The sequence below is a fragment of the Nocardia iowensis genome (assembly GCF_019222765.1).
Classification (GTDB): Bacteria; Actinomycetota; Actinomycetes; order Mycobacteriales; family Mycobacteriaceae; genus Nocardia; species Nocardia iowensis.
Genome location: NZ_CP078145.1, coordinates 4011845 through 4127187, shown reverse-complemented (window position 1 = coordinate 4127187; position 115343 = coordinate 4011845). Strand labels below are relative to the sequence as shown.

Annotated in this window: 100 protein-coding genes and 1 pseudogene (2 of these 101 running past the window's edge); 39 read left to right on the top strand and 62 right to left on the bottom strand. The window is 67.0% G+C overall.

Annotated elements, in window-relative coordinates; translation table 11 throughout:
• The 6 genes from KV110_RS18990 to KV110_RS18970 all read left to right on the top strand — a co-directional run.
• A protein-coding gene (locus tag KV110_RS18990) for an amidase (protein WP_218477670.1) crosses the window boundary here: on the top strand, nucleotides 1-710 show its 3' end. Its footprint begins 961 nt before the window's first position; 710 of the gene's 1671 nt are visible here — the last part of the coding sequence; its start codon lies off the left edge, out of view; it ends in the stop codon at nucleotides 708-710.
• Nucleotides 711-1143: 433 nt separating this feature from the next.
• A complete protein-coding gene (locus KV110_RS18985; protein WP_218477668.1) occupies nucleotides 1144-1677 on the top strand; it encodes a hypothetical protein in 534 nt (177 codons plus the stop codon).
• 255 nt (nucleotides 1678-1932) lie between these two features.
• Complete coding sequence (locus KV110_RS18980; RefSeq protein ID WP_218477666.1) at nucleotides 1933-2577, top strand: hypothetical protein; 645 nt, start codon at nucleotides 1933-1935, stop codon at nucleotides 2575-2577.
• 22 nt (nucleotides 2578-2599) lie between these two features.
• Complete coding sequence (locus KV110_RS41815; RefSeq protein WP_343224191.1) at nucleotides 2600-2920, top strand: SDR family NAD(P)-dependent oxidoreductase; 321 nt, start codon at nucleotides 2600-2602, stop codon at nucleotides 2918-2920.
• Nucleotides 2814-3116: an SDR family NAD(P)-dependent oxidoreductase gene (locus KV110_RS18975; RefSeq protein WP_281427774.1), complete on the top strand. Its 303-nt coding sequence runs from the start codon at nucleotides 2814-2816 to the stop codon at nucleotides 3114-3116. Before KV110_RS41815 ends, KV110_RS18975 begins: the two co-directional genes overlap by 107 nt.
• A 344-nt stretch (nucleotides 3117-3460) precedes the next feature.
• Nucleotides 3461-3874, top strand: a complete 414-nt coding sequence (locus KV110_RS18970; RefSeq protein WP_218477664.1) for a hypothetical protein — start codon at nucleotides 3461-3463, stop codon at nucleotides 3872-3874.
• Between the two features lie 325 nt (nucleotides 3875-4199).
• On the opposite strand, the gene KV110_RS18965 is transcribed toward KV110_RS18970, so the two are convergent.
• The 6 genes from KV110_RS18965 to KV110_RS18940 form a co-directional block, all read right to left on the bottom strand.
• Nucleotides 4200-4871 (bottom strand): MBL fold metallo-hydrolase, encoded by a 672-nt coding sequence (locus KV110_RS18965; RefSeq protein ID WP_218477662.1) that lies wholly within the window; start codon nucleotides 4869-4871, stop codon nucleotides 4200-4202.
• Between the two features lie 150 nt (nucleotides 4872-5021).
• A complete protein-coding gene (locus KV110_RS18960; RefSeq protein ID WP_246634631.1) occupies nucleotides 5022-5615 on the bottom strand; it encodes a TetR/AcrR family transcriptional regulator in 594 nt (197 codons plus the stop codon).
• Between the two features lie 107 nt (nucleotides 5616-5722).
• The gene (locus KV110_RS18955; protein ID WP_218477660.1) at nucleotides 5723-6535 is read right to left on the bottom strand and encodes an SDR family NAD(P)-dependent oxidoreductase; all 813 of its coding nucleotides are present in this window, start codon (nucleotides 6533-6535) and stop codon (nucleotides 5723-5725) included.
• A gap of 655 nt (nucleotides 6536-7190) precedes the next feature.
• Nucleotides 7191-7859: a hypothetical protein gene (locus KV110_RS18950; protein WP_218477659.1), complete on the bottom strand. Its 669-nt coding sequence runs from the start codon at nucleotides 7857-7859 to the stop codon at nucleotides 7191-7193.
• Between the two features lie 406 nt (nucleotides 7860-8265).
• Nucleotides 8266-8583, bottom strand: coding sequence for a DUF222 domain-containing protein (locus KV110_RS41545; protein WP_246634630.1), 318 nt, complete (start codon nucleotides 8581-8583; stop codon nucleotides 8266-8268).
• An 834-nt stretch (nucleotides 8584-9417) separates the two neighbouring features.
• A complete protein-coding gene (locus tag KV110_RS18940; protein ID WP_246634629.1) occupies nucleotides 9418-10359 on the bottom strand; it encodes a PLP-dependent cysteine synthase family protein in 942 nt (313 codons plus the stop codon).
• Nucleotides 10360-10476: 117 nt separating this feature from the next.
• Here KV110_RS18940 and KV110_RS18935 point away from each other — a divergent pair, with 117 nt between their 5' ends.
• Nucleotides 10477-11139, top strand: a complete 663-nt coding sequence (locus KV110_RS18935) for a winged helix-turn-helix transcriptional regulator (protein WP_218477656.1) — start codon at nucleotides 10477-10479, stop codon at nucleotides 11137-11139.
• Between the two features lie 200 nt (nucleotides 11140-11339).
• Nucleotides 11340-11927 (top strand): hypothetical protein, encoded by a 588-nt coding sequence (locus KV110_RS18930; protein ID WP_218477655.1) that lies wholly within the window; start codon nucleotides 11340-11342, stop codon nucleotides 11925-11927.
• A 149-nt stretch (nucleotides 11928-12076) separates the two neighbouring features.
• Here the strand turns inward: KV110_RS18930 and KV110_RS18925 are convergent, their stop codons facing one another.
• Entirely contained in the window at nucleotides 12077-12520 is a 444-nt protein-coding gene (locus KV110_RS18925; RefSeq protein WP_218477654.1) for a DUF4189 domain-containing protein, read from the bottom strand.
• A gap of 311 nt (nucleotides 12521-12831) precedes the next feature.
• On the opposite strand from KV110_RS18925, the gene KV110_RS18920 reads away from it, so the two are divergent.
• Nucleotides 12832-13251 (top strand): hypothetical protein, encoded by a 420-nt coding sequence (locus tag KV110_RS18920; RefSeq protein WP_218477653.1) that lies wholly within the window; start codon nucleotides 12832-12834, stop codon nucleotides 13249-13251.
• A 174-nt stretch (nucleotides 13252-13425) separates the two neighbouring features.
• On the opposite strand, the gene KV110_RS18915 is transcribed toward KV110_RS18920, so the two are convergent.
• A complete protein-coding gene (locus KV110_RS18915; protein ID WP_218477652.1) occupies nucleotides 13426-13869 on the bottom strand; it encodes a winged helix-turn-helix transcriptional regulator in 444 nt (147 codons plus the stop codon).
• A 128-nt stretch (nucleotides 13870-13997) separates the two neighbouring features.
• Between KV110_RS18915 and KV110_RS18910 the strand changes: the two genes are divergently transcribed.
• Entirely contained in the window at nucleotides 13998-14870 is an 873-nt protein-coding gene (locus tag KV110_RS18910) for an aldo/keto reductase family oxidoreductase (protein ID WP_218478625.1), read from the top strand.
• Between the two features lie 263 nt (nucleotides 14871-15133).
• Complete coding sequence (locus KV110_RS18905) at nucleotides 15134-15610, top strand: DUF1772 domain-containing protein (RefSeq protein ID WP_218477651.1); 477 nt, start codon at nucleotides 15134-15136, stop codon at nucleotides 15608-15610.
• Between the two features lie 186 nt (nucleotides 15611-15796).
• On the opposite strand, the gene KV110_RS18900 is transcribed toward KV110_RS18905, so the two are convergent.
• The 3 genes from KV110_RS18900 to KV110_RS18890 form a co-directional block, all read right to left on the bottom strand.
• Nucleotides 15797-17518, bottom strand: a complete 1722-nt coding sequence (locus KV110_RS18900; RefSeq protein ID WP_218477649.1) for a DUF3556 domain-containing protein — start codon at nucleotides 17516-17518, stop codon at nucleotides 15797-15799.
• A gap of 127 nt (nucleotides 17519-17645) precedes the next feature.
• Nucleotides 17646-18065 (bottom strand): pyridoxamine 5'-phosphate oxidase family protein, encoded by a 420-nt coding sequence (locus KV110_RS18895; RefSeq protein ID WP_218477647.1) that lies wholly within the window; start codon nucleotides 18063-18065, stop codon nucleotides 17646-17648.
• 77 nt (nucleotides 18066-18142) lie between these two features.
• Nucleotides 18143-18670 (bottom strand): hypothetical protein, encoded by a 528-nt coding sequence (locus KV110_RS18890; RefSeq protein WP_218477645.1) that lies wholly within the window; start codon nucleotides 18668-18670, stop codon nucleotides 18143-18145.
• 261 nt (nucleotides 18671-18931) lie between these two features.
• On the opposite strand from KV110_RS18890, the gene KV110_RS18885 reads away from it, so the two are divergent.
• Complete coding sequence (locus tag KV110_RS18885) at nucleotides 18932-20011, top strand: ADP-ribosylglycohydrolase family protein (protein WP_218477643.1); 1080 nt, start codon at nucleotides 18932-18934, stop codon at nucleotides 20009-20011.
• 331 nt (nucleotides 20012-20342) lie between these two features.
• On the top strand, nucleotides 20343-20918 hold the full coding sequence (locus KV110_RS18880; RefSeq protein WP_218478623.1) for an O-acetyl-ADP-ribose deacetylase: 576 nt from the start codon (nucleotides 20343-20345) through the stop codon (nucleotides 20916-20918).
• A 52-nt stretch (nucleotides 20919-20970) separates the two neighbouring features.
• Here KV110_RS18880 and KV110_RS18875 read toward each other — a convergent pair whose 3' ends face one another.
• A complete protein-coding gene (locus KV110_RS18875) occupies nucleotides 20971-21696 on the bottom strand; it encodes a haloacid dehalogenase type II (RefSeq protein ID WP_218477642.1) in 726 nt (241 codons plus the stop codon).
• 71 nt (nucleotides 21697-21767) lie between these two features.
• A complete protein-coding gene (locus tag KV110_RS18870; RefSeq protein WP_218477641.1) occupies nucleotides 21768-22166 on the bottom strand; it encodes an NUDIX hydrolase in 399 nt (132 codons plus the stop codon).
• A gap of 194 nt (nucleotides 22167-22360) precedes the next feature.
• Between KV110_RS18870 and KV110_RS18865 the strand changes: the two genes are divergently transcribed.
• The 3 genes from KV110_RS18865 (at nucleotide 22361) to KV110_RS18855 (ending at nucleotide 25619) form a co-directional block, all read left to right on the top strand.
• Nucleotides 22361-23128, top strand: a complete 768-nt coding sequence (locus tag KV110_RS18865) for a DsbA family protein (protein WP_246634628.1) — start codon at nucleotides 22361-22363, stop codon at nucleotides 23126-23128.
• An 80-nt stretch (nucleotides 23129-23208) separates the two neighbouring features.
• Nucleotides 23209-23874 carry a peptidylprolyl isomerase gene (locus KV110_RS18860; protein WP_218477639.1) on the top strand — a complete coding sequence of 222 codons (666 nt, stop codon included), beginning with the start codon at nucleotides 23209-23211 and terminating at the stop codon, nucleotides 23872-23874.
• Nucleotides 23875-23966: 92 nt separating this feature from the next.
• Nucleotides 23967-25619, top strand: coding sequence for a serine/threonine protein kinase (locus KV110_RS18855; protein WP_281427773.1), 1653 nt, complete (start codon nucleotides 23967-23969; stop codon nucleotides 25617-25619).
• Here the strand turns inward: KV110_RS18855 and KV110_RS18850 are convergent.
• Nucleotides 25616-26290: a TetR/AcrR family transcriptional regulator gene (locus KV110_RS18850; RefSeq protein WP_246634627.1), complete on the bottom strand. Its 675-nt coding sequence runs from the start codon at nucleotides 26288-26290 to the stop codon at nucleotides 25616-25618. The genes KV110_RS18855 and KV110_RS18850 overlap by 4 nt on opposite strands.
• A gap of 163 nt (nucleotides 26291-26453) precedes the next feature.
• On the opposite strand from KV110_RS18850, the gene KV110_RS18845 reads away from it, so the two are divergent.
• Complete coding sequence (locus KV110_RS18845) at nucleotides 26454-27680, top strand: oxygenase MpaB family protein (protein WP_218477638.1); 1227 nt, start codon at nucleotides 26454-26456, stop codon at nucleotides 27678-27680.
• 19 nt (nucleotides 27681-27699) lie between these two features.
• Here KV110_RS18845 and KV110_RS18840 read toward each other — a convergent pair whose 3' ends face one another.
• On the bottom strand, nucleotides 27700-29298 hold the full coding sequence (locus tag KV110_RS18840; RefSeq protein ID WP_218477637.1) for an alkaline phosphatase D family protein: 1599 nt from the start codon (nucleotides 29296-29298) through the stop codon (nucleotides 27700-27702).
• 111 nt (nucleotides 29299-29409) lie between these two features.
• Nucleotides 29410-30915, bottom strand: a complete 1506-nt coding sequence (locus KV110_RS18835; protein WP_218477636.1) for a M1 family metallopeptidase — start codon at nucleotides 30913-30915, stop codon at nucleotides 29410-29412.
• Between the two features lie 371 nt (nucleotides 30916-31286).
• Between KV110_RS18835 and KV110_RS18830 the strand changes: the two genes are divergently transcribed.
• Nucleotides 31287-31730, top strand: coding sequence for a YybH family protein (locus tag KV110_RS18830; RefSeq protein ID WP_218477633.1), 444 nt, complete (start codon nucleotides 31287-31289; stop codon nucleotides 31728-31730).
• 489 nt (nucleotides 31731-32219) lie between these two features.
• Here the strand turns inward: KV110_RS18830 and KV110_RS18825 are convergent, their stop codons facing one another.
• On the bottom strand, nucleotides 32220-32615 hold the full coding sequence (locus KV110_RS18825) for a nuclear transport factor 2 family protein (RefSeq protein WP_218477632.1): 396 nt from the start codon (nucleotides 32613-32615) through the stop codon (nucleotides 32220-32222).
• A 242-nt stretch (nucleotides 32616-32857) separates the two neighbouring features.
• Between KV110_RS18825 and KV110_RS18820 the strand changes: the two genes are divergently transcribed.
• On the top strand, nucleotides 32858-33364 hold the full coding sequence (locus KV110_RS18820; protein ID WP_218477631.1) for a hypothetical protein: 507 nt from the start codon (nucleotides 32858-32860) through the stop codon (nucleotides 33362-33364).
• A gap of 6 nt (nucleotides 33365-33370) precedes the next feature.
• Here the strand turns inward: KV110_RS18820 and KV110_RS18815 are convergent, their stop codons facing one another.
• Genes KV110_RS18815 through KV110_RS18760 form a run of 12 tightly spaced genes read right to left on the bottom strand, consistent with a single transcriptional unit; the run spans nucleotide 33371 to nucleotide 59110 of the window.
• Nucleotides 33371-34159 carry an ABC transporter permease gene (locus KV110_RS18815; RefSeq protein ID WP_218477630.1) on the bottom strand — a complete coding sequence of 263 codons (789 nt, stop codon included), beginning with the start codon at nucleotides 34157-34159 and terminating at the stop codon, nucleotides 33371-33373.
• Nucleotides 34146-35105, bottom strand: coding sequence for an ABC transporter ATP-binding protein (locus KV110_RS18810; RefSeq protein ID WP_218477629.1), 960 nt, complete (start codon nucleotides 35103-35105; stop codon nucleotides 34146-34148). Before KV110_RS18810 ends, KV110_RS18815 begins: the two co-directional genes overlap by 14 nt.
• Nucleotides 35068-36615, bottom strand: coding sequence for an SDR family NAD(P)-dependent oxidoreductase (locus KV110_RS18805; RefSeq protein WP_218477628.1), 1548 nt, complete (start codon nucleotides 36613-36615; stop codon nucleotides 35068-35070). Before KV110_RS18805 ends, KV110_RS18810 begins: the two co-directional genes overlap by 38 nt.
• Nucleotides 36612-36860 (bottom strand): acyl carrier protein, encoded by a 249-nt coding sequence (locus KV110_RS18800; protein WP_218477627.1) that lies wholly within the window; start codon nucleotides 36858-36860, stop codon nucleotides 36612-36614. The genes KV110_RS18805 and KV110_RS18800 overlap by 4 nt, the downstream gene beginning before the upstream one ends.
• Complete coding sequence (locus KV110_RS18795; protein WP_218477626.1) at nucleotides 36850-38601, bottom strand: HAD-IIIC family phosphatase; 1752 nt, start codon at nucleotides 38599-38601, stop codon at nucleotides 36850-36852. Before KV110_RS18795 ends, KV110_RS18800 begins: the two co-directional genes overlap by 11 nt.
• 2 nt (nucleotides 38602-38603) lie before the next feature.
• On the bottom strand, nucleotides 38604-39563 hold the full coding sequence (locus KV110_RS18790; protein WP_218477625.1) for a cysteine peptidase family C39 domain-containing protein: 960 nt from the start codon (nucleotides 39561-39563) through the stop codon (nucleotides 38604-38606).
• Nucleotides 39560-41326: a fatty acyl-AMP ligase gene (locus KV110_RS18785; protein WP_218477623.1), complete on the bottom strand. Its 1767-nt coding sequence runs from the start codon at nucleotides 41324-41326 to the stop codon at nucleotides 39560-39562. The genes KV110_RS18790 and KV110_RS18785 overlap by 4 nt, the downstream gene beginning before the upstream one ends.
• Nucleotides 41323-46962 (bottom strand): non-ribosomal peptide synthetase, encoded by a 5640-nt coding sequence (locus tag KV110_RS18780; RefSeq protein WP_218477621.1) that lies wholly within the window; start codon nucleotides 46960-46962, stop codon nucleotides 41323-41325. The genes KV110_RS18785 and KV110_RS18780 overlap by 4 nt, the downstream gene beginning before the upstream one ends.
• On the bottom strand, nucleotides 46955-49948 hold the full coding sequence (locus tag KV110_RS18775) for a type I polyketide synthase (RefSeq protein WP_218477620.1): 2994 nt from the start codon (nucleotides 49946-49948) through the stop codon (nucleotides 46955-46957). Before KV110_RS18775 ends, KV110_RS18780 begins: the two co-directional genes overlap by 8 nt.
• Entirely contained in the window at nucleotides 49945-54960 is a 5016-nt protein-coding gene (locus tag KV110_RS18770; protein WP_218477619.1) for a condensation domain-containing protein, read from the bottom strand. The genes KV110_RS18775 and KV110_RS18770 overlap by 4 nt, the downstream gene beginning before the upstream one ends.
• Nucleotides 54944-58258 carry a type I polyketide synthase gene (locus KV110_RS18765; RefSeq protein ID WP_218477618.1) on the bottom strand — a complete coding sequence of 1105 codons (3315 nt, stop codon included), beginning with the start codon at nucleotides 58256-58258 and terminating at the stop codon, nucleotides 54944-54946. The genes KV110_RS18770 and KV110_RS18765 overlap by 17 nt, the downstream gene beginning before the upstream one ends.
• 15 nt (nucleotides 58259-58273) lie before the next feature.
• Nucleotides 58274-59110: a CPBP family glutamic-type intramembrane protease gene (locus KV110_RS18760; protein WP_218477617.1), complete on the bottom strand. Its 837-nt coding sequence runs from the start codon at nucleotides 59108-59110 to the stop codon at nucleotides 58274-58276.
• Between the two features lie 665 nt (nucleotides 59111-59775).
• Between KV110_RS18760 and KV110_RS18755 the strand changes: the two genes are divergently transcribed.
• Nucleotides 59776-61188 carry an MDR family MFS transporter gene (locus tag KV110_RS18755; RefSeq protein ID WP_218477616.1) on the top strand — a complete coding sequence of 471 codons (1413 nt, stop codon included), beginning with the start codon at nucleotides 59776-59778 and terminating at the stop codon, nucleotides 61186-61188.
• An 8-nt stretch (nucleotides 61189-61196) separates the two neighbouring features.
• Here the strand turns inward: KV110_RS18755 and KV110_RS18750 are convergent, their stop codons facing one another.
• The 6 genes from KV110_RS18750 to KV110_RS18725 all read right to left on the bottom strand — a co-directional run bounded on the left by KV110_RS18750 (nucleotide 61197) and on the right by KV110_RS18725 (nucleotide 66044).
• Nucleotides 61197-62183 (bottom strand): endonuclease/exonuclease/phosphatase family protein, encoded by a 987-nt coding sequence (locus tag KV110_RS18750; RefSeq protein ID WP_218477615.1) that lies wholly within the window; start codon nucleotides 62181-62183, stop codon nucleotides 61197-61199.
• 161 nt (nucleotides 62184-62344) lie between these two features.
• A complete protein-coding gene (locus KV110_RS18745; protein WP_218477614.1) occupies nucleotides 62345-63103 on the bottom strand; it encodes a hypothetical protein in 759 nt (252 codons plus the stop codon).
• Nucleotides 63100-63309 (bottom strand): hypothetical protein, encoded by a 210-nt coding sequence (locus KV110_RS18740; protein ID WP_218477613.1) that lies wholly within the window; start codon nucleotides 63307-63309, stop codon nucleotides 63100-63102. The genes KV110_RS18745 and KV110_RS18740 overlap by 4 nt, the downstream gene beginning before the upstream one ends.
• A 96-nt stretch (nucleotides 63310-63405) precedes the next feature.
• Nucleotides 63406-63675, bottom strand: coding sequence for a 2Fe-2S iron-sulfur cluster-binding protein (locus KV110_RS18735; protein WP_218477612.1), 270 nt, complete (start codon nucleotides 63673-63675; stop codon nucleotides 63406-63408).
• A complete protein-coding gene (locus tag KV110_RS18730) occupies nucleotides 63672-65021 on the bottom strand; it encodes an oxygenase MpaB family protein (RefSeq protein WP_218477611.1) in 1350 nt (449 codons plus the stop codon). Before KV110_RS18730 ends, KV110_RS18735 begins: the two co-directional genes overlap by 4 nt.
• 3 nt (nucleotides 65022-65024) lie before the next feature.
• Entirely contained in the window at nucleotides 65025-66044 is a 1020-nt protein-coding gene (locus KV110_RS18725) for an oxygenase MpaB family protein (protein WP_218477610.1), read from the bottom strand.
• A gap of 47 nt (nucleotides 66045-66091) precedes the next feature.
• Here KV110_RS18725 and KV110_RS18720 point away from each other — a divergent pair, with 47 nt between their 5' ends.
• On the top strand, nucleotides 66092-66757 hold the full coding sequence (locus tag KV110_RS18720) for a TetR/AcrR family transcriptional regulator (RefSeq protein WP_246634626.1): 666 nt from the start codon (nucleotides 66092-66094) through the stop codon (nucleotides 66755-66757).
• Between the two features lie 22 nt (nucleotides 66758-66779).
• On the opposite strand, the gene KV110_RS18715 is transcribed toward KV110_RS18720, so the two are convergent.
• Nucleotides 66780-68225, bottom strand: a complete 1446-nt coding sequence (locus KV110_RS18715) for an amino acid permease (protein ID WP_218477609.1) — start codon at nucleotides 68223-68225, stop codon at nucleotides 66780-66782.
• A 181-nt stretch (nucleotides 68226-68406) separates the two neighbouring features.
• The gene (locus tag KV110_RS18710; protein ID WP_218477608.1) at nucleotides 68407-69477 is read right to left on the bottom strand and encodes an NAD-dependent epimerase/dehydratase family protein; all 1071 of its coding nucleotides are present in this window, start codon (nucleotides 69475-69477) and stop codon (nucleotides 68407-68409) included.
• 133 nt (nucleotides 69478-69610) lie between these two features.
• Here KV110_RS18710 and KV110_RS18705 point away from each other — a divergent pair, with 133 nt between their 5' ends.
• Nucleotides 69611-70372, top strand: coding sequence for a siderophore-interacting protein (locus KV110_RS18705; RefSeq protein ID WP_218477607.1), 762 nt, complete (start codon nucleotides 69611-69613; stop codon nucleotides 70370-70372).
• Nucleotides 70373-70490: 118 nt separating this feature from the next.
• Here the strand turns inward: KV110_RS18705 and KV110_RS18700 are convergent, their stop codons facing one another.
• The 8 genes from KV110_RS18700 to KV110_RS18665 form a co-directional block, all read right to left on the bottom strand.
• Complete coding sequence (locus KV110_RS18700) at nucleotides 70491-71393, bottom strand: alpha/beta fold hydrolase (RefSeq protein ID WP_218477605.1); 903 nt, start codon at nucleotides 71391-71393, stop codon at nucleotides 70491-70493.
• A gap of 18 nt (nucleotides 71394-71411) precedes the next feature.
• On the bottom strand, nucleotides 71412-72146 hold the full coding sequence (locus KV110_RS18695; RefSeq protein ID WP_218477604.1) for an HD domain-containing protein: 735 nt from the start codon (nucleotides 72144-72146) through the stop codon (nucleotides 71412-71414).
• 75 nt (nucleotides 72147-72221) lie between these two features.
• On the bottom strand, nucleotides 72222-73166 hold the full coding sequence (locus KV110_RS18690) for a GlxA family transcriptional regulator (RefSeq protein ID WP_218477602.1): 945 nt from the start codon (nucleotides 73164-73166) through the stop codon (nucleotides 72222-72224).
• A gap of 114 nt (nucleotides 73167-73280) precedes the next feature.
• Entirely contained in the window at nucleotides 73281-73916 is a 636-nt protein-coding gene (locus KV110_RS18685; RefSeq protein WP_218477600.1) for a TetR/AcrR family transcriptional regulator, read from the bottom strand.
• A gap of 10 nt (nucleotides 73917-73926) precedes the next feature.
• A complete protein-coding gene (locus KV110_RS18680; protein WP_218477598.1) occupies nucleotides 73927-75072 on the bottom strand; it encodes an aromatic ring-hydroxylating oxygenase subunit alpha in 1146 nt (381 codons plus the stop codon).
• 76 nt (nucleotides 75073-75148) lie between these two features.
• Complete coding sequence (locus KV110_RS18675; RefSeq protein ID WP_246634625.1) at nucleotides 75149-76201, bottom strand: ABC transporter substrate-binding protein; 1053 nt, start codon at nucleotides 76199-76201, stop codon at nucleotides 75149-75151.
• Between the two features lie 2 nt (nucleotides 76202-76203).
• Nucleotides 76204-77091: an ABC transporter permease gene (locus tag KV110_RS18670; protein WP_218477596.1), complete on the bottom strand. Its 888-nt coding sequence runs from the start codon at nucleotides 77089-77091 to the stop codon at nucleotides 76204-76206.
• Nucleotides 77081-77887 carry an ABC transporter ATP-binding protein gene (locus tag KV110_RS18665; RefSeq protein WP_218477593.1) on the bottom strand — a complete coding sequence of 269 codons (807 nt, stop codon included), beginning with the start codon at nucleotides 77885-77887 and terminating at the stop codon, nucleotides 77081-77083. The genes KV110_RS18670 and KV110_RS18665 overlap by 11 nt, the downstream gene beginning before the upstream one ends.
• 121 nt (nucleotides 77888-78008) lie before the next feature.
• Between KV110_RS18665 and KV110_RS18660 the strand changes: the two genes are divergently transcribed.
• The 3 genes and pseudogenes from KV110_RS18660 to KV110_RS18650 all read left to right on the top strand — a co-directional run.
• Nucleotides 78009-79697, top strand: a complete 1689-nt coding sequence (locus tag KV110_RS18660; RefSeq protein WP_218477591.1) for an ATP-binding protein — start codon at nucleotides 78009-78011, stop codon at nucleotides 79695-79697.
• Entirely contained in the window at nucleotides 79679-80368 is a 690-nt protein-coding gene (locus tag KV110_RS18655) for a response regulator transcription factor (RefSeq protein WP_218477588.1), read from the top strand. Before KV110_RS18660 ends, KV110_RS18655 begins: the two co-directional genes overlap by 19 nt.
• A gap of 251 nt (nucleotides 80369-80619) precedes the next feature.
• Nucleotides 80620-80883, top strand: a pseudogene (locus tag KV110_RS18650) (winged helix-turn-helix transcriptional regulator); the annotation flags it as partial.
• Between the two features lie 51 nt (nucleotides 80884-80934).
• On the opposite strand, the gene KV110_RS18645 reads toward KV110_RS18650, so the two are convergent.
• The 4 genes from KV110_RS18645 to KV110_RS18630 all read right to left on the bottom strand — a co-directional run bounded on the left by KV110_RS18645 (nucleotide 80935) and on the right by KV110_RS18630 (nucleotide 85319).
• Nucleotides 80935-81465: an LppP/LprE family lipoprotein gene (locus tag KV110_RS18645; protein WP_218477587.1), complete on the bottom strand. Its 531-nt coding sequence runs from the start codon at nucleotides 81463-81465 to the stop codon at nucleotides 80935-80937.
• A gap of 64 nt (nucleotides 81466-81529) precedes the next feature.
• Entirely contained in the window at nucleotides 81530-82222 is a 693-nt protein-coding gene (locus tag KV110_RS18640) for an HAD family hydrolase (protein ID WP_218477586.1), read from the bottom strand.
• Nucleotides 82219-83775 (bottom strand): mannitol dehydrogenase family protein, encoded by a 1557-nt coding sequence (locus tag KV110_RS18635; RefSeq protein WP_218477585.1) that lies wholly within the window; start codon nucleotides 83773-83775, stop codon nucleotides 82219-82221. The genes KV110_RS18640 and KV110_RS18635 overlap by 4 nt, the downstream gene beginning before the upstream one ends.
• Before the next feature lie 521 nt (nucleotides 83776-84296).
• On the bottom strand, nucleotides 84297-85319 hold the full coding sequence (locus KV110_RS18630; RefSeq protein WP_218477584.1) for a hypothetical protein: 1023 nt from the start codon (nucleotides 85317-85319) through the stop codon (nucleotides 84297-84299).
• Between the two features lie 73 nt (nucleotides 85320-85392).
• Here KV110_RS18630 and KV110_RS18625 point away from each other — a divergent pair, with 73 nt between their 5' ends.
• From KV110_RS18625 to KV110_RS18595, 7 genes are all read left to right on the top strand, one after another.
• Nucleotides 85393-86463 carry a Gfo/Idh/MocA family protein gene (locus KV110_RS18625; RefSeq protein WP_218477583.1) on the top strand — a complete coding sequence of 357 codons (1071 nt, stop codon included), beginning with the start codon at nucleotides 85393-85395 and terminating at the stop codon, nucleotides 86461-86463.
• A gap of 111 nt (nucleotides 86464-86574) precedes the next feature.
• Complete coding sequence (locus KV110_RS18620; protein WP_218477582.1) at nucleotides 86575-87468, top strand: bile acid:sodium symporter family protein; 894 nt, start codon at nucleotides 86575-86577, stop codon at nucleotides 87466-87468.
• Between the two features lie 102 nt (nucleotides 87469-87570).
• Nucleotides 87571-89238, top strand: coding sequence for a serine/threonine-protein kinase (locus tag KV110_RS18615; protein WP_218477581.1), 1668 nt, complete (start codon nucleotides 87571-87573; stop codon nucleotides 89236-89238).
• A gap of 399 nt (nucleotides 89239-89637) precedes the next feature.
• Nucleotides 89638-91194, top strand: coding sequence for an AMP-binding protein (locus tag KV110_RS18610; RefSeq protein WP_246634624.1), 1557 nt, complete (start codon nucleotides 89638-89640; stop codon nucleotides 91192-91194).
• Nucleotides 91195-91232: 38 nt separating this feature from the next.
• Nucleotides 91233-92030, top strand: coding sequence for a M50 family metallopeptidase (locus KV110_RS18605; protein WP_218477579.1), 798 nt, complete (start codon nucleotides 91233-91235; stop codon nucleotides 92028-92030).
• Between the two features lie 12 nt (nucleotides 92031-92042).
• Nucleotides 92043-92930 (top strand): DUF5995 family protein, encoded by an 888-nt coding sequence (locus KV110_RS18600; protein WP_218477577.1) that lies wholly within the window; start codon nucleotides 92043-92045, stop codon nucleotides 92928-92930.
• 67 nt (nucleotides 92931-92997) lie between these two features.
• Nucleotides 92998-93561 (top strand): type 1 glutamine amidotransferase domain-containing protein, encoded by a 564-nt coding sequence (locus KV110_RS18595; RefSeq protein ID WP_218477576.1) that lies wholly within the window; start codon nucleotides 92998-93000, stop codon nucleotides 93559-93561.
• 61 nt (nucleotides 93562-93622) lie between these two features.
• On the opposite strand, the gene KV110_RS18590 is transcribed toward KV110_RS18595, so the two are convergent.
• A complete protein-coding gene (locus KV110_RS18590; protein WP_218477575.1) occupies nucleotides 93623-94141 on the bottom strand; it encodes a gluconokinase in 519 nt (172 codons plus the stop codon).
• Nucleotides 94142-94256: 115 nt separating this feature from the next.
• Nucleotides 94257-95144, bottom strand: a complete 888-nt coding sequence (locus KV110_RS18585; protein WP_218477574.1) for a dihydrodipicolinate synthase family protein — start codon at nucleotides 95142-95144, stop codon at nucleotides 94257-94259.
• Between the two features lie 83 nt (nucleotides 95145-95227).
• Here KV110_RS18585 and KV110_RS18580 point away from each other — a divergent pair, with 83 nt between their 5' ends.
• The gene (locus KV110_RS18580; RefSeq protein ID WP_218477573.1) at nucleotides 95228-96310 is read left to right on the top strand and encodes a MerR family transcriptional regulator; all 1083 of its coding nucleotides are present in this window, start codon (nucleotides 95228-95230) and stop codon (nucleotides 96308-96310) included.
• 53 nt (nucleotides 96311-96363) lie between these two features.
• Nucleotides 96364-97284, top strand: a complete 921-nt coding sequence (locus KV110_RS18575; RefSeq protein WP_218477572.1) for an LLM class F420-dependent oxidoreductase — start codon at nucleotides 96364-96366, stop codon at nucleotides 97282-97284.
• A 3-nt stretch (nucleotides 97285-97287) separates the two neighbouring features.
• Here the strand turns inward: KV110_RS18575 and KV110_RS18570 are convergent, their stop codons facing one another.
• From KV110_RS18570 to KV110_RS18555, 4 genes are all read right to left on the bottom strand, one after another.
• Complete coding sequence (locus KV110_RS18570) at nucleotides 97288-99339, bottom strand: CocE/NonD family hydrolase (RefSeq protein WP_218477571.1); 2052 nt, start codon at nucleotides 99337-99339, stop codon at nucleotides 97288-97290.
• Between the two features lie 215 nt (nucleotides 99340-99554).
• Entirely contained in the window at nucleotides 99555-101057 is a 1503-nt protein-coding gene (locus KV110_RS18565) for an FAD-dependent monooxygenase (RefSeq protein WP_218478594.1), read from the bottom strand.
• 8 nt (nucleotides 101058-101065) lie between these two features.
• Nucleotides 101066-101653, bottom strand: coding sequence for a TetR/AcrR family transcriptional regulator (locus KV110_RS18560; protein ID WP_218477570.1), 588 nt, complete (start codon nucleotides 101651-101653; stop codon nucleotides 101066-101068).
• An 82-nt stretch (nucleotides 101654-101735) separates the two neighbouring features.
• Complete coding sequence (locus KV110_RS18555) at nucleotides 101736-102635, bottom strand: LysR family transcriptional regulator (RefSeq protein ID WP_218477569.1); 900 nt, start codon at nucleotides 102633-102635, stop codon at nucleotides 101736-101738.
• A gap of 151 nt (nucleotides 102636-102786) precedes the next feature.
• Between KV110_RS18555 and KV110_RS18550 the strand changes: the two genes are divergently transcribed.
• Nucleotides 102787-103908 (top strand): PQQ-dependent sugar dehydrogenase, encoded by a 1122-nt coding sequence (locus tag KV110_RS18550; protein ID WP_246634623.1) that lies wholly within the window; start codon nucleotides 102787-102789, stop codon nucleotides 103906-103908.
• Nucleotides 103909-103918: 10 nt separating this feature from the next.
• Here the strand turns inward: KV110_RS18550 and hutI are convergent, their stop codons facing one another.
• The 5 genes from hutI to hutH all read right to left on the bottom strand — a co-directional run bounded on the left by hutI (nucleotide 103919) and on the right by hutH (nucleotide 111018).
• Nucleotides 103919-105076 carry an imidazolonepropionase gene (gene hutI / locus KV110_RS18545; RefSeq protein ID WP_218477566.1) on the bottom strand — a complete coding sequence of 386 codons (1158 nt, stop codon included), beginning with the start codon at nucleotides 105074-105076 and terminating at the stop codon, nucleotides 103919-103921.
• Nucleotides 105064-106368 (bottom strand): formimidoylglutamate deiminase, encoded by a 1305-nt coding sequence (locus tag KV110_RS18540; RefSeq protein WP_218477564.1) that lies wholly within the window; start codon nucleotides 106366-106368, stop codon nucleotides 105064-105066. Before KV110_RS18540 ends, hutI begins: the two co-directional genes overlap by 13 nt.
• A gap of 49 nt (nucleotides 106369-106417) precedes the next feature.
• Nucleotides 106418-107617: an allantoate amidohydrolase gene (locus tag KV110_RS18535; protein ID WP_218477562.1), complete on the bottom strand. Its 1200-nt coding sequence runs from the start codon at nucleotides 107615-107617 to the stop codon at nucleotides 106418-106420.
• A gap of 37 nt (nucleotides 107618-107654) precedes the next feature.
• Complete coding sequence (gene hutU / locus KV110_RS18530) at nucleotides 107655-109307, bottom strand: urocanate hydratase (RefSeq protein ID WP_218477561.1); 1653 nt, start codon at nucleotides 109305-109307, stop codon at nucleotides 107655-107657.
• 163 nt (nucleotides 109308-109470) lie between these two features.
• Nucleotides 109471-111018 (bottom strand): histidine ammonia-lyase, encoded by a 1548-nt coding sequence (hutH, locus tag KV110_RS18525; protein WP_218477560.1) that lies wholly within the window; start codon nucleotides 111016-111018, stop codon nucleotides 109471-109473.
• An 87-nt stretch (nucleotides 111019-111105) separates the two neighbouring features.
• Between hutH and KV110_RS18520 the strand changes: the two genes are divergently transcribed.
• Nucleotides 111106-111888, top strand: coding sequence for an IclR family transcriptional regulator (locus tag KV110_RS18520; RefSeq protein ID WP_218477558.1), 783 nt, complete (start codon nucleotides 111106-111108; stop codon nucleotides 111886-111888).
• Here the strand turns inward: KV110_RS18520 and KV110_RS18515 are convergent.
• Entirely contained in the window at nucleotides 111885-112679 is a 795-nt protein-coding gene (locus KV110_RS18515) for an SAM-dependent methyltransferase (RefSeq protein WP_218477556.1), read from the bottom strand. The two genes, KV110_RS18520 and KV110_RS18515, sit on opposite strands and share 4 nt — an antisense overlap.
• A gap of 253 nt (nucleotides 112680-112932) precedes the next feature.
• Between KV110_RS18515 and KV110_RS18510 the strand changes: the two genes are divergently transcribed.
• From KV110_RS18510 to KV110_RS18500, 3 genes are read left to right on the top strand one after another with little or no spacing between them, the layout of a single operon-like run.
• Nucleotides 112933-113379, top strand: a complete 447-nt coding sequence (locus KV110_RS18510) for a MarR family winged helix-turn-helix transcriptional regulator (protein ID WP_218477554.1) — start codon at nucleotides 112933-112935, stop codon at nucleotides 113377-113379.
• A gap of 2 nt (nucleotides 113380-113381) precedes the next feature.
• Nucleotides 113382-113804 (top strand): organic hydroperoxide resistance protein, encoded by a 423-nt coding sequence (locus KV110_RS18505; RefSeq protein WP_218477553.1) that lies wholly within the window; start codon nucleotides 113382-113384, stop codon nucleotides 113802-113804.
• Between the two features lie 16 nt (nucleotides 113805-113820).
• Complete coding sequence (locus tag KV110_RS18500) at nucleotides 113821-114804, top strand: zinc-binding dehydrogenase (RefSeq protein WP_218477551.1); 984 nt, start codon at nucleotides 113821-113823, stop codon at nucleotides 114802-114804.
• Between the two features lie 9 nt (nucleotides 114805-114813).
• Here the strand turns inward: KV110_RS18500 and KV110_RS18495 are convergent, their stop codons facing one another.
• Nucleotides 114814-115343, bottom strand: the 3' portion of a protein-coding gene (locus KV110_RS18495) for a phytoene desaturase family protein (RefSeq protein ID WP_218477549.1). Its footprint extends 1024 nt past the window's final position; only the last 530 of its 1554 coding nucleotides appear in the window; its start codon lies beyond the right edge, outside the window; it ends in the stop codon at nucleotides 114814-114816.

The window sequence follows — 115343 nt, the reverse complement described above, 5'->3', positions numbered from 1 at the left end:
CGAACTCGCTGCGCGGCAAGCGAATCGGCATATGGCGCACCGGTCGTGTCGGGATAGACCCCGACGTGGACCGAGTCTTCGATGCCACCGTGGCGCGGCTGCGCGGCCTGGGCGCCGTCGTCGTCGACAACGTCGACGTCCCCAACTCCGACGAGGTGGTGACCCGCGACCTGCTACCGGCCGTCTTGACCGAGTTCAAACACGACCTGAACGCCTACCTCGCCGCCACCCCCGGCGAGCACCCGAAGGACCTGACCGAACTGATCGACTACAACCGCCGCCACGCCGACACCGAACTGGCCGGTTTCGGCCAAGAACTGTTCGAGATGGCCGACAAGACCGATGGCGACCTGACCGATCCGACCTACCGCGCACACCGCCAAGCCGCGACCGATCAAGCCCGGCGAGCCATCGACGATGCGCTGACCCGAGACCGGCTCGACGCGATCGTCACTCCGACCGAGGCACCAGCCCCGAAACTCGAATATCAGGGCGGCGGAACATCATTCGCCAGTTCCACGCGCAACTCCGCGATGGCCGGGTACCCGATCGCCACCGTGCCCGCCGGATATGCCCGCGATACGCTGCCGCTCGGCTTGTCCTTCATCGGAACGCGGTTCAGCGACGCACAACTGATCGCCTACGCCTACGCATACGAGCAGGCGACACCGGCTCGCAAGGCTCCGGACTATCTGCCGACCCTGCCCTGAACAACACCGCCGCAACCAACCGAAGCGATCACGCGATCCGCAGCACACCAACAATTTTCGGCGCTGCCGTCGCAGACCGAGACCAAGCGGGATCACGTCATCGACACCGAACTGCACGCGCATCTGCATGGGTGCGAGTTGAGAAGCTATGCCAGCCAACCATTCTGGACTGCTGGCCAACGCGCCCTCCGCGGCATTTGCATGTGCTTGGTTTCCACGCTGGACGTCTCATGGAACTCGGGTATCGCGGTTACGAGCGTGGGAGACAAAGATTTCGAGTATGAGCAAGCCGAAATCGCCTCCGGCCCGCCACGCCGAGGTTGTAACGCTGCGCTCGTCTTGCCGAAGAGTTTGGAGAGTTGGGATGTCATCCGGTCAGTACCAGTCCAGACGGCTGATCATGCGGTCCACCTCGTACGCGGAGGAGGAAGTTATGGATTACGCTTCCACCTTCGGATGGGACGTGGTCGATGAGACGGAGGAAGACACCGCTGCCGGTACTCTTCGGGTTGTCACCTGGGAGATCTCATCCGGAGTCGACCTCAGCTACTCGCTCGATGACGCTACCGGCTGTCCATACGTATTTGTGACCGCCGCCATTCCGAGTCAACGTCAGGCTTTCATCGATCATGCCGAGGACCACCTCGAGGTGTTCTCCCGAGAAGAACTGATTACCTTCCACGACGGGGCCGACACCGTTGAGGAGCGCGCCGGAGCTCTGTTGATGCTGGCGTTGAGTTCCCCGCCAGAATTTGACGAGGACAGCCAGGTTCGCGTGGTCGAGGGGTTGCGCGATCCACGGAACGACCTGCGTGAAGCGGCTATCTATGCGACGGGGTACACACCGGCGCGGCGGTACGTCCCGATGTTGCGGGAGATCGCACTACACGACCCTGTCCAGCAACTCAGAGATAATGCGCAAGACATGCTCGTCGCATACGAGGAAGCCGGGATCGGAGAGGAGTGACCCCGCGGCGGGCCCCGCAGGCGCCCAGCTCCGATGAGCCGGGCGCCCGATCGAGCTGGCGGTCGGGGCGAGCCCCCACGCGGCATCGGGGGCCGATAGTCACGGCAGCCCCGACCCGTCGTCACCACAACCCGATTCACACGCTGCTGCGATCCTGGCCTGTCTGCGTAGCGTCTTTGGTTATTCAATCCGCACCTCGGCATGTGTTGCGCGACACGTCGATGCGGCTCGGGACAACTACAAGACCGGGCGTGCATGGGCCGAACTCAGCACAGCGGTGACGCCGGTTCGGCGGTCAGCCCGCTGGTCGGTGCGGCGGCTCCCGACCGGGTCGTCGGCGTTCATGTCACCACCGGCCCGGCACCGGTGCCGTTCGCACCGTTGCCTGACGATCAGTACGCGAAGCTCACCCGCTCCGAGCAGCAGCGGCTGGATCGGTTCTTCGCCGAGAATCCCGCGACTCCGGGATATCTCGGTCTGCAGTCGCAACGCCCGCAGACCCTCGCCTACGGCCTGGTCGATTCCCCGGTCGGGCAGCTGGCCTGGATCATGGACAAGTTCTGGGAATGGACCCGCCCCAAGCAGACACTGCCCGAACAGATCATCGACAAGGACATCCTGCTCACCAACGTCATGCTGTACTGGCTGACCGGTACCGCGGGCACCTCGGCGTATGCCACCTATGTGCGCGGCGGAGGCTGGGGACCCGAACCCAACTCCGGCGTCCCGACCGCAGTGCTGCTGACCCCGATCGACTGGGCTATCCGCAGCTATTCCGCGCCCTCGCACACCATCACCCGCTGGACCGAACTCGACCACGGCGGACACTTCGCCACCCTCGAGATCCCCGGCGAACTCACCGGCGATCTCCGAGAGTTCTTCCGCGACAAACGATCCTGAACTCTATCCACCGCAGCGCGCGATGCCGCTGGGCAGACAGGGCATCGAAACCGACACTACGAAACCGAGGAGCACAAATATGACCGTCACCGTGATCACCGGAGCTAACAAAGGGTTGGGATTCGAGACCGCCCGCCAGCTGGTGGCCGCCGGTAACACCGTTTACGTGGGCGCACGCAACCTCGACAAGGCCGAACGCGCCGCCGGGCAACTGGGGGCGCCCGCTGCTGATCGACGTGACCGACGACGCGTCGATCCGCGCCGCCGCCGAACAGGTCGAATCCGAGCAGGGGCAGCTGGATGCGCTGGTCAACAATGCCGGTATCGCCGGGCCCGAGCGTGAGCCCGACGAGGTCACCGGCGCCGACATGACCGCGGTGCTCGACACCAACGTCGTCGGCGTCGTGCGGGTCACCCACGCGTTCCTGCCGTTGCTGCGGCGCAGCGATGCGGGCACGATCGTCAACGTCGCCTACAACACCTCCAAGACAGCAGTGGCGATGCTGACCGTGCAATACGCCAAAGCCTTCCCCTGGTAGCCATCCCCTGGCACGGCGGAAACGGCTGCACAGCAACGCAACCCTTCGGCCACTGACACAACTACTCACTACAACATGACGATCTGCCAGCATCGCTCCTCGGCGAGGGGCTGATGTGGGCAGATCGTCGGACCATCACGACAGCCACCAGCAAAACACCCGCTCATCGACATAACTGTGCGTTGATTACGGCACGCCCGCAAAGGGCGACACAGCAGCTGGCCTACACATCGAGCACCGCGGTCGAACTTCGCGGGCCGACGCGGTGACGGAATCCCGCGATCAGAACCCGCGATCGCGTACGGTGCCACGGCTGGGTACGACAAGGAACATGAAGGAGAGGCATGAAGGTAAAGCGGGTGCTCGCAGCTGCGGTCGTCGGCGCGGCCGCCATCTCGAGCGTATCCATTGACGCACCAGCCGCTCCACCGGCCGAATGTGGTGCCAAGCCACAGGACTACGTGGGCACGTTCAAGTTCGAAGAAATCTTGGCGGAAACTGAGGACGGATCCGTCAGCAAGGCGTCGGGAGAACTCACACTCAAGGATGACCGCACTTTCGACAATCTGGCCAAATACCCGATCTTCACGACCTCCTTCAAGGGGAAGTACAAAGTCATATCCCCGGGTGTGCTGCTACTCGAGGGCAAAGCAGGGCAGATGCCTGCCAAACAAAAGTTGAAGGCCACCTGCAAGCAGGGCGAATCAAGAGTCGATACCTTGAATAACAACGACCAGACCTACGTACGTGAGTCCTAAGGTGCGCTCAGCTCTGGACAGGTTTCGTTCTCCACAGCGCATTTCGTAACGCTGCGACGCACCCTTGGGACGAGTACGACCACGAGGCGTCAGCGGTGAGCTCGGCAGTCTTCACCTCGGCGTGGACCACGTCCGAGCTCACCGCGACGCCGCGGGCGATCTCGCGCAGGGACTGACCTTCAGCGCGGCGGGCCAGGATTCCCGGCGCTTGGTCCTCGGGGTGTATGGTCCCGGCGCGATCAGTTCGAGAGTGGTGGCGCTCCTCGGCACGCCGGATCCGACGGTGTCAGATGCGGGTGAACGGCGCCCATGTCTTGATGGCGAATCAGTTTCCGTTGCGTTCGATTTCTGCGGCGCCGTGTCCTGGGAAATGTGCCGGTAGCACAAGTGCGTTGGTGTCAGCGGCCTGCCCGAGCAGCTGGTTTCGGGTCCGGCGGGCTCGGGTGGGGTCTTCGCAGTATTGGCTATTGGTATCGGGTTGCACGATTTGCAGCGGGGTGTGCAGGGCGTCTCCGACGAATAACGCTGTGTCCGAGCCTGATTGGAGTCTCAGGATGCTGGATCCCGGTGTGTGTCCCGGTGCGAGGTTGGGGAAGCTCGGCACCCGAACTCCACCGTCGAGGTAGGTGTTCCAGCCGACATGATCCTCGTGCAGGTGGGTGTTGATCACCACGTCGTTGTCCTCGCGTCGCACACCCGCAGCGGTCAGGCCTTGGATCAGGTCGGTGTCGTTGGCTTGTGCGCCGGGTTGCTGGGTGTGGGCGAAGCCGGTGTCCACCACTATGTTTCGGCCCTCGCTGCGCAGCAGCCAGACTTGACTCGCCGCGCGAACCGTATTGGTGGACACTTCGAAGAAGTCCGGCTCGAGCAAGGACCTGTGCTGTTGCCAGGTCGCTGTGGTGCTGCCGGGGAAGGAGGTGGCAGGCGAGATCTCGGCAGTGACGACCACGTTCACGATCCTCGTGACAGTCACATCGCCCAGGACGATTTCGTGCATACCGATCCGATTCTGTGAGTTCGTACGTTTTCCAGCACGAATCCCGTGGGTCCTGTTCGATACCTTGTCTTCCCGGGTCTTCCCAATGGCCGACCGCGGGTTTCAGCGATGTGAGGAGAAGCGGGCGCTGTTTATGACGATGCCGTGAGGTTACGACGATGCTGTCGGGTTCGGTGAAAGGCCGGGCATGGATCGCCAGCCCGCCGCCAGGGTGGCCACGGCGTGGGCGGCGTGGGCGGCTATGTTTTCGGCGTTGTAGTGCGTGGCGTGGAAGAACCCGGCTTCGTACAAGGCGACGTAGCCGTTGACCATGGCCAGGTACTGCTCGAACTGGGTATCCGAGTCGGCTCCGCCGGCGGCCGAGACCAAACCGCGCAGCATGCCCAACGCGGCCTGTGAGGCGGTGTTCAGCCGCCCTTCGCGCTCACGTTGCAGGTCGGCAGCGAAGATCGCGTCGATGGCGGGCCCGCGGGTGATGACGTAACCGACGTAAGCGCCCGCGCAGGCGCTCAACCGCAGTATCGGATCCGCCCCCGCCGCCTCGACCGCGGTGCCGATCCGCTCGACGGCCTCGAGGGAGGCTTGTTCGGCGACCGCGTTGAGCAAGGCATCGCGGTCGCCGAAGTGCCGGTACGGCGCCCCGGAGCTAACCCCCACGAGCTTGGCGACCTTGGCGACGGAAAATCCCGCCAGCCCCGCCTCGGCCAGGATCTCGAAGCTGGCCTCGATCAATGCCGCGCGCAAGTCGCCGTGGTGATAGCTCCGTTTGACGGTACGACTCCTTTGCTGGCTTGCCCGCCGCCACAATGTGAGAACGACCTTACATCACGGCGCGTCCTGAACCCTGCTCGCTATCCCGCGCGCTCGCCGAAATCGGCCCACCGCTGCCACTCGACCAGCCGGTCCGCATAAACCTGCTGGGCCATGGACAGGACGTCCTTTCCGAACAACACGCGCCTAGGCGGCTCCGGCAGGTCGACCAGCTCGAGCATCGCGGCACCAGCGGCGGCCGGATCGTTGAGCGTCGCCGCGGCGGACTGCTCGGCCAGCATCTCCCGCACCCGGTCGTAGTAGGGCAGTTGCTTGGACCGTTTCGCCGCGGTGGTGGGCGCCTCGGTGTCGTAGGCACCGGGCTCGACGATGGTCACTTTGATCCCGAACTGCTCTATCTCGCTGGCCAACTCGCCGAATAATCCCTCCACTGCGAACTTCGAAGCGTTGTAGGCACCGAATGCGGGGAAGTTGACCAGACCCGCGCCACTGGAAATCTGGACGATGTGTCCACTGCCCTGCTCGCGAAGCACCGGGATCGCCGCGCGCGTCACATGGAACGAGCCGAACAGATTCGCCTCGAGCACATCCCGGAAATCCTGCTCGGAGACCTCCTCGAACGCTCCAAAGAGGCCATACCCGGCATTGTTGACGATCACATCCAACCGGCCGAACTGCTCGTGCGCTTCCGCGATCGCTTCGAAAGCGCGGTCGCGATCGGTGACATCCAGCTCCAGCGCCAAGATGGCGTCGCCGTACTCATCGACCAGATCTTTCAATGTCTCCGGGTTCCGGGCGCTCGCAGCCACCCGGTCCCCCCGCGACAGCGCCGCCTGCACGATCTCCCGGCCGATCCCACGCGAGGAACCGGTGACGAACCAAACCTTGCTCATGTGCACTCCTATCGGATGTCACTGCCTGCGACTACCGGCAATGTAAGAGACCTCTTACTATGTAAGAGATAGCTTACATCCAATGCCGCCGACAGCACCCGACTGTGATCGGCGACACCAAAAGATTCGGCTCGACTTCTGCCGAGCTAGCACATCCGTACGCCTCCCGGGAACGAACACCCCAGATGCTGAGCGATGAAGAATCGACGCGATCGAAGCCCGTTGCGCCGCCGCCTCGCCCGGACCGTGGACGTCCTTTGTCGAGAGCCGTGATCACTGGAGCGGTGGGGACTTCATCCGGTAAGCGAGGCAGACGACGAGCCGGATATGTATGTCTCTCGCGCCGAACCCGGCGTGATCCGACCAGCCTCAGTTTCGGATCTGGACTTCATCGCCGCCGCTCGTCAGGACATCCCGACACTGGTCGCCGAGGTCCGGCGACTGCGAGCCGCAAGGGCTGACAACCCGTGACCGCTCATCGGCAGAAGCGCGCGTCCAACTGGATGCGCGCTTCTCGGCATGTGCGGATGTTCTGTGGCGCAGCTGATCTCGCCCTCCAGGCCGCGGCCCCCAGCGGCAGAAGCAGATGTTTCTGGTTTTGCTGCGGCTCGATCTCCGCCGGCTCGCGTGACCGAACGGCTACCGGCCGACAGAGTTACGGACCGACGGTGATCATGCGCCCTGGGTCGGCGGGGTTGTTCACAAGGAAGGTGGCTGACACCTTGTCCCATGAATCCCCCGTCGGGCAGGAGGCGTCACCGGTTGTCCGGTTCGGCACCGTATCGAGGACCGTCATCGACGGCAGCGACTGCAGGCCGCCGTTGTTGACGCTGTTGGTGTAGGTACCGGCCACCGTCACGGGTCCGTCCGGCGCGTATACGGTGGTGCAGTTCGCCGACCCACTGGTTGTGATTGTCACTCCCCCTTGGGGAATGACCAGATCGGCGGCGATCGGTGACCCGTTCTGCGCCGCAATTCCCCAGTTGCCGGTGGTTGTTACCTCGACGGTGCGACCGGACTGGCCGGTGCTGCATTGGCCCAGGGTCAGGGGCCCGAGCGACACGGTCACCGGGCCGCTCGAGTTCTTGTTGTTCGGTGCCGCGGGAACGGAACCGCCACTGGTCGTGCCGGTGTAGCAATTGACGGTCGAGGCGCCCGACCCGAAGACCACCGCGCCATTGTTCGAGGTTGCGACGCCCGCTCCGGCCGGGCTGACCGTCGTCGAGCTGTCGGCCTGTGCCGGACCAGCGCCGACCGCCATCGCGGCCGCGGTACAACTCGCCGCGATCAGGGCCGCCCGTGCGTAGAACAGTTTTCCGAACATTACGAAACTCCTTCGAGCAATACAACAGCGAGTCAACGACATTCCCGCGGATGCCCGAACCACCTACTCCGCATCGACGACAAACTCTTCGACACGGCTGATGATCTCCGCCCGGCCGAAACCGGTGGCATGGTGCGTTCGCGAATGGTCATGTTCGATAAATCGGTGTGGTAATCAGATCGGCGTGTCACGCCCCTTGGTCGATCATCGAACGCCCGGTTTGTCCTGTAAAGACCCCACAACGTGGGGACTCGCGGTTCTCGCGAACCGGTTGATAGAACCGGCATGCTCCGGTATACAGGTTTCCCGATCAGCGTTCTGGCACAACGACATCGGGCGATCGGGAGGCGTCACCGGCGAACGTAGGGCCGTCCCAGAACAGAGATCGAGGCACCAGGGCTCGGCATCAACTTGCTGCCGCCAGCACCCTCCACTTCTTCCTGGAACGCGAGCGGGCCTGCGGAGCCGCGTATTCGATTCGCCGACGCGCTTCGTAGGTACTGATTCGCAGCAGATCAGTCAATAGCTCCACGGTATCCCGATAGCCGGTGTCTGCGGCGAGGCCGCGACGCTCGGCTTCGGCGACGGCCGCGCGCATGGCAGCGTCCAGTCGCCTCCGGCGGCGTTCGGTTTCGACGAGGGTGCGCAGCAAGTCGACATCGGCCAGCTCCGGCCACCTTGCTGCTGGAGCATCCGGCGCAAACGCGGTCGAATGTATGTTCACCCGAACCAGCCTACCGCAACATCGAACATATGTTCGACAATTGGCACGACTCTCTGGGCGGGGCAGGGGAGACGGTCCCGGGCCGGTGCGGCAGGACCTTCGACGCTGTTCGTCGTGCCGACACCTCGCCGCGCGGAGCCACGACTCGACTGAAGCCTGGGCCGACGCGGGTGTGGATCCGAGCATCGGACTTCTTCTTCGACATAGAGCCGATAGACATTCCCGAGCCGTGGATCTGGGTTCCGGTGGAGGCCAGGTCCGCGACGAAGTGGTGTTCGACGTCGAAGTGGGCTATGCCCATATGGTCCCGGTCCAACGACGCGGCACGGTGAAGCCACCGTCGAGTTTAGCGCGTAGCGCGGCGTTCTCGGGGTGGAGTGTCACGGTCCCGGTTGCGGGCGGCGTCGATGCGTCCCATCCCGGCCGACCCCTCAGACCTGTTGTCGTACAAGCATATTCAGGTGCCTTCATGGTCGACTCACGCCTTGTCGACCAAGGGATCTGGACCACCATCCAATGCGCGCACCGCGGCCGTACCGCGCGTTATCCGAACCCCTGCCCCACCTGCGACACCCCGACCGAGCCGCTACTGACGATCTCAAGCACGGAGTGGGCCTTCGACCTCCACCACTGGATCCCGTACGAGGACCAGGCCGCCAACATCGCGTGGGGTCCTATACAAGGCGGCCCGAACAATTGGACCCGGATCTGTGTCTCCGACGCCAACGCCCAAATCATCCGAATCTGCCCGACATCACATGAGCATTCACACATCCAGATGATGCAGTAGCCAATTACGCCCTGAGCGGTGTGAACGGGCCAGGTTGGTCTGTTTCAGACCCGGCTTGCCCGGAACACGTTCGTGCTGAGGTATTTAAGGCCGGAGTCCACCAGTATGGTGACGATGGTGGCGTCGGGGCCGAGTCGTTGCCCGAGTTCGATGGCCGCGATGACGTTGGCCCCGGACGAGGTTCCGGTGAACAGCCCTTCTTCTGTCGCGAGTCGTCGTGTCATGGCTTCAGCGTCGGCGGTGGGCACCGGGATAATCTCGTCGGGGAGGTTTGGGTCCCACATCGGGGGTTGGTAGCCGATGCCGATGCCTTCGATGAGGTGAGCGCCGGGGCGGCCGCCGGACAGCACCGCGGATTCGGCCGGTTCGACAGCCACCACCCGCAGTCGCGGATTGTACTGTTTCAGCGGTGTGGTCGCCCCGCGCAGTGATGCCGCCGTGCCGACCGCTTGGACGAAGCCGTCGACGCGGCCACCGGTTTGCGCCCAGATCTCCTCGCCCATCGAGTGGTAGCCGATGATGCTGGCGGAGTTGGTGAGCTGGTCGGTCCAGTAGGTATTGGGTTCGCGCCCGAATTCGGCGGCGGTATCGATCATGTCGAGGATCAGCTTCTTGGTAATCCGCCCGTTCGCACTCGGAACCAAAATGAGTTCGGCGCCCAGCGCGGCCATCTGGATCAGCTTGTCCTCGCTGAACGCTTCCGAGCTGACGATCCGCAGCCGGTATCCCCTCGCCGCGCAGACCAGGGCCAGCGCGGCACCGGTGCTGCCGCCGGTGTATTCGACGACGGTGTCGCCAGGCCGTAGCCGGCCGTCGGCCTCGGCAGCGGCCAGCATGGCCTGTGCCATCCGGTCTTTCATGCTGCCGGTCGGGTTGTGGCCCTCGACCTTGACCAGGATGGTCGCGCAGTCGGCGGGCACGACCCTGCGCAAGCGCACAAGCGGTGTGTGGCCGATCGCCGTCAGCACGCTGGTACCGATTTCCATGACTGCTCGCCTTTCCAACGAATACATAGACGTTGTCGATCATCGGTACCTCGCGTCGGAGCTGGAAGTTCAATCCTTGAACCGCGCGTGTGGTCACGCGGTACGTACGCTGCCGGTGTGGGTGGTTACGGACAGTTCTGCGCCGTGGCGCGGGCGCTGGATGTGCTCGGCGAGCGGTGGACGCTGTTGATCGTCCGGGAACTGCTGCTCGGAGCGTCGAGCTTCGGTGACCTGTGTCGAGGGCTGCCGCGGATCCCCCGGGCAACTCTGTCGGCGCGGCTGCGGACGCTGCGCGCCGCTGGCGTCATCGACGGCTATCGCCTCACCGATGCTGGTGCCGCGCTCGCCCCGGTGGTCCGGGAACTGGCCCGATGGGCTGTCACCACCGACAGCGCCGCCCTGGGCGAGGACGATCTCGATACCGCCGCCCTCACCTGGGACATGCGCCGACGCGTCGATGCCGCCGCGCTGCCCGACCGCCGGGTCGTGCTCGCCATCGAGTTCACCGACCGGCCGGCCGCCGACCGCAGGTTTTGGTTACATCTCTCCCGGACCGGCGTGGACCTGTGCCGAGACGACACCGGCGCACCCGTCGACATCTGGCTCACCACACCGACCCGAGCGGCGACCGAATGGTGGCTCGGGAATCTGTCCTGGCCGCAACTGCTCCAACAACCCGGGGTCCAGGTGCACGGTGACCACGCACTGCAACGCCAGATGCCGCGCTGGTTCACACGCTACCTATTCACCCCCGACTTCCTCGACGCGACCGCAACCTGAACCCACCGGTCACCACCGTGCTCAGGCGGGCGGCATCCAGGCTGCGATGACCGCGTCGGTGGTGTGCCGCAAGGCGACTGGCGAGTTGCGCAGCAGCCCGTCCACCACCTCCCATCCGCACACCCGCCGGAAACGAATACAGGAGGCAGTCGGTCATCCCATGAGGTCCGTGATGTAGCGAAACGACAGGAGTTGAAGAAATGACGATACGCAAATACCGGAGGCCGGGCGCGCCGAGGATTGCCGCGGCGATCTCGGCAGGCACGGTAGCGGTCGCGTTGCTGTGCGGTGTGGGCTCGGCTGCCGGAACGGCGACCGCGCAGCCGCTTGCTCACATCGGTAAGACCGAGATCCTTGCGCAGGCGCCTAGTGGAGACGAAGAGGAAGATGAGGAAGCGGCGGAAAAGGAGCCGACGCCTGATCTGGAAAAAAAGGAGCTCCTCAAATTCTTCTGTGAGAAGAAGCCGCGGTCCGCGCAATTCTATGCCGATTGGGACGCTGCCCAGCGAAAGTCGGCAATCCAGTGGGAACCGGGGAAGGACCCACTGAAGGAGGCCCGCATGGCCGTGGCGCCGGATTCGGAAGGCAAACTGAACGACGACACCCGGGACGCGGTGTGTGACAACAGTAAGGAGTACAGCGAAGCCTTGAAGAAGGCTATGGGCGAAGCAGCGGACAAGATTAAACCCCAATATGAGGGCGAAGCTGGACTCAAAAAGCTCGAAGAGGAAAAAACTAAAATGTTCAAAGATGCCGTGGAAAAAGAGAAGAAAAAGGAGAAAAAATAGAGAAAGGCGATGAGGGACGCGACCTGGCTCATGGGCATATCGGTGGTGGTCAGGTAGCGGCGCGCCTCGTCACGGCGGACATCGTCGAGGATGGCGGCGAACGAGGTGTCCGCCGCCAACGGCTGGTCGGGCGATCGCGGTTGTGCCGGTCAGTCAGTCGGCCCGTTGCAGATCGTGCCGATGATCCTGGCGCCCGCACTTCCGGTGCCGGGGGCGGCGCGGTCCACATCAGCGATTGCGTTGCGCTCCGCTTCATCGGGCGTTGCGCCCTTGCCGAAGCCCGTGATTCGGATTTTGACCCAGATGAGATTGCTCTCCGCGACCGCGGCACATCCGTTTGTGAACGTCACGCGGGTGACACAATCTTGGGCACCGAAATTGCCGGAGCCAAAGCTCGCGCCTGCGCATTTCGCCTTCGCTGCTTGCACAGCGGCATCCTCGGTCGGGAAATTGGTTGCGTAGCCGAGCCTGCCGCCCCCGGGCGAAAACGCAATGGCACCCCAATTGACCGGGTATGCCGACGCCGGTGCGGCATTACAGACGGCAGCTGCACTCACGGCGAGCATGGCAGCGGCGGCTAGCTTCATCTTCATCTGTCTCTGGTGCTCCTTCTGCGAGCCGAGCCCGCTGAAACGCAAATGACGTGGCTGGGTGGATGGCATGACATCGAGGCGGTTTCGCTCCGCGACAGCCCCGCCAGTGAAACCGGCGTTGGCGCAATACTCGTGCACCGACGCCGGTTCCGCGAGACCCTAGTTCGTCCGGCACGTCAGCGTGTGCTCTTGGGCAGCCTGCCCAATTCGGCTGTGCGCGTTGGTATGTTGTATCCGTTGCGTCGATTTGTGACGTGACCGCGGGCCAACACTATCGCGGTTGGCCCACAGGATAATTGGAGTTCTTGATCATGCGTAGTCGTACCACAGTCGCAACACTCGGTCTCGGCGCGTTGCGCGGACTCGGCCTCGGCGCGCTCGTCGTGCTCGGCGCACTCGTCGTGGTTGGGCTGTACATCTACGATGGCGGGTCCAGGGACCATACGCACCTTCAGGTCGGTGACTGCTGGGACTACAGCACCAGATTCGACGAGAGTGTGCACGTGAAGCCGTGCTCTGAACCGCATTACGGCGAAGTGATCCTCAGTGAAGAATGGCCAAGCACCGGTCTGAGCGCGGACTTCTGCGAACAGCGGCTGAACGTAATCCTGTCGAAGAACAGCGGTCTGAACCCCTACGGCGTCCCAACCAAAACCATCCTGTGCGCGGTAACCTCCGCCGATCACGCCGACACCCGGATCGGCGGCCTCACCGGCAGAGTCACTCAGTAACCCCCTCGCCGACCTCGAATTCATCCCCCGCTCTGACCGAGATGCCCTGCCGGACAATCGATCAGCAGCGGATGCGGTCCCCAGCGGATCGCGCGCTCAGCGGCATGAGAGCTCACCATCGCCGACTATACGCAGCGGTCCTGCTGGCGTGGGGAAAAGGGAGTGTGGGGTGGCTCAGTCGCTTCGAGTGTCGTGTGCCGCACGGTTGGTGAGTACTTCGTCCATGTGCATCTCGGCCCAGCCCTTGATCTCGCGGACCAATCGGTGCAGTGATAGGCCGAGGTCGGTCAGTTCGTAGGAGACCGTCACGGGCACGGTCGGTGTCGCGGTGCGGGTTATCAGACCGTCTCGCTCCAGGGAGCGCAGGGTTTGGGTGAGCATCTTCTGGCTCACACCTGCCAGCAGGCGCGACAGCTCCGAGTAGCGCATCGAACCCGGCTCACCGGCGCAGGGGTCGCCGGGCTGACGTGATCCGGCGCTGCCTAATGCGGTCACGATCAGTGCGACCCATTTGTCGGAGATCCGCTCCAGCAGTTTGCGGCTCGGACAGGCCGCCAGGAAAGCATCGTATTCGGCCTTGGACTGGGCTCTCTTCTGGGCTGCCGTCATCGTCGCCATCAGCCGGTCCTCCAACCTACGGGTGAGTTACGCACTTCGAAGTGCCTACTTCCTATCAGGAAGTTACACATCAATGCTGAAGCAGGCCGCCAACAGGCGCCAACCTGCTCGAGATGAAAGACAGCGGTATGAACACTGCCACCCCTTCGCTTCCCGGCGGAACCTGGACCCTGGGCGACCTGACTGTCACCCGGTTCGGTTACGGCGCAATGCAACTCGCCGGACCCGGGGTGATGGGTCCGCCTGCCGATCGCGACGGCGCGCTCGACGTCCTGCGTGCGGCCGTCGACTTCGGCATCACCCACATCGACACCGCCGACGCCTACGGGCCACGCGTCACCAATCAGTTGATCCGCGAAGCACTGCACCCCTACCCCGAACCGCTGCACATCGTGACCAAAGTCGGCGCGACCCGCGACCAGCAGGGCGGATGGCCCCCGGCCCGACGACCCGAACAGCTGCGCCGCGCCGTCCACGGGAACCTCGATGCGCTCGGCCTCGACGTGCTCGACGTGGTCAACCTCCGGCTCGGCAATGCCGCAGGGCCACAGTCCGGTTCACTCGCAGAACCGTTCGAGACCCTAGCCGAACTCCAGCAGCGCGGGCTGATCCGCCACCTCGGCGTCAGCAACGCGACGGCCGAACAGGTCGCCGAAGCGCAGACGATCGCGCCGATCGTGTGCGTGCAGAACATGTACAACCTGGCCTACCGCCGAGACGACGAACTGATCGACACCCTCGCCAGGCAGGGCGTCGCCTACGTACCTTTCTTCCCACTCGGTGGCTTCAACCCACTGCAGTCCGCGGCGCTGTCGGCCGTCGCCGCCCGGTTGACTGCGACGCCGATGTCGGTCGCCCTGGCCTGGCTGCTGCACCGATCACCGAACATCCTGCTGATCCCCGGCACCTCGTCGACTACCCACCTACGCGAGAATCTCCTAGGCGCTGGACTGTCGCTCTCCGACAAGGACATCGACGAACTGGAAAGGATCAGCCACTAGACGAAATTCGGTGCTGTCGAATTGCGGCCAGCCCGGGTCGCCTGTCGTGGCGAATGCGGTGACGGCACTTCGCATCGCGGCCGAGAGTACAGCGACGTCCGGCGGGATCTGCAGGCCGATGAGGCTGGCGGCGAGAGGACCCGTGCGGGGTGTCGAAGGGCCGCGGTACGGTTCTAGCCTAGCAACGCTAGACAAGCTAGCCGACGAATGTTACCTTTGCTCCAGTTTCTAGCGTTGCTAGAATTTGGGAAGGGAAGCCGAAAATGCTCGTTGTCACCGGCCAGATCATTGCCGCCGTCGCCGTTCTCGCCAATGCCGTCGTCTATGGCACCGATGTCTGCGGGGCCGTGATCACCCGGTCGGTGTACCGCAAGCTCGATGACGCGGCCGTGACCATGAGTGCGGGATGGGGCCACTACTACGGTGACAAGCGCATGCCGGTTGTCGGCGCGGGCGGTGTGATCACCGCGGTGCTCACGCTGCTGATCGCACTGTTGGCCGGGCAGATCGGCGCCGCTGTCGCGGCCGGGATCACGGTGGCGGCACTGCTCACCTGGCTCGCCTTCTACGTCCGCATCGCCAAACCGATCAATACCCAGCAGACCGCCGCCGCCCAGAGCGGCATCATTCCGGCCAATGCCCGTGCGCTGCAGGACAAGTGGGACAGCATTCTGAAGTACCGGGTCACCCTGCAGTTCATTGCCATTGCCGGACTGTGCGCCGCGCTGATCCTGTTCTGATCTCGGGCATACCGATGCGGGCCACGGCGGATCCTTCGACTTCACCAGTCGCGGCGCCGAGCAGTCGGGCATCGTGGGCGATCCCCGAGAGAGGCCGTTACCGACCGTCCGGTACTGAGCGAAATGGACCGCGTCCGCGAGTGAGACCGGACACTACGACATCGGTTACGCCGACCTTCACTACGCTCATTGCGGGTACACGTGCACGGGCACGTCGTCGTCCCATGGCTGCCGGGTCACCATGTCCGCGACGTTCACGAACCCGCGCTCGAATTCGCCGGTGGCGGCGTCGACCAGCCGGTATTCCTGGGTCTGCTGGTGGATCGGCTGGGCGTCGAGCAGGACGACGCGCACTTCGCCGGGTTCGAAATGGCAACGCTGTTGCATCGCGGCGATGAGCTGCTCGTTGTGCATGTGGCCGTCGCCGAAGTTCCAGCCGAGGGCGGTACTGCAGATGCGTTCACCGTCGGTGAGGGTGTACTCGTCCTCGCGGCCGGGCGGCATGGCTCGATGCACGAGGGTGAACAGCGCCCGGCCGTGGGTGTTCATGGCACGGAAGGCGTATCCCATGTACATCGGGATCTGCGCGCGGTCCTTGCCGTAGAACCGCTCCAGCTGGGCCTGCGGCATGCTGGCGATCGCGACGATCCCCCGGCCGATCTTCGCAGCGGCCGAGGGCTTGATGCACCACAACGTGGTATCCCAATTGCCCGCGTAGTAGCGCATGCCCGGCAGGAAGGAAATCTTGCGGGGGAACAGGTTTCCGGCGATCACGATGCCCGCGATCACGATGAACAGCAGCGCCACCAGCACGGGATTGTGCAGATCACCGAGACCGAGGTCGGCGTGCGCGACGAACAGCACCAGCACACCGAAGATCATGAAGACATTCCATTCCAGCGGCACCCCCATCGGAACGGCGGTCAGGATCGTGAGGTGGAAGCCGATCATCACGGCCGCGGCCACCGCCGTCAGCACCCCGCCGTGCGAGAAGAACAGCACCAGCGGGACACCCATCTCGACGGCCGTCCCCCCGTGCGCGAAGATGCGCGACAACCGACCGGGTCGCAGGTCGTCAGGGAAGTCCTCGAAGAACTTGCGCTTGAGCGACTTTCGCCGAAAAACGGGACTGTTGGACATCATCGTGGACACCACGAACGGGAAGTGCTTGTTCAACTTCGACGTCGCGGCACCCATCCAGATCACCACGAAAACCACCTTCGCGGCGACGATCACGTCGACGCCGCTGAACAAGAAGGTGACCGCCAGCGTCGCGTAGACCTCGCCGCGTGCCGCCAGAAAGATCACCTTGTCGCGCAATCCGAGCACCGCGAGCAGGCCGAGGATCACCGCGATCTGCCACACCGGCAGCAGGCCAACTGCCGTGTCCAACTCCGGTACCGCACCGGTGCCGTCCGACAGCAACGCGACAGCGGTCAGCACGAGTAAAGCCGCGTACAGCGCGACATCCACCACCGTACGATCGGTGCCCCTGGTCAGCGGAACCCGCTCGGGCCACGGTGGTAGCCGAATCGTCTTGGGCCGCAACCAGTACAGGATCGAGCCGAGCGGTGGGAAGAACCGGTTGTTCAGCGGACCGAACCCGCAACCGAGTCCGACCACCTCGAACAGCAGCGTGTACAGCACCACCTTCTGGAAGACGATCGGCTCCAACCACCAGTCACCCACACTGGTGAATCCGTCGATCCCCTTGGTGGACAGCACAACCAGCCAACCACCGAGCACATAGAGACCGATCTTGCCGACATAGAACAGGTGCAGCGCGACCGGCGTCCCGAAGCCCACCTCGGCCCAATGCCTGGCCATCGGGCGGATCCGGTCGCTCCGAGTTCCCTTGCTCCACTCCGCCATATCGACCACAGGCAGGTCGGGCTCGAGAAACCCCATCAAGCACTCTCCGATTCGACGACACCCGAGTGCCCAGCCGGATCAGGACCTCGCGGTCCTTCGATACGTTGGCAGCTGAGGCAGGTGCTGTCAATCGGTCATCGATGCGCCGGATGGGGTTGCGCGGCTACTCCTTCGAGTAATCCGTGCTCAGCCAGCGTTCGGGACGCATGCGGATGAGGATCGACTTGTCCGTGATCCCCTGCTCCGCGTATGCCGTGCCCTCCGCCTCGCCGAAGTACCGGACCGCGATGGGACGCGCGGTCGCCAAGGTGGCCGGCTCGATGGCGGTAACCGAGCCTTCCACCGTGACATAGCGGTACGGCGGCTGCTCCACCTGCGCGGTGAGCGAGAATCGCCCCGCGGCGCGAATCAGTTTCTCCTTCACCGACCCGATGTCGGTCCAGATGACCACCTCACCGCCCGGCTCGTAGACGTACCAGATCGGCACCGACAGCGGCGCCCGATCCGGCCGCTCGACGGCGATCACCCCCACGTGCAACTCGGCCAGGAACGCCTCGCGTTCTTCGCTGGTCATTTTCGGCATCCAACAGTCCTCTCGTCGGCGGAACTGTCACCGACAACCATGGGAGGACCCGAAGTATTTCGCCGCCGGATAGCGGGTCAGTCCGAGGCCGTCGAGCTGGCGTCCGGCTCATCTCCGTCGGGCAGAGCGCTCACGGGAGGCGCCGAGCTGTCCGAGAGCAGCCGAAGCCGGGACCCGAGGCCGCGGAGCCGGTAGAACGCGTGCGTAGGCGTGATCGTGTAGTAATTCTCCACCTCGAGGCAGATGGCCAACGCTTCGAGGACGCCGCGGGCATGTTTCGCGGACAGCCCACCGCCGCGCAGGTCCACCGGCTGCGCTTGCGCGATACCGGCGGCCAGTTCCAGACAGCGAATTTCACTCGCGGTGAGAAATTGCGGGTTCGCCGGGCGGCCCACCGCAGGCCAGTCGTGAATGAATGCCACGGCGATCTGCTCGTCACAGACCTCGACGGGCTCGATGCTGATGTAGGCATCGAGATACCGGCGCCCGATCAAGCCCGCGACATCGAGCAGGTGTATCGCGGCACGTTCGGTGCAGGAGGCGGTGGCGATAGCGCCGTCCTCCAGCATTATTCGCAGCTCTTCGGCGGAGTGGCTGTCGGTCATCGTCGATCTCGTTCGAAGCCGGCATCCGGCTGAGACCACAGGCGCGCCGGAATACGTTGGTACCCACAATCTTTCCGATCGATTCGCAGCGGTACAACTCGACTTTCCGAACCGCTGCCTACGGCCCGAAAAAGCCCCACCACCAGTGCTGACAGTCTGCTCCGTTGGTGACCACAGGCCGGCTGCTCGATTTCGGTCGACCGAGTCAACGAGTACTGCGGCCGCAGACAGTCCGGGTTCGATAGGCAAAGATGTTGCCTCGTGGTGGATTACACGACGGTCTTCGACCGGGTCCGGGGCTCGCTGCTCGGTGGGGCGGTCGGTGACGCGCTGGGATGGCCTATCGAATTTCTGCAGTTGGGGCAGATTCGCGGGCGATATGGCGACGAAGGAGTAACCGGGTTTCTACCCCAGCGCGTCGAGGGTGCGGCGCAACAGATCACCGATGACACGCAGATGACGCTGTTCACCGCCGAGGGGCTGTTGCGCGCCGCGCCGGGCGCTGACCCGGTGCCCGCGCTTCGGCGAGCGTACTTGCGCTGGCTGCAGACGCAGCGGCAGGACGGGCCAGGACCGCACGTCGACGGCTGGCTGGCGAGCCAACCATTTCTGTATGCGGTGCGGGCACCGGGAAATGCGTGCATGTCGGGGCTCGGACAGCAGGCGCGGGGGTATGTCGCGCCGGGCCCGTTCGGTGCGGTCGGTCCGGTGAATTCGGCGTCGAAAGGGTGCGGGACGGTGATGCGGTCCGCGCCGTGCGGACTGGCCGGGATGGGGCCGGATCGCGCGTTCACCGTGGCCGCGCGGGCCGCGCAGTTGACCCACGGGCATCCGACGGGGTATCTGGCCGCGGGTGCGTTCGCTGCGCTGGTCGACCGCGTGGTCAGTGGTGTCGAGCTGCCGATCGCGATACAGCAGACCGTCTCGCAGCTCGCCGAGTTTCCGGCGAACGAGGAAACCGTGGCGGCACTGACCCGGGCTGTCGAGCTGTCCGAGCACACCGCCTGCGCCGAACGGGTCGAGCAGGTAGGCGCGGGGTGGATCGCCGAGGAATGCCTGGCTATCGCGGTTTACTGCGCCCTGCACGCGGCCAGAACCGGCGACGTGCGCGCAGCGCTATTGCTGTCGGTGAACCATTCCGGTGACTCCGATTCCACCGGCGCGGTTGCCGGCAACCTCATCGGCGCTATCCACGGTGTCTCCGCGTTGCCGATGGATTGGGTATCCACGGTCGAGGGACGCGACGTGCTGATCCAAGTTGCCGATGACCTCGTCATGCACTTCGGCGTCGGCGACCGGTCCGCAGTCGAGCCTCGGTACCCCTTCGACGAAGGTCTGTGAAGGTCGCTCCTTCGAAGACGATCGTTCGAGCGCTACCGTCGTTGTCGTGACCGGTGAATCGAGGTTGGCCGACATCTTTGTGCCGGAGCCGCAGCATTGGGGGCTGCGGGGCGATCCGCATGTCTGGCGGGAGTTTCGCGCGCGGCTCGAGCATGTCCAGCCGCCGTCGTCGGCGGACGAGCTGATCGCCTTGTTGCACAACACCTTCGAGGACGCCGTTGGCGTGCGCGTGACGGCGGCGGACGCACCCGATAGCGTTCATCGGCCCGAGTTCGCGCACGGTGGGATGTCGAGTGGGATGGTGTCGCTGGTTACCTGGCGTAATGAGTTGATGCCGGTACTCGAGGGGCGCGCGCGACATCTGCTCTCCGGCCGTCCCGGTACGGCCGCCATCATCTTGGTCCGCGGCGACATCACTGAGCAGTGGGTCGATGCGATCGTCAATGCGGCCAACTCGTCGTTGCTCGGCGGCGGTGGGGTCGATGGCGCCATCCATCGGGCGGGTGGACCGGAGATCCTGGACGCGTGCCGCGCTCTCCGGGCTTCCCACTACGGCAAGGGATTGCGCACCGGTCAGGCCGTCGCCACCACAGGCGGCCGCCTGCACGCGCGATCCGTCATCCACACCGTGGGGCCGGTATGGTCCGCCACCGAGGACCGCTCCGCACTCCTCGCCTCCTGCTACCGCGAATCACTGCGAGTGGCAGACCAATTGGACGCCAACACCGTGGCATTCCCGGCCATCTCGACCGGCATCTACGGCTGGCCACTCGACGACGGCGCCCGCATTGCGATCGACACCGTGCGGAACACCGAAACCGCAGTGCGCGAGGCCCGTTTCGTCCTCTTCGACGACCGCGCCTACGAATCATTCGCTGCCGCACTGAGAGCGGGAGAAGCCAACTGACCGACTGGCGGGCCGCCGACGCTGACAAAATGGCCGCTCCGTTGGAAAACGTTCAGCAGCCCAACGTTTCGGCGAGCTCTATGAAGCTGCTGACGGCCAAGTCGCTGGTCGTGTCGCCGGCGCGGTCCGCCTTGCGCTGCGGGCCCTTCTCTTCCGGGCGCTCGAGGAATGCGGTGCGCAGGCCTGCCTCGCGGGCGCCGTCGATGTCCCAGCCGTGTGCCGCGACCATCAGCACCTGGGCGGGATCGATGTCGAGCAGGCGGGCCGCGGTGCGATACACCTGTGGCGCGGGCTTGTAGGTCTGGGCCAGTTCGGCGGACAGGATGCAGTCGAAGCGTAGGTCGGCGGCTTTCATCATGCGTGTCAGCAAAGCCATGCCGCCATTGGACAGCGCGGCGACGGTGTAGCGGGTGCGCAGGCGGGCAAGACCGTCGGCGGCGTCGGGCCAGGCGGGCAGCAGGTGCCAGGCCCGGACCAGCCGTGCGCGCGCCCGGTCGTCGACGGCGGCACCGACGCCGTGGCGTTCCAGCAGACTGTCGAGGGATTCCCGGTGCAGGATGTCGAGGTAGGCCCACGGCCGTTCGCCGTCCCGAACACGTTGCATGGCAGGCAGATACATATCGCGCCAGTCGTTGGCGAAGACCTCGGCATCGAGATCCACCCCCGCCGAGGCGAAGACATCGGCGGCTTGCTCGGACACCCCGGTGAACCAATCCACCGTGGTGCCGAAAATGTCACAGGCCACCACCTGGATGGCGTCCCGATCGAACCCGGACATCGGCTCTCCCTTCCTCCATCCACAACCTTGCACATCTCGAATCGCAATGCGACAGCGAAGTTCTCGCCGACCTACCAGTCGACGACGCCGAGCTCGTGCAGTTTGCGGAACACCAGCATCGAGCCGGGCGCCACATGGTCCATCGCGGCGTACTCGCTCACGGTGAAATACCGCAGCTCGGCGATCTCACTGGTCGGCTGCGGTTCACCATCCAGTTCCGCGGTGAAGCACGTCATGTGCAGCCGCGTGCCGGATGCGTGACCGTAGGCCTCGGCCAGAAACACGCCGAGCTCGTCGTAGGACACGACGCCGACGCCGAGTTCCTCGCGCACCTCCCGATGCAGCGCTCCCACCGGGGTCTCGCCGGGGTCTATCTTCCCGCCCGCCATGTAGAAGACTTCCTTGCCGATCGATCGCGCCTGCAGCAGACGACGATCCCTGACGTGGGCCAACGCGGCTGTGCGAATCACCGGCCCACCCTACTTTTCCGGCTCGAGCGAGGGCCAACCGATATCGCCGACAGTGCGTTACCCAACAGGCCGGGCCGCCGGATCATCCGCACCAGACCTACATTTCGCCGGTCAGCGCCACCAAACGCGGTCGCGAAGCACTATCGTGTCGGAGCGAAACTGTTCGATCGGCGAGAAGCATGGGGGAACATACGGTGAACACCACGCAAGGTGGATGGTCGACTCCCCCGCAGGACCCGGAGCGCGCCGCTCACAACCGCAAGGTTCTCATCGCCCTCGTGGCGGGCGCTCTGCTCTTCGTTGCCGTGTCGGCGATCAGCGTCGGGATCGTGGCCCAGGACCTCAGCAAGGACGTTGTCGGCACCGCGACGGCCGCACAGCACACCAGCCAGCTTCCCAGCGTTCCCGCAGGGGTCACCGACAGCGGCGCGGTCCGCACCGGTGACCCGGGTGCGCAGGTCGTCGTCCGCGTGGTCGCCGACCTGCAATGCCCAGCCTGCCAGGGATTCGAGCAAGCCAATGCCAAGGTGCTCGAAGACGCCGCGGCAACCGGTGCGGCGATCATCGAGTACAACGTCATCTCGTTCCTGGACCGCGCGTCCACCACTCAGTACTCGTCGCGCGCGGGCAATGCCTCGTATTGCGTCGGCGAAGCGGACCCGTCGAAGTACCAGGCCTGGTTCGCCATGATGTTCGACCAGCAGCCCGCCGAAGGTGGCGACGGCCTCACCGACGGCAGGCTGATCGAGATCGCGAACGAGGCGGGGTACACCGATCCCGCAGTGGCACAGTGCATTACCGACCGCAAGTACGACGGATACCTGCGGGCGAAGACCCAGGAGATCATCGCCAGCGGCATCAGGTCGACCCCGTCGGTGTTCGTCAACGGTGAGCAGGTCGCCGACGCGGAGCAGCTCTTCGCAAAGGACGGGCTCGCCCCGCTGATCACCGCCGCACGGTAGCCGAAGGTGGCGCACACTAGCCGAAGGTGGATTGCGGCTTTGCCGAACACTTTTCGCCGCTATCCGCTAGCTTGCTGGCTATGAAACCACGCTGGGGCGCCACGCTCGCCATCACCGTCCTATCGTTGTCCGGCCTGGTCGCAGGCACGGCCCCAGCCACTGCCGGACCGCCCGTGGTGTCCTGCGGCTTCACCCCGACCGCACCGGACAATCCGGCGGCCCGTCCGGTCCTGCCCCCGCCGCCGATCGCGCTGGCCGTCGGCACCACCGATGTGACATTCCAGTTCAACTACGGCCCGGTGACCGTGCGACTCGACCACGCCGGAGCCGCGCCGTGTGCCGCGCAGAATATGGCGAGCCTGGTGTTGCAGCGCTTCTACGATCAGAGCCAGTGCTGGCGACTCACCAACAGTGCCCGACTGGGCGTGCTGCAGTGCGGCGACATCCACGAGGTGGAGAAGGGTGGCCCGGGCTACCAGTTCCCCGACGAGGTAGACGGCACCGAAACCTACCCGCGCGGCACCGTGGCGATGGGCAACCAGGGCCCGGGCACCAACGGCAGCGAATTTTTCATCGTCCATTCCTTCGCGAACATTCCGCCGAACTACTCGGTATTCGGCAAGGTCGTGCGCGGAATGGACGTCCTGGACCGCATGGTCGCCACCGGGATCATCCCGACCGAGCGCGGCCCCCTCGACGGCCTGCCCGCCGAGCCGGTCATCATCGCCAGCGCCCACCTGGGCTAGCTCGGCCGATCGCCGGTGGTCGGCGACGGGGTTAAGCTCCTCCTCGGATCTTGTGCTCGAACGGAGTAGGGGTAGATGTAGTGCAGCTCGGGGTGAACGAGTCGTTCGCTGATTACCTGATCGAGGGTGTGCTCGGTCGAGGTGGGATGGGCACCGTGTATCTGGCGCAGCATCCACGTCTGCCCCGTCGGGTCGCCCTCAAGCTGCTCAATCGTGAGGTCTCCGCCGACCTGGAACTGCGGCGGCGGTTCGAGCAGGAAGCCAATGTGGTCGCCCGGTTGGACCATCCGGCCATTGTCGGCATCCATGATCGCGGGACCCACGACGGGCACCTGTGGATCGCGATGCAGTACATCCACGGCTCCGATGCGGCGCGGCTGAATCCGCGTGAGGTGCCGATCGACCGTGCCCTGCGCATCGTCTCCGAAACCGGCGCCGCCCTGGACTACGCCCACAGCCGGGGTGTGCTGCACCGCGATATCAAACCGGCGAACATTTTGCTGGCCGCCCCCGACACCGGTCGCGCGGAACGCGCGGTGCTGACCGATTTCGGGATCGCCCGCCTCCTCGACTCGAACACCCAGCTCACCGTCAGCGGCACGTTCAACGCCACCCTCGCCTACGCCTCCCCCGAACAGCTCTCCGGCGCTTCGGTCGACCACCGCTCCGATCAATACTCGCTCGCCTGCACCCTATTCACGCTGCTGGCAGGCAGGCCGCCCTATGCCGCGACCAATCCGGGTCAAGTCATCGCCGGGCACATCAGCAAGCCGGTCCCCCGGCTCAGCACCATTCGGCCCGACCTGCCGCCCGCGCTGGATGACGTGATCATCAGGGCGATGGCCAAGCAGCGCGACGAACGATTCGGCAGTTGCCGTGAGTTCACCTCGGCCGCTTGGGATTCCCGCCATGTCCGACCCGGCGCGGCGCATGTCCTGGCAGCCCCGACAGCGTTGAATCAAAACCGCCAGAGTCGTCCGACGTCGGCACATGCGGCGGCAGCCGTCGAGCACTCGGCCGCCGCGGTGGCCGAACACTCACCGTCGACGGCGTCTCAGCACTCGTCCTCGACAGCGCCTCCACACACACCGTCGGCAGCGGCCAAGCACTCGCCCTCGGCAGCGCATCAACACACCCCTGCGGCGACACCTCGACGCACGCCGTCGGCAGCGCCTCAACACACACCTCCGGCAGCAACTCCGCACCCGTCGTCGGCAGTGCCTCCACACACACCGTCAGCAGCGGCCCAGCATTCATCTTCGGCAGCAGACCACCGCGTAACCCGGGCAGCGCCTCAGCCGTCATCCGCGCCCCGGCACACACCCCGCCCTGATCAACTACCGTCGACCGGCCGCGGAAACGCAACCGCCGCAGGTCTTTTCGCCCTCCTACTCAGCGCTGTGGCGGCATTCGTCGTGGCGTACCCACGAGCGCACCACGTACGCAACCTCTTCCGCTACATGGACCCGCACATTGCGCCCTACGCCGCGGCTGCTGTCGCGGCCGCGTTCGCGGCACTCCTACTCGGCGGTGGCGCCCTTCTGCTGTTCGCCCGCAAACGGTTCGGTCGTGTTCTGCTGGTTCTGGGTTGCGCGAGCTACCTGGCGAGCCTGGTGCCCGTCCGCTACCGGTACGACACCCCGGACGGCACCACGGGAGGGGCGATGGCAGTGGGGTTGACGCTGGTGTGCCTGATCCTTCTGCTGGTCCTGTCGAGGCCGACGACCCGCTGGCTGCGCACCTAGATCGGCCTCGGCTCCAGCATCGGAACGAGGAACTGCCTGGCCAGCGCCGCCAACTGCGCATCGTCGTCGAGGTCGACGAGGTGACTCGGGATGGCCAGGAATGAACCGGAGACCCGGACCATCATTTCGGCCACGAGTTCGGCGTCCAGCTCCGCCGACACGTGGCCCGCGCGTTGCTCGTGCCGGAGCTGGCCCGCGACGAACTGCCGCACCGCGGCGAGAGTGCGGCCCTCGTCGCCGATCATCGACCCCACGAGCAGGTCCGGCTCCGCGGTGATCAGACCGCCGATGAGCGGGTTGCGCCGGATGGCGTGCAATGAACTGACAAAGCCAAGCACCACTCGGTCGGCAGCGGTCCTGGCCTGCTTGATGTCGACGAGAAATTGGTCGAAGTAGCGGCGGAACTCACGCAGGATGACCTGTTGCACCAGTGCGTCTTTGGTGGCGAAGCGCCGGTAGACGGTGATCCGGGAAACCTTGGCCCGGCGCGCCACATCCTCCATGGTCGAGCGCTGGATACCCATCCGGCAGAACTGCTCGTACGCCGAATCGAGGACCCGCGAACGGGTTTCGTCGCTGTCGTCGACCTGTTCGAGAGCGTCGATGTAGGCCCGTTCGAGCAGGGACTCGGGGCCCGAGCTCGCCACGGGGACCGACGGGGCAAGTTCCACGATCTCCTCCTCGAGATGGTTGATTCTGCCTCGATCACCCAGCCGTTGTCACGACAGGCCTTGTGACGGCCGACACAGTGTGCTCTCATCGATGATACGCAGTAACAGTACTTGTTTCATTGCATCATTGCGGTGCCATGAGCCTCGATGAGGGAGCGAACGCATGGACAAACTCAGCAGGCGCAACGCATTCCGGATGGGCGGGGCGTTGGGCGCATTCGGGGCGCTGGCCGTCGTGGCGCCCGCACGGGCCGAACCGTGGACGTGGTCACCACAGGGCTCGGTCGCCGGAAGCGGACCAGGCGCCGACCCCATGACGGTGTGGGACGCCGAAGCCGACCCGATTGTCGCCGCGCTGCTCGACCGCGGTGAGGTGCCGAGAGTCAACGACCTGCTGCGAACCTGGACCAGAAATGGTCAGCCCCTACCGCCCGGATTACCAACGGAGCTGCGGGATTTCATGGAATACGCCCGGCAGCTACCGCCGTGGGCCGATCAGGGCAAGCTCGCCACCGCGATCGAGTTCAACGAGAAGCGGGGACTCTACCTCGGCGTCTTGTACGGGCTCGCCAGCGGCATGATGAGCACCGTCATCCCCAGAGAGGCCCGCGCGGTCTACTACTCCAAGGGCGGTGCGAACATGAAGGACCGCATCTCCAAGACCGCGAAACTCGGCTACGACATCGGCACCGCCAACGCCTACGCACCCGACGGCGAAATGATCGTGACCTGCGTCAAAACCCGGCTGGTTCACGCGGCGGTGCGCCACCTGCTGCCGCAGTCCCCGCACTGGGCACACGCCGCCGAGGAAGACATTCCGATCAGCCAGAACGACATGATGGTCACCTGGCACAGCCTGCCGACCACGGTCATGCAGAAGCTGACCGGCTGGCGGGTACCGATCCCCGCCGCGGAGTCCGCGGCCTTCCTGCACACCTGGCAGCTGTGCGCACACATGCTCGGCATCCGCGACGAGTACATCCCGGCATCGTGGGACGAGGCCAATTCCCAAGCGAGGCAGGTCCTGGATCCGGTACTCGCGCCGACGCCCGAGGGCGTCAAGCTGGCCGATATCCTGCTCAACCTCGGCGCCCAACTCGACCTGGCCATCCTCAGCAAGCCGATACTCGGCGCGTTCACCCGCTTCTTGCTCGGCGACAAGATCGCCGACTCGCTGTACATCGCCAGGGAACCGGTCTGGGACCCGCTGCTCAATGTGAGCTGGGGCCCGTTCATCGCCGTCCGGGAGGGCCTGCTCCCGGTAGTCCCGCTGGCCTCGGAAACCTATTGGCTGTTCGACGAATTCCTGCGCCGCGCGGCTCTGCTCTACCTGTCCGAACTACGGCCGACAATCAGCATCGAGATCCCCCAGTCCAACCGCCCACGCTGAGATCTGACCGCGTCTGTCGCTACGACAGTGGGAGGTCCAATTCGGCCACCTTGACCAGACCCTTCTCGGCTCGCGCCGTTTCCAGGGTGAATCGGGCAGAGCGGCCCGTGATGTGCAGGGCGGCAATCGAGTTCCCGAAGTGCGGGCCGCTCACCTTCCGCCAGCGGACCGGGTCGGGCGAGATCCCGCGCCGGGTCGCCAGCCACCGGAGGGCCGACCCGATCCACATCGCCCACGACAGCGCGAACATCGTACGGAAAATCTTGGGCGGGTCGTTGTGCACCGGTGAGCACACCAGCTGCAGCACTTGGGATTTCGTCGGCTGCGGGTAGGCGGCGCTGGCCGCGTAACTGTGGTGCACGTCCCCGGACAGCACGCAGATCGTGCTCGGCGCGTCCGGTGCGGTGCCGAGCCGATGGATCAGTCGCGCCAACCGTTCGAAGGACGCGCGGAACGCGGGCCAGTGCTCCAAATCCGCGGCCTGCCTGACCTTCTCGCCGAACCGCCCGCGCCATCCTGGCAGACTCGCCGCACGCTCGTTGAGTGACTGGAAGTGGCTCAGCGCGTGCGGCATCAGCCACGGCAGTGATGATCCGATCAGCAGATGGTCGACGTCGCCCACGGCGTTCTGCTCGATCCAGTCGAACTCGTCGGACCCCACCATGAGCCGCTGACCGTCGAGGATGCGGCCACTGCGGGTGTCGATCACCAGCAGCCGGATCCGGCCGAAGTCACGACGATAACTCCACCGGGCGGGTTTTCGGCCGTCGACCTCCTTGTCGGCCTGCTCGGCGAAATCCTCCAGCAGGTCCTGCACGTCCGTACCCGCCTCGGTGATCTTGCGATAGAGCGCGTTGCGCGACAGCTCGTCCGGGCCGAGGTTGCCGATGTGCTGGTACACCCAGTAGGACGCGAGCCCAGCGCGGATACGCTTGCGCCACCACGGTTTCCGCGCCATCTCTGCGCGCCAGGCCCGTGAGGTGTTCCAGTCGTCGCGCACATCGTGGTCGTCGAAGATCATCGATGTCGGCACCGTCGACATCAGCCAGCGAATTTCCGGGTCCGTCCACGACTCGTGGTACAGCTCGGCGTACTCACGAAACGACACGACCTCGTCCTGCGGCTCCTCCCCGCCGCGCCGCCGCGCCAGCCATTCCCGCATCCGCGGTGTCGGTTTGTCGGCGTAGACCTGATCACCGAGCAGCAGCAACGCATCCGGCCACTCCCGCTCCGGCAGGGATTGCATCCGCAACGCATACGCGTCAAGGGCATCGGGGCCGACCCGGTCCGCCTCGAGCAGCCCAGGCGTGGCCTTGGCTGCCCGGCACGAGCCGAAGATGATTTTCTCGACGGTCTGCGTGCGGATCCGGCATTGTGGCAAGCCGGATTCCGGTTCCGGCCAAGCGATCTTGTCGTCGAGCCGGACCACGTACGGGATCGACGCGTCGGGTTCCAGTCCGTCGATGACGACGAGCGCGAAGTGCTGCTCACCCACCTGGAAGGTGCGGCTGCGCCTGCCGAGCACGTCCACCTCGCAGGCACTGTCAGTTTCCACCCAGACGGTCGCCGAGGTCGCGTCGACGTGCCGCAACACCGGGCCCAGGATCAGCTCCGCCATGGAGCAGACGTTACTTCCTTGGGTCGCAACACAGTTGGGAACTACCTTGCTTCGGTCATACCGCTGAGCCGAGCCCGTGGTGTGCACGGGCCCGGCTCGGAACTGCGGCGGTTACTGCTTCTCGGTCACGACCGCGTACAGGTCGTCCCACACTTTCGGCTTCGGCGGTGCGGGGGTGACCGATCGGGGAGCCCTGTTGTTGGCTCCGTCGAATTTCGCGTCGGTCGGCTTGTACGCGGGCTTGCCCTTATCGGTCAGCCACGTCTTGAACAAAGCGTTCGTACTACGGCCCGTGACCGCGTTCGCCATGTCGATGAAGTCCGCGACCTTGGCATTGCCGTACTGGTACTTGGTCAGCCATTCCCGCAGCAGCCGGAAGAAGACCTCGTCGTTGCCGAGCGCGCTGCGGAATGCCTGGATTGCCAACGCACCTCGCGTGTACAACTCGGCGGGCAGCACATTCGCTGGCCCGGGATCGGTCAGCACCACATTCCAATCGATGCGGCGCGAGGTGGCGTAGGCGTAGTCGGCGATTTCCGCCGCGGTGCCGGTGCCGTTCTTCTCCGACCACAAATATTCCATGTAGCTGGCAAAGCCTTCGTTCAGCCAGCCGTCCTTCCAGGTGGCCACCGATATCGAATCGCCGAACCACTGGTGGGCGTTCTCGTGCACCACCACCGAATCATTCTTGCCGCGCTTGAAGAATCCGTCGGTGTAGGTGGGCATCGTCTGGGTTTCCAGCGCGAAGCCACCCATTTTCGCGTCCACGAGACCGCCGGTGGACTCGAACGGGTAGGGCGTGAGCACGCCGGCGAGCCAATCCACGATCTCCGGGGTCCGCTCGATGCTCGACTTGGCGTTGGCCCGCACGGTCGGGTTCAGATCCGTCGCGTAGGCGGTCAGGTTCGGCCTGGCCGGGGTGCCGCTGTTCTGGCCGCCCCGTTCGTATTTGCCGATCGCCAGGAAGCTGGCGTAGGTGATCTGTGGCGACTTGCTGAGCCAGTTGTGCCGCTTCCAGCCCGAAATCTGCTGGGTGACACTGGTTTCCACGCCGTTGGACAGTACGTCCATCGCCTCGGGCGCCAGCACCGACACGGCGTAGGTCGCCTTGTCCGTGGGATGGTCGTTGCTCGGATACCACCATTCGGCGGAGAAGGGCTCGTTGGAGATGAGCGCGCCGTTGGCGTTTTCCACCCAGTGGCGTTGACCCGCGGCGTTCTGGACCCGCGAGGGGATGTCGTTGTACGCGACGACGGTGGTGAACTCCTGGCCGATGGGCAGGTCCGTCGGTGCCGTCACCGCCAGTTTGTCATTACCCAGCGTGTATTTCGCGGGCTTGTTGTCGACCAGCACCGACTGGGTCTGCAAGAGGAAATCGAACCCGATCGCCGTTCCGGCCTTCACATCCTGCTTGGATCGCGCCGTGATCGTCGTGGTCCCGGACAACCGCCCCGAGGACGGATCGAACTTCAGATCGATACTGTAATTGGAGACGTCGTATGCCGGGCTGCCGATATTCGGAAAATTAGGATCACCGATCCCCGGTACGGAAGCAGCGGATGCCACACCGATATTCGAAGCCAGCGCACCGACCACCAGCAATGGAGTAGCACGCACCAAGACAGTATGCAATAGGTGAAAACGCCCCATAATCAACGAACTCCCCAATGTGTCAGGTTCGCACCCTCGGCCAGGACCTTGCGATACCAGAGAATCACATCGGAGTACCCATCTCGACTGGAGATCAACTGGGGACTGCTAAAAGGATGAATTACCTTGCCGCCCATTTCGAAACCGCTCCGGGACCCCTCGCGAGGGGTCGCACGTTCTGGAAGCGGAGCTGACCACGCGTATCTGTCGGTGGGGTCTGGCAGGGTGGCCCTGGATGAGCGAGCGCCGAACATCGGGCTTGTTCCGATGAGTGCGCTGGGCAGGACAACGTGCCCGCTGGTCGTTCGGGCGACCACGGGGGAAGGTCGAGGTGGATTATGACTCCGACGGTGGCGACGACCGATGCGGCGGAGATCCGGGGAGTGATCGACAAGTGGGTGGCCGCGTTCCGTAACCGGGATGTGGCGGCGGCGATGGCGATTCATGCTGCGGATACGGTGTCGTTCGACATTGTTCCGCCGCTGCGGTACGTGGGCACGGACGACTATCGGAAGCCGTGGGAGGAGACGTTCGAGAACTTCGCCGGGCCCATCGAGTTCGAGGTTCGCGACCTGGACATCACCATCGGCGGCGACGTCGCCTTCAGTCGCAGTCTCAATCGGATGACGGGCACGATGGCCGACGGACAGCGGACGGATTTCTGGTTCCGCTGGACAGCCTGTTTCCAGAAGCGTGACGGCCGATGGCTCATCGTGCACGACCACACCTCGGTACCGACCGATTTCACCAGCGGCACGGCAGTGCTGGATCTGACACCGTAGTCCCGAATCGCCGCATACCATGACGCGCCGAGCCGACCCGAAACAGCGGGGCGGTTCGGCGCGATCAGCAAAGTATGCGTACCGACCTCACTTGCGGTGAGCGACAGCAAGCCGTACGGCGGCTGGTCGCCCTGTGCCATGTGATGAATCAGCTTGTCGAACTGGCGGAAGCGGGGTCGTCGGACCCGTTGATCGCCCAGGCGCATAGGAGCCGCCGACTACTACAGGATCTCGTCCTCGACTTGGTCGCAAACAGCCACGCAAGCTCCTGACGGACCGCCCCGCCGATATTGCTTCGGCGTGCCGTCAATCCAGAGGGGGGACCAAGCCGAACTTAGATGTGTAGGCATCGACGTTTCGGAATGAGGTCACCATGGGCACACATCGGCCCGAAGGTTTGGTCCGCCCCTTCGTCCGGCAGGCGGGGGCAGTCGGCGTCGTCGGCGCACTCCCCTGCCCGGCTGCGACGATCAGCCGCCACCCGATATTTCACGCCACCAAGGCGGCCCGCCAGCACCAGGTGTCGGTGTACTGATGCAACGCGCTGAGCTTGCCGTCGGAAACCCGCCAGACGTGGGCGAACTCGGCCGCCACCGACTTCCCCGTCGACCGAGCCGTGCCGCGGTAATGCCCGGTGACGATCACCGCACCGTCCTGCGCGTCGTACCAGGTCTCGGCGAACGGCGCGATCTCGAAGTCACGGAACACCGGCTGCCACACACCGGCCAGCGCGGCCCTGGCACTCTCCGGTACCACGTCGGTGACGGCGGGCATGCCGGGCGCGATGCGGGCCGTGAAATCCGGGTGCAACGCGTCGAGTATCGCGGCGGCATCGCCGGATTGGGTGGCCAGATAGAACTTTTCCACTGCATCTCGATTGCTCATGACCCGATATTAGAGTGATCATTCTAAATCAACCAGAGGGGGCAGCGGTGATCCAGCGCACAACGGAGGTACCCGAGATCGGTTGCGTGGCAGCTCATGACCGCCGCAACCGCAGGATTCGCGCGGCGTTTGCGGTGTCGGCGATGACACTGTGCGGCTATCATTTAGTTAATCGTTCGGTGTACCGGGGGTCGGGTGGTAGCCGAGAGCGGCTCGGCGAGTCAGGACAAGGCAGGGGTTGAGTGGCCACGATCGCGCAACTGAGGGCAATTCTGGCGGTACTGCACATCGACCCCGGCGACATCGACGCCCTCGCAGCCAATGACGCCGACCCCGCGGTCGAACGCGCCAAGCTGGCGGCGTTGCTGCAGCGCGTCTTCAGCAGCGAACTACGTAGCGCGGTGACCAACGCGCCGGATCAGAACGAACTGGCCAAGCGCTGGACGGCGGCGAGTACCCAACCGGCGCTGGACGGCGAAAACGCCACCGAACAGGCCCATTTCGACGCGCACTGGCTACACAACCGGATCGACGCGCTGGCCCCGCGCCACCCCTCCGACCAGGCTCCGGTGCTGCTCGACGCCGCCGCCCGCGCCGCCGAGGCCGCCCAGGTGCTGCTGTCGCTGAGCAGCGGCAACCCGCACGGCGACGGCACCGAATCGCTCTGGCGGACAGCGCTCGATGATCTGGCGTCCGCCTTTCACCTGATCAACGACGAACACAACTCGATCACCCAGCCGATCCAGTGAACCGGGTCAGCTCCGGCCGACCTTGCTGTGGTTGAGCCGGAACTTGAACAGGGCCACCAACCCGCCGGCCACGCCCACACCGATCAGGATCAGGCACGGCTTGATGATGTCGCTGAACCCGGCGCCGTGCAGGATGACGTCCTGATATCCCTTCAGCGCCCAGTACTGCGGGGTGTACGGCGACAACGCGCGCGCCCAGGCGGGCAGCGTGTCGCGCGGGGTGATCGTGCCCGCGAGCCCGCCGATGGCCAGCGAACCCACCTGCGCCATGATCGCAAGCTGATCGATGGTGCGGCACAACGACACAAGGGCAATACCGAATCCCCAGGTCGCGACCGCGAGCGAGGCCGTCAACGGGACGAGCAGCCAGTTCGATCCCTTGCTGTGCAGGTCCCACAAGGTGAAGGCGACCAACCACAGAAAGGTCAGTTGGAAGACCGAGAACAGCACCGACGGGAACGACTTCCCGATGATGATCTCCACGGCGCGCACCGGAGCCGCGCGCAACCGATCCCAGGTTCCCCACTCGTGTTCCCGGAAGAACGACGCACCGAGCAGTGTCGTAATGAAGAACGCGAACAGCACGATCGTGCCTGGCCCCGACTGTTCGATGCCGGTGGCATCGAAGTATCCGGTCAGCCGCAACTGCGCCCGGTTCGCGGGCGTCAGGAACGCCATCATGCCGATGGGCAGCACCATCATCACGATGAGCTGGGCCGGGTCGGAGCGAATGCGGCGCAGATCCGCCCAGGACAGCGCGCGCACCCGATCGACGGCAGAGTCATGCAACAGCATCTCGGATTCCTTCCACGGGCTGGTCGACCGCGTCGTGCGCCGCGCGCATGATCGCCAAATACGCGTTCTCCAGGTTGGGGTGATGGATCTCCGCTGCCAGCAGCTGATCGGTATCGGTATCCAACGTGGCGAACAATTGCGCCAGCAGCTGTCCCGGTGAGTTCGTCGGGATGTTCAACCGCTTCGACTCCAGCACCGCGGCGCCGGGTGCGGCGAGGAACCCGCCGAGGCTCGCGGGGATGGCCGCCGAGAACTCCAGGCTCACCGCGGCCTGAGCGTACTGCTCCACCAGGTCCGAGGCGCTGCCCTGGGCCAAGATCCGGCCTTGGTGCAGCACGACGACGCGTGCGTCGAGCACCTCGAGTTCGGGCAGATAGTGCGTCGCGTACACCACGGCGGCGCCCTGGTCGGCCAGGTTGCGCACCTCGACGAGCAGGTCCTGCCGGGCCGAGACGTCGGCGCCGACCGTCGGCTCGTCGAGCCAGAGCACGTCCGGTTCGTGCAGCAACGCCATCGCGGTGTGCAGCCGACGCTGCTGACCGCCGGAGAGCTGGTGTGCCTTCGTCTTCAGGAACGGCGTCACCCCGAGCCGCTCGCCGACCTCGGCGATGCGCGCGGTCAGATCCTTGCGCCCGACGCCCATCAGTCGGCCGAAGAAGATCAGATTCTCTTCCGCGGTCAACGTCGGGTACACGCCGAGTTCCTGCGGCGCGAGCCCCAGCTTGCGCCGGGCCTGGCGTGGGTTGCTCCGAATGTCGATGCCGTCGATGCGCACCGTGCCGGAGTCGGCGGCGGTCAGACCGGAGACGATCGACGCCGTCGTGGTTTTTCCGGCGCCGTTGGGGCCGAGCAGCCCGACGATCTCGCCGGACTGCACGGTCAGGTCGATCCCGGTGAGGACCTGCTTCTTACCGTAGGACTTGTTCAGACCGGAGATCTCCAGCATCGCGCACCTCCTCGCTCAGTATTGGCCACGGTGCGCCCCATCCGGCGGCGCCGAGCACCGAAACTTCCCCGGCGACAACATCTTCGGCGGAGAAAGCGTTGACGATGTCGGCAGCGACGGGTGCGATGGGGTTGCTCACGGCACGTCCGCCCGGCGTGTTCGTCAGGTCGGTCCACAGCCGCGGTGGCCGCACCACCACGACGTTCCAGGGATGGTGGCGCGCAACGTATTCCGCGAGCCCCTCGACGGCCGCCTTGGCCGCCGCGTAGTGCGGCCACCAGCGCGGCGGCGCGAGCACCGCCTCCGAGGAGATCATCACCACCGTCGCGCCCTTGCGCAGCCGGGGCACGCACACCGACAGCGGCGCGAACACCAGCCGGGTGCTCGCCGCCATGAACTGCGCGGCCGTTTCCACCGCGTCCGGCGCCAGCGGCAGCGTCGGAATCGCCGGTGCCGCAAGCAGAACCACGCCGTCGAGCGGACCATCGGGCAGTGCAGCACCCAATGCCCAGCCGTCGCTGGCATCGGCGAGGACCGGCCACAACCGATCCCGGTAGGCGTGCGACGCCGCGGCGAGTACCTCGGGTGCCCGCGTGCAGCTCACCAGCACGCGGGCGCCCTGGCTGGCCAAACCGAGCGATACCGCCGCACCCAGGCCACGGCTGCCGCCGACGACGAGGATGGTGCGTCCGGCCAGCGCCTCCGACGGCGGCAAGACCGCGGCTAGTTCCGCGGGATCCGGGCCCGGCACCGACTCCCTGATCAAACTCTGCACGGTGACATCGGCACTCGCGCCGCAGCGCATACCCGCCCGCAGCGTGACGAGGCCGGAGCGCCGGTCCACTTCGGGCGCGGTGGTCTCGAATTCGACCGCGCCGGAACCGGACCCGTGCAAGACGACGGTGCAGGCGACGAGCAGGGCGTCCCGGCCGGGCGTGCACATCCCGGTCCAGTAGCTGGCCCAACCGAGCACAGCGGCAACATGTTCGGGAACGCGGCCGCCGATAACACGCGACACCAGGCCCGCGATCAGCGGATAGTCCACCGAGAAGGAGCCGCGCTCCGGTCCGGGCGCCCGCTCGGAATCGCCTGCCAGATCGGCCAAGTCGAGCACCCGCGGGGTATCGCGGCGCGGTTGGTCCTCGGCCGCCGGACCGCACCACGGCAGCACCGAGCCGAGCCGGCACCGGATGCCGACCACCTCGATACCGCCGAAGCTCACCCGGCCGCGGGCCTCACTCTCCGACACCGTCCAGTCGACCTCGTAGCGCCTGCCCGGAATTGTGGGCTGCCGGAAGGTCGCCCGGATATCGCGCACCGCCATCGGGTCGGTCGTCTCGGCCAGCGCGGCCAAGGCGAGGGTCACCACCAGCGCGCCGTGCGCGACCGGCCTGCCGTACGGGGAGCGGTGACCGAAGTCGTTGTCCACGTGCAGCGGATTACGATCGCCGACCGCGGCGGCGTAGGTCGCCACGTCGGTATCGGTGACCCGGAAGACCCGGGTATTCATGACACCCGCTCCTGCCGTGCGGCCGCCACGGCGGCGGCGATGTCAGCCAACGACGGTTCCGAGGTGAGCGTGCTCTCCGGAAGTTCCACCGCGAAGGCGCGTTCCACCGCGTAGACCAGGCGCACCTGGGCGAGTGAGTCCCAGGTGTCCATGTCCGCGCGGACGGTGTCGGGGCCGTGCGCGGCCGGTTCGCCGACCACCTCGGCGAACAGCTCGAGCAGCTGCTCCATCACATCAGTAGCCATGTTGCATCTGCGCCTCTCGCACATGCGGGCTGCGCGCGGGTGCGCCGCCCGACAGGTCGTATCCGAATACCGACCCCTGTTCCGACTCCGCTTCGAGGACGAAGCCGTGCCCGGGGTACAGGTCGCGCACCAGCGCGTTGCGGGCGGTCGGCAGATACCGGCCCACCAATCGCGAACTGCCTTGTGCCAGCGCCCATTCGGCGGCGGCGGCCAGCAGATTGTCTTCCGCGTTCCGGCCGATGACCCGGCAGCTGAGCAGCAGCGTGTCGATTTCGACGGCCCCGCCTGCATCGCCTACCGCCTCGGCGAGCAGCACGCCGACGATGCCGTGGTCGGCGAAGCGGTCCCGCAGGCGCAGGGTGGCCGCGAACCACTGCGGGTCTTCGGCCATCTTCCTGACCTGGGTCTGGGTGTGCCTGCGGGTGGTCAGGTTGAACTGGTTGGTCTTGGCGATCAACTGCGCCGCCCGATCGAGGGTGGTGCTGTTGATCGGCTCGATGGTGGCCACCATCTCCAGGCCGGCCAGGAACTCGTCGAGGTTGTCGGTCGCGGTCCGCTCCGCGGCGGCGAGCGCCTGGTAGGAGCGTTGCCTGGTGAAGTCCTCGCTGGACAGCGACCCTGGATGCAGCCAGGGCAGCGCGGCCAGTTCGGTGGCGAACTTCGCGGCGGACGCGGGCAGGCACAGCGCGCGCACCTCCGGGTGCGCGGCGACCACCTGGGCGCATTCGGCTGGGTTGTCGTCCACGAAGACGAAGCTGGACAGCCCGAGTCGAATCTTGTCCGAGATCTCCTGGAGCTGTTCGGATTTCGGGCGCCAGTCGGCGACGATGTGGGTGAAGTCCTCGACCCGCAGCACCATGCCCGGCGCCTCCGCGATGGCTCGCAGCGCGAGGTCGCGATCGTTCTTGCTGGCCACGGCGAGCAGCACGCCGCGCTCGGTGAGTGCGCGCAGGTAGCGCTGGAAGTCGGCGAATGGCTCGCCGTCGGGGCCGGTGCCGACCCGGATGCCGTCGATGCCGTCATCGCCGAGGATGCCGCCCCACAGGGTGCCATCCAGGTCGACGACCACGCAGCGCGCGGAACGGCCACGGTCGGCGGCGACCGTGTCGGCGATCGCCGCGGCGAGCCACGGCAGACTGTCCGCCGCGTACGGCTGGCGCACCCGGTACCAGCTGCGCGGGTCCTCCCACTGACGCAAGCCGACCTGGGCCGCGAGCTGCTCGACATCGACGAAAAGCACTCGGCCCGCCGCGTGTTCGGCAAGCCGCGCGTTGATCTCGCGCACCCGGTACGACAGCGATTGCGGCGCGCGCCAGGCCGCCGGGCCGTAGGCGTCCACGGCGGGCGGCGCGAAACCGAGCTGAACGACCCGCACGCCGGAACGCGCCGCCGCGTCCCAGAGCCCGACCCAGCGGTTCACGGTTTCGTCCACCGTGCCGGTGACGTCGTGATGGGTACCGGCCAGCACCACGTAATCGCCTTCCCGGAACGGCGTTTGCGGCGCGAGGAGCACCTGCTCGACCTGCCCGAACGGGAATTCCAGCAGTTCCGGCGTCAGTCCGGCGCGGGCACCCGCCAGCGGCAGCAGCTCGGCGAGGAAGTCGGTGGTGTAGGTGGCCAGCAGCGCCATCCGCACCCCGATCCCGGACGTACCCGGTTCGCGCGCAAGCGCTTTCGCGCGCTGGGTCCACGCCACGTAGCCGTCGGCGGGGGAAAGTTCTACTGCCACATCAGTTGCCATGGCTACTCCCCCGCCACGTGCGGGTTGTGCGCGAACGCGAGGTGCTTGCCCTCGTATTCGGCGAGCGACAGCAATGTCTCGGCGATGAGCCCGGTCTGCACGGTTCCGCCTGCGGCGGCCCGCATTCGGGCGTGCATCAGCAATGGCGGAAGCTTGCGCCACTGTGCGACAGCGCGTTCCCAGTGGTCGCGTCCGGCGGCGTCGAGCACCTCCGGGTCGAATTCGGCGGCCCACAGCAGCAGCTCGCGTTGGCGCAGTGCCTGCCACAGATCGTCGAGTTGGGTGAAATCGTCCGGTGTCGAGGCGAACTGGTAGCGGCTGGCCAGTGCGACCAGCGCGTCGGCTCCCACCAGGCGGCCCTCGCGTGGCGGCGATGGCTCGCTCGGCTGGGCTTCGAGCCACCGATAGGTGCGGCCGATGTGGATGTCGCGCGAACCGGCCATCGCCTGTTCGCGCAGCAATGCGACCGTGTCACCGGCACCGAGGCCGGTCGACCACCCGCGCAGTTCGGCCGCCGAGAGCACCGGAACCCGTTGTCCGGTTTGCGGCCCGAGCTCGGTGGTCATCGTCAGCGGATCCTCCACCAGCCAGCCGTCGATGGTTTCGACGATGGCCAGCCAGTGCGGGGCGTGCCAGCGCTGGTGCCCGCGCTGCCAGGGCAGGTGGAAGATGTCGGCCAGCAGTACAACCGAACCATGCTCGGCCACTTGCTCTTCGAGGGCGTGGTACGCCGTTGCCCAGTCGTCGGCACCGTTCACCCGCAGCCCGAGGGCGGGCAGCGGCGGGGTGCCGTCGTGCTCGAACAGCAACAGGTCGTCCTCGGCCGGGCTCACCGCGAGCGTCGGCCCGCCCGCGAGCAGTGGCCGCCACCACCGGTTCACCCCTCGGGCCACCAGTGCGCTCGCCAACGCCGCCGTGAAGCAGGTCAGCTTGTCGCCGTGGGTGGCGAGGGCGGTGGTCACTTCGCCCCCAGCACCCGGAGGGTGCCGTCGAGGTAGGCGGCGCGCGACGCGGAACGCTGGATCTTGCCGCTGGAGGTGCGCGGGATGGCGCCCGGACCGAGCAGCACCACCTCGTGCACGCCGACGTCGTGCACGCTGAAGATGGCTTGCCGCACGGCATTGCGCAGTTCCTGCGCGGTCGCCTCGTCGTCGGAGCCGAGCCTGGCCTCGATGAGCACCACAATCTTCTCCTGCACACCGACCTCGATGGAGAAGGCCGAGCACCGGCCGGGCAGCACCAGCGGATGCGCCTTTTCGGCGGCGTCCTCGAGGTCCGGCGGATAGTAGTTGCGGCCGTCGATGATGATCAGGTCCTTGAGCCGGGTGGTCGGATAGACCTCGCCGTCGTGCAGGAAGCCGATGTCACCGGTGCGCAGGTAGTACTTGCCGTCGCGCGGCGAGAGTTCGCCGCGGAAGGTGTGTTCGGTCTCCTCGGGCCGGTTGTAGTAGCCGGTGCAGACGGCCGGACCGGACACCCAGATCTCGCCGAGCCGGTCCTCCGGCAGGGCCAGCCTGGTCTCCGGATCCACGATCTGGATGGTGGTGCCCGGTGCCGCCGCGCCGCCGCTGACAATGTCCGCGCCGTCCTGAGCGACGACTACCTGGCCGGTCGCCAGCGCCTCGCGATCCACCCGCAGGGTCTGCACCCCGGACAGGGTGCGCCAGTTCACCGACACGATCAGCGTCGACTCCGCCAACCCGTACCCGGCGATCAGACTCGACCTGGCCAGACCGTGCTCGGCGAACGCCGCGTGGAACTTGTCGATGGTGCTGACCCGCACCGGCTCCGCGCCGGACAGCGCGTACCGCCAACGGCTCAGGTCGATCCCGTCGAGTTCCTTCGGCCCCACCCGTTCGGCACACAGCTCGTAGCCGACATTCGGGGACGCCGCGAAGACCTGCGCCGGATTGTCGCTGATCGCCTGCAACCAGCGCTCCGGCCGGCGCAGGAACGACGTCGGCGACATCTGCACCACGCCATGGCCGTTGATGATCGGCATGATCACCCCGACCATCAGGCCCATGTCATGGAACAGCGGCAGCCAGCTCACGAAGCCGACCTCATCGGCGGCGGAAATCCCGACGTGGTACATCATTTCGTAGACCTGCCTGGCATTGGCCAGCAGTCCGCGATGCGGCACCATCACTCCGGCGGGTGTGCGGGTGGAGCCGGAGGTGTACTGCAACAGAGCGATCTGTTCGCGATCCACCAGGACCGGTTCCCAATCGATCGCGAGCTTCTCGTCGACCTCACCGGTGGTGACGATGAGCCGGGTCGTGTCGGTGGGCGAATTGTCCAGCCATGCCGTGACGTTCGGCAGCGCGCTGTCGGTGGTCACGATGCAGGCCGGGTCGGCGTCGACGCAGACCGCGTCGATGCGTCCGTTGGAGTTGTGCGCGCTCGGCGGATACAGCGGCACCGCGATGATCCCGGCGTAGAGGCAGCCGAAGAACGCCTTCACGTACTCCAGGCCGGGCGGCAGCAGCAGCACGGCCCGGTCGCCCGGGTGCGCGACCTGAAGCAGCGTGGCCGCGTATGCCCGTGCCGCGCGGTCGATTTCGGCGTAGGTCAGCGACTCGGTCACGCCGTGCTTCGAGGTCGAATCCGGATAGTTGAGGAAGCTGTACGCGATCCGATCGGGCCGCTGGGCGGCCTGCTTCGTCAGCGCGCGCACCAAGGTGTCGTACTCGAGGTCACCCCCGGTGAGCAGCGTTGTGGTCATACTCCGACCTCCTGTGGTGACGGCGCGGCGAGGAAGCCGACCTTGCGGAAGTAGTCCAGGTAGCGGGTGAACAGGTCGCGGGAGACCGGCGGGCACTGCACGCCCACCCGATCCAGTTCGGTGACGGCCTTGTCGACGTCGAACTGGATCAGCGGGGTGAGCCCGTCGTTCGCGCTCAACAGGCTCAGCACGCTGTAGGACGCCGATCCGGGTCCCGCACTCGCGGCGTGGGCGGCGATCGCGTCGCGCCACTGGTCCAGGGCGACCAGGCGCACCGGCCAGCCGCTCTCCCGCAGCCAGCCGATGGCGTCGGTGAAGCTGCACGGCCGCGGATTGCGCAGGTGGTAGATGTGCGCGCCCGGCCGCGGCGTGCGGGCCAGTTCCACCATGGCCGCGCCGGTGAAGTCGGCCGGGGCCAGATCCACGGCGAAGTCCACCTCCGGCGCGAGACCGACTTCCTGGCTGGCCTTGACGAGCAGCCAGAAGAAGTCGCTGGTCTGGCAGGCGCCGGTGCGACTGTCGCCGCCGATCCGGCCGAGCCGGAACACACTCACCGGCAGACCGCGTTCGCCCGCCTCGGTGACCAGCCGCTCGGAAACCCATTTGCTGCGCAGATAACCCAGCGACAACTGCGAGGGGTCCTGTGCCGGAAGGGCTTCGGTGACCCGGCCGTCGACCGCGTCACCGGGACCGAGCACGTACAGCGAGGACACGAAATGCAGTGGCGCACCGCTGGTCCGGGCCAGCGTGATGAGTTCCTGGGTGCCCTTGACGTTGGCCGCCTCCAGCACCCGGTACGGCAGCGCGAAGTTCACGTGCGCGCCGTTGTGATAGATGGCGTCGATCGTGCGGCCCAGCAGCAGGAACTGCTTCTCCGTCAGCCCGAGGCGCGGTGCGGCCAGGTCGCCGAGCACGGGGATGACCCGGTCGAACGAGTCGCGGGACAGTTCGTAGCTGTCGAAGGTGGCGGCGAGGCGGGCCAGGCCCTCCTCCCGGCTGTCCGCCCGCACCAGGCAGTGCACCCGAGAGTCGGTGCGCGCCAACAGCTCGTGCAACAGGAACGCACCGACGAAGCCGGTCGCCCCGGTGAGCAGCACCTCGCCCGTGGCGGGCGGAGTGACGGTCCACGGTCCGGCGGGCCACGATTCGATCGCGGTGGCCACCTCGGCCGTCAAGTCGATCGTCTCCTCCGCCGCGGCCTCACCGGCCAGCAGTGCGACCACACCCGCCACCGTGGGGCGGGCGAACAGCGAACCGAGCGGAATGTCTTCGCCGAAGGTCTGCTTGAGCCGCAGGATCAGCTGAGCCGCCAGCAGCGAGTGGCCGCCGAGGTCGAAGAAGTTGTCCTCGCGCCCGACCCGCGGGATGCCGAGGACGTGCGCGAAGACGCCCGCGACCCGTTGCTCGAGTGGGGTGCGCGGCGGTTCGTATTCCAGGGTGTTGCGCCGCAGGACCGGGGCGGGCAGTGCGCGCCGATCCAATTTGCCGTTGGTGGTCAACGGGAATTCGTCCAGCACGAGGACCGCGGCGGGCACCATGTGCTGCGGCAGCCGCCGGGCCAGGTGCGCGCGGACGTCGACGACCAGATCGTCACGAGCCTTGACCCGCAACGGATCCGAGATGACGAGATCGTCCGGCCATTCGGTCTCCCGCGCCGGGACCGCGGGCAGGGCAACGTCCCAGCCGGTCGCCACGACGTCGTACCGCCCACCCGGACGGCGCAATGCCTCGATCCGGTACGGCACCTGATCGGCAAGGGCGAGATAGTCTTCCGGACTGATGCCGCCGGAATCGGCGAGGACGCTACGGATCTGCGCGGCACTGGCCCGGCCGCGCCGCAATTCGTCGACCACCGCGAGGGGACCCGCCACCCTGGCGTCCAGGACATCGGGGATCAGCACCGCCGCGGGACGTTCCCGGTCGAGCAGTTCGGCCAGCTGCCACGGCGTAGTCGCCGCGTCCAGCAGTTTCGGCCGCACCGGTAGGCCACGTTCGCCTGCGTACAGCACGGCGTCGTACCGGAATCGGGACATCTCATTGAGGTGCTCGCCGCGCTTGAGCCGGATCCTGGACCCGGCCAGCGTCGGGTGGGCTGCCACGAAGTCGTCGAAGTACCTCGGCGAGATCACCAATTCGGCATCCCGGTCGAATGCGGCCCGCACCGCCGGTGCGAGCTCGGCGGCGCCCGCGGACGGCGCATTGGTGGCTTCGACGGTCGCGTGGAACGACTCGCTGAGAGTGAGGTCGCGGACGTCACCGACGAACAGCACACCGTCTGGGGCGAGCAGGCCGATCACCGAGTCCAGCACGCGGGTCAGGTAGTCGGCGCTCGGGAAGTACTGCACCACCGAGTTGATCAGGATCAGGTCATACGGACCGGCTATGTCGAAGGGCAGGTCGGCGGCGGCGCACAGATCGAGCCGGACGTGCTCGAGGTCGGGATTGCCCTCGACGATCTTCGTCCGCACATTCTCGATGGCCGATGCGGACACGTCGGTGGCGTCGTACACCGCGCACTGCGGTGCCAGCCGGGACAGCAACAGTCCGGTACCGCAGCCGATTTCGAGGACGCGCTGCGGGGCGAGGGTGCGCACCGCGGTGACGGTCGCCTCGACCCATTCCCGCATGTGCTCCTCGGGGATTGCGGCATTGGTGTACGAGCTGTTCCACCCGGAGATGTCGAAATCGGCGTCGCCGTCATGGCCTTGCCGATACGTGCTGTTGAAGACGATCTGCCAGTTCGCGACCTGGTCCTGCTCCGCGTCGGCGGCATCGGCCGTCGCGTCGCCCGGCGTGAAATAGGCGACCAGCGAAAGGCTTCCGCCGGTGTCCTTGCGCGCCAGCACCACCGACTGGTCGACGCCTGGATGCGCGGTGATCGCCGCCTCGATCTCGCCCAGCTCGATTCGGAAGCCGCGGACCTTCACCTGCTGATCGATCCGGCCCAGGTATTCGAGATCGCCGTCGGCCCTGCGCCGGGCGAGGTCACCGGTCCGGTAGACCCGTCGTCCCGCGAGCACCGGGCTTTCCACGAACCGCTCGGCGGTGAGCTCGTCCCGGTTCAGGTAGCCGCGCCCGACACCGGGCCCGGACACCAGCATCTCCCCTGCCACGCCGTCGGGCACCGGCCGCCCGGCCGGATCGACGATCAGCACACCGAGATCGGGCAGCGGGACGCCGATCAGGCTGCCCGCCGCCGATGTCACATCGGCGCGGGTGAGTTCGCGATAGGTGACGTGCACGGTGGTCTCGGTGATGCCGTACATGTTCACCAGCCGCGCGGTCTCGCCGTAGCGGTCGAACCACGGTGCGAGCGTGGACAAATCGAGCGCTTCACCGCCGAAGATCACCCAGCGCACCGCGAGCGCGGTGCCGGGTGCGTTCTCCACTGCGCGCAGCAACTGGGTGAACGCCGACGGTGTCTGGTTGAGCACCGTGACCTGTTCGCGTGCGAGCAGTTCCGCGAACTCCGCGGTGGACCGGCTGACCGAACCCGGCACCACGACGAGCCGTCCGCCGTACAGCAGCGCACCCCACATCTCCCAGACGGCGAAATCGAAGGAGTACGAGTGGAACATGGTCCACACGTCGTGCGGGCCGAAGTCGTACCAGCGGGTGGTCGTCGAGAACAGGCGAACCACGTTGGCGTGCTCGATGACCACGCCCTTCGGGACACCCGTCGAGCCCGAGGTATAGATGACGTAGCAGGGGTCGTGCGGCTCGGCCTTCTCCAGCGGGAAGTCGGCCACCGTCTCGTCGGCCTGCTCGTCGATGAGCAAGAGTTCCGGACCGGACCCGGCCGTCGCCGAGACCAGTGAACTGTCGCTGATCACCAGCCGCGCCCCCGAGTCGGCGATCATGAATTCGATCCGGTCGCCCGGGTACATCGGGTCGAGCGGGACGTAGGCGGCACCGGCGCGCAGCACGGCCAGGATCGCGACGACCACGTCGGCGGAACGCTCGAGGTGAATGCCGACGAAGGAGCCGCGACCGACGCCGCGGGCGCGCAGCCGCTGGGCCAGCCGATCGGCGGCCGCCGCGAGTTCCCCGTAGCTCAGCGCGCTGTCGCCGAACGTGAGGGCCACCGCGTCCGGCGTCTGAATCGCCTGCGCAGCGAACAGTTCGTGCAGCGTCAGAGCGGGCTCGGCGGCCGGTTCGCTCGGCAGCGCCGCGGCCACCGCCCGCTGCCGCTCGTCCGGCTCGAGGAAGTCGACCTCCGGCAGCGCGGTGTCGGGGTCCGCGACGACCGCGGTCAGCAACGCGACGAAGTGGCGCGCGATGGCGGCGATGGTCGGCTCGTCGTACAGGTCGACGTCGTACTCGAACGCGCCGACCAGCTCCGCGCCGACCTGCCGCAAGGTCACCAGCACGTCGAACTTCGTAGTGCCCGAATGCACTTCGACGTATTCGGCGCTCAGCCCGGGAATGGCGAGCTCGGGCAGCGTGGTGTTCTGCAACACCACGGCGGTGCGGAACAGCGGCGAATGGCTCAGTTCCCGGTCGGGGCGCACGTGTTCAACGACGAGGTCGAACGGGGCTTCCTGATGGTCGAACGCGTCGAATACGACGCGCTGCTCCCTGGCCAGCAGCTCGCGGAAGGTCGGCGCGCCGGACAGATCGGTCCGCAGGGCAAGCGCGTTCACGAAGAATCCGATCAGCGGCTCGATCTCCGGCCTGGTCCGGCCCGCGATCGGCGTGCCGACCGTGATGTCCTCGGCGCCTGTGTAATAGCGAAGCAGCGCTTTGAAACCCGCCATCAGTGCGACGAAAAGCGTGGCGGGGCGGTCGTTCACCCTGACCTCGTCGGCCAGCCGCCGCAGTCCGGACAACACCGGTGCCGGAATGGTGAACTGCACTCGCGCGCCGCGGTTTTCCGGTTCCAGCGCGCGTGGCCGGTCCGGGTGGAAGGTCACCAGTGGCGGTTCGTCGCCGAGGACATCGCGCCAGTAGTCGAGGTCGGCGCCGAACTTGTCGCGCTGCGCGAGATCTTGCAACCAGGTGGCGTAGTCGGGGTACTGCAGCGGCAGTTCGGGCAGCTCGGGCTGGTGCTTACCCGCCGTGAAATCGGCGTAGGCGGCCATCAATTCGGTGGCGAACACCCCGAGCGACCAGCCGTCGGAAATGATGTGGTGCATCGCGACCGCGAAGATCGAATCGTCCTCGCTCAACCGCACCAGCAGCACCTCGACCAGCTGGCCCGACAGGTCGAAGACGGTCCGGCTGAACTGCTCGACCTGCGCCATCGCGTCGGCCAGCGGCCGCTGCGGATCGAGCTGCGAGGGGCCAACCATGGTCATCGGCAGCGGCGCCACCGGCCCGACTACCTGAACCGGAACACCATCGCGCACTTCGATACTGGTGCGCAGCGACTCGTGCCGGGACACCACCAGCGACAGCGCGCCCTGCAGTGCCGCGATATCGAGGTGACCGCGCAGGCGCAGCGCCAACGGCATCGTGTAGGTGGCCCGATCCGGGAACAGCTGCTCCAGGAACCAGATCCGCTGCTGGGCGGCCGAAAGCGGCGCGGCGGCAGTCGGGTCGGCGCGGCGCGGGATGGCGGCGCGCGGCGTGCCGCCCGCGGCCCAGCGCCGCAACAACTCTCGGCGGGAGGCGCGGGCGTCGACGAGTTCAGGCATTGTTGCTCCGTTCTTCGGCCGCCCCCGGCTGGTTGAGCAGCAGCTCGACCTCGCTGTCGGACAACTCGTCCAACCGCTGCATCAGATGCGCGGCGATGGTGTCGGCCATCCCCGCCGCGGTCGGGACGGCGAACAGTTCGCCGAGGGCGAGATCCAACGGGAAGGTGGACCGCAGCTGGGTTGCCACGTGCACTGCGAGCAGCGAATCACCGCCCAGCTCGAAGAAGTTGGCGTCGGTGCCGAACTCGTCGATACCGAGGGCCGCACTCCACACCGCGACCACCCGACTGCGCACCGAGAGGACGAAATCGTCTTCGTCTGATTCCGCATCGGCGGCGTTGTCGGCGGGCACCGGCGCCGGGGCCGCGGGCTCGGCGGTGTCGAAGCGGCGGGCCTGCGTCGGCATCGCCTCTGGCGGATCGACCCAATAGCGCTTCAGGGCAAAGGGATACGTGGGCAAGCTGACCGACGCCGGTGTCTCGCCGCCGTAGATGGCATCGAAATCCACCGCGACACCGGACAACCAGAGTCGGCCCGCGGCATCCACGATGGCGGTCTCCGGTGACCCGGCTCCGAGCCCGATGCCGAGGGTGCCGACCGTCGCCGACGCGCGATCGGCCGTGCGCAGGAACGACACCAGGGACTTGCCCGGCCCCACTTCCAGCGCGACGGTCCCCGGGTTACGGGCGACCAGGCCGAGCGCGGCCTCCCGGAAACGCACGGTGCTGGTCATCTGCCGGGACCAGTACGCGGGATCGACGGCCTGCTCGGCGGTGATGGGCGCACCGGTGACGTTCGACCAGAACGACACCCGGGGCGCCTGCCGTGGCACGGCCCGCACCAGGTCCGCGAAGCGGGCCGCCGCCTCGTCCATGAGCGGGGTGTGGAACGCGTGCCCGACCGGCAGCAACGAACTCGGCACGCCCGCGTCGGAGAGCTCACCAGCCAGCCGGAACAGCGCCGACGGCGCGCCCGCGACAACGCAGCGGTTGGCGGAGTTGTCGGCGGCGAGCCAGACGTCCTCCGGCAGGCGCTCGGCGATGGCGTCCGCGCCTTGGGAGATCGCGAGCATGCCACCGGGCGGTGACGCCGCCATGATCCGGCCCCGCTCGACCACCAGTGGCAACGCATCGGACAGCTCGAAGACGCCGGCGATGGTGGCGCAGACCAGTTCACCGAGGCTGTGCCCCAGCAGTTCTCGTGGTTCGGCGCCGAACTCGCGCCACATCCCGGCCAGTGCGTACTCGACCGCGAACAAGGCCACCTGAGTCTGCTCGGTGCCCTCGGCGCTGCCGACCGCGGACTCCAGGTCGAAGCCGGTGCGTTCGCGCAGGATGTCCGCGCAGGCGCGGAACCGATCGCCGAACGGACGGACCGACGCGGCGAGTTCGAGGACGGCGGCGCCGAGCGCGACACCCTGCCCGGGGAACAGCCAGGCAAGCGCGGGCGCGGGTGCGGCCTGCCCCGCTGTCGGCTTGGCGAGGGCGGCCGCGGCTTCGGCCGCGGTGCTCGCCACGACCATGCGACGGTGTGGGAAGCGACGGCGGCCGTGCGCCAAAGTGTGCGCGACAGCAGGTAGTTCCGCGTCTGAGCTGCGCAGGTGTTCAGCGAGTCTGGCGGCGATCCGGTCGGCGTCCTGGGCGGTGCGACCGGAGATCAGCAGCGCGCGAGGACCGGGCCGCACCGCAGTGGGCGTCGGCGTCGGCGGCTGTTCCACGATCACGTGCGCGTTCGTTCCGCCGATACCGAAGGCGCTGACACCCGCCCGGCGCACCGGGTCCGACCATTCCCGGAGTTCGGTGTTGACGAAGAACGGGCTTGCGGCGAAGTCGATTTCGGGGTTGGGCCGGTTGTAGTGGAGGCTGGCCGGAATGCGGCCGTCGCGCACGGCGAGTACCGCTTTGATGAATCCGGCGACCCCGCCCGCGGAATTGAGGTGGCCGACATTGGATTTCACCGAGCCGAGCGCGCAGTACTGTGTCGCGTCGGTGTGCTCACGATAAGCCGCGCACAGCGCCGCGACCTCGATGGGGTCGCCGAGTTTGGTTCCGGTGCCGTGCGCCTCGACGTAGCCGATGGTGTCGGCGCCGATACCGGCCGCCGACAACGCTTCCCGGATGACCGCGCGCTGGCCCGCGATGCCCGGCGCCGTATAGCCGATCTTGTTGGCGCCGTCGTTGTTCACCGCCGACCCGAGGATCACGGCGTGGATATTGTCGCGGTCGGCGATCGCGTCGGTGAGCCGCTTGAGTACGACAACGCCGACACCCGAACCGAAGACGGTGCCACCGGCTTCGGCGTCGAATGCCCGGCAGTGACCGTCCGGCGAGAGGATCGACCCCTCCTCGTAGATGTATCCGGCTTGCTGCGGCACCTGCACGCTCGCACCACCGGCGAGCGCCACGTCGCATTGGAAGTCGAGTAGTGCCTGCGCGGCCTGGTGCACGGCGACCAGCGAGGTGGAACACGCGGTCTGCACCGCGACGCTCGGACCGGTCAGGTTCAGCTTGTAGGAGACCTTGGTGGCCAGGTAGTCGGAGGCGTTGCCGTGCAGGGCATGCAGCTGTGAGCTCGGGGTCTGGAACAGGCTCGCGTGCCCGACCAGGTTCCGCAGCAGATAGGTGCTGATCCCCGCGCCCGCGAAAACGCCGACCGGCGTGGGATTTTCGGCCGCGATATGACCGGCGTCCTCCAGCGCCTCCCACGCGCACAGGGTGAACAGGCGATGCTGTGGATCGGTGAGTTGTACCTCGCGCGGGGTCATTTCGAAGAACTCGGCGTCGAACTTGTCCGCGCTCGGCAGCAACGCTCCCGCGTGCACGTATCCGGCAGGCGGGTCGGCAGGCATGGCCGCCGGGTCGAGCGGGCGCACCGATTCGCGGCCATCGCACAGATTGCGCCAGTAGTCTGTGACCGTGTCCGCGTCCGGGAAGCGGCAGGCCATGCCGATCACCGCGACCCGGAACTCGTTGTCGTCGTGTGTCATCGCTGGCTCCCAACGCTGTCCGGCAGGGTCTCGGTGGCCTGGCGGTGCGCCCGCCTGCGGGCGGCGGCCGCGCGCCGGTCGTGGCCTCGGTCCACGTCCTGCTGCGGTGCCGTTCGCCCGGCCAGCGCCTTGGCCAGCCCGTCGACGGTCGGGGCGGCGAACAGGTCGGTCATCGCCAGCGCGACGCCGAGGCGGCGCTCGAGCAGTCCACGCACCCTGGCCAGCGCGAGCGAATGGCCGCCGAGGTCGAAGAAGTTCTGCCCGAGACCGATCTCCCGGTCGAGCACCTCCGCCCACACCTCGGCGACAACGCGCTCCAGCTCGGTGCCGGGCGGGGTGTACACCGGCGCAGCGGCCGGGGCGATCTTCGGCAGCTTGGCGCGATCGAGCTTGCCGGTGAGACCGCGCGGCAGGTTGTCGAGGACCATGTAGGCGGACGGAATCATGTAGTCCGGCAACCGAGTACGCAGGAACGCGGAGAGCTCGAGGTAGTCGGGCTCCAGCGGACCGTCCTGGGTGAGGTAGGCGACCAGCCTCGGCGCGTCGGCGTCGGCGTCCAGCACCACGGCGGCCTCGCCGACCGTCGGGTGCGAACGCAGGAAGGTCTCCGCCTCCCCCGGCTCGACCCGGTGGCCGCGAATCTTGACCTGGCGGTCCTTGCGACCGACGAAGACCAGTCGCCCGTCGGACAGCCGCCGGGCCAGATCGCCCGTCCGGTAGTACGGGACGCCGTCGACGCCGGTGCCGAACACCTTTTCGGTGAGTTCGGGCCGATGCCAGTAGCCGAGGGCGACGTATGGGCTGCGCAGCGCGATCTCACCGTAAACCTCAGTGGGACACCCACTTTCGTCGACCAGATCTACCGCGACACCCTCGACGGGGTGACCGATCGGCACTCCGGCCCGGTCCGCGTCCTCGGGGGTAATGATGTGCTGCAAGGCGACCGAGCATTCCGACGGCCCATACAGACTCACCAATCGGCAGGTGGGGGCGAAGTGCTTGCCGAAGTCGACGACGTCGCCGCGCACCACTTCTTCGCCGCCGAGCGCGACCAGTCGCAGCGCCTGCGGCACCCACGGACCGTCGGTGTCGCTGAGCAGGTAGCGGAAAAGCGTTGGTGTGCAGTGCAGCACGGTGACCCCGGCGCGTTCGATCTCCGCGCGCAGACCCGCCGGATCGAACAGGTGCGGGTCGATCACGTACAACTCCGCGCCGGCCACCGCGGCGCCGAAGGAGTTCAGTACACCGGCGTCGAAGGTGTATCGAGCCGGCGCGGCGACGACATCATCGGGTCCGATGCGCAGCCGCCGCGCGTAGGTGACCGCGTGGGCCAGCGCGTTGCCGCCGCTCTGCGCGACACCCTTCGGTCGACCGGTCGATCCGGAGGTATGCAGGATGTAGGCGAAATCATCCGCGCTGATATGAGATTTGGCCCAGGTGGACAGATCGTTGGTCGGCACCGCGTTCAGTGCGGGGTCCGGTCGGTCGATGCGACCGGACACGGTGAACACGTGCGCCGCACCGGCGACCGAGCGGGCCAGCTCCGCGAGCGACGGATCGCACAGCAGCGCGGAGACGTCGGCCTCCTCGAGGATTTCGATCAACCGCGCCTGTGGTGCCCGCGGATCGAGCGGGACGTACGCGACGCCCGCGCGCAATGCCGACCAGACCGCGACGAAGCTCTCCGGCGTGTGGTCGTAGAGCAGCGCCACCCGGCTGCCGTCCAGTCCGGCGCCGATGAGTTCCTTGGCGATGACGGCAGTGAGTGCGTCGAGTTCGGCGAAGCTGGTCGTGCGGTCACCCGCGCGCAATGCCGGTGCGCTGCCGCGCAAGTCGAGCACCGCGTCGAGCCGATCGATCAGCCGCTCGTCCGGCTCGGCCTCGGGCACCATCGCGGAGCCGGGCAGTTCCCAGTTCGGCTGCACCGCATACTGATCCGTGCTCTCCAGGCGCACTTCGCGAACGAGCTGGCCCGGGTTCGCGGCGATGCTGGCCAGTGCGCTCGCGTAATGCCGCAGTGCCCGAACGGCGGTCGGTTCGTCATAGAGGTCGGCGCTGTATTCCAGGGTCAGCTTCGTCGGGCCGTCGGTCTCGTCGACGGTGAGGTCGAAGTCCATTTTGGCGGTCGCACGCGGCGCGTCCACCAGTTCGACGTCGAGCCCGGCCATATCGAGGGTCGGTGGCGGCGTGTTCAAGTAATTGAACATGACCTGGGCGAGCGGAGTGCGGCTCAGGTCCCGGGTGGGCACCATCGCCTCGATGACCTTTTCGAACGGCAGGTCCTGGTTGGCGTGCGCGGAAAGGACCGTCTGCCCGACGCGGGCCACCAGCTCGGTGAAAGTCTCGGCCGGGTCGACCGCGGTCCGCAGCGCCAAGGTGTTGAGGAAGCAACCGACCAGCGGTTCGACGGCCGAGCGGGTGCGCCCGGCGATCGGTGCGGCAACGATCAGATCCTGTTGGCGGGTATACCGATTCAGCATCGTGTAGAACGCGGCGAGCAACACCGCGAAGGTGGTGACGCCGCTACGGGCCGCGAGCGCCCTGACCTCGGCCATCACCTGCGGGTCGACCGCGAGCCGCGCCACCGCGCCGCGGGAGGTGCGGCGCGCGGGACGTGGGCGGTCGCCGGGGATTTCGGTGACCGTCGGGTCGGCGAGCTCGGTCCGCCAGAAGTCCAGCTGCCCGTCGAGCCGGTCGGCGTTGCCGCGCTGCCAGCCCGCGTAGTCCGCGTACTGCACGGCCAGTGGCGGTAGCGGCGAGGCCACACCCGCGATCTGCGCCCGATAGTGGGCCGAAACCTCTTGGCTCAGTACGGCGACCGACCAGCCATCGCACACGATGTGATGGAGCGCGATCGCCAGCAGGTATTCGTTCGAACCCGACTTGATCAGGTGGTAGCGCCAGACCGGGCCTTCGGCGAGATCGAAGGGAGCGCGATAGACACTCGCGGCGAGTTCCGCCTCGGCATCGGCACGCCGCTCGGACGGCAACGTGCTGAGATCGGTGAACTCCAGTGGCCGTGCGGAATACGGGCGGATCACCTGACGCAGCTGCCCGTCCTCGGTGGTCCGATAGACACTGCGCAGCACCTCGTGGCGCTGCTCGACCAGTGCCAGCGCCTTTTCCACCGCGGCGATATCGAGCTCGCCGCGCAGCCGCAATCCGCCCGGCATGATGTAGGTGGCGTTGCCGGGATCCATTGTCTCCAGGAACCACAGCCGTTCCTGGGCGTAGGACACCGCTAGCAGCTCACCGTCCGTGCGCGGCAACGGCTGCAACGGCGGCAGCGAATCCTGCTGCGTGGACGCCGATTCGATCAGTCGCGCCGCCGTGACGATCGTCGGGCTCTCGAAGAGTTCGCGCAGCGAGACGCTGACGCCGAACTCGTCGAGGATCTGCGAGATCACCCTGGTCGCCGCCAAGGACGTGCCGCCGAGTAGGAAGAAGTCGTCGTGGCGACCGACTTCGGGCCGCTCCAGTGCCTCGGCCCACAGTGCGGCCAGGCGGATCTCTCGCGCACCGATCGGGGCTTCGAATGCGACGTCGCTCGGCTCATCCGAATCCGGCTCGGCCGCTTGGTCGTTCACGGCGTACGCGCGCACCGGCAGCGTGGCGAGCAGGTCGTCCACCAGGGTCGTCGGCGCGGCGGCGGCCGCTGCCGCGATGGCGAGGAAATCCTGCGCAAGATCCGTTGCGGCCGTCGCGTCGAGCAGCTTCGAGTTGTAGGTCAGGTGGCAGACGAGCTCCGAACCCGTCTCGGCGACATGCATGACCAGGTCGTAAAGCGTGGCACCGGTGTCGATCGTGTGCCACTCGACGCTCAGACCCCACTCGCTCAGGTCGGGCCGTTCCAGCACCTGCTGCACGAACAGTGTCTGGAAGACGGGGCTGAAGGCCGGATCCCACGGTCCGCCGATCGCCTCGACGATCCGCTCGAACGGGACGGTCTCGTCGTCGTAGGCAGCCATCGCGCTGTCCCGAGTCCGGTGCAGCAGGTCCGCGAAGGTCTGCCCGTCCGCGAGATCGGCGCGTACCGGCACCGTATTGACGAAGTGCCCGATGGTCTTCGCGAGCTCCGTGTACGGCCGGGCCGCCATCGGGATGCCGACGCAGAAGTCGCGCTGACCGGCATGGTGCGCCAATGTCAGCTGGTAGCAGGCCAAGAGGAAGACGAACGGCGGAATTCCATGGGCCGCCGCGCAGGCACGGACCGCGTCGGAAATCTCGCGGGGGAACGAATTCTCCACGCGTGCCCCGTTGTTGCCGACGCGCCTGGGGCGGCGGCCGATCGACAGGTCGAGCGGCGGAGCACCGCGCAGCAGCGCGGCCCGTCGTTCGACCGCCGCGGCTTGTGTTGCGGGCGCGCCGTGTTCGGCGCTCCACACCGCGTAGTCGGCGTACTGCCGCGGTGGTACCGGCAGGATGGCCTCCGCACCGTGCCGGACGGCCCCGTAGGCCGCCCACAGCTGATCGATCAGCAGCGCGATCGACAACCCGTCCAGCACGAGGTGGTGCGCGACGACCGCGAGAATCCACTCCTGCTCGGCCAGCCGGATCAGCGCCCAGCGCACCGGCGGACGGGCCGCCAGGTCGAACGGGGCCGACGCCAGCGACTCGAGCAGCTGATCGACCGCTGCCGTCCGGGTTTTCGCGGGAACCAGGCGCAGATCCGGCGTCTGCCAATCCGCACCCGCGGCATCGACCACCTCCGCACGCAAGCCCTCCGGCGATTCCTTGAAGACCGTGCGGAAGGCATGCTGCTGCTGAGTTACCGCATCGGCGGCCGTGTGCAGCGCGGCGACGTCGAGCGGGCCGGTGATCCGGATGCCGAGTGGCACATGGTAGATCGCGGGGTGACCGGCCAGCTGCTCGTGCAGCCAGATGCCCCGCTGGGCCGGTGTCGCCGGGAACGGCCCGGCACCCTCGCGCAGCGGAACGGTTGTGGTGGAAATGCCCGCGGCACGCCGTTCGCGCAGGCGCGCCAGGGCCAGGCTGCTAGCCGGTGAGTTCATGATCGCTCTCCAAAAGGGCGGCATCGGCTTGTTCGACCATGAGCTCCTCCAGCGCCGCCGCCACCTGGGCGACGGTCGGCTCCTGCAACATGCGCCGGAGGGCGAACTCGATCTCGAAGAGTTCGCGGAGTCTGCGGACGAACTGGGTGGCGGCCAGCGAATGCCCGCCGATGCGGAAGAAGTTCTCGAAGACGCCGACCTGCTCCAGTCCAAGCAGCTCCGCCCACATCTCGGCGACGACCTGCTCGTATTCGGTGCGCGGCGCGACATAGTCGGTGTCGGCGGTGAACAGATCCGTCGACGCGCGTGACACCGGTGCGGCGGTGACGCTCGGCACGCCCCCGACGACCCGGTACGACTTGCGGTCGAACGGGTACAGCGGCAACCGCGCCAACGGCCGTTGCACCGCGTCCACGCCGGACCAGCGCACCTCGTGCCCGCGCACGTGCAGTTCGCCGAGGGCCGACAGCATCACCGCGAGGTCGTCGACGTCACGGACCAGCGACGGCACCGCGATTCCGGCCCGCTCATGGTGGCGGAGCAGGCTTTTCAGCATGCCGTTGAGTGCGGGGTGCGGGCCGATCTCGATGAAGGAGCTGACGTTGGCGTCGATCATGGCGCCGACCGCCTCGGCGAACTGCACCGGCCGCACCACCTGGTCGGTCCAGTAGAGGCCGTTCAGCTGCGCGCCGTCGAGTCGGCCACCGGTGACCGTCGAATAGAACGGGATGTCACCCTCGCGGGGTTGGATGCACGGCATGTCGGCCGCGAACTCCGGCAGGCAGTCCCGCATCAGCGGCGAGTGGAAGGCGTAGCGGCCGGGTAGGCGGCGGGTCATGACCTGCTCGCCGTCCAGCCGGGCAAGCAGTGCGTCCACCGCGCCGGTATTGCCCGAGATCAGCGTCCACTTCGGGCCGTTGGTGCCCGCCTGGTAAACGCGTTGCGGCAGTTCGAGTTCCGTGGCGGGTAGGTTGACCACCGCCATGCAGCCGTTGTCCCGCAGGCGCGCGGTCGCTTTGGCCCGCGTCGCGATGATCTGTGCCGCGGTGCGCAGATCGATCGCACCGCAGACATGGGCGGCGGCGACTTCGCCGACGCTGTGTCCGACGACGGCGGCTGGTGTGATCCCCCACGATCGCCACAGCGTCGCCAACGCGACCTGCAATGCGAAGAGCACCGGTTGCGCGGTGCCGGTGTCGGCGAGTGCTTCGTCGTCGCGACCGCGGTCGAGCACGGCGAAGGTCGACCAGCCGAGCGCGATGCGCAGCTCCCGGTCGACCGCGAGCAATGCGTCGCGGAAGGCGGGCTGGTGCCGAATCAGCTTGCGCCCCATGCCGAGCCACTGGTTGCCCTGCCCGGTGAAGACGAAGCCGACCTTGCCGGGCCCACTGCGCGGCACCCGGCCCGCCGCCGCGCCGAGCGGCAGCGAACCGCCGGAGATCGCGGTGAGCTGCTCGGCCAGGTCGGCGTGATTGCGGGCGGCCACGGCAACGCGGAAGGGGTGCTGGGCCCGTCGCGCGGTCGAGGTCTGCGCGAGTTCGGCGATCGGCGGCGCGGTTCCGTCGCGAAGCACGTCGATCCAGCTGTCGACCAGGTCGAGGGTCGATTGCTCGCTTCGACCGGAAATGCTGACCAGGTACGGCTTTTCGGGTGGAGTGGGGGTCGGGAGGTGGGACGCCTTTGCCGGTGCGCCGGTCAGCACGGCGTGCGCGTTGGTGCCGCCGAAGCCGAAGGAGCTCACCCCCGCCAGCGCGCGGCCCTGATGCCGCGGCCACGACTGGTTCGCGGCGGGGACATCGAACGGCAGGTCGTCGAAAGCGATGTGCTTGCTGGGCGATTCGAAGTTCAGGTTGGCGGGCACCTGGCCGTGGTGCAACGCGAGGGCGGTCTTGACCAACCCGGTGATGCCTGCGGCGGCTTCGAGGTGACCGACCACCGTCTTGGCCGAACCGACGAGGAATTTCTCGTCACCGCCCCGGTTTTCGACGAAGACGGCGCCGAGTGCCCGCGCTTCGATGGCGTCGCCGAGGATGGTGCCGGTGCCGTGCGCCTCGATGTACTGCACGTCGCCGGGATTCACCCCGGCCCGCCGGTAGGCGCGGCGCAGCACGTCGACCTGGGACTGGTAGCTCGGCGCGGTCAGCCCATTGGTACGACCGTCTTGGTTTATCGCGGAACCCAGGAGCACGGCGTAGACCCGGTCGCCGTCCTGCTCGGCCTGCGCGAGCGGCTTCAGTACCACCGCGGCGCTGCCCTCGCCACGAACGTATCCGTCGGCGCGATCGTCGAAGGTCTTGCATCGTCCGTCGGCGGCCATCATCCCCGCGTCGGCCAGCGACTCGGTGACCCGCGGGTCGAGGGTCATGTTGACCCCGCCGACCACCGCGACATCGCAGTCGCCGTCGTGCAGGCTGCGCAGCGCCATGTGCAGCGCGACCAGCGACGACGAGCAGGCGGTGTCCACGCTGACGCTCGGGCCACGCAGGTCGTAGAGATACGACAACCGGTTGGCCGCGATACTGCTGGCATTGCCGGTGACGGCGGCGATCGGCAGCCCGGACTCCGCGGCGTCACCCATGCCCCGCGCGTAGTCACCTGCCGTGATCCCGACAAAAGTGCCGGTCGCGGTCCCGGCCAGCCGTTCCACCGGCACGCCGGCGTCTTCGAAGGCATCCGCCACCGTTTCGGCGAGCAGCCGATGCTGCGGATCCATGGCCGCGGCCTCGGCGTCGGCGATGCCGAAATAGTTGGCGTCGAAGGCATAGGGATCATCGAGGAAGGAGCCGAACCACGCGCGGCGCCGCTGCTCGCGGTCCGCGTTGCCCGACGGTGGCCAGTCGTGCCTGGCCGCAGGCGCTTCGCCGACCAATTCCCGGCCGTGCCACAGCGTTTCCCACAGCTGCTCGGGTCCGCGCAGCCCGGGGAACGCGCAGCCGATGCCGATTATCGCCACCGGTTCCTGCGCGGTATCGGCGCGAATCGGGCGCCCCCCGACTTCGGGCTCCCGATCCGCGCCGTCCAGCGGCGCCGGGTCAGTGCTGTCCTGCGCCGCCGCAAGCCCCTCGGCCAGGGCATGCACGGTCGGGTACTCCCACGGGAGATCCGGCGGCAGCGGTTTACCCCACCAAGTGGACACCTTGCCGACGAAAACCAGTGCCACCGCGGAGGTGAGCCCGAAGCTCGAGAACGGCTCGGTCAGGGCGACATCATCGGTAGCGATGTCCAATAACTCGCCGAGGGTTTCGGTGAGAAACATACTGATCTCGTCCGCCGTCCGACGGGCCATTTCTGCAGACATCTAGCACTATCCCTACTACGTAGAAACAGAAGTACGGGGCTCGACTGAATTACCAGATTTGTCCGCGACGGCGGGGACTTCTTGGTCGGTCAATGTTTTCCCGGGAATCTCGGACAATCCGCGTTCGGCCAGATTGCGCCGAGCCTGGGCCAGCGGGAACGCCAGAACGCGCAGGTCGTGGAATAGCTTGACCGCGATGGTCGGCCAGATCGCACCGGTCAATTTGTAGGCCAGCGCGAGTGCCACGCCGCCGAATATCACCTGGGCCGAGACGGCCGGCCGGAATCCGTGCCGCAGCCCATCGATGACGCCACCGGCAACGATGATCAGGATCCAGAACGGCAGGTCCGGCCACAGCAGCGCGACCGCGTAGATGGTGAAGCCGCGGTAGACGATCTCCTCGGCAGGCGTGCTGAACGAGTTCGCGAGCCACCAGAACCGCTCGATGGAGGTTTCCGGCGTGATGAAGACGACGTACTCGATCTTGCGCGCGATCCAGTCCCGGCCCGCGCGACCGCCGACCAGCGGAATCAGCACGGGACCAAGCAGATACGACACGTAGACGGTGACGATGGCCAGGCTGATGATCTTCTCGGCGAGCGAGAACCCACGGAAGATCGAGAAGTCGAAGTGCGTCAGCCCGAGCTCGTGCACCGAGGTGCCGCTGACGGCGAACGCGACGAGGATGACGGCCAAGGTAGCCCAGGTCCGGAAGACGCCACCCTGATACAGGCGGACGCGCGCATCGGTTCGCTCCCCGAATTCCCGCGTGAAGACGCGGACCGAGAATATCTCGAAGAATGGCTCCGCGAAGACTAGATAAACAAGCAGAATTATGCAGAAGATTTCCATCGGGAGGCCCCGTTCACTGTCCGGTCGGGTCGGTCTTGTTACCTATGAATTGATTGGGGTCGTCCGCGCCCTCACGCTAGGACAACTACTCACTCCGAGGCTGGGAAAACATCAGTCAATTCGCGCTACTGCCCGAGCTCTGACATCACCTACCTACGAAGCCGTCCTGAACACATCGGCAGACAGTACAACCGTACTGAGAGAACTGTCTACAGCTTCCACCTGGAAGCGCCTGTGAGCTGGGACACCGGGTATATACGGAGTAAATACCTCCGTATGCAGCGGGGGTGGAAAGTCCCATTCGGGCTGTTTTTTCGTCCGATTTCGGTAAGTCGGACAAACGTCGTTAACCATTCACCGCATGGCATTCAACTGCCGGAAACTTTCCGCACAGTTCAGTGGAACGCCGCGTCACGTCAATTTGATTGCTGAATGTTTGCCGCAAGTGTGCATCTGTCCAACTTCCTATGTACCGCCGCCCAACAGCGCCCCACGCGACGGAGACCGAGCGCTCGGTGCCGACTCCGGCCGATCGGCGGCCCCCGGACGCCCGTGTGATGACCTAATCGGCAGTCGAGCGCCGGGAAAATTCCATGCGGGAATAGCTGTCGCAGGGATACGTTCGTTGATGGTGGTTAGTCGAACGAACGAAAGGGGCCGCGCACGTGGCGACCGAGACTGCGGCAGCGTCCATCGGCCTTCGATCGGAGCGTGGCGCCATCCTCGGGTCGCTGATGCTGGCGACCGGACTGGTGGCATTGGATTCCACCATCATCGCCACCGCGGTGCTCACCATCACCAGCAGTCTCGGCGGATTCGCCCAGTTCCCCTGGCTGTTCTCGATCTATCTGCTGGCGCAGGCGGTCACCGTCCCCGTGTACGGCAAGCTCGCCGACACGGTCGGGCGTAAGCCGGTGATCCTGTTCGGGATCGCGGTGTTCGCCCTCGGGTCACTGCTGTGCGGCCTGGCGACCAGCATGCTCGGGCTGATCATCTTCCGCGCGGTGCAGGGCATCGGCGCCGGGGCGATTCAGCCGATGACGATGACGATCGCGAGCGACCTCTACACGCTGACCGAGCGGGCCAAGGTGCAGGGCTATCTGGCGAGCGTGTGGGCGATGTCCTCGGTGGCGGGGCCGCTGCTGGGCGGCGTGTTCGCTGATTACCTCAGCTGGCGGTGGATCTTCCTGATCAACCTGCCGCTGTCCGCGCTGGCCGGGTGGATGCTGCTGCGCAGTTTCGCCGAGAGCGCGCCGCGGCACAAGCAGCGGGTGGACTATCTCGGCGCCGCCCTGTTGACCGTCGGCGCGGGTGCGCTGATCCTCGGCTTGCTCGAGGGCGGGCAAGCATGGGCGTGGAGCTCGCCCGCGAGCATCGGCATCTTCGTGGGCGGTGCGGCGCTGCTGGTGCTGTTCGGTTTGGTGGAGCGGCGGGCGGCGAATCCTATTCTGCCGCTGTGGGTGTTCACCCGCCGCGTGGTCATCGCGAGCAGCCTGGTCTCGGTGCTCATCGGCGCCATCCTGCTCGGATTGACTTCGTACGTCCCGACTTTCACCCAGGGCGTGCTCGGCACCGGCGCGCTCGTCGCCGGACTCACCGTCGGCGCGCTCACCCTCGGCTGGCCGATCGCCGCCTCCCAGGCCGGAAAGGTGTACCTGCGCATCGGGTTCCGGGCGACCGCGCTGATCGGCAGCGGGCTGGCGACCGTCGGTGCCGCGACCACCCTGCTGATCACCGAGGACTCGACGCTGTGGCAGGTCGCCGCGTCGTGTTTCGCGATCGGCATCGGCATGGGCCTGGTCGCGACGCCAACCCTGATCGCGGCGCAGACCAGTGCGGAATGGACCGAACGCGGTGTGGTGACCTCGGCGAACATGTTCGCCCGGTCCATCGGCAGCGCGGTCGGCGTCGCCGTCTTCGGCGCGATCGTGAACTCGCGGGTCGGCGACACCGATCACCCGGCGCCATCGACGCTGTCGTCCGCTGTGCACCTGGTCTTCATCGCGGTGGCGGTGATGGCGGGCGTGATGGTGCTCGCCTCGGCATGCATGCCAGGTCGGAAGACCGTCGTCGCCTAGCCCGCGGATCAGGCGAATTCGAACGTCGCGACGACCGGTGCGTGATCGGACTCGGGATACTTCTTGTCCGTCCCGAAGTCGACGGACTCGTCGTGCAGCAGCTCGTTGTGGATCTCCGTACCGCGATAGTTGGCGAGCAGATTACGGGTGACCAGGAGATGGTCGAGCATGTGCCCTTTGCCGTGGTGGAACAGCGTGTAGCGAGCGGATTCGGGGACCGTGTTCTCCACCGGCACCAGCACGCGCCCGGCCAGTGCGCCGTTGCCGGTGTCCTCGACGTCGCCGCGGATCGCGACCAGCGGCACTTCGTCGAAGGTGGAGTTGAAATCGCCCGCCACCACGATGCGCGCGGCGGGATCCCGATCGAGGATCTGATCGACCAGCCGCCTGACCTCCACCGCCTGACTCATCCGCTTCATCGCGGACAGGAACGAACCTTCGGCGGCCGCGCCCGCATCACGCCAGGTGAAGCGATCGAGCTTCTGACCGGTGATATCGGTGGGCAGCTTCGACTTCAGATGGACGACGATCACGTGCAGCGGCGAACCGAGCAGCTCGAGTTCCACATGCAGGATCGGTCGCTCCATGCCGATCGATTGCGGTTGCGCCGCAGGTGGATTCGCGGTCAGTATCTGATACATCGGCGCCGCGACCAGATCGTTGAGCAGTTGGGCATGCGCGATGATCGGCAAGGAGGTGACCACCGCGAGGTTGCGTTCATCGAACACCTCACCGTTGGCCTTCTCCGTCGACACGACGTCCCAGCCGGCCAGTGCGGTGCCTTGCAGCAGGTCGCCCAACGCCAAGAGTGCGCGTGGTTGTCCGGGCTGCTCCTGTCCGTTCACCTCCTGCAGGCACAGGATGTCAGCGCGGAGGCGGTCGATCTGTGGTCGCATCACCGCGATGCGGTCCGCCAGGGTCGGCTCGTGCGGTCCGGGAGCGGGCGTCTCATCGAAATTTTCCAGGTTGAACGTCGCGATACGCAGGGTGACCATTTCACACATCCCTCATAGGCCCCGACGACTCGAACATCTCCATTGTCGTCCTGCCGAGCAGTTGCGGCGCATGTACTCGACTACCTGAATTCCCGGCGCTCACTACGCACGGCGGCGCGTCATCGGGGCGCGCTGCCGGAGACCCGGACGTCGCCCGGTTGCTAAGAGGCGGGGCGGCGGTCGGCGATTTCGGCGAGTGCGCGGTCGCGGTGTTCGGGCGGGAGTTGGTCTACCGCGGTGCGCACCACCTCCAGCGAGGCGTCCGACAGGCCGCCGAGGGTGCTGCGGTATTCGGTCCACAGATCGTGTTCGGCTGCCGCTCGAAGCATTTCGACCAGCTTGGCTGCCGAGACCAGGGCCACCATTCGTTCCAGGTGCTCGGCATCGTCGACCAGGAAAGCGGCGCGCAGCAGTGCGGTTCCGTCGAGGGCCGCCTGTGCGCCGCGGACCGCGTCGTCGGAGACGGCGGCCATCAAATCACCGAGCGTGATCCAATCCTCTTGCTGGGCAAGTAGTTTGCCTACGGCGACGATGGTGTCGGTAGGCAGTCCGGCGATGAGATAGGCGGAGCGACGGGCATCGAGCAGCGGGGCGACCTCGGCCAGGAAGTCGACCGGCAGACGCTTGGCGACGTCCACCGCGTGCGACGGCTCGAGCACCCCAGCCATGCGCGCCGCGAGCAGCGCATTCCGGTTGCGCCCCACCAGTTTCGCAATGACCTGACTCGGGATCACCTTGGCCGCGGCCGCCACTTTGCGCAATCCGCCGGATTGGCTCTCGAACAGCAGATCGGCGACCTGGAATCGGAACTCCCTGAGGTCCGCGGCGGGGACACCGGCGAGGTAGGCCAGTTGCTCGACCGGGACGCCGAGCGTGCGAGCCAACTTGATCAGCTGGGCCCGAGCGGGCGCGTCGGTCACAGCCCGGCCGCCTTCTTCACCGCACCGCGCAGGAAGCGAGGCACGAAATCCAGCAACGAATACGCGGCGTCTTCGAGATCCTTCGCCTGCTTGCGCCTGGCCTCCACCACCACCGTGGCGAGTTCGGCCTTGGTCTCAGGCGCCAGCCCGGCAATCCCGGCAGGCAACTCCCCCGCCACCAACTCGTCCAACGTCCTTTTGGTCACCTCCCCAACGCTACCTATTTTGCTGAGCGGGACATGGCTGGGGCGATACGCCGTCGATTGCTCGGTTGTGTCCCGGTTGCTGGGGTGAAGGAGGGTTCAGAGGTCGAGGACCAGACGGGTGAGGACACCTGGGCCAACGGTGCACAGCCGAATGGCTCGCGGATAGGTAACCACCCCTGGCTCAGCGCCCAAAGCGACCGTTTCACAGGTTCCACAGATACCCGCTCGGCACATCGAGTCGATGGCAACGCCCTCGCCTTCCAACGCTTCCAACACGGTGAGCGCCGACGGCACGAGCACCGTGCGGCCCGACCTGCGCAATTCGACCACCAAAGGCGGCGGTGCTCCGCCCGCCCGGCGGGTCATCGAACCGGACAGCGGGCGAGGCCGATGGCGGAGTCGTCGTGCTGGTCGTAGGGAGTCCCGTAGATGCCGACGCGAGCCGCGAGCAGCTTGGCGACCTTGGTGTTCCGCCGCCAGACCGGGTCGTCGGTGGCGGCCCGCCGCGCCATCCGCCCGCGGGCGCCGGGCAGCGCATCATCGAGTGCCCGCAGCCGGACGTCGAGGGATGCCGCCACGCCGGTGAGTGTCGCCCACGGCTGCACCGGAACATTGCGTAGTGGCGTGCTGGCGAGCAGCTCCCGCACGAGTTGTTCGCTGCTGAAATAGGCGAGCAGGCCCAGCAGTGGCGCTGTCGCTTGGACTTTCAGCCGATCGACCAGGCTCGTGCCGCCCGCGAGCCGGTGGGTTGCCGCGCCTGCCATGTTCGCCGTCCACTCCGGCGCGACACCGGCGGTCGCGACCATGTAGTCCGACATCTCCATGCCTTCGACGGCCGTACGCGGGATCAGTTCGTCCGCGACACCGAAGACGTAGGCGATATAGCCCCAGTAGTGCATCACTGCATTCAGTTGCCGCTCAGTGCATTTGCGGCCATGCGCGTGATCGAAACACATGGGTGACAGGCCGAAGGTGACGGCGGCGCCCATCATCGTGCTGTTCGAGATGGGGTTGCCGTGAGTGGCGAAATGCTCGGCGCCCCAGGCACGGCGCAGTCCGGCACGGACTTGAGCGTGCATGAGACGCACCCGCACAGTGTCTTTGAAGACCGGCGACCAGCGGTCCATGCCGCCGCGCACCGTCACATTGCGGAACCAGGTGGCGGTCTCCAGGTTTCGCCGATAGGGATCGTTGACGAATCGGCCGGTGGCGCCGGTCGCGGACGCGACCTCCGCGCCGACGAAGGTGCCCATGAAGTCCTGCACGCCCATCGCGAGTTTCCCGGAGGTCGACACATTGATCCACAGCTTGCGGCCGTACTCCCACAGGTCGGGGTCGTACCAGTCGGGTGGGTTGTCGAGGGTGACGAACAGCGACACCAGTTCCGGTGACGGGTCGTCCAGCGAGTCGATGCCGTGGTCTAGCGCCTGGTCGAGCAGGCGCCTGCCCTCGGCGGTGCCGATGCGCCGGAACGCGGCGACGAGTTGGTCCATCGGCTCGTCGCCCTGCCACATGTGGTCGGCCATCAGTCGGGTACGCGGCGTTTCGGCCGGGACCGGCCGGACATCGATCCATGGCGAAAGGATCGATTGCCTTGGCTCGAACCATAACTCGGTGGCGACCGCGCGCGGCGGTGCCGGTCGCAGTGGCATGCCGGGCCGGTAGTAGTAGTCGAAGGGGTGCGCGGCAGTGGTGGTGTTCACGTCCAGCATCGGTCAAAATCCTGTCAGTTGCCGGAATTTCGTGGCGGCGGTGGAGCCGTGGTCGGCGTGCACCGGGCAATAGTGTTTGGGGTCGTCGCGGCGCTCGACTGTCGGCCACAGCAATTCGGGTGCTTCCGGTGGTGACATGGTCGCGGGCCGCAGGCCGCGGGCGCGGCGGCGGCCTGCCCGGATACGGGGGAAGAAGTAGCGGATCTCGTCCGGCGTTACCCGGTTCAGCGCCGTGAACAGCGCACACCATCGGTCGAACCAGAACTGGTCGCGTGCGGTCCAGGTGAAGCCCATCGTGCGCCGAATCGACGGGTCGCACAGGCCGATGGTGACGAACTGATAGAACCTGGCCCCGAACGGCCGAACCATCTTCTCCCACAGTGGTTTCGGCAGCAGATCCAGCACCGGGAACGGCGGTACCGGCGCGTTCTCGGCCAGCCGATACACGTCCCATGCGGCCCGGGTCGGCTCCAAGACGTTCTCGCACATGTCGTTCCAGTAGTCCTGGAACTCCGCCCAGCTCTTCGGGACCACCCGCATGCTCATCCCGTACATCTCGTACCACTGGTACTGCTCGCGCCACAGCTGCTCGCGTTCGGCGGGCGAAAGCCCGCCCATGAACAGCTCGCCCACGCGCAGGGTCTGCACGAAGAACACCGCGTGCGCCCAATAGAAGGTGCCGGGGTCGAGTGCGTGATACCGGCGTCCCTCGGCGTCGGTACCTTTGATCGTGCGGTGGTAGTTCACGATCTCGCGTGCGGTCTGCTCGGCTCGCGGTCCGTCGAAGACCACGCCGACGATCGGATACGCCGACCGCAGCACCCGTTGGTAGAACTCGTCCTGGATCTCCGAGTGGTACTCGACGCCCGCGCCGAGACCGGGATGCATGTTCTGGACCATTCCGAGGAACAGCCCGCTCGGGGCGAAGTACAGCGAGCCGAAGATCTGCCAGGTCAACGAGTCCGGCCCGAGCGGCACGGGTGCACGGTGGCTCTCGTGCAGCACGTCATTGTGTGCAACCATGAATTGATGCTGACACGAATAAATACTCGCGTTCAATTCGTCTTCTGATGCCGCCGAAGACGCGGAAAACGCCGCAGCAGCAGCGCTCTCGCGCCATGGTCCAGCGCATCGTGGACGCCGGGCAGGCGGTGCTCATCGAACACGGCTACGACGGCGCGTCCACCAACCGGATCGCCGTGGCAGCCGGTATCAGTCCCGGCTCCCTGTACCAATACTTTCCGGGCAAGGACGCCATCGTCACCGCGGTGATCGAACGCTACAACAGCGAGGTCGCGTCCCGGGTGCACAGCAGCGTGCTCGCCCAGCTGCACCAGCCGCCCGAAACCGCCGTTCCGGCAACAATTTCCGCGCTGCTCGACGCGTTGGGCAGCCATCCGGCACTGCTGCGCGCCGTCATCGAGCAGACGCCGCGGCTCAGCGGCGACAACGCGGTCTTCGCCTTCGAGCAGCAGATCGGCGAGATGGCTCGCGTCGCGCTGACCATGCACCAGGACTCGTTGCCCGACGATGTCGACTTCGACGCGGCCTCCTGGATGCTGGTGCGCGCGGTCGAGCACCTGGCCATCCGCTATATCCTCGACCAGCCCGCCGTGTCCCGCGAGCGCTTTCTCGCTGACATCACCCGGCTGATCCTGAACTTCTTCCGTCCCGCGCCGGGGCCTCTACCTGCGAGGACCCCGACACGGCGACGATCACGAGCCGAACGCGAGTAGTCGCGGCGACTCGTCGAAGGACCTACCTCGCAGACGATTCACGCACCGGCCCGGTGGCATCGCCGCTCTTCCCGAGGCGGGTGAGCCCGAGGTAGCCGAGCGACACCAACACTGCCCACACAACGCCGACGACGATAGCGGTGCGGCCGCTTTCGGTGAAGAAGAGCAGGACGACCACCAGCGCGAGGAACGCCAAGGCGAGGACCGTCGTGTACGGCGCGGCGGGCAGGCGGTAGTCGGCCGCGGGGAGCTCGCCGCGGGCGACCTTGGCGCGGTAGAGCAAATGGCAGACCAGGATCATGCCCCAGACGAAGATGATGCCGATGGTGCTCACCGAGGTGATGTACGCGAAGGCCTTGTCCGGCGAGATGATGTTGACGATCACGCCGATCACCATCGCGGCCGCTGACGCGCTGATGCCGACGTAGGGCACCTGGCGCGAGCTCAGCTTGTTCAGCGCGGCCGGTGCCTCGCCGTGCAGCGACAGGGTGCGCAGCATGCGGCCGGTCGAGTAGATGCCCGAGTTGCACGACGACAGTGCCGCGGTCAGCAGCACGAAGTTGATGATGCCCGCCGCGCCGGGGATGCCGATCTGCTGGAACACCTCGACGAACGGGCTCTTGCCCGCGTGGAAGTTGCGCCAGCTGGACACCGACATGATCACCAGCAGCGCGCCGATGTAGAACAGGCCGATCCGGAACGGCAGCGTATTGATCGCCTTGCGCAGCGTCTTACGCGGTTCGCGCGCCTCCCCGGCGGTGATACCCACCAGCTCCACACCCACGTACGCGAACAGCACGATCTGCAGCACCAGCAGCGACTGGCCGAACCCGTTCGGGAACACACCGCCGTCGGCCCACAGATTGGTCACGGTCGGGTTGGCGGCGTGCCCGAATCCGATGATCAGCACGCCGAGGCCCAGCAGGATCATGCCGATGATCGCGGTGACCTTGATGGCGGAGAACCAGAACTCGCCCTCACCGAACAGTCGCACCGAGATCAGGTTCGCCGCGAACATCAGCGCGAGCACCACCAGCGCCGTGATCCACGGTGCGATGTCGAACCAGTACTGCACGTACTTGCCCGCCACGGTGATCTCGGCCATGCAGGTCGCCACCCACACCGCCCAGTACGACCATCCGGTCACGAAACCCGCGTAGCGGCCGAGGAATTCGTGCGCGTATTCGGCGAAGCTGCCCGAGACCGGGCGGTAGGTGAGCAACTCCCCCAGCGCCCGCATGATCACGAAGATGGCCAGACCTGCTGCTAGGTAGGCCAGGATCAGGGCGGGCCCGGCCTGCTCGATCGCGCCGCCCGCACCGTAGAACAGGCCGGTGCCGATCGCGCCGCCGATGGCGATCATCTGAATGGTCCGCGGGCTCAGACCCCGCGCGTAGCCCTCTGAGTCGCCGGTGCCGGTCGGTTCGAGCGTTCCGGCGTCCGATAGATCACGGTCGGCGGCTGTCATAGTGCGGTCCTTCTCTCTTACGGCAGTGACGCGACATCCGGGGTCGTCGGTCGGTGACCCGGGACACATGACATGGGATCATCGCATGTCTGGGAATCGGTCAGCACGTCACGCTACCGGTACCGGCGCGCGTCCACCTCTTCGCGCTGATCGGACAACAAATCGCCGCCTGCCGTTCGGATCATCGACCCCAGCGGTCCACCGGATCGAAACCTCCTACCCCGGAGGCGAATTCACGGACGCGGAAGGGTCCGCCCGCATCCGGGGCCAGCGGTGGCGTGTCCGCGCCCGCGCCCTCACGCATGCCGTCGAGCGCTTCGCGGATGGCATCCGTGGCGCTGATGCGAGGGGTCCAGCCGAGCTCGGTGCGGGCTCGCGTGGTGCCCATGATCGGCATCCGGAGCAACCCGTCGAAGAGGTTCGGGTCGGCGGGCGCCAAGCGCAGATGCCACGCGGTCGCCAGTGCCGCCCTGGCCAGCCGGGTCGGCACGCGGATCGTGCGCGCGTGCAGCAACTCGGCCAACCGGTGGGCGTCGATGACCGGGTCGGCGGCGAGATTGAACGCCCCCTCGGCGTCGCCGATCACGGCTCGCCGGAACGCGTCCGCGGCGTCGGCTGCGTGCAATGCCTGGAAACAGAGTCCCGGCATGGCCGGAACCACTGGAATCAGGCCGGGCCGGAGCAACCAGTTCGGCAGCAGCGGGCCGGCGAACAGGCGTCGCTGTTCGCTGGCCGCCGCGCGCTGGAAGATGAACGCCGGACGCAACCGAACCGCTCGGCAGTGTGGATGCTCCGTGACGAAGAGGTCCAGTAGCCGTTCGACGTACGCCTTCTCCCGCATGTATCCGGCGGGCGGCCACCCATCGGTCGGCCAGGTCTCGTCGACCGGATGGTCGTCCTGCTTCGGCGAGTAGGCGCCGAGGGACGACGCGTACACCAGCGCGGGCACTTTCGCGTCGGCGACCGCGCGCAGCACTCGCGCCGAACCGATCACGTTGGCCCGCCACGTCACCAGTGGCCGATGCGTCGGCTGGAACAGCCACGCGAGATGGACCACCACGTCCGCGCCGCGAAAGTGCGTCACCAAGTCGTCGTAGCGAACGTCGGCGTCGACCCACTCGGTCTTGTCCACCTGGCGAGCGGGCAGCCTGCGCGCCAGCCCGACGATGGAGGTCACCGCGGGCTCTGCGGCCAGCGCGGCGAGCACACTGGTTCCGACATTTCCGGTGGCACCAGTTACGACAACGCGCATGGCCCGGCTCCTCAGCTCATATTCTGTTCTGTCGCGACATACCCGGGCACAGGCCGACCACACCACTCTGCTGTCACAACCGGGGGTAGGGTCGGTAAGGTAACCCTAATAACAATTCGTGGGAGGATTACCTATGGCCCGACCCCGCACCACCCTCACGGTGCAGCACACCGAGTGGCTAAGCCCGCATCTGATTCGGGTCCACCTCGGTGGCCCCGGCTTCGCCACGTTCAAGACCGATGGATTCACCGATTCCTACGTCAAGTTCATCTTCGAGCGCGACGGGATCGAGGTGCTGCGCACCTACACCGTTCGCTCGGTCGATGCGGAAGCCGGCCGAATCGCGGCGGATTTCGTCTACCACGGCTCGGAGGGCATCGCGGGACCGTGGGCGGCGGCGGTCCAGCCCGGCGAGACCATCGACCTGTACGGCCCCGGCGGTGCCTACGCACCCCGCGCGGACGCCGACTGGCACCTGCTGGCCGGTGACGAGGCCGCGCTGCCCGCCATCGCGGCCGCGCTGGAGGCGATGGATTCGACAGCCGTCGGCTACGCGTTCATCGAGGTCGCCGGGCCGGACGACGAGCTGCCGCTGCACAAGCCCGAAGGCATCGAGCTGACCTGGCTGCACCGCGGCACCCAGCCGCCGGGAGAAGTTCTCGCGGCGAGCGTCCGCAACGCCCCCTGGCGGGACGGGCAGGTCCAGGTCTTCATCCACGGCGAGGCCAAGGCCGTCATGCACGACCTGCGCCGCTATGTGCGCCGGGAACGCGGCGTGAGTGCGGAATGGGCGTCGTCCATTTCCGGCTACTGGCGTCGCGGCCGGACGGAGGAAGGCTTCCGGGAGTGGAAGGCCGAGCTCAATAAGCAGGAGTCGGCCGCGGCCGCCAGCTGAGCGTTGACCGGACGGGGCGCCCGACTCGGGTGCCCCGTTTCGGGCGATCAGCGGTCTGCGCTCGGCCGGGTGGAGGTGCGCAGGACCGGGCGCGGCCGGAGCGAATGCGGAGGTACGCCTAGGCCCGTCCCGATGGCTCACCGAGCACGTGGTCGATCGCGGCGCGGGTCGCGACGACGTATGCCGTTGGGTCCGTGAGGAATACGTCGTGTGCGGCATCGATTTCGAGCACCGTCGCATCGAGCAACCTGGCCAATTCGCGCTGATCGCGGGGCGGCACCGCACCGTCGCGTGCCGTGACCACGACCGCCGTTGGCAGTCCGGCGAGCGTGGCCGCGTGCGGCCGGAAGTCGAAGGCGTACTCGGCGAGGATGACGTCGACGATCACCCGAGGATGGCACCGGCCGAGTTCGGCCCGCAGCCACGGCCACAGCCGCGCGACCTCCGGACTCTTGGCCCGCGCCTTACGAAAGTAGGACAGCGGCCACGACCGGCCGATCCCCCGGCCGTGCTGTGCGAACGGCCGCAGACCGCGGAACAACACCCGGCCGAAGACGTCCACCCGACTGTCGAACGCCATCGCGGTCGCCTCGAAAACCAGTCCGCGCACCCGATCCCGGTGCCGCCGAGCGAATTCCAGCCCGACCGGACCGCCGAGCGAATACCCGCACACCACCACCCGCTCGATGCCGAGGGCAGCCAGCACCGCGGCCGCGTCGTCGGCGCACTGTGCGATATCGAATCGCTCCCGCGAGCCCAGCGGCAGTCCACGGCCGTGGCCCCGCATGTCCATCGCGACGAGGCCATAGCCGTCGGCCACCGATGGCATCAGGTGGCCGAAGTTCACGTCGGCCGTCAGCGCCCAACCATGCAGCAGCAGAACAGGATTCGCACCGGGAGCGAACCGAACGTCGGCGATCGAGCCGTCGGGCAGCGCGACCGCCCGCCGCGGGGGCAGCGCGAACGGCGCGGCGACCGCGGCACCGCTTCGACGCTCACCATTTCGCGCACGGCCCGTCACCTGCTCGACGGTAGCCGATCAGTCGCGCCAGCCGCCGGAGGCGAGGATGTCGTCCCAGGTCAGCGGCGTCACCTCGGGGTGCCTGGCCCGGATGATTTCCCCGGCCAGGCTCGTCGGGGGCGCTTTCCTCGGGTTCGCCAGTCCCTGGGCTTCGATGGTGTCGGTGAGTACCCGACTGCCGCCGAGGCGGGGATAGCCGGCATGCACCGCGTCGGCGTAACCGGCCGGCAGGTCCGTCGGCCCGCCCGCGACATCGATGCCGATGCCCTCGACGGCGATCCAGGCCTCCGCGGGCCTGCGCCGACGATAGACCGGTGAATCGGTGAAGCCGGTGGTGTGCGCGGCGATCGCGTCCCAGATGGTGTCGGCCCGCGCGTCGGTGACGCCGTTGTCCTCGAGAAACCGCACCGCGTCGTCGGCCCCGTCTACCTCGAATCGCTGGTCACCGCCCGCGTTTTCGGCGAGGCCGAGGTCGTGCAGCACGCAAATCAGGTACATGGTCTCCTCGTCGTAGTCGGCACCCGGCCGCAACCCGTGCCGCTCGGCGACCGCGCGGCCGAACAAGTATCCGCGCACACTGTGGTTACGCAGGGCGGGTGACAGCGAGCGGTCCATCAGCTCGGTTGCCTTGTCCGCCAATGGCGTCGACGGCAGCGGCAGCGAAAACGGCTGGGCCGCCGCGGATGTCCGCGACAGCGCGGCAGCGGTTCCGGCGATTCCGGCACCGATCACGGCACGGCGAGATAACGACATGACTGAACTCCTTGGTGAACAGGGTGATCTCGATCGCGAGGTTCGCGATCGAGCGAGGGTTTCCGTCGTCTGGCGTCAGAGTGCGGAGGCGCGGAATCGCCCGCGATAGTCACTCGGGGTGGTGCCGAGCACCTCGACGAAGGTGCGGCGCATCGTCTCTTCGGAGCCGAAGCCGCTGTGCCTGGCGATGGCGGCCATCAATTCGTCGCTCGTCTCGAGCAGGGCCTGGGCGGCCTGCACCCGGACCTGTTTGACGTACTGCGCCGGTGTCATCCCGGTTTCCTGCCGGAACAACCTGCTCAAGTGCCGCTCGCTGAGCGCGGCGCGGGTCGCCATCGCGGCCAGGCTGTGGTCGGCCGCCAAGTCCTCGACCACGGAATCGACGACTTTGCGCAGGCCGCTGCTGCGTGGCATGCCGATACTGGCCCGCACGCTGAACTGCGATTGGCCGCCGGGGCGGCGGAGGAACACGACGAGATGTTTGGCCAGCGAGCGAGCCAGCTCGACGCCGTGATCCTCTTCCACCAGGGCGAGCGCCAAATCGATGCCCGCCGTGACACCCGCCGAGGTGATGACCGACCCGTCCCGCACACAGATCGCATCGGGATCGACGTCCACCTCCGGAAACTGTTGCGCCAGTAGATCACAGGCCAGCCAGTGCGTGGTCGCGCGGCGCCCGTCCAGCAGTCCGGCTTCGGCCAGCACCAACGCCCCGGTGCACACCGAGGCCACCCGCCGTGCACCAGGCGCGGCCGCCCGCACCGAGGCGACGAGGTCGGCCGGAATCGGATATTCCGGTGCGTATCCCGGGACGAGCAGGGTGTCGGCTGCTCCCGTCAGATCACCGACTGCCCCCGAAACCCCGAGCGGCACACCTACGTCGGTGCACACGTCGCTGCCGTCCGGCGAGGCGAACCGCACCCGATACCCGGCCCAGTGGAACACCTGAGCGGGCCCGGCAACGTCGAGCAGCAACACACCCTCGGACACCGCGACCACCACGTCACCACTCGACTCCATGCCCCCAGTCTCGGGCAGCGGCGAAATGTCCACAAGGACACGTATCCCACAAATCCAGCCATCCGCCCGCCGTATCGGGCGGTGAGCGCGGGGGTTGGGCTGCCTGGCGCCGAATCAGGCCGTCGATTCACGGTCGGTCAGGACCAGATCGTCGGCAGCTCGCCGCACCTCGGGCAGCCGACCAGGATCCGTGAGCAGGCCCGTCAAGGCGAACTCGACGATCTCCGCCGGGCTCACCGCGATTTCCGGTAGCGCGAGCGCGTCGAAGAGCGCTTGGATCAGACGGGCCCCGGAGACCGGATTCATCGCCCGCACATCGCCTTCCCGCTGGCCCGCCTCGACCATGGCGATGACGGTGCGATCTAGTTGCTCGACGAGCCCGAGTTCGGCCGCGAACCGCTCGCGCTGCAGTTCAGGCGTGGTGAGGATGGACGCGAGGACGTACGGCGAGTCATGGAGGTGTTCGAGGGATTCGCGTAGCCAGCGGTGCAGTTTGACTACGGCGGGCGCGGGGTGCCTCGCGAGTTCGTCGGCGAGGGCGAGCGGTCGTTGCAGGCCCAGTCGGACCAGCGCGGCGAGGATGTCGTCCTTGGCGGAGAAGTGCTTGTAGATCGCGGGTTGCCGGACACCGACGGCCGCTGCGATATCGCGGGTGGAGGTGGCCGAGTAGCCGCGTACTGCGATGAGCTCGGCGGCGGTGCGCAAGATGCGTTCGGCCGCCGGGCTCGATCGGGTGGTGTCCGCGGGCATGCGGTCCAGGCTAACGGCCGGTCGGTTCGGCACGGAGCAGGGCGTGCGCCAGGTTCCGATAAAAGGCGAGGACACCGGGTTGTTCCTTCGGGCTGAGGTGACCGCGTTGGGCGAATCGCGAGGCGGCGCCGCGCTGCACCGCTTCCAGCCCGAGCCGGTCCTCGTCGTTGATCATCGCCGTGACCGCCTGCTGGGTCCGCTGCACCGCCGCGGAGCCGGTGGCCAGTTCCGGGAGGGTGAGCGCGCCGCCGACGACCTCGACCCGGTCGATCGCCGTCGGCAGGAAGCTGAACCAGACGACCTGATCGCCGACCGCGATGAAGGCACTCGCCGGGAAGGCCAGCAGCAGCATGCCGTTGGCGCGCTGGATCTCGTTGAGCGCCAACACCTCCGGCCGCACCGGCACGGCGAACGGGATCCTGGCGTGCAACACCCACGGCGAGTACTGCTCGACGTGGAGGTCGCCGCCACCGGGCATGTACGGTTCCAGCGTCTCCCGGTGCAGCCCGATGACGTGATAGTTCTCGTGGCCGTTTTCCATCACGAGCTTCCAGTTCGCCCGCCATTCCAGCCGCCACGAGTCGACCTGCACCATCTCACTCAGCCGATAATTGGCGAAGTGGTGCGCGGTCAGCTCGAGATGGTCGCCGATCGGCTCGGCGTTCGCGTCGAGGTTGATCCAGACGAACCCGTTCCATTCCGCCAGCGCGAATTGCGGGAGCCTGCATTCCTTCTTCTCGAACTCGGTGTTACCGGCCATGTACGGGGCCCCACGTAACCGTCCGTCGAGGCCGTACTTCCACAGGTGGTACTGACAGGTGAACGAGTCGGTGCGGCCCGCGCCCGGTTCGACGAGGGGCATCAACCGGTGTCGGCAGATCGGCGACATGGCATGCAGCGCACCGTTACCCGCGCGCGTGACGACCACCGACTCCCCGGCGACGGACACCGCAACGTAGTCGCCGGTTTCCGCGAGCTGATCGACGTGCGCGACGAGCAGCCAGCTCCGGCCGAAGATCCGTTCCCGCTCCAGTTCCCACAGTTCCGGCGAGGTGTAGGCGGTCGGCGGCAGGCTGAGCGCGGGTGGCTCGTCATCGAGGTAGCCGCGCAGGTCGGCGAGCACCTCGCCGAGCCGTGGTGTGGCGAGGACGGACATAGTGAACCTCCCTGATCCCAGGTTATCGTCCGATAACCTGGGATCTAGGTTATCAACTGATAACCGTCCGTCAAGGCTATTGCCTGGGCGCGCGCAACGCTTCCTCCACGAACTGGGTCGTGTAGGTCTTGGACAGGTCGATGCGGTCGCGGACCGGCCGCACGTTCGTCGAGTACTTGCCGAGGATGTCCAGGACGTTCTGGGCGCCTTCGGGTTTCATCAGGCCGTCGCCGTTGAACATGCCGATCGAATCGCGGATGGACTGGATATAGAGGTCCTTCCCGCCACTGGCGTACTGCGAAGGCATCTTCGCCGCGATCTCCTCCGGCGTGTGCGTCTTGATCCACTGCAACGTCTGCACGAATGCCGCCGCGAGTTTGCGCACGGTATCCGGGTGGGCGTCGATGGTGGCGCAGCTCATGTACAGCGACGACGCCGGGTACAGCCCGCCCAGCGCGGCCCGGGTGCCCGCCTCGGTACGCATATCGACCAGAATCTCGGCCTCACCGGAGTTGACCATCTGCGCGACGGTCGGGTCGGTGGTCATCCCCGCGTCGATGCCGTTGTGATTCATACCCGCGATAAAGGTCTGTCCCGCACCGGCTTTCACCCGGGTGTAGTCCGCCGTGGTCATGCCTTGCTGCCCGGTGAGGGCCTGGGTGAGGAAGTCGGTCGACGAGCCGAACGAGGTGACGCCGAGGTTCTTGCCGCGCAGCCCCGCGGTGGAAGTGATCGTCGCCGCGTCCTGCTTGGACACCAGCTCGACCTCGCCCGGCACGTCCGCCAGCTGCACCACCGAGCGAATGCACTGATCCTTGGCCTGCAGGTCGATGGTGTGGTCGTAGAAACCGACCACACCCTGCACGTCGCCGGTGAGCAGCGCGGTCTCGGCATTGGCACCGGACTGCTCGCCGAGCAGCTTCACGTCGACATCGTTGCTGTCGAAGTAGCCGAGCTGCTTGGTGAGCATCGCGGGCAAGTAGATGACCTTCTCCAGTCCACCGACCATGATGGTGATCTGCGGACGCCCGTTCACGATCGGAATGTGCCGGGAATCCCGGCATCCGGTGGCCAGCAGCAGCGCCGCGACGGCAACGACGACGATCGTCACATGCTTGCGAAATCTCATGCTCAGATCCCGTGGCTCGAGGTCGCCTGCGACGGACGCCATTTCAGCAACCGGCTTTCCGCGTACCCGATCAGCCATTCGGCCAGCAGGGCGATCACCGTGATGATGATCATGCCCGCGTAGATGCCCGCCGAATCGAAGGTGCCCTGTGCGTTGCTGATCAGTAGGCCCAAACCCTTGCTCGCACCGGCGTATTCACCGACCACGGCTCCGATCAGGGCGAAGCCGAAGGCGGTGTGCAGGCTGGACAGGATCCAGGTGGTCGCGCTCGGCAGCACGATCGCGGTGAGCACCTGCCGCTTGCCTGCGCCGAGGATGCGCGCGTTATTGATGACGTTGCCGTCCACTTCGCGCGCACCGGTGAACGCGTTGAAGAACACCGCGAAGAACACCAGCACCACCACCGTCGCGACCTTCGAGCTGAGCCCGAGACCGAACCAGATGATGAACAGCGCCGCGAGCACGATGCGCGGAACCGCGTTGAGCGCCTTGATGAACGGCGCGAGCACATCGGCCCAGTACCGGCTGCGCCCCAACAGCACACCGAGTACCACACCGGCGACGGCGCCGATTACGAAGCCGAGCACCGCTTCCTGCACGGTGGTGTAGATCTGCAGCCAGATCGAACCGAATTGCGTTCCCTCGGAAAACCATTCGATCAGCCGCTGCCAGATCAGCGATGGCTTCGAGTAGAAGAACGGATCGATCCACAGCGTGGCGGTGAGCTCCCAGGAACCGAGCCACAGTGCCAGCAGGGCGATGCGCAGCCCCCAGGTGCGGGTGCGGGCGCGTCGGGCGTTGGTGCGTACTCGGGCGAGGATCTGCGCCTCGGACTCGCTCTCCGGCACCGGCGTTGCGGCGGGACTCTTTTCGAGGACGTCATGCGACACGGGCGGTTCCCTTGGCTCGAGCCGCCTCGACCTCGTCGCGCAGCGTTTCCCAGATCTCTTTGTAGATATCGCGGAACTCGGTGGTCAGCCGCACTTCTTCGACATTGCGTGGCCGCTCCAACGCGACGGGGAAGTTGCCGCACACCGTCGCCGGGCTCGCCGTCATCACGACTACCCGGTCGGCCAGCACGATCGCTTCTTCCAGGTCGTGCGTGACGAAGATGACCGCGGCGCCGGTGCCCGCCCACACGCGCAGCAGTTCGTCCTGCATGAGCTGGCGGGTCTGCACGTCGAGTGCGCTGAACGGTTCGTCCATCAACAGGATTTCGGGATCGTTGACCAGTGTCTGCGCCAGCGCGACCCGCTTGCGCATGCCGCCGGACAGCTGATGCGGGTAGTAGGTCTCGAACCCGGCCAGGCCGACCTTGTGCACCCAGATCGAAGCCTTCGCCCGCGCTTCGGATTTCGACTCGCCGCGCAGGCGTGGGCCGAGCGCGACGTTGTCCAGCACGCTCTTCCACGGCAGCACGGCGTCCTGCTGGAACATGTAGCCGATGCCGTCCGGGATGCCTGCGACGTCCTTGCCGCGCACCAGCGTTCGGCCCGCCGAGGCGGGCTCGAGCCCGGACACCAGGGACAGGGTGGTCGACTTGCCACAGCCGGTCGGGCCGACCACGGAGACGAATTCGCCGGGACGAACCGCAAGGTCGAGATTCTTGACGGCGGTGTGGATGCCGCCCCCGGTGCCGGGGAAACGCTTCGTTGCGCTCCGCAGCTCGATGAGTGGGTTGTTCATGTCTGGGAAAGTACGTGTCCCCGGTCACACCGCGGAGCTTGTGCGCACAAGCCGTGCAAAGTCTCGATTCGCTGGTTCTGCGCATTCTGCTCACGCGCTGGGGGTGGTCTATGCTGCGCCAATGGCCACTGAGGGCGCGCCGGCCGTGCGGTTGAGGACTCAAGTTCTGCTATTGCAGATCGTGGTGGTCACCCTGACCCTCGGCGTCGCCTTCGCGGTATTCGGCTACCTCAGCGATCAACGCCTGCGCGACGGATACGGGCAGCGAGCATTGGCGATCGCCCGTACGGTCGCGGTCGATCCGGCGGTGCGCGGCGAGGTGAGCCGGTACGCGCCCGGCGCGATCAGTGCCGACCCGGGAGTGCGTGAACAGCTTGCCACGGGACCGCTGGAACGGATCGCCGTCGACACGACGCGGCGGACCGGTGCGTTGTTCGTGGTGATCACCGACGATTCCGGGATCCGGCTGGCGCATCCGGACGCGGCACGACTCACCGAGCATGTGAGCACCGATCCCGCGGGCGCGCTGGCCGGTCGCGAGGTGATCGCCGAGGAGCACGGCACGCTCGGCGCTTCGGTGCGCGCGAAAGTGCCTGTGCTCGACCCTGATTCGGATCGAATCGTGGGCGCCGTCAGCGTCGGCATCGACACCGGCGCGGTACGCGATCAGCTGCTCGATGACCTGCGGACCGCAGGCCTGCTGGTCGGCGCCGCGCTGCTCGTCGGAATCGCCGGATCAATGCTGCTGGCCCGGCGGTGGCGCGGGCTGACACTCGGGCTCGAGCCCGCGGAGCTCGCCGAGCTCGTGCGCGGCCAGGCAGCGGTGTTGCACGGCATCGGTCGCGGTGTGCTCGCGGTCGATTCTTCTTGGCGGACAACCTTTGTCAACGACGAGGCGCGCAGGCTGCTCGGCATCGGCGCGGGCATCGGGCAGCCGGTGGACGAGATCGGGCTGACGCCAAGGGTGCTCGAGGTGTTCCGTGGTCTCGACGAGCAACCCGCGTCGGCCACGGTGGGTTCGCACATTGTCGTCGTCGCGGCGCGGCCCGTGCAGCGGGACGGCCGCGATCTCGGCGCGGTGCTCACCGTGCGCGACCGCACCGATGTGGAGGCCTTGACCCGGCAACTCGATGCGGTGCAATCGATGAGCACGGTGCTGCGCGCGCAGCGGCACGAATTCTCCAACAAGATGCACCTGATCAGCGGCCTGCTGCACGGTGGGCGCACCGAGGAGGCCGCGCGCTCGATCGACGAGATGATCGGGGCGGGCCCGCTCGGTCCCGCCGCGCCCGGTATCGACGCCATCCACGACGCCTACCTGCAGGCGTTCCTCGCGGCGAAGGCGGCACATGCGCGCGAGGGCGGCGTCGAGTTGGTCCTCGGCCCGAACACCTGGGTGGACGGCAGCCTCGCCGATCCCGTAGATGTGACGACCGTGCTGGGCAATCTGCTCGACAATGCGATCGAGGCCGTCCGCGCCTCCGACAATCCGGTGAAGCAGGTGGAAGTCGAACTGGTTCAGGAGGATTCGACGCTGCACATCACCGTGGCGGACAGTGGTGACGGTGTCGCGCCGGAGCTGATCGAAGTCTTGTTCACCGAAGGCACGTCCACCCGCGACAGCCGTGACGTACCCGGCGGGCGCGGTGTCGGACTGGCCTTGATCCGGCAGATCGCTCGCGCGCACGGTGGCGAGGTCCGGCTGGCCAGCCCACGCGGCGAGACCCCACCGCTGAGCGGTGCTGAATTCTTTGCCCGAATACCCGGAGTGCTCGTAGACAGCAAGGTGTCATGGCCGCAACCGATCTAAGCGTTCTCGTCGTCGACGACGACTTCCGTGTCGCCAACCTGCATGCCGGAATCGTCGACTCCATTGCGGGTTTCACCGTCGCGGGCACCGCCAACACCTTGACCGCCGCTCGCGAGGTGCTGGCCGCCGGCCCGGTCGACCTCGCCCTCGTCGACGTCTATCTCCCCGACGGCTCCGGCATCGACTTCGTCCGCGAATTACGCTGCGACGCCATGGTTCTGACCGCCTCCACGGACGGCAGCGCGGTACGCGCCGCCCTCGCCGCCGGCGCCCTCGCCTTCCTCGTCAAGCCCTTCCCGCACACCGAGCTCGCCGCACGCCTGGCCGCCTACGCCCGCTACCGCCGCATCCTCGCCACACCCCAGGTGGACAATGCCCGCGTCGACGCCGCCCTCCAAGCACTCCGGCCGACGAACACCGCCGCCAGCGGCCCGGCCACCGTGGCCTCCCCTACCAAAGACCTTGTCCTGCATTCGATCCTCGAAGCAGGTAGTCCGCTCTCCGCAGGCGAGGTGGCCACCGCCATCGGCATCTCCCGCGCCACCGCCCAGCGTTATCTGGCCAACCTCGTCGGCACCGGCACCCTCCGCATGCGCCTGCGCTACGGCAGCACCGGACGCCCCGAGCAGGAGTATTCGGCGGCTGTTGGTGAGGCGAAACCGGAGCGTTGAGCCGCTGTTTCACGGTCGGTAGACCGCGAAGTAGGTCGCGGACGCGGCCTGGCGACCCTGCGCCGATCGCGTCAGGAGTGCGTCTGCGCCGGGAAGCGTCGCGCCCAAGGCTCGTGTTCCACGCCCGCGATGTTGATCACTGTGCTGAGCAGGCGGTACCAGCCCGCGATAGTGATCAGTTCGAGGATCTGATCATCGGCATAGCGGTCGCGCAGCGCCGACCAGCGATCGTCGGAAACGCTTGCGGTGTCATGGATTTCATCATCATGGTGCTGCTGGATTTGCTGGGCAGACGGTGGGCGCTGCGGGTGCTGTGGGAGTTGCGTGACGGACGCGCGGTGACATTCCGCGAGTTGCAGGCGCTGTGTGGCGGCGTCTCGGCCAGCGTGCTCAACGATCGACTGCGGGAACTGCGCGACGCACGGGTCGCCGCCGCGGAACCGGATGGCTACCAGCTCACCGCCGACGGCCTCGACCTCGTCGCGACACTTGCGCCGCTACAGGTCTGGGTACAGCGCTGGACCGATGGCCCGGAACCCTCAGCAGGACGACGTGACCGACGCTCGCTACTTCGGCGGTGTGCCGATCATCTGCACTTTCTGTCCCGCCCAATGGAATTGGACGCGCGTGACGGTACCGTCCGGGCAGGCGTTGCAGCTGCCCGGCGTCTTGTAGGCCAGGCCGACCGTGTCGTCGGTGGTGCTGTCGACATCCAGCGAGGTGAACCCGTGCGCTTCGGGTGTCGCGGTGCCGATGTAGGCGCCTTTGTGAAACAGCAAGGCGTGGTTCGGCGAGCTGCCGGTCGCCCCCTGGACCGTGATGATCGCGGTCGACAAGGTGGCACACGGATCGAAATTGCCTTCGAACCCGCGCGGGTCGGTGGACCACGGGGCGTGCGTGACCGGTTCGTTGGGCAGCGTCGCGATGGCGGACTGGATCACCGGAGCCGAAAGATCGACGCCGCATCGAGCGGGCACGCTCGACGTCGTCGAAGCGGCGTCGCGGGCGTGGGTCGCCGATCCGCCATCGCCGTCGGAGGCACACCCGGCGGCCGCTAGCGCGATTCCGGCGAGCACAACGAGCACAGGTCGAGCCATCCGCGCCACGAAAGATCCTTTTCAGGTCTGCCGACAGATTCGATCCAGCGCTATCCAGTCTCGCCTATGCGGTTGACGCTGTCGACGGCGCATTGGCCACCGACAGGTATTCGATGACCTGATGCAGGTCCGGATACAGCCGGTGGGCGAGCCGCCGGGACTCCTCGGTCGGCTGCACCAAATCGGGAACTAGGATGCAGCGCAGCCCAGCGGCGCACGCGGCGCGCAGGCCGTTGGTCGAGTCTTCCAGCGCGAGTGTGGTTTCCACGTCGCCGCCGAGCGCGCCCATCGCCTTGAGGTACGGCTCCGGGTCGGGCTTGCCCTTGGTCACGTCCTGGCGGGTCACCACCACGTCGAACCGGTCGGCGATGCCGGCCAGCTGCAAATGGTGGTCGGCGCGTTCCCGGGACGACGAGGTGGCGATCGCCTTCGGCACGCCATGCTCCTCCAGTGCGTCCAGCAGGGCGACCGCACCGGGCTTGGTCTCCAGCCTGCCGCCGTCGACGAGCTGACGCAGGTGGATCTCGTGCAGGTCGAAGTACTCCTCCAGCGGGAACCCGCGGCCGTAGGCGGCGGCAGCGAGGGTGCGACACCGGTCGGCGGGCACGCCGATCATGGTGCGACAGAACTCGATCGGCATCTCATAGCCGAGCTCGGCGCCCGCACTGACCAACGACTCCATGGCCAGGCTCTCCGAGTCGATGAGCAACCCGTCCATATCGAACACTACTGCGCGAACCGGACTTTCGGTCTTCACCCATTGCTCCCTTCCCGAAGCGGCGCCAGCCTGCGCCGGACCGCGGCATCGACACCGTCGCGGGTCAGCTCGGCCAGGGCGTCACCGACCTGCCGTTGCACCTTCTCCCGCTCGGGTAGCGTGCCGAAAATATCGGTGCGCTGCAAGAACGCCTGCGCACAGTGGTGCGGGTCGGCGTCGACCAGCACCGCGAGCGAGTCTTCCCGCGGATCGATCAGTTCCATCACCGCGCCGGGCTCGTGGCTCGCGGTGAACCACCGGATCCACGCGGCGATCAGCAAGGACGCGCCCGGGGTTGGCCTGCCTGCTTCGATGTTGTCCCGCAGGGCATCGACGACCCTCGGCATCATCTTGTCCGATCCATTGCGGCCGATTCGCGTCATGTCCTGGGCGATGGCCGGGTTGCGGAAACGGCGCATCAGGTCGTCGACCGTCCGGTGCAATTCGGGGGTCGGCAGTGCCAGCGTCGGCCCCTGCTCGTCCAGCATGAACTGCCTGGCCAACGCCGCGAGGGCCGGGTTCGACGTGGCCTCGGCGATAGTCGAATAGCCGGCGACGCCGCCGAGATAGGCCAGCAACATGTGCGTGCCGTTGAGCAGCCGCAGCTTCGCCAGCTCGTAATCCTTGACGTTGGAGACGAATTGGGCGCCACCGAGTTCCCACTGCGGCCTTTCGCCATCGAAATCCTCGATCGTCCAGGTCATGAACGGTTCGGCCGATACCGGTGCGCGATCCTCGATGCCGCCGAGCCAATTGCGGGCCACCGCGGCGTCGGTGGGCGCGGTGGGCTGCACGATGCGGTCGACCACGCTGTTGGGGAACTGCACGTGCCGCGCGATCCACTCGGCGAGATGATCGTCGCGCAGCAGCGCGAAATCGATGACGGCGCGACGCAGCGTGCTGCCGTTCGCGCACAGGTTGTCGCAGCTGATGATCACCGGCGGAGTGCTGCCGCGCCGCCGGACCAGTTCCAAGCCCTGTGCCAGCATCCCGATCGGGGTGACCGGCCTGGTCGGGTTACGGATGTCGTGACGGACGCCGGGGCAATCCGCCTCCAGCCGCCCGGTGACCGGCGATACGCAGTAGCCGCTGGCGGTGACGGTGAGCGTGACGATCTTGACGTTCGGGTCGGCGATGCGCCGCGGCACCCCGATCAGGTCTGTCGGCGCGTGTACGGCCTCGGTGATCGAACCGACCACCTCCACCCGCGCCTGCCCGTCCTCGTGCAGCAGCGTGGTGTACAGGTGATCCTGGGCGCGCAGCGCGTCGACGACCGTCGGACGGTTGATCGCGACGGCGGTGATCCCCCAGCGGGGGTCGCCGGTCTCGTTCATCGCGTGCTGGGTGGCCAGGGCCTGGTGTGCCCGGTGGAAGGAACCGCAGCCGAGGTGCAGGATCCCGGCGGTCAAGCTGCGCGGGGCGAATCCTGGCCTGGCGACCGTGGCGGGAAGTCGGGTGAGCATGTCCGTGGACAGACGCGGAACCACATGCCCGGGTATCCGGGTAATCGTTTCGGTTCGGGTTTTCTTCGCCGTAATCAGCGGCACACGCATGTGCGGCCTCCGTTTGGGTATGCGAGAAGTGGGCGATATAGAACGCCGTATCACCATTGACTAAGCGACGTTTCACTACGGTAGATGAGTGTGCCCAGTATTTCGACAGCTAACCGTGACGCGCGCAACTGAAGGCACGTTGACCCAGGTCACTGCCCGTATTGTAAATGTTCCGTAAAGCACCACTTCAGAGTGCGCGAATGCGGGCAAACAATCGGACATTTACCCCGCACAAATACATTGCGGTGACGCTTGTCACGCACTCCGATTTCCGTTTTGCCCGTTAGGAAACAGTTCTAAGATTACTCTCAGATTTGCCAGCTAATTGCTGATTTATCACAGGAGAATACGGCGTAAACCAGCAGTCCGGAGGCCCCTCTCGTGACGAGAAGCACTGCGGCGCAGTGTTATTTCCGAATGGAAGCTTCTGCACCTCGGCAACGCGCTGTGGCCACGAAGGATCGCTGCCGTAAGCACGACCGGGTTGCCTCACTGTTGCGGAAGTCCCTCGGTGAGGCCGGTCAGGTACCTCTCGCACCCGAACTCGCCGCACCGACCCATGGCCCGTGACCCGGCTCGCGCGCTGCCCGTCGGGTAGCCCAGAGCACGAGCGAACAGGCAAGCACACCGAACACAACGTTCGAGGCCAGATCGACAACCACCGATCCTCCGCTCTCCGGCCGAGTCGGGAACGAGACCCACACGTAGGTCAGCGTCGCCCCCACCGCCAGGGCACAGGTATGTGCCTCGGTCCACCCGGCGCGCTGGGTCCACCGCAGCACCAGGCACACACCGATCGCGACGAGAAAGAACCAGACCGCGACCCCGACCCATTCGTACCAATTGGCCACGATGAGCGTGCTCGGGCCCCAATAGGCGCTTGTCACGGCAAAGGAGACAAGTCCGACCAGCAACGGTGCCGGTGGATCTCCCGCAGTGCGCTCCCGGCGCGCGGGCACCGCCACAAAAGCAGCAACGACGAGCACCACCATGACGGCAACAACCGCCGCGATCTGTCCCGGCGCGGCAATGAAGTGCTCGACGCTGTAGTTGCCCGCGAACACCAGCGTCGCACCGAGCACGAACAGCACCGCGGTCACTATGAGGCCGGTTCGCCCGAGCCACGGCCGGTCTCGACTGGATACCGCGATGGCTTCGACCAACGCGATCGGCACGCAAACGCTCCAGACGGTGTGCAAGGCCAGAACCGCTTGGGTCAGTTCGACACTCATACCGATCGCCGGAATGAAGCTCGGTCCGTGCAGCAGATCATGACCCGCGTACGAGTCGTTCCACAGCAGTTGATCGACCGGCCCCTCCTCGAACAACGCGTACGCCGCGGCGAGCAACACCATCGTCGGCCAGCCACGCCACCGCCTGCCCACCTCGCGCACCAGCAGCGCACCGCAGCCGTACATCGGGGCGAGCAGCAGGCCGACCGGCAACTCGGCAAGGGTCATATTGCCGAGCAGGAACTCCCCGATAAACGGCGCCACCAGCAACAGACCCAGGACCGGGCCCCACTGAGTCGTCCTGCCCCGCATGCACCGCACGCTAGTCAGCGACAGGCAAGCGAGCACGACCCGAATTCCTGGGACGATCCGTTAGCGTCGAGGAATGCCAACTCTCGAGGTCGCTGTTGTCGGGTACGGGTTGGCGGGGTCGGTGTTCCACGCTCCGCTGATCGCCGCCGAACCGCGAATGCGGGTGGCGGCGGTGGTCACGTCGTCGGCCGAACGGGCGGCGCAGGCCGAACGGGAACACCCCGGCGTACGGGTCGTCGCCACCGCCGACGAGCTGTTCGCGAATCCCGCCGGGATCGACCTCGTGGTCATCGCGACGCCGAACCGCACCCACGCGCCGTTGGCCAGGCAGGCATTGACGGCGGGCTTGCCGGTGGTGGTCGACAAGCCGTTCGCGGTGACGGTCGCCGAGGCCGAAGAGCTGGTCGAACGGGCCGAGCAAGCCGGTGTGGCGCTGACCGTCTTCCAGAACCGGCGCTGGGATGGCGACTTCCTGACCGTGCGCACGCTCGCCGAAGCGGGTCGGCTCGGGCAGGTGCTGCGCTTCGAGTCCCGGTTCGAGCGCTGGCGTCCGGTGCCGAAGGGCGGCTGGCGGGAGATGGGCGATGCGGCCGACGGTGCGGGGCTGCTCTTCGACCTCGGCAGTCATCTCATCGATCAGGCGCTGACCCTGTTCGGCCCGGTGAAATCGGTGTACTGCGAACTGGATCGGCGACGCGAGGGCATTCAGACCGACGACGACGCCTTCGTCGCGCTCACCCACACCTCCGGCGTGCGCTCCCACCTGTGGATGAGTGCCGTTGCGCCGCAACTCGGTCCGCGATTCCGGGTGCTCGGTTCCCAGGCCGGATACGTCACCTACGGCCTCGATCCGCAGGAGAGTGCGTTGCGCTCCGGTCGCCGCCCCGATGACGGCGAGCCTTGGGGCACAGTCGAACCCGAACACTGGGGCGTATTCGGCGCCGAGCCCGCCGTCGAACCCGTGCCCACCATCGCCGGCGACTATCCCGCCTTCTACGCCGCGCTGGCCACCGCCCTGCTCGACGGCGGTGCGGTTCCGGTCGACCCGCGCGACGCCGTCGCCACGCTGCGCCTACTGGAAGCCGCTCGCCGATCGGCCGCCGCGGGCGAGGTCGTCGCCGGGGTGAAGCGACGGCAACGTTAAGACCAGCTCAATCCTCGGCATTCGGACTGGCCTCACCCGCCGTAGATCGTTAACGTCGACACCCGGTGTCGGCTGCGGGTAGGCCGACCGTTTGGTTGAGAGGAGATCCGAATGGGTTCAACGATTTTCGCGGTGTTCCTACCGCTGGCCCTGGCCCTGGTGATGTTCGGGCTCGGATTGACCTTGGCCATCGATGATTTCGCCAGGGTGCTGCGGTATCCGAAGGCGGCGGTGATCGCGCTGCTCTGCCAGATGGTGCTGTTGCCCGTGGTCTGCCTCGGTCTGATCTATCTGTTCCGGCTCCAAGGGGCGCTCGCGGTCGGCATGCTGTTGCTCGCCGCGTCGCCGGGCGGGCCGTCGGCGAATTTGTTCAGCCACATCGCGGGCGGCAACGTCGCGCTGAACATCAGCCTGACCGCGATCAACTCGGTGCTCGCCGTGTTCACCATGCCGCTGATCGTCGCGTTCGCGTTCAGCCGGTTCATGGATGGTGACGGGTCGTTCGGACTGCGGCCGGACAAGTTCGCGCAGGTATTCGCGATCGTGCTGATCCCGGTCGCCATCGGCATGTGGGTGCACCACCGGTTCACCGGATGGGCCGAACGGATGCGCGGCAACGTCAAGATCCTCTCCATCGTTGTGCTCGCGCTGGTGGTGCTCGCGGCGGTGGTGAAGAACTTCGACACACTGACCGAGAACATCGGCAAGCTCGCCTCGCTCAGCCTGCTGTTCGCCGTGATCAGCCTGGCCGTCGGCTATTTCGTGCCACGACTGTTCCAGGTCGACGCCGATCAGGCGATCGCCTCGGCGATGGAGATCGGCATCCACAACGGCGCGATCGCCATCGCCATCGCGGGGTCGGTGCTGCACAACGGCGCGATGGCTGTCCCAGGCGCGGTCTATGGGGTACTCATGAACATCCCCGCTGCCATCGCGGCCTTTCTGCTCGCGCGCTACGTCCGGCACGACCGCCCGGCACCCGTGCCCAGCTCAGCCGTCCAGTGAAACAGCGCGGCGGCCAATTGAAACGGGACAACTGAACCAGACACCGCGTCGAGCGGTAGGTACCCTTTCGATGTTCGACATTGGAAGGGAACCAGCATCGCGATGCGACCGCTCGGCGCAGAAGATCCCACGCGGATCGGCGACTACCGGTTACTCGGCGTGCTCGGTGCGGGAGGCATGGGCCGGGTGTATCTGGGGCGCAATGCCGGTGGCCGCACCGTCGCGGTCAAGGTGATCCGGCCGGACCTGATCGGCGACACCGAATTCCGGGTGCGGTTCCGCCGCGAGGTCAGCGCCGCGCGGCGGGTCGGCGGGCAGTTCACCGCGCCGGTTCTCGACGCCGATGCCGACGCTGACCCGCCTTGGCTGGCGACGGGATACGTGGCCGGGTTCTCCCTCGCCGAAGCGGTCGAGGCGTACGGCCCGTTCACCGAGAACTCGCTGCTGGTACTCGCGCACGGGCTGGCCGAGGCCTTGGTCGCTGTGCATGCCGCGGGTCTGGTGCACCGCGACCTCAAACCCTCCAACGTGCTGCTCGCCCTCGACGGCCCCAAGGTGATCGACTTCGGCATCGCCCGCGCGCTGGACGACAGCAAGCTCACCACCACCGGAAAGGTCATCGGCTCACCGGGATTCATGTGTCCCGAACAGGTGACCGGCGATCCGGTCGGCCCGGCGAGCGATGTGTTCGCGCTCGGCGGCGTGCTCGCGTTCGCGGCCACCGGGCGGGGTCCGTTCGGTGTGGGTGAGATGGTGCAGTTGCTGTGGCGCGTGGTGTACGAGGAGCCGCGGCTCGATGATGTGCCGCATCGGCTACGACCGCTCATCGCGGCCTGCCTCACCAAAGACCCTGCCGCCCGGCCGAGCCCGGAACGGCTCATCACCGACCTGACCGTCCTCGGGATCCCGGAGCGCGGCGGCTGGCTGCCCGGGCCCGCGCTCGAGGAGGTCAGCAGGCGCGCGGTGCAGTTGCTCGATCTGGACTCCGGGCCCCTCGACGTGCCCGGCGCCATCGGACGGCCGGTCACGGACCCGGCGCGGACCGCCGAGACGATCGCGGGGCCGAATGCGCGCATCGCGACGAGCCTGCCGGGGTCTACCGCTCCAGCGACCGTGCAGCAGGACGTTGCGCCGCGATCGTGGCACGGCGCCCCCGACACCGCACACCCATCTCCGCGCCCGCCCGGGCACCTGTATTCCCATGGGCCGCACAATGGCTCGTACGCCACGCCCGACGCACACCGGTCAGCACATCCCGCACAGCAACCCGCCCGGCGACCGACCCGCCGCCGCGCCGCGCTGATCGCCGGTGCACTAGCGCTGTGCATCGCGGTCGCGGTCGCCGCCTTCGTGATCACCACAAAGGTCACCGGCGACTCCGGCGGTTCCACCGCGCGACCCGACGCGCCGGCCAGCGATTCGACCACGGAACTGCCGAACGAGTTCGTCGGCGAATGGAAGGGCGTCGCCGAAGACAAACTCGGCAGCTACGACATCGTGTTGGTGCTGCATTCGGGAGCAGTCGGCCAGCAGGTCGGCAGTTCATCGAACACGGGGAACGTAGTGGGGGTGAAATGTGGACGGTTGGAGACTCTGACGGCAGCGGCACCAACAGAAATCGCTTTGACCGCACAGTTGGCCGAGGACGGCGGGCTATGCAACGACGACGGAGCGATATCACAATTGCAGCTACAGCCGGACAGCACTATCGCTTACCGAACTCGGGGCGTCGGTGGGGACATGACCGGAATCCTGACCCAGACAAACTAGCGCTTCTGATACCCTTCAGCCAGTTGATCTTTCGTCCGTACCCGGGCCGGTAACAGAGCGGCCACCTCGGGCAACGGATGACGTAAGAAGGGGGCTTCGAATCCAATGAACAAGCGTCTGATGCGCACCAGCCTGTCCGCCTGTGCGACGGGAATACTGACACTTTCCGCCCTCGTCCTTGGGTCCGCTACCGCTGTTTCGGCAACGCTGGACGAGTACTGCCTAGCTGGCGGCGGCTCGGTGGTAACCAGGGCGAATCCACCGAGCGGCACTGTCACCATCTGCGTAGGCGGAGAGCTGGACGGGACGGTGCTCAGAGTTAACCGCTGACTCCGATAACCCCTCGCCGAGTGCCGTGCAGCGCACTCGGCGCCTCGGTGTCATGGCAGACTGCGATTCATGGAGGATGCTTCAGGCAGCATGTCGGCCCCGACAATCACCTGCGCGGGACGCGTGCGATCCCAGCCCGAGACGCATCAGCGCGCGGGACGACTAGCGGCCGCGCTCGTTGCGGCGGGAGTGCGGCGCGGTGATCGCGTCGCGATAATGCTCCGTAACGACATCGAGTTCCTCGAGGTGTCCCTGGCTATCGCTTCCTGCGGAGCCAATCCGGTGCCGATCAATACGCGGTGGCAAGCGCCCGAGGTCGCGCACGTGCTCAGCGACTGCGGTGCGCGGCTGGTCGTCGCGCACACCGAATTCGTCGAGACCGTCGAACAGGCTGTCCCGCAGCGCGATACGACTGTTCTCGAGGTCGCGATGCCCGCGGAAATGCTGGCCGAGGCGGGGCTCGACGCGACGCTGGCCGAGCCGACCGGCAGGCACCCCACGCTCGAACAGTGGATCGATGCGCAGGCCGATCCGCTCGGCTTCGTCGAAGGCGCGATCGTCGATTCGATGGGGTTGATCTACACCTCCGGCACCACGGGGCGGCCCAAAGGGGTACTGCGGGAGCGCATTACGCCACACCAGCTGTTGTCGATCGCGGGTGGCTCGGCCCGGCGGTTGGGGCTGACGCCGGGCGGGCAGGCGTTGCTGGCCGGTCCGCTCTATCACGCCAGCCCGAACGTGGTCGCGGTGCTCGCGTTGCGGGTGGGCACGAACATCACCATAATGCCGCGCTGGGACGCCGAGCGGTTCCTGCGCCACGTCCACGAGCGCCGCGTCACGCAGGCCAAGGTCGTGCCCACCATGCTGTCGCGGTTGCTGTCGCTGCCCGAAGAGGTGCGCGCCCGCTACGACGTTTCCAGCCTCACCCACCTGATCCACTCCTCGGCGCCGTGCCCGCCCGCCGTCAAGCGGGCGGCCATCGACTGGTTCGGCGATGCGCTGATCGAGTTCTACGGCTGCACCGAAGCGGGCACCATCACCTGGATCACCGCCTCGGAGTGGCTGGCGCACCCGGGCAGCGTCGGCCGCCCGGTCGACGGCTCCGGCGCGATCATCGTCGACGATGCTGGACAGCCACTCCCGGCAGGTGAGATCGGCCGGGTGTTCGTCCGCGGCGCCGACTACTGGCCGCGATTCAGTTATCTCAACAAGGCGGGCGAATCGGACAGTCCGGTACCGGGATTCATCACCGTCGGTGACCGCGGCTACCTCGACGACGACGGATTCCTCTACCTCACCGGACGGTCCAGCGAGATCATCATCTCCGGCGGGGTGAACATCTACCCCGCCGAGATCGAGAACGCGATCATGGCCATGGACGGCGTCGAGGACGTCGCGGTCTTCGGCATCCCGCACGCAGGCGATCTCGGGGAAGCCGTTGCCGCCCATGTCGTTCCCCGCCCCGGCGCCGCGCTGACCGAGGCGTCGATCCGCGCGGGCCTGGCCGGACAACTCGCCTCCTACAAGGTGCCGAGCGTGCTGCGCATCGTGTCCGAACTCCCCCGCGACGATTCCGGAAAGATCTACAAACGTCAGCTGCGCGCGGAGGCGGCAGCCGCCGATTGAGACCGACTCCGTCCACCTGTACCCGTTAGAGTGCGGCGGTGGACAGAGCCGAATGGGTCGAGCGTGGCACCTCCATCGTCGACCGCTTGACGACAACCCAAACCCAGCCGCCGTGGTGGTTGGTGGCCGGCGCCGGGATAGCGGCGCTCGTACTGGTCGGCTACTCGCCGCTCTGGCGATACACCCGCAATATCGTCACCATCGCGCACGAGGGCGGGCACGCGCTGGTCGCGCTGCTCACCGGGCGCAGGCTCAATAGCATCCGATTGCATTCGGACACTTCGGGTCTCACCGTGTCGAGCGGAAAGCCCTATGGCCTCGGCATGATTCTCACGACAATGGCGGGCTATCCCGCGCCGCCGCTGCTCGGACTCGGCTTCGCCGCGCTGCTCGGCGCGAGCCGGATCACGCTGATGCTGTGGACCGCCATCGCGCTGCTGGCCGCGGTGCTCGTCATGACGCGCAACATCTACGGCATGCTGACCGTCTTCGCGGTCGGCGCGACCGTCTTCGCGGTCTCCTGGTTCGGCACCGACACCTTGCAGGCGGGCTTCGCCTATCTCGGCGCCTGGTTCCTGCTGCTCGCCGGCGCCCGCCCGGTCATCGAATTGCAGCGCGGCCGCGCCCGCCAACTACGCAGCCGGTACCAGCAGGACGTCGCCTCCGACGCCGACCAACTCGCCCGCCTCACCCACCTCCCCGGCCTGCTGTGGGTGGGCTTGTTCGGTGTCGTCGCGGTGGGTTCGCTGCTCCTCGGCGCGGGTCTGTTGATCTCCGATATCGAGGGGGTCTGCCTACCGCTCGGCTCCGACGCGTCCTGCGCCACAGGCCAATAGATGGAGCAGCCCATGAGCAGCCATATCCGCATCACCCTCGTCGCTGCCCTGATTCTCGGTTGCGCCACCCTGTTCGGCGCGGGCCCGGCGACCGCCGCGTCGGTCGACACCGCGTGCGGCACGCCGTTGACGCGGGCCGAGGTCGCCACGATCGTCACACTGTCGGACACCAGCACACTCACCGGCTCGTCGCTGGAACGGCTGGAACAAGCCGTCGAACAGCATCGTCAGCTCACCCGGATCCTGGTCGACCATCGGGATCTGCGCGGCGTCTTCGCGCTCGGCCTCGACGCCGTCGAACGGGCCGCTGTCATGCCATTACAGCGCGACCCGGCGGCGTTCGCCGACCCCGAGTGGGCTCATCGGATCAGCCTCGAATTGCTGTCCCGGTTCCTGCGCAACGTGCACGCCGAATTCACCGGCGGACCTACCGAACCGCAGTGGACCCACTATTTCGACCTCACCCGCCGTTGCGACCTGTCGCCCGCCCGCGTCGCGATGGCCGGATACAACGCTCACCTGTCCGTCGATCTCTCCTACTCGGTGGCCGCAGTTGACGGCACCGTCGCGAACGCGCCCGACTACTTCAAGATCGTCGATGCGATCGCGCAGCGGGCCGACTTGATCATCGAGTCGACCAAGGCGATCTATCAAGGCGACCTCGGACCGCTGTGGCGGTTCTACTTCGTCGGGGAAGGCCTCGACCTCCTGTTCGGTCAAGGTGTGGCGACGCCGCAACTGCTGCGCCTCGCCGATCTCGGCGCCAACGTGGTGATCTTCGGCAACGGCCTCGCGCTGCGCGATCCGGCCCTGGCACCGGCCGCCCGCGCCGAGATCGACGCACTGTGGCGCAGCGCCGACGTCGCCTTCGAGGTGCTGTCGCGGCTCGGTGGGCTCTAGATGTTTAGCTTTCCGGATTCGCGGCACGCCTACTCCTGGGACGAATGATGGAAGGAGTTGTCGGCACATGCCGGAGAAGCTGAATGGGACGCGCGTACTGATCATCACCTCGAACACGGGTGTGGAGCGCGACGAGCTGCTGGTTCCGTTGAACGAGCTCAAGGACAAGGGCGCCGAGGTGGTGCACGCGGCGCCCGACACCGAGCAGGTGCAGACGTTCCAGCACGACACCGACAAGGACGTGGCGGTGCGGCCGGACGCGTCGCTCGAGGACGTGAAAGTCGACGACTATGACGTGCTGGTGGTGCCAGGTGGCACGGTGAACGCGGACAAGCTGCGCGTGGAAGATCGCGCGCTGGAACTGGCCAAGGGATTCGCCGCGGCGGGCAAGCCGATCGCCGCGATCTGCCACGGACCGTGGTTGCTGGTCGAGGCGGAACTCACGCCGTCGAAGACGTTGACGTCATACTTCTCGCTGCGCACCGATGTGAGCAACGCGGGCGGCAAGTGGGTCGACGAGTCGGTGGTGCGTTCGACGGAGAACGGTTGGACGCTGATCACCTCACGCAATCCCGGTGATTTGGCGGATTTCTGTGGGGCGATCGCCGAGGAACTCGTCGCGGCGTCGTAGATCCGCGGGCGCACGCCGACGTTTCCGTCTGAGGTCGCGAGTCACGGTGGCGGTCGCGACTTCACAGATCGGTGGCCGCGCGCAAAGCCGCCGACGTTTCGCGTGCCAGCGCGTCTGGGTCGCGGGTCGCGTCGACGGTTTCGCCGCGCTCGTCGCCGGACAATGGTTCCAGGGCTGCCAGCTGTGAGTCGAGCAGACTCAGCGGCATGAAATGGTCACGGCGACTGGCGAGCCGGTGTGCGAGCTCGTCTCGCGGGGCGGCGAGGTGCAGGAAGAACGCGTCGGGCACGGCGGCCCGCAGGCGGTCGCGGTAGGCGCGTTTCAGCGCCGAGCAGCTGACCACGCCGCCCTGTCCGGACCGTTCCGCCATCCAGGCCGCCACCGCGTCGAGCCAGGGTGCCCGGTCCGCGTCGTCCAGTGGAATACCCGCCGCCATCTTTTCGACGTTCGCTTCGGGGTGGAAGTCGTCACCCTCGGCGTATTCGACCCCGAGATCGACGGCGAGCCGCGCGCCCACCGTCGACTTGCCGGACCCCGACACCCCCATCACAACCACGATCGGCAGGGCTCGGTCCGGCATGTCGATACCTCTTGTTCTGAATCTCGCCGACCATCGGCAGTTGGGCACGTCCGGTTCGACGATATCCGGCTGGGCAACCCGCTGGCGCGGCGCGCGGCTACTGCGTTCACCGACATCATCCGCGGATGGAAGCGATGAGTTCGGCGATCGCGCAGTGGGTGTCGGTATCCACCGGCAGCAGTGGGGGTCGAGGGTTGCCCGCTTCGATGCCGAGTGAGCGCAGTCCTGCTTTGATGGTCCTCGGCAGGCCACCGCTGACGATCGCATTCAGCAGCGGTTCTAGTCGCTCGAAAAGAGCCGTAGCCGAGGCGGTTTCGCCCACGGTCAGCAATCGCCACACTTCGACAATGTGCTCCGGCACCAGACACGGTGCGGCCGTGCACCATCCGGCGGCGCCCGCATCGAAAGCTTGCAGCGCAAGCCGATTGCTGCCATTGAAGAACGGCACACCCGTCCCACCGAGTTCCGCGATCCGCCGCATCCGCGCGATATCACCACTCGACTCCTTGACCATGGTGATGTTGTCCACGCCCGCAACGAGATCGACAAGAAACTCCGGTGTCATGTCGATCCCACTGGTGCCGGGATTGTTGTACGCCATGATCGGCAGCTGCACCGCATCGGCAACCGCCGCGAAGTGCCCGCGCAGCTCGCGCTCGGTCAACCGCCAGTACGCCACCGGCAGCATCATGAGTGCCGAAGCCCCGAGCCGTTCGGCCAGCTTCGCCCGCGCAATAGTCCCCGCCGTACTCACCTCCGACACTCCCACCACCGTCGGCACCCGCCCATCAACCTGCTCTAAACAGATCGACGCCACAGCCGCCCACTCCTGATCATCCAGATACGCACTCTCCCCAGCACTTCCGAGCGGCGCGACAGCAGAAACCCCCGCCTGAACCAGCCGTTCCACCAGCCCCCGCAACACCCCCTCGTCAACCTTCCCCTTATCACCACCGAACGGCGTCACCGGATACGCCACAACCCCCGCAATAGACCCACTCATCAAATCTCCGTTCCTCAACCCCCGATCATTACTCGAGCACCACCTCTTGACCTTGTCCGCCGGGAAAGGCCGATGCTGGAGTCATGGACGATCTGATGAGCATCGGCGAGTTCGCTGCCCGCTGCGGCCTGTCGGCGAAGATGCTTCGGACCTACGCGGCCGCAGGGCTCTTGGTTCCGGCGGCCGTGGACGAGATCTCCGGATACCGGTACTACTCCCCGACCCAGGTGGACCGAGCCGAGACCATCGGCTTACTGCGCCGAGCACGAATCTCCTTGGCGGACATTGCCTTGTTCCTGAAAGACCCGTCCACTGAGCGAGTCATGGTGTGGCACCGGCAACTCGACAAGGAAATCGAGAGCCGCCGCCATGCACTCGACCTCGTCCGCAACCACCTCGCGACCCGACCACGACGGACGGCTACTCATCCGGTTGTCGAAACAGAAAGGCACACAACCACAATGAACTCACTGACCGCCGCAATGGCGACCGACAAAGGCCTACACCGCGACACCAACCAGGACGCCGTCCTGATCGATGATCTCCTCTACGCCGTCGCCGACGGCATGGGCGCGAGCGGTGCCATCGCAAGCCGCATGTCGCTCGAAGCGCTGCGCGCCGGATTCGCCGCCGACCCGAGCCCCGCGGGCCTCGCCGAAGCCTGCCGGCAGGCCAATCAGCGGATCTGGGACGAGGCGTCGACCGTGGCCGAGTACGAGGGCATGGGCAGCACATTGACCGCGTTCGCCGCCCTCCCGGTCGACCAGGGCGGCCCCGTGGTCGCCAATATCGGCGATTCACGCCTCTACCGGCTCCGGGACGGGCTGCTGGAACAACTCACCGAAGACCACAGCGTCGTCGGCCCGCTGGTACGGGCAGGCGAGCTCACCGAAGACCTGGCACGGACCCACCCACAACGGCACCTACTCACCAGAGCGCTCGGCATCGGCCCGGACGTCACGCCCGATGTGGTCGCAGTCGATTGCAAACCAGGTGACCGCCTGGTCGTCAGCACCGATGGTCTCTACAACGATGTCGCCGAATCCGACATCGCCGACGCGTCCGCCGCACCGGATCCGGAGTCGGCGGTGGCGCGACTCATCGACCTCGCCGGAGCGGCGGGCGGCACGGACAACATCGCGGTCATCGTGATCGACGTGCGCTGACCCACACACCCCGGGCGGACGGTGTGGGGGCGTCCTCGGGCACGATGGTGATCATGGAATTGCGCATCTTCACCGAACCGCAGCAGGGTGCCAGCTATGACACGCTGCTGACCGTTGCCAAGGCCACCGAGGACCTGGGATTCGACGCGTTCTTCCGGTCCGATCACTATCTGGCGATGGGCGACGCGGACGGGTTGCCGGGGCCCACCGACGCGTGGATCACCCTCGCGGGACTGGCCAGGGAGACCAAGCGGATCCGCCTGGGCACGCTCGTCACGGCCGCCACCTTCCGGCTGCCCGGCCCGCTGGCGATCCAGGTCGCGCAGGTCGATCAGATGTCCGGCGGCCGGGTGGAACTCGGCCTCGGCAGTGGCTGGTTCCCCGAGGAACACTCCGCCTACGGCATCCCGTTCCCCGCGGACAAGTTCGCGCGGTTCGAGGAGCAGCTGGCGATCATCACCGGACTGTGGGCGACCAAGCCGGGCGACACGTTCGACTTCGCGGGCGAGCACTACCAGCTGACCAACTCCCCCGCCCTGCCGAAGCCGGTGCAGAACCCGGTACCGGTGTTGATCGGCGGCCACGGCGCCACCCGTACGCCGCGGCTGGCCGCCCAGTACGCGACCGAGTTCAACATGCCGTTCTCCTCGATCGAGGACAGCGCAGCCCAGTTCGGCCGGGTCCGCGCGGCAGCCGAGGCGCGCGGCCGCAAGGCGGACGACCTGACCTACTCGAACGCCCTCGTCGCCTGTGTCGGCGCCGACGATGCCGAGGTGGCGCGGCGCGCCGCGGCGATCGGGCGTGAGGTGGCGGAATTGAAGGCCAACGGGCTCGCCGGGTCGCCCGCCGAGGTGGTGGACAAGATCGGCCGGTACGCCGAGATCGGCGCCAAGCGGATCTACCTGCAGATACTGGATCTGACCGATCTCGACCACCTGGAGTTGATTTCCAGCCAGGTGCAGGCGCAGCTCTGACGCTCAGCCGAGCGGCCTGCTGGTCGGCAGGTTCACGAAGCTCGGCTGCGCCGGATCCAGCCGCAACGACTGCGGTTTGAGTGCGGTGTTGTTCAGCAGCGGGCGGAAGGCCAGCGCTTTGGGCGAGTTTCCGGCGAAGACATCGACGCGTAGTCGATGTCCCGGCTGGAGCGCGGCTTGGACCGGGATGACGGCGATGTCAAGCGCGACGGGCTCACCGGGGACCACGGGCAGCAGGCTGTCCAGGGTGATCGGGTTGTACGGGGCGGTGTAGTCACCGTTGGCGGACCGGGCGCTCTTCGACTCGTCGACGGCACGCATCGAGGCGGTGAGCTGACCGGTACTCAGCACGGTCGAAGTGCCGTCGGGCGCAACGTCGTTCACGGTGACCGCCCAGTAGCCGTCGGTCGCGTCGTGCACGGTGTTGAGGTGCACGTTCATCGGGCCGGAGATGACCGTCCGCTCGGTGACCGGCGGGCTGGTGAAGGTCAGCCCGTTCCGTTCGGCGATCCGAGAGTCCTTGGCGCACATATCCAATATCGCGGGGATACCGGCGGCGCCCTGGGTGGTGTCGCGCGAACACCAGGTGGTGAGGCCGGGCGCCACGGTCAGCGTCCGGTGCTCGTCCGGCTTTGTCGCGGACAGTGATCCGTCGTGCACGCTCTCGGCGGTCCCACTGGGCGCCGCGGAAAGATAGACGCGCCGATGTTCCGTGCCCGCCTGTGGGAACTGGCCGAGCGTGATCCAGCCGCCCCCCTGTTCCCAGACGGTCACCGGCCCGAATCCGTCGATGCCGTGATCGATGTCCTTGAGCCACTTGTCGAACCAAACCCGCTGCAATACTTCCAGCCGCGGTGGGGCGCCGGGCCCGCCCATGCCCGCACCAGGATTGGCGTGATAGGTGTCGCCGACAACCAGCTGTTTCTTGTTGGCGGGCAACGGTATAGCGTTGTATACCTTTGTCGCGCTGTTGGCGAAGATGTCGTGCCAGCCGCCATAGACGAAGGTGGGCACGGTGATTCGTTCCGGATGCCCGAGAATGCCTTGGCGGAAGTCGCTTTCGTGGTCGAGCGCGGCGGCAAGCGACGGTGGGATGTCGTTGAGTGACGGCGTGAGCAACGCTTGGAGCAGCAGGTCGTAGTTGGTGGAGGGGTCGGCCATGCGATCGCTGAGCCACCGCCAGTCGAATGTGCCGTTGAGCATCGATTGCACATCGGGGATCAGCTTCGTCTGGTTCACGTTGCTCAGCCAGAGCGGCAGGAAGGTGGTGCCGATGCCGCCGCCGGGCGCGACCACATCGCGCATGAGGTCGCTACCCGGCTCGACCGGGAAGATGGCTTTCAATGCGGGCGGCGCGTTTTCGGCGGCGCGCAACTGGGTGATGCCCGCGTAGGAGCCGCCACTCATGCCGATCTTGCCGGTGGACCACGGCTGGGCCGCGGCCCACTCGATCACTTCACGGGTGTCAAGCTGCTCCCGTGCGCCGAGGGTATTCCAGGTGCCTTGGGAAAATCCGGTTCCGCGCACATCCGCCACAACGAGGGTGTACCCGCTGCGAATCAGGTTGCGGTCGATGCCGAGAACGGTTTGCAAGGCTCCGCCGTCGATCGCCTGCAGGAGATCCTCGAAGCCGCTGATCGGTGTCCCGGACAGATTGACCCGCCGGACCAAGTCCAGCGCGAGCGGCTGCAAGCCCGGCACCGCCAACGCCGAATCGACCAGGTTCGTCAACAGTTTGGTGTACGGGGTGAGATTCACGATGGTGGGCAGCGGCCGCTGTTCCACCGCCCCCGCGGCGTCCACCGGCCGGTACACGTTGGCCTTCAGGACGACGCCGTCGCTCATCCGGATCGGGACGTCCCAGTCGATGTGCACGTCGGCATACTGCGGCGGGCCGTCGTGCAGTGCCGTCCAGCGCTCGCTGCGAACGGCGCCGTCCGGCTCGGCCGCCGCGGTACCGACCGCAAATCCGCCGCCAACCACAACGATTGCCAGCACGGTCGCCAATCGAGCGGCGCCGACAAACCGTTGTGCCACTTGCTGCCCCGAAAGCATTCTTCTCCTCGACCGATGTGCCGCACATTGATTGCTCTCCGCAGATTGAAGTGACAACATAGCAATCAGTTCGCTAATCGCTGGGAGGTACGGCCCGGTCGGTTTGTCGCCGTTAATCCGGTTGCGGTATATCGCATTTGCCCGATTTCGGGTGGAGATACCGCACGGTTTGATTTAAGAACGGCCGCCTTGCGTTGTGGGATCGGGTTGGTGGTTCACAGGGTGGCGAGGTACGCCTGGATGGGGGCCGGGTCTGTGGCGATGACGCCGATGTATCCGTCGGGGCGGACCAAGACGAGCGTGCCCGGCTCCGTGGGGTCGAGGTCGTAGTTGTGGAAGGCCGCACCGACGGTATCAGCGGTCGCTGCCGCTGCGCCGGGTGCGATTACCTGCGCGCGGACCTTGGCCCCCTGTGCGCGAACGACTTCGGCGACCGCCCCGGCAGAATCGGTGCCGAATCCGAGCAGCGTGAAGTGGACACCACGGAACAGGTCGAACAAGCGGGCGGCACCGTGCTGGGCATCCGGCGCCCGGTCTCCCGCTCGCACCCTGCGCGGTGTCCGGCGGGCGTCCACGGCCAACGGTCCGCCACGGTAGTTCACCTTCAGCTGGAAGATATCCGGGCTTTCCCGCTCGGGCTCCACATCCCGAAAGTTGCGGTGGTGCAGGCGCGTCGACAGGCCGAGGACATCCGCGGCCACCGGGGCCCGCTCGGCCGCATAGGTGTCCAGCAAGTCGTCAGGGGCACCCGACAGTACGGCGGCCAATTTCCAGCCGAGGTTGTAGGCGTCCTGAATGCTGGTGTTGAGCCCCTGCCCACTGGCCGAGGAATGCACGTGCGCGGCATCGCCTGCCAGAAACACCCGACCGACCCGAAATCGGTCCACCATGCGGACATTCACCCGGTACAGCGAGATCCACTTCAGGTCGGACAACTGGATGTCCGAGCGGCCGGACCTTTCGTCGAGGATCTTCTGCACGGATTCCAGTGTCAGCTCGGGTACCTCCTCGGCGGCCACCGACGCGACGAACTGGTAGTAGTCGGTCCCGGGCATCGACCACAGCGAAAAGCGTTCCGTCACATCGCCGGTCGTCAGAATGTGACAGTGGGTCCCGGTCAGTCCCGTCGCCCGGACGTCGCCGATCAACGTCCGCTCGGTCTCGAAGGTTTCCCCCGCGAAGCCGACACCGAGCGCCTTGCGCACGAAACTACGACCGCCGTCCGCGCCGACCAGATACCGCGCCCGCACTCGCTGCAGTGCACCATCGCGCCGCAATGTCGCTGTGACAGCCGTATCGTCCTGGACGAAATCGACCAGCTCCGTGCCCAATTCGATCCGGCCGCCCAATTCGAGCAGCCGGTCCAGGAGCAGTTGATCGGTGCGCCACTGCGGGAGCAACCAAACGTTCGGGTAGGGCACGCCGTGCCCGCGTTCGGGCGCTGGAGCCCCCAACATGTCGTACACCGTGCGCGTCCACCGCACCCGCGTGCCCTCGTACATCCGGAACGATGGGAACGGCGCCCCGGCGTCGAGCACCGCGTCGATCAGGCCGAGGTCGTCGAAAACCTCCAAAGTCCGCGGCTGCAAACCCTTTCCGCGCGAACCCGCGAACAGTTCCGATGCCTTGTCCACCACCAGGCAGGCGATACCACGCCGGGCCAGATCGCAGGCGAGCGTCAGCCCGGTCGGTCCGGCGCCCACGATCAGCACCGGCAACTCCGCGTTCATCGCGCCCCCGCTTTCTCCGGAAAGGTTCGGGTAAGGATCGGAATGAGCAGTTCGTCGACCAGTTCGGCGAGAAACCGCTGATCGAGCGGTTCGCCGAGAAACATCCTTCGCATGATCTGCCCCTCCGACACCTGATGTGCCAGTTCGGTTGCCGTGTCGTCCGGCAACTCCCCACGTGCCACGGCGCGGTCCACAATGGTGGCAAACGGGCCCAGATCCTCGTTTGCCACGTGCGAGCGCAGCGCGTCCCCGAGTTCGGGGTCGACCCGCATGGCGTGCATGAGCCCCGTCAGCATGGTCACGTAGCGATCATCGACCTGCTCGCACAGCGCGGTGAGGGCGGCGAGCAGATCGCCGCGCACCGTCCCGGTGTCCGGAATCGCCGCCACGTACGCGGCGTCGTTGGCGTCCATGGCCGCCTTAACCAGCGCGGGTTTGCCGGGCCACCGCCGGTAGATGGTGGCCTTACTGGCCTGTGCCCGTGCCGCGACAGCGTCCATTGTCATTGCCGCATAACCGATCTCACCGAGCAGCTGCATCGTGGCGGCGAGTATCGCCTGCTCGCGCTCTGCGCCCCTGACCACACATCCTCCTAGTGAACGGTACTGTTTCGTTCACTTCGAAGATAGCGAAAGGCGGCCAGTCGACGCAAGGCCGACCGCCCGATCATGAGGCTCGATCCCCGCGTGCGACATCCCGGCATGCCTGCAGCAGCGGCTGCAGGCGCTCCAGCGCGCTGGTGCGCACCGCCAGCACCGTGGGCAGCGCGAGCACTCCCGGCGTACAGACCGGCAGGAACGCGACCCGGCTGCTGTGCAGCAGCCGAGCGTGCGGCGCGTAAAGGACCGTCCAGCCTGCGGCACCGGCACCGAGTGCGGCAAGGGTGTCCTGGATCGAAACTTGTTCGGGTCCAAGAACCGGTTCGAATCCCGCATTGCTACATGCGGTCAGCACGAGATCATCCAGCAGCGCGTTGTTCTGCCGGTTGGTCAAGTAGAGCGGCAGCTCGGCGAGCTGGGCGAGGTCGACACATCGCTCGGTCGCCGAGGGATGGTCGGCGGGCAGCGCGACAACCAGTTCGTCGTGCCACACCGGGATCTGCTCGACGCCCTCGGGCGCCGCCACCTCGCCGCGGAGAAAAGCCGCGTCCCACTCGTGCTCGGACACCTTGCGCAGCCGTTGCCCCAGTGCGGCCGACGTCAATTCCACCCGCACGCCGGGTGCCCGCTGCTTCAGTGCGGCGAGCAATCGCTCCAGCCGCTCGCCCATGCCTCGGCTGGTCCCGATCCGCAACACCGTCGGTGGGGTGAGGTACTCGGCAACACTGGTCCGGGCGCGCCGCTCGGCGGCGAGCACCTTCTTCGCGGCGGGCAGAAACGCCGCACCGGCCTCGGTGAGCCGGACGCTGCGCGGCGACCGTTCCAGCAGAACCACGCCGAGCTCACGTTCGAGCCGGCCGAGCTGCTGACTGACTGACGATTGCACGATCATCAGCCGCTCCGCCGCCCGGCCGAAATGTAGTTCTTCGGCCACCGCGACGAAATATCTCAGTTGACGAAGTTCCATGACCTCAGCGGGGTTCGGGGACAAGACTGGGTCAGGCTACCGCCCGTGTCGCACGGCCAACCGATGCGGCGTCATCCCCGCGCGCCGCGCGCCACGCTGGGACACAATGGACGACTCGCCGTCCACACAGAAAGTCGTCGGAGGTGCGCGGGTGAGTAACGCGAGTGTCAGGTCAGCGCGTGGTCGAATTGTTCGCGGTGCGATCACCGCATTACTGGTTGTCGGCACGGTCTCGGCGTGCGACAAAGGTGACGAGCCGGAACCCTCCCCCGGGACGGTGCACAGCACCGCGCCGAGCAATCCCGTCGGTGTGCCGGATCTCGGCACGGTTGAGGAGATCGCCGGTGGCATAGATGTTCCCTGGGGGCTGGCCTTGCTGCCGGGCGGCGACGCGTTGGTCGCGGAACGCGACAGCGGGCGAATTCTGCGGATCAGGCCGGGACAAGCGCCGGAACAGGTGTACCAGGTACCCGGAGTCGTCGCGCGCGGGGAAGGCGGGCTGCTCGGCTTGGCATTGTCGCCACGCTACGACGAAAACCCTTACGTGTACGCGTACTTCACTGCCGAGGACGACAATCGGATCGTGCGGTTCCGGCCGGCCGGCCAGCCCGAAGTGATCTTCGACGGAATCGACAAGGCAGGCAATCACAATGGCGGACGAATCGCGTTCGGGCCGGACGGCATGTTGTATGTCGGGACCGGCGATGCGGGCCAGAGCTCGCTGTCCCAGGATCCGGCGAGTCCCAATGGGAAGATCCTCCGACTGACCCCGGAAGGCCGCCCGGCACCGGGCAATCCGACACCGGGGTCACCGGTATACAGCCTCGGGCATCGCAATGTGCAAGGACTCGCATGGGATCGCGCCGGACGGCTGTTCGCGGCGGAATTCGGGCAGAACCGGTTCGATGAGGTGAATCTCATCGAACCGGGCCGAAACTACGGCTGGCCCGCTGTCGAAGGGATGGGCGGCACCGACCGTGGATACACCGAGCCCCTGACCACCTGGACGACGGACGAGGCCTCCCCCTCCGGCATCGCGATCGCAGGCGACACGATGTATGTCGCCGCGCTTCGCGGCGAGCGGCTATGGATCGTGCCGTTGCACGACCGCACCGTAGGCCGGTCCCGAGATGTACTGCATGGCAACTACGGTCGGCTCCGCACGGTGCTGGTGGCCCCGGACGGCGCGCTATGGCTAACCACCTCCAACACCGACGGTCGCGGCGACCCCGGCCCGAACGACGATCGCATCCTTCGTTTCCCGGCGCGCTGACCCCCGCCGGTCAATCGAACGCCGGGACGCGAACCGGCCGACCGAGCCGCCACACCGCGAAGGTCAACGGCACGCCGGGGCGGTAGGCCAAATGGGTGACCGACGGCGCGTCCAGCACCTGTAGATCCGCCCGGGCGCCGACGCGGACGACGCCGACATCGTCGCGGCGCAGCGCCCGCGCGCCGCCCGCGGTCGCGGCGTGCACCGCTTCGGACACCGAAAGTCCCATCTGCAGAACGGCGGTGGCGACACAGAAGGCCATCGAAGTCGTGTACGAACTGCCGGGGTTGGCGTTGGTGGCCAAGGCGACCGTCGCCCCCGCGTCCAGCAGCGCGCGGGCCGGTGCGAGGCACTGTCTGGTGGACAGGTCGCAGGCGGGCAGCACGGTGGCTACGGTGTCGGAGGCGGCGAGGGCCTCGATATCGGTGTCGGTCAGGTAGGTGCAATGGTCGACGCTGGCCGCGCCGTGGCGCACCGCCAGTTGCACACCGGGACCTTCGCCCAGCTGATTACCGTGCACCCGCAGGCCGAGTCCGCGGGCGCGCGCGGCGCGCAGCACCCGATCGGACTGCTTCTCGTCGAAAGCGCCTGTCTCGCAGAAGACATCGGCCCAGCGCACATAGGGTGCCACCGCGTCCAGCATCTCGCCGCACACCAGATCGACGTACGCTTCGGCGTCCGTATCGGACGGGACCAGGTGCGCGCCGAGGAACGTCACTTCATCCGCGGCAGCGGCGGCGAGCCGAGCCGCGCGCAGTTCGTCGGCGACACTGAGCCCATAGCCGGTCTTCGTCTCCAGGCAGGTGGTGCCCTGCCGGCGCGCCTCCGCGATATGCCGGGCCAGGTTCACCGACAGTTCATCGTCCGATGCGGCTCTCGTGGCGGCGACGGTGATGGCGATGCCGCCTGCGCGATAGGGCCGCCCCGCCATCCGTGCCTCGAACTCGGCGGTGCGGTCACCGGCGAAGACGAGATGGGTGTGGCTGTCGACCCAGCCGGGCAGCGCGGCCCGGCCGCCGATGTCGATCCGCTCGTCGGCGGAGGGGGCGGCGGACGCCGGACCGATCCAGGCGAAATGCTGACCGTCGAGCACCACCGCGGCGTCCCGCAGCGGGCCTTCCTCGGTATTGGTCGTGAGTTCGCCGATGCCGGTGATCAGGATCGACACAGTGCCTCGATCTCCTCTCGCAATACGGTTTCCGGATGTTCCACCCGCAGGTGGCGGTGCTCGGAGACGACGGGGCGGCCCGCAACCAGCACCGTGTGCACGTCGCTCGCGGTCGCCGCGAACAGCGCGGCAGCGGGCGCCGTGCCCGCGGTACGGATCGAATCGAGGTCGATACTGACCAGGTCGGCCGCGGCGTTCGGCGCGATCCGGCCGGCCTCGGGCCAGCCGATGGACGCGTGATCGGTGGCGGCGCGGTACAACTCGGCCGGGGTGAACCGGCCGCGGGCACGGCTCGCCAGCCGTTCGTCCAATTCGAGTGCGCGCCATTCTTCGAAGGCGTCGATCACCGCGTGGCTGTCGGTGCCGAGGCACAGACCGACTCCGGCGTCCGCCAGCGCGCGGGCCGGGCCGATGCCGTCGCCGAGATCGCGTTCGGTGGTGGGGCAGAAACAGGCGCGGCTGCCGCTGTCTGCGAGCAGCCCGATGTCGGCGCTGGTGAGGTGGGTGGCGTGGACAGCGACTGTCCGCGACCCGAGCAGACCGGTTTCCGCCAGCAACGCCGTCGGCGTAAGCCCGTGCGCGGCAAGACAATCATCGTTCTCGGCGGGCTGCTCGGACACGTGGACGTGCACCGGCCGATCGTCCGCCGCACCGGCGACCACCGAGAGCGCGGCTACCGGCACCGCGCGCACCGAGTGCGCGGCGACACCGGTCCGTACCAGCTCTGCTTTCGGCGTGAACGCGGCGGCGCGTTCCGCCCACGCGGCCGCGTTGCCGTCGCTGAACCGGAGCTGATGCTCCCCCAGTTCGACCCCGAATCCCCCTGCGAGATAACACGTATCGAGCAGCGTGAGGCGAATTCCCGCGTCCTCGGCGGCGGCCGCGAGTGCCGCGCTCATCGCGTTCGGATCCGAATACCGTGCACCGCCGGGAGCGTGGTGCAGGTAGTGGAACTCGCCGACGCTGGTATAGCCCGCCAACACCATCTCGGCGTACACCGCCCGCGCCAGCCGGTAATAGGAGTCCGGATTCAGTTGAGCGGCAATGGCGTACATGCGGTCCCGCCACGTCCAGAAGGTGCCTTTGTCGTGCTGTGTGCGCCCGCGCAGCGCACGGTGGAAGGCATGCGAGTGGGCGTTGGCGAAGCCGGGGATCGTCAGGCCGGGCAGCACCGTGCCCGTTCGATCGGTGCCCGGGGTCACCGATCGGATCGTCGCACCGTCCAGCTCGATCGTCACCGCCGCGGCCAGACCGTCCGGCAGCCACGCGTATTCCGCCCAGTAGACGTTCATGACCCAGCCCCGCTCGGATCGGTCATGTGCCGCGTCACGGTTGGCTCGCTCATCCGGCCAGCTCCTCCAGCACGCGCGCGAGACTCTGCGCACCGGTTTCGGTGTCGGCCGGTTCGGCGTATTCCTCGGGGGCGTGGCTGATTCCGGTCGGGTTGCGCACGTACAGCATGCCGGAGGGGACGTGTGCGGCCAGGATGCCCGCGTCGTGTCCGGCGCCGGTGGGCAGCGCGGGCACACCGCCGAGCACCTGGTCCATCCGGTGCCGGAGTGATTCGTCGAAAACGACGTCGTCCGAATAGGACTCCTCCGTGACGGTGAGCACACACCCTTCCGTCGCTGCGGCCGCGCGCGCCGCCTCGGTGATGTCCTCGACCAGTGCCGCCGTACGACCTGTGCCCGAGACCCGGGCGTCGAGCCACAAATCCACCGTGGAGGCAATGACATTCGTGCCACCCGGCGTTGGCACCAGTCTGCCGACGGTGGCGCGCGCGTCGGACATCGCGGCGGCGGCGCGGCGCGCGGCCGCCACCACCGCGGCGGCCGGGACCATCGGATCGTGCCGGTCGGCGAGGCGAGTGGCACCCGCGTGATTTCCCTGCCCGGAGAAGGAGAATCGGTATCGGCCGTGCGCGATGATGCTGCTGCCGGTGGCGACCGGACTGTCCAGCTCGATCAGACCGCGCCCCTGCTCCACATGCAGTTCCACGAAACAACCGATCCGGGCGAGTGCTTCGGGATCGGCACCGAAGCGCTTCGGGTCGTACCCGGCCTTCACGGCGGCCTCGGCAAGAGTGACCCCATCGACGTCGCGCAGGCCGCGGGCCCGGTCGGCGTCGATAGCGCCGGTGAGCAGCCGGGAGCCGAGGCAGGGCACGCCGAACCGTCCGCCCTCCTCCTCCGCGAACACCAGCAGCGCGAGCGGCTTTACCGGGGCAAAACCCTTGCCCTGCAATATCTCCACCGCCGCGAGCGCACTGGCCACGCCGAGTGGCCCATCGAACGCGCCACCGCCGGGCACCGAATCGAGGTGGCTGCCGGTGACGACCGCGTCGGCCCCTTGACTTCCCCACCAAGCCCAGATATTGCCGTTACGGTCGGTGTTCACGTCCAGGCCGCTGTCCAGCGCCCGGTCGATGAACCAGTCCCGTAGCTCGAAGTCGGCATAGTCGTAGACGTGCCGCGAGTACCCGCCGCGCCGGGAATCCCGTCCGACGCCGGCGATCTCGCCCATCAGCTGGTTCACGCCCATGGCGTCGCTCCTGTCGTGCCGTATCCGAGTGGGTGATTCACGGCGCCTCGTGCATGGGGATTCGCACACCGCGCTCGGCGGCCACCGCGCTCGCGCGGTCATAGCCCGCGTCCACGTGCCGGATCACGCCGGTACCGGGGTCGTTGGTGAGTACGCGTTCGATCTTCTCGGCGGCCAGCGGGGTGCCGTCGGCCACGCAGACCTGCCCGGCGTGGATGGAGCGGCCCATGCCGACGCCGCCGCCGTGATGGATGGACACCCAGGTCGCCCCGGACGCGGTGTTGAGCAGCGCGTTGAGCAGCGGCCAGTCGGCGATTGCGTCGGATCCGTCGGCCATCGACTCGGTCTCCCGGTACGGGGAGGCTACGCTGCCGGAGTCGAGGTGGTCGCGGCCGATCACCACCGGCGCCGAGAGTTCACCGCTGGCCACCATCTCGTTGAACCGAAGGCCCGCCAGGTGCCGCTCACCGTAACCGAGCCAGCAGATGCGGGCCGGAAGCCCTTGGAAGGCAACGCGTTCGCTGGCCATCCTGATCCAGCGGCGCAGTGATTCGTTCGCCGGGAACAGATCCACGATGGCGCGGTCGGTGGCCGCGATGTCCTTGGGGTCGCCGGACAGCGCCGCCCAGCGGAACGGCCCCTTGCCCTCGCAGAACAGCGGGCGGATGTAGGCCGGGACGAAACCGGGGAAGTCGAAGGCCCGAGTGCAGCCGCCGAGGGCGGCCTCGCCGCGCAGCGAGTTCCCGTAGTCGAAGACCTCGGCGCCCTTGTCGAGGAAGCCGAGCATGGCCCCGACGTGCTCGGCCATCGATTCGCGGGCCCGCTCGGTGAATTCGTCCGGCTTCTTCGCCGCGTAGTCGGACCAGTCCTCGACGGCGACGCCGCGCGGCAGGTAAGCCAGCGGGTCGTGCGCGGAGGTCTGGTCGGTGACGATCTCGGGATCGAGGCCGATCGCGAGCAGTCGCGGCAGCACCTCGGCGGCATTGCCGATCAGGCCGACGGACAAGGCCTTTCGCTGCCTGCGCGCGTTCGAGACACGGATCACCGCGTCATCGAGGTCGGTCGCGATCTCGTCCAGGTAGCGTTCCTGCACCCGACGCTGCGCGCGGGCCGGGTCGCACTCGATCACCAGCGCGACACCACCATTCATGGTGACCGCCAACGGTTGCGCGCCGCCCATCCCGCCCAGACCCGCGGTCAGGGTGAGCGTGCCCGCCAGCGTGCCGCCGAACCGTTTGTCCGCCACCGCCGCGAACGTCTCGTAGGTGCCCTGCAGGATGCCCTGGGTGCCGATGTAGATCCACGAGCCCGCGGTCATCTGCCCGTACATGGTCAGCCCGAGTGCTTCCAGTCTGCGGAACTCAGGCCAATTCGCCCAGTCGCCAACGAGATTCGAGTTGGCGATCAGCACCCGCGGCGCCCACTCGTTGGTACGGAACACACCGACCGGCTTGCCCGACTGCACCAGCAACGTCTCGTCGGTCTCCAACGTTGTCAGCGACCGCGTGATCGCGTCGAAGCTGGCCCAGTTCCGTGCCGCTTTTCCGGTGCCGCCGTACACCACGAGATCCTGCGGCCGCTCGGCCACTTCCGGGTCGAGATTGTTATGCAGCATTCGCATAGCCGCCTCGGTCTGCCAATTCTTGGCAGTGAGCTGCGTTCCCCGCGCCGCACGCACCAAACGAGTCATGAGACTGCCTCCGTTCCAACGAAATTCAGACCAACAGCGATCAATTCGGGAGCGCAGCCAGCGCTCTTCCTTGCCGCCCGCACGGCCACCGCGCCGCGTCTGGGCCTGCTCGCGCCGCGAGCAGAGCGAGCGGCCCTGTCCCGGTCCGCGCGGCGCTGTTGGCTCATCCGCCGAGGTGCGGCGCGACGGCGCGGCCGAGTTCGCCGGACCGGATGAGGGCTTCGGCGGCCGCGATTTCGGGGGCGAGGTGGCGGTCGGGGGCCGGGCCGTCGACCTGGGTGCGCAGCAGCGCAAGGGCTGCGGCGGTGGCCGGGGCCGGACGCAAGGGGGCACGGAAGTCCAGTGCGCGTGCGGCCGTGAGGTATTCGACGGCCAGCACGGTGGTCAGACCGTCCACCGCGGTGCGCAGTTTGCGGGCGGCGGACCAGCCCATCGAGACGTGGTCCTCCTGCATCGCGCTGCTCGGGATCGAGTCCACCGACGCGGGCACGGCCAGCCGCTTCAGTTCACTCACCACGGCGGCCTGGGTGTACTGGGCGATCATGTGCCCGGAGTCGACGCCGGGGTCGGCGGCCAGGAAGGCCGGAAGGCCGTGCGAGCGGGCGACATCGAGCATCCGGTCGGTGCGGCGCTCGGCCATGCTGGCCACGTCGGCCACCGGGATGGCCAGGAAGTCGAGCACATAGGCGACCGGCGCACCATGGAAGTTGCCGTTGGATTCCAGTCGCCCGTCCGCCAGCACCACCGGATTGTCGATGGCGGAAGCCAATTCGCGGTCTGCGACCAGCTCGGCGTGCGCCACGGTGTCCCGCGCCGCCCCGTGCACCTGCGGCGCACACCGCAGCGAGTACGCGTCCTGCACCCGATTACAGTCCGGCCCACGATGACTGGCCACGATCTCCGAATCGGCCAGGGCAGCGGCAATCCGCGCCGCCGAGCGGGCCTGGCCCGGGTGCGGACGCAATGCCTGCAGGTCGGCGGCGAATACCCGATCGGTGCCAAGCAGCGCCTCTACGCTCATCGCCGCGGTGATATCGGCGACGTCGAGCAGCATATGCAGATCGGCGAGCGCGAGCACCAGCATGCCGAGCATGCCGTCGGTGCCGTTGGTCAGCGCCAGCCCTTCCTTTTCGGCCAGCGTGACCGGCTTGATGCCATTGGCGCTCAGCGCCGTTGCCGCGTCCGTCACGGTCCCGTTGGCGTCGATCACCTCGCCCTCGCCCATCAATGCCAGTGCCACCGCGGCCAGTGGCGCGAGGTCACCGGAGCAGCCGAGCGAGCCGTACTCGTGCACGACCGGGGTGATGTCGGCGTTGATCAGCGCGGCCAGCGTGGCGGCCGTCTCCGGCCGTATCCCGGTGTGCCCGGTGGCCAGGGTGCGCAGCCGCAGCACCATCAGCGCGCGGACCACCTCTCGTTCGACCGGGCGGCCCGCCCCCGCCGCGTGCGAGCGGATCAGTGAGCGCTGCAATGCGACCCGGCTCTCCTGCGGAATGTGGCGGGTCGCCAGCGCGCCGAACCCGGTGGAGACGCCGTAGGTCGGCACCGTCCCCGCCGCCAGCGCATCGACGTGCGCCCGCGCCTGGGCCAGCCGTTCCTCGGTGGCTTCGCTGAGCTCGACCTTGGCTCCGAGGCGCGCGACAGCGACGACACCTTCCCCGGTCAACGGTCCATCGAGTGCCACGGTGGGTAGCTGTGCAGTTTCCGGCATGGGGTCCATTCCACCGTCGCGGCGGGCAGTGGAGAATGAGGGTCGGTCCGATTCTGTCTGATATCCAAGACTCGCCGAGGAGATGGCATGGCAACGAGCAGCGACGTCCCGGCGTTGCGCCGCGGCTTGGCGGTGTTACAACTGCTCGCGGGCCGGGCCGGGCCGATCTCCGCCTCGACGATCGCGCGCGAGTTGGACCTACCGCGGTCCACCACTTATCACCTGCTCGGCGAGTTGGAGGCGGCCCGGTTCGTCACCCGCATCCCCAGCGAGCGCCGCTACGGGCTCGGCATCGCCGCGTTCGAACTCGGCTCCGCGTATCTGCGCCACGATCCGCTCGAGCGGCTGGCCGGACCGCTACTGCGCGAGTTGGTCGAGGAGGTCGGGCACAACGCGCATCTGGGCGTGCTGCACGGCAACGAGTTGCTGTACCTCATCAAGGAACGCCCGGTCCGCCCGGAAACCCTGGTCACCGGGGTCGGTGTGCGGCTGCCCGCACATCTGACCGCGTGCGGCCGCGCGATCCTCGCGTATCTGCCCGCGGCGCAGATCCGCGCGCTCTTTCCGTCGGCGGCCTCGTTCGTTCGCCGCACCGACCGCGGGCCCAACTCCCTTGCCGCACTGCGCACCATCCTGGCCACCGAGCGGCGACGTGGCTGGGCGTGCGAGGACGGTCATGTCACTCCGGGCTTCGCCTCGGTCGCCTATCCCGTTTTCGATCACAACCAACGCCCGATCGCGGCCATCAGCGTCACCTTGCGCCATCACTGCGAGACCACCCCCTGTCCGGCCGACTGGGCGCCGCTGGCCGCCCGGGTCCGCACCACCGCCGACGACCTCACTCAGCGCATCGGCGGGCGGGCGAGTTAGACCTTGCGGCCGACGCCACCCCACGCGGCGGAGGGCGTGCTCGCGTCGTCGGATTCGTCGGGGTGCCACTGGTTCACCGCCACCACGCCGGGCGGCACGAGTTCGAGATCGGCGAAGACTTCGCGGATCTGGTCCACCGTGCGCACGTTGTACGGCACCGCACCGGTCCTGGCGTAATAGTCCGACAATCGGACCAACCGGGCGTCCTCGGTGGTGCCTTCGTACATGGCGAAATAACTACCGGACGGAATGGCTTTCTTCAGCGTGCCGGTGATACGGAGAACGTCGTCCCAGGTACGCGCATGGCCGAGAACGCCCATGAACAAGACGGCGACCGGCTGACTGAAGTTCAGAATGTTGCGAGCCTCGGTAACAATTTGCTCCGGCTCGTGGAAATCGGCTTCGATGAGCGCCGTGACGCCTTCGTCGGTGGTATTGACCAACAGCGCGCGAGCGTGCGCGAGAACGAGCGGATCGTTGTCAACGTAGACGATCTTGGATTCGGCCGCGACACTCTGCGCGACCTCGTGAGTGTTCTGCATGGTGGGCAGTCCGGTGCCCACATCGAGGAACTGGCGGATGCCCTTCTCGGCCGCCAGGTAGCGCACGGTCCGGATCAAGAACTTGCGCGTTTGCCGCGCCATCGTCCCGATTTCGGGGTACACCGAAATCCCGGACTCGCCGGCTATCCGATCGACTTCGTAATAATCCTGACCACCGAGCCAGTAATTCCAGATTCGGGCTGAATGGGGTACATCGGTGCGGATCAGCCGATCGCTTTCGCGGACCATGATGCGGCTCCTCGAGAGGTGGTACGTGCGGCTGACTGTACAAGCGCCCAGGGACCCGTGGCGGTGAATTCGGACATAAACACCGAAGAGTCAGATAGGACACGAGTCGACGGTTCCGCCGAACGCACGGATCGCTACTCGCCAGCGCTGTTGGCTCCGACACTGTACATCCGGCGGGGTGCCGCTCGGGCTGTGACCGGCAACACCGACAGGTATGTTGTGCACAATATAATTGCGGACTACAGTTCTGCATATGACCGATCATCTGACCCTCGATGAGCAGCTCTGCTTCCCGCTGTACGCGGCGTCCCGGGCGATGACCGCGGTTTACCGGCCGAAGCTGGAACGGCTCGGGCTGACCTACCCGCAGTACCTGGTGATGCTCGCCCTGTGGGAACGGGACGGGCGTAGCGTCGGCGAGGTGTGCCACGCGCTCGCGTTGGACTCCGGCACGCTGTCACCGCTGCTCAAGCGGCTGGAGGCGGCGGGCCTCGTGCGGCGGCAACGCGCCGCGGACGACGAACGTCGGGTGGAAATCCAGCTCACCGAACGCGGGCGCGCCCTGCGCGCCGAGGCGCGCGGTATCCCGGCCGAAATGGCCGCGGCCTGCGGCCTTTCGGTAGACGAATTCCTGGCACTGCGCGAAACCCTGCGCAGGCTCACCACCGCACTCTCGACAGCACCGAACGAAGGAGAATAGACATGCAGATCGTCTACACCGCAGAAGCATTGGCGACCGGCGACGGCCGCAACGGGCATGCCCGCACCACCGACGGAAAGGTCGATGTCGACCTGGCCGCACCCAAGGAAATGGGCGGCAGCGGCGAGGGCACCAACCCCGAACAGCTGTTCGCGGCCGGCTACGCGGCCTGCTTCCATTCCGCGCTGCGCCTGGTCGGCAAGCAGGCCAAGGCCGATATCGACGACTCGGCGGTCGGCGCGAAGGTCGGCATCGGCCCCAACGGCGCGGGCGGCTTCGCGCTCGCGGTCACCCTCGAGGTGTCGCTGCCGCATCTGTCCCGTGAAGACGCGCAGGCCCTCGCCGACAAGGCGCACCAGGTGTGCCCGTACTCCAACGCCACCCGCGGCAATATCGACGTCGACGTTGTCGTCGCCGAAGACTGATCGGAGGAGCAAAAGCATGCGTGCCGTAGTCATCGAAAGTTTCGGCGAACCCAAGGATGTACTGACCACCGCGGAACGGCCGGTGCCCGAGCCCGGCGAAGGTGAGGTGCGGGTGGAACTGATCCTCGCGCCCATCCACAATCACGACCTCGCCATCGTGCGCGGCGTGTACGGTTACCAGCCGCCGCTGCCCGCGATTCCGGGTACCGAGGCGGTCGGCCGGATCGACGCGACCGGGCCGGGCGTGACCGGAGTGACTGCCGGCCAACGGGTTACGGTCTCCGGTGCGCAGAATGTGTGGGCCGAATACTTCATCGTCAAGGCTGCCCAGGTGGTGCCGGTACCGGACTCGGTGTCCGATGAAACCGCCGCCCAACTGCTGGCCATGCCACTCAGCGCGCTGATGCTGCTGGAGGATCTCGAGGTGGCCGCAGGCGACTGGATCGCGATCAATGCCGCCAACGGCGCGGTCGGCAGACTGGTCAATGTGCTGGCGCGGCAGCGCGGCGTCAACGTACTCAATCTGGTGCGTGGGCCCAAATCGGTCGACGCACTGCGCGCGGCGGGCTTCGAGCCCGTCTTCGATACCGAGGCCGAGGGCTGGCGCGACGCGGCCGTCGCCGCGACCTCGGGCGCGCCGATCGTGCGCGCCGTCGATCAGGTGGGCGGACGTGCGGCCAGCGATGCGATGGCGTTGCTCGCACCCAAGGGACAGCTGATCTCCTTCGGCGCCCTGTCCGGTCGGCCGCTGGCGCTGAGTCCCAGCGATCTCATCTTCAAACAGACTGTCGTCAAGGGCTTCTGGGGCTCCAAGCGCATCGAGGAGACCTCCGCCGAGGATCGCAGGCGCCTGATCGGCGAACTGGTGTCCGCGGCCGCCCAGGGTGTGCTGCGGCTCGACGTCGAAGCCACCTACCCGCTGGAAGCGGCGGCCGATGCGGCCGTCGCCACCGAAAGTCCCGGCCGCAGCGCGAAGATCGCGTTGGCACCGAAGGCGTAGGGCGCCGCGCTACGGGTGCGGTTCGAGAACGGCCATGGCGGCATTGTGACCTGCGATGCCGCTGACGCCGCCGCCTCGGACCGCGCCCGCGCCGCAAAGGAACACATTGCGGTGACCGGTCGAGACGCCCCACCGCGCGGCCGGGTCGATCTCGGGGTCATCCGTTCGGTACGGGAATGCCAAGTCCTGGTGGAAAATATGTCCACCGGGCAGGCCGACCTCACGCTCCAGGTCCAGCGGGGTCTTCGCTTCGAGGCACGGCGCCCCGTTTTCGTCGGCGGCGAGACAATCACTGATCGGCTCCGCCAGCACCGAATCCAGCTGGGCCAAGGTGGCTTTCACCAGCTCGTCCTTCGCCACGGCTGGATCCATGGCGAAAAGCTTTGCCGGTGTGTGTAATCCGAACAGGGTGAGGGTGTGTGCGCCCCGCGCGGCCAGTTCTGGCGAAAGGATCGACGGGTCGGTCAGCGTGTGACAGTAGATCTCCGACGGCGGCGCGGACGGGATGCGGCCGATAGCCGCCTCGCCATATGCCTGAT

What these genes read in the sequence shown, in the direction of transcription:
- KV110_RS18685 (WP_218477600.1), bottom strand. Translation starts at nt 73,916, where the DNA reads ATGCCCGCGGACACCACCCGATCGAGCCCGGCGGCCGAACGCATCTTG.
- KV110_RS18690 (WP_218477602.1), bottom strand. Translation starts at nt 73,166, where the DNA reads ATGGAGTCGAGTGGTGACGTGGTGGTCGCGGTGTCCGAGGGTGTGTTG.
- KV110_RS18905 (WP_218477651.1), top strand. Translation starts at nt 15,134, where the DNA reads ATGCTCGTTGTCACCGGCCAGATCATTGCCGCCGTCGCCGTTCTCGCC.
- KV110_RS18765 (WP_218477618.1), bottom strand. Translation starts at nt 58,258, where the DNA reads ATGTCTGCAGAAATGGCCCGTCGGACGGCGGACGAGATCAGTATGTTT.
- KV110_RS18520 (WP_218477558.1), top strand. Translation starts at nt 111,106, where the DNA reads ATGGCAACGAGCAGCGACGTCCCGGCGTTGCGCCGCGGCTTGGCGGTG.
- KV110_RS18985 (WP_218477668.1), top strand. Translation starts at nt 1,144, where the DNA reads ATGGATTACGCTTCCACCTTCGGATGGGACGTGGTCGATGAGACGGAG.
- KV110_RS18785 (WP_218477623.1), bottom strand. Translation starts at nt 41,326, where the DNA reads ATGACCACAACGCTGCTCACCGGGGGTGACCTCGAGTACGACACCTTG.
- KV110_RS18595 (WP_218477576.1), top strand. Translation starts at nt 92,998, where the DNA reads ATGCCGGAGAAGCTGAATGGGACGCGCGTACTGATCATCACCTCGAAC.
- KV110_RS18590 (WP_218477575.1), bottom strand. Translation starts at nt 94,141, where the DNA reads ATGCCGGACCGAGCCCTGCCGATCGTGGTTGTGATGGGGGTGTCGGGG.
- KV110_RS18780 (WP_218477621.1), bottom strand. Translation starts at nt 46,962, where the DNA reads ATGCCTGAACTCGTCGACGCCCGCGCCTCCCGCCGAGAGTTGTTGCGG.
- KV110_RS18815 (WP_218477630.1), bottom strand. Translation starts at nt 34,159, where the DNA reads ATGCTGTTGCATGACTCTGCCGTCGATCGGGTGCGCGCGCTGTCCTGG.
- KV110_RS18580 (WP_218477573.1), top strand. Translation starts at nt 95,228, where the DNA reads ATGGACGATCTGATGAGCATCGGCGAGTTCGCTGCCCGCTGCGGCCTG.
- KV110_RS18875 (WP_218477642.1), bottom strand. Translation starts at nt 21,696, where the DNA reads ATGTCCGGGTTCGATCGGGACGCCATCCAGGTGGTGGCCTGTGACATT.
- KV110_RS18895 (WP_218477647.1), bottom strand. Translation starts at nt 18,065, where the DNA reads ATGCCGAAAATGACCAGCGAAGAACGCGAGGCGTTCCTGGCCGAGTTG.
- KV110_RS18845 (WP_218477638.1), top strand. Translation starts at nt 26,454, where the DNA reads ATGGACAAACTCAGCAGGCGCAACGCATTCCGGATGGGCGGGGCGTTG.
- KV110_RS18635 (WP_218477585.1), bottom strand. Translation starts at nt 83,775, where the DNA reads ATGCGTGTGCCGCTGATTACGGCGAAGAAAACCCGAACCGAAACGATT.
- KV110_RS18500 (WP_218477551.1), top strand. Translation starts at nt 113,821, where the DNA reads ATGCGTGCCGTAGTCATCGAAAGTTTCGGCGAACCCAAGGATGTACTG.
- KV110_RS18730 (WP_218477611.1), bottom strand. Translation starts at nt 65,021, where the DNA reads ATGCTGGACGTGAACACCACCACTGCCGCGCACCCCTTCGACTACTAC.
- KV110_RS18615 (WP_218477581.1), top strand. Translation starts at nt 87,571, where the DNA reads ATGCGACCGCTCGGCGCAGAAGATCCCACGCGGATCGGCGACTACCGG.
- KV110_RS18810 (WP_218477629.1), bottom strand. Translation starts at nt 35,105, where the DNA reads ATGCTGGAGATCTCCGGTCTGAACAAGTCCTACGGTAAGAAGCAGGTC.
- KV110_RS18575 (WP_218477572.1), top strand. Translation starts at nt 96,364, where the DNA reads ATGGAATTGCGCATCTTCACCGAACCGCAGCAGGGTGCCAGCTATGAC.
- KV110_RS18950 (WP_218477659.1), bottom strand. Translation starts at nt 7,859, where the DNA reads ATGTTCGGAAAACTGTTCTACGCACGGGCGGCCCTGATCGCGGCGAGT.
- KV110_RS18645 (WP_218477587.1), bottom strand. Translation starts at nt 81,465, where the DNA reads ATGGCTCGACCTGTGCTCGTTGTGCTCGCCGGAATCGCGCTAGCGGCC.
- KV110_RS18515 (WP_218477556.1), bottom strand. Translation starts at nt 112,679, where the DNA reads ATGGTCCGCGAAAGCGATCGGCTGATCCGCACCGATGTACCCCATTCA.
- KV110_RS18955 (WP_218477660.1), bottom strand. Translation starts at nt 6,535, where the DNA reads ATGAGCAAGGTTTGGTTCGTCACCGGTTCCTCGCGTGGGATCGGCCGG.
- KV110_RS18970 (WP_218477664.1), top strand. Translation starts at nt 3,461, where the DNA reads ATGAAGGTAAAGCGGGTGCTCGCAGCTGCGGTCGTCGGCGCGGCCGCC.
- KV110_RS18760 (WP_218477617.1), bottom strand. Translation starts at nt 59,110, where the DNA reads ATGGAAATCTTCTGCATAATTCTGCTTGTTTATCTAGTCTTCGCGGAG.
- KV110_RS18720 (WP_246634626.1), top strand. Translation starts at nt 66,092, where the DNA reads ATGCCGCCGAAGACGCGGAAAACGCCGCAGCAGCAGCGCTCTCGCGCC.
- KV110_RS18505 (WP_218477553.1), top strand. Translation starts at nt 113,382, where the DNA reads ATGCAGATCGTCTACACCGCAGAAGCATTGGCGACCGGCGACGGCCGC.
- KV110_RS18880 (WP_218478623.1), top strand. Translation starts at nt 20,343, where the DNA reads ATGCCGGTACTCGAGGGGCGCGCGCGACATCTGCTCTCCGGCCGTCCC.
- KV110_RS18775 (WP_218477620.1), bottom strand. Translation starts at nt 49,948, where the DNA reads ATGACACACGACGACAACGAGTTCCGGGTCGCGGTGATCGGCATGGCC.
- KV110_RS18610 (WP_246634624.1), top strand. Translation starts at nt 89,638, where the DNA reads ATGGAGGATGCTTCAGGCAGCATGTCGGCCCCGACAATCACCTGCGCG.
- KV110_RS18920 (WP_218477653.1), top strand. Translation starts at nt 12,832, where the DNA reads ATGCGTAGTCGTACCACAGTCGCAACACTCGGTCTCGGCGCGTTGCGC.
- KV110_RS18620 (WP_218477582.1), top strand. Translation starts at nt 86,575, where the DNA reads ATGGGTTCAACGATTTTCGCGGTGTTCCTACCGCTGGCCCTGGCCCTG.
- KV110_RS18600 (WP_218477577.1), top strand. Translation starts at nt 92,043, where the DNA reads ATGAGCAGCCATATCCGCATCACCCTCGTCGCTGCCCTGATTCTCGGT.
- KV110_RS18540 (WP_218477564.1), bottom strand. Translation starts at nt 106,368, where the DNA reads ATGAACGTCTACTGGGCGGAATACGCGTGGCTGCCGGACGGTCTGGCC.
- KV110_RS18660 (WP_218477591.1), top strand. Translation starts at nt 78,009, where the DNA reads ATGGCCACTGAGGGCGCGCCGGCCGTGCGGTTGAGGACTCAAGTTCTG.
- KV110_RS18915 (WP_218477652.1), bottom strand. Translation starts at nt 13,869, where the DNA reads ATGGCGACGATGACGGCAGCCCAGAAGAGAGCCCAGTCCAAGGCCGAA.
- KV110_RS18630 (WP_218477584.1), bottom strand. Translation starts at nt 85,319, where the DNA reads ATGCGGGGCAGGACGACTCAGTGGGGCCCGGTCCTGGGTCTGTTGCTG.
- KV110_RS18925 (WP_218477654.1), bottom strand. Translation starts at nt 12,520, where the DNA reads ATGAAGATGAAGCTAGCCGCCGCTGCCATGCTCGCCGTGAGTGCAGCT.
- hutH (WP_218477560.1), bottom strand. Translation starts at nt 111,018, where the DNA reads ATGCCGGAAACTGCACAGCTACCCACCGTGGCACTCGATGGACCGTTG.
- KV110_RS18890 (WP_218477645.1), bottom strand. Translation starts at nt 18,670, where the DNA reads ATGACCGACAGCCACTCCGCCGAAGAGCTGCGAATAATGCTGGAGGAC.
- hutU (WP_218477561.1), bottom strand. Translation starts at nt 109,307, where the DNA reads ATGACTCGTTTGGTGCGTGCGGCGCGGGGAACGCAGCTCACTGCCAAG.
- KV110_RS18655 (WP_218477588.1), top strand. Translation starts at nt 79,679, where the DNA reads ATGGCCGCAACCGATCTAAGCGTTCTCGTCGTCGACGACGACTTCCGT.
- KV110_RS18910 (WP_218478625.1), top strand. Translation starts at nt 13,998, where the DNA reads ATGAACACTGCCACCCCTTCGCTTCCCGGCGGAACCTGGACCCTGGGC.
- KV110_RS18510 (WP_218477554.1), top strand. Translation starts at nt 112,933, where the DNA reads ATGACCGATCATCTGACCCTCGATGAGCAGCTCTGCTTCCCGCTGTAC.
- KV110_RS18860 (WP_218477639.1), top strand. Translation starts at nt 23,209, where the DNA reads ATGAAACCACGCTGGGGCGCCACGCTCGCCATCACCGTCCTATCGTTG.
- KV110_RS18825 (WP_218477632.1), bottom strand. Translation starts at nt 32,615, where the DNA reads ATGAGCAATCGAGATGCAGTGGAAAAGTTCTATCTGGCCACCCAATCC.
- KV110_RS18840 (WP_218477637.1), bottom strand. Translation starts at nt 29,298, where the DNA reads ATGGCGGAGCTGATCCTGGGCCCGGTGTTGCGGCACGTCGACGCGACC.
- KV110_RS18570 (WP_218477571.1), bottom strand. Translation starts at nt 99,339, where the DNA reads ATGCTTTCGGGGCAGCAAGTGGCACAACGGTTTGTCGGCGCCGCTCGA.
- KV110_RS18710 (WP_218477608.1), bottom strand. Translation starts at nt 69,477, where the DNA reads ATGCGCGTTGTCGTAACTGGTGCCACCGGAAATGTCGGAACCAGTGTG.
- KV110_RS18900 (WP_218477649.1), bottom strand. Translation starts at nt 17,518, where the DNA reads ATGGGGTTTCTCGAGCCCGACCTGCCTGTGGTCGATATGGCGGAGTGG.
- KV110_RS18625 (WP_218477583.1), top strand. Translation starts at nt 85,393, where the DNA reads ATGCCAACTCTCGAGGTCGCTGTTGTCGGGTACGGGTTGGCGGGGTCG.
- KV110_RS18795 (WP_218477626.1), bottom strand. Translation starts at nt 38,601, where the DNA reads ATGGCAACTGATGTGGCAGTAGAACTTTCCCCCGCCGACGGCTACGTG.
- KV110_RS18980 (WP_218477666.1), top strand. Translation starts at nt 1,933, where the DNA reads ATGGGCCGAACTCAGCACAGCGGTGACGCCGGTTCGGCGGTCAGCCCG.
- KV110_RS18705 (WP_218477607.1), top strand. Translation starts at nt 69,611, where the DNA reads ATGGCCCGACCCCGCACCACCCTCACGGTGCAGCACACCGAGTGGCTA.
- KV110_RS18770 (WP_218477619.1), bottom strand. Translation starts at nt 54,960, where the DNA reads ATGAACTCACCGGCTAGCAGCCTGGCCCTGGCGCGCCTGCGCGAACGG.
- KV110_RS18680 (WP_218477598.1), bottom strand. Translation starts at nt 75,072, where the DNA reads ATGTCCGTCCTCGCCACACCACGGCTCGGCGAGGTGCTCGCCGACCTG.
- KV110_RS41815 (WP_343224191.1), top strand. Translation starts at nt 2,600, where the DNA reads ATGCCGCTGGGCAGACAGGGCATCGAAACCGACACTACGAAACCGAGG.
- KV110_RS18940 (WP_246634629.1), bottom strand. Translation starts at nt 10,359, where the DNA reads ATGGAAATCGGTACCAGCGTGCTGACGGCGATCGGCCACACACCGCTT.
- KV110_RS18930 (WP_218477655.1), top strand. Translation starts at nt 11,340, where the DNA reads ATGACGATACGCAAATACCGGAGGCCGGGCGCGCCGAGGATTGCCGCG.
- KV110_RS18735 (WP_218477612.1), bottom strand. Translation starts at nt 63,675, where the DNA reads ATGACCCGCCGGGCGGGCGGAGCACCGCCGCCTTTGGTGGTCGAATTG.
- KV110_RS18555 (WP_218477569.1), bottom strand. Translation starts at nt 102,635, where the DNA reads ATGGAACTTCGTCAACTGAGATATTTCGTCGCGGTGGCCGAAGAACTA.
- KV110_RS18965 (WP_218477662.1), bottom strand. Translation starts at nt 4,871, where the DNA reads ATGCACGAAATCGTCCTGGGCGATGTGACTGTCACGAGGATCGTGAAC.
- KV110_RS18715 (WP_218477609.1), bottom strand. Translation starts at nt 68,225, where the DNA reads ATGACAGCCGCCGACCGTGATCTATCGGACGCCGGAACGCTCGAACCG.
- KV110_RS18535 (WP_218477562.1), bottom strand. Translation starts at nt 107,617, where the DNA reads ATGGGCGTGAACCAGCTGATGGGCGAGATCGCCGGCGTCGGACGGGAT.
- KV110_RS18805 (WP_218477628.1), bottom strand. Translation starts at nt 36,615, where the DNA reads ATGAATACCCGGGTCTTCCGGGTCACCGATACCGACGTGGCGACCTAC.
- KV110_RS18830 (WP_218477633.1), top strand. Translation starts at nt 31,287, where the DNA reads ATGACTCCGACGGTGGCGACGACCGATGCGGCGGAGATCCGGGGAGTG.
- KV110_RS18750 (WP_218477615.1), bottom strand. Translation starts at nt 62,183, where the DNA reads ATGGTCACCCTGCGTATCGCGACGTTCAACCTGGAAAATTTCGATGAG.
- KV110_RS18585 (WP_218477574.1), bottom strand. Translation starts at nt 95,144, where the DNA reads ATGAGTGGGTCTATTGCGGGGGTTGTGGCGTATCCGGTGACGCCGTTC.
- KV110_RS18800 (WP_218477627.1), bottom strand. Translation starts at nt 36,860, where the DNA reads ATGGCTACTGATGTGATGGAGCAGCTGCTCGAGCTGTTCGCCGAGGTG.
- KV110_RS18665 (WP_218477593.1), bottom strand. Translation starts at nt 77,887, where the DNA reads ATGAACAACCCACTCATCGAGCTGCGGAGCGCAACGAAGCGTTTCCCC.
- KV110_RS18725 (WP_218477610.1), bottom strand. Translation starts at nt 66,044, where the DNA reads ATGGTTGCACACAATGACGTGCTGCACGAGAGCCACCGTGCACCCGTG.
- KV110_RS18695 (WP_218477604.1), bottom strand. Translation starts at nt 72,146, where the DNA reads ATGTCGTTATCTCGCCGTGCCGTGATCGGTGCCGGAATCGCCGGAACC.
- KV110_RS18675 (WP_246634625.1), bottom strand. Translation starts at nt 76,201, where the DNA reads ATGAGATTTCGCAAGCATGTGACGATCGTCGTCGTTGCCGTCGCGGCG.